The organism is Mesorhizobium sp. M1295, assembly GCF_040318135.1.
Classification (GTDB): Bacteria; Pseudomonadota; Alphaproteobacteria; order Rhizobiales; family Rhizobiaceae; genus Mesorhizobium.
In genome coordinates, this window is sequence record NZ_JAMYLU010000006.1 from 1 (window position 1) to 111318 (window position 111318).

Here is a 111318-nt window from a genome sequence, read left to right on the forward strand (position 1 = left end):
CGCTAAACACGGGGGCTGCGCGGCGGACACGCCGACGTCACAGCTACTGCCACGCCATTTTTGCAGAACTTGACGCACACAACTCGAGGAAGCTGCCGATCTCCCCCCAAGTGGGGGAGATGTCCGGCAGGACAGAGGGGGGCGCGAAGGATCGCTGTAGCCCTCATTCCGAGCCGCTGCGCGCCATGGATTCGAGGATCTGATCCGACGGACTTTCCAGAGCCGCCTCCGCGAAATCGTCATCAAGCGGACCGATCACTCTGTCCAGCCAAGCCCAATCCTGCGCAAGAGGCTCGATAATGACGCTCTGGCCGTGGCGGCTGATGAAAACCTCTTTGGTGTCGAAACGGTACTCCTTTGGCAAGCGCACCGCCTGCGAGCGGCCGGACCAAAACACCCTTGTCTTGCGCATGGCATCCACCTCCTCGTCACATGATCAAGGCCCGCAGGCGGCCTGCGGCATCGGCTCCAGCCGGTAGACCTTGTCGTCGGAGCTGGTGTCGCCTTCCGCCGCCTTCGAGCACAGATCGACGATCGGCAGGCCGCTGTTTGGGTTGGCCAGCATCATCGTGCCGTTGGCGCCGCGGCGGAGGAAAATCTCCTTTTGCGCGATATCGCAGGAGGCACCACCCGTCTTCGCGCTCGCCGCGCAGCGCCACTGGTCGCCCTCGCCCTGGCAGTTATAGACCTGCGTGACCTTGGCCGATTTCTGCCGCGTGGTAACCGAAACGGCGATGTCTGCGCCGCTCGGCCAATTGGCGAGGTCGCCGCCCTTGGCGAAGGATGCCAGCTCGACCGGTCCGCGGAAAACCCGGATCGTCTGGGTCAGCTGATCGGGATGCGAGCCGAGATGCGCGGCATCATAGTCACGCCCGTAGCAGAAGGCCTGGTCCGGCTTCAGCCGCTCGCGCAATGGCGGGCCAAGTGCCGGATCGATCGGGTCGATGCGGGCGAACTCCGCCTTGCAGGTCGCGGCCGGCATCGGATCGAGCCTGAAGCCGTTGTCGTCCTTGCCCAACGCCTGCCGTTCGTACTCCGCCTTGCCGAGCTCGTCTTCCGATCCGGCATCGAGATAAAGATCGGGCTGCACGTCCGAGACGATCAGCCGGCCCTTGTCGTCGACCTTCAGCGAAGCCATGGTGCGATCGCAGTCCATGCCGCAACGGATCGGACCGGTTTTGCCGTCGTCCGATTCATGGCTGCACCAACCGCCGAGCCATTCCGGCGCCTTGGCGCCGCGTACCGTCGTCGCCATGAAGCCATTGTAGGAGGAATCGATGCCGGTGCTTGGCTCCTCGTTTGGCCGGCTGACCGGATCGCGGCCGTAATAGAAGAAGATGCGCGCCACCTTCTGGTGCGGATGCGACTTGAGATGCGCGGCGTCGTAGACGCGGCCGAAACAGGCGTCCTTGCCGTCGGGGCTGAGCTCGGTGAGTTTGAGCGTGTCATCGGCGAAAGCAGCGCCGCCGACGGCGGAAAGCAAGGCAGCCCCAAGCCCGGCGCCCACAATGGTCCCCGTTATGGTCCTCGACGTCATGCTACCCCTCCATTGCCCCGACAAGACGTGACGTCAATTTATGCTAGGATCGAGGCCGAGGCCACGCAATTTGCGCGGGCCGGCTAAATGGGAGATGAAGCCATGCGACGCCGCGATATTTTCCGCGTCGGTCTTGCCGGGGCCGCCGGGCTTTTCGGGCTGCGCCCCACCAAGGCGGCAGCCATTGAAGTCAAGGCCGTCGAAGAGGAAAGGCAAAAGGTCGCCTATCACCTCAGCGATCTCGACAAGGTCAATTTCGTGCTCGGCAACATCAAGAACCACTTCGAAGGCACCGACGGCAAGGTCGACATCGCGCTTGTCGTGCACGGCCCAGCACTTGCCGCCTTCAAGTCGAAGGGCATATCCGCCGCCATTTCCGGGCGTTTCGCCGGCCTTGTCCAGGATGGGCTCAGCCCGCACGCTTGCGCCAACACCATGCACGGCATGGATATCGGCCTGGCCGACCTGCTCGACGGCTTCCATGCCGCCGACAGAGGCGGTGTCGTCAAGCTCGCCGAATTGCAGCGCCAGGGCTACGCCTATCTCAGGCCATAGGCTTTTACGGACTTGAACGCGAGGACTGCGAGGGCCTACGAAGAGCAGGCCGAGTCCCCCGGAGGAATAGACGTGCCAGCCACCACCACCCTTGTCAGCCCCTCTCTGGTCATCCCCGACCTTGCCGGAAAGGCGGTGCTGGTCACCGGCGCGTCGACCGGCATCGGCGCGGCGCTTGCACTTGCCTACGCCGCGCAGAAATGTCGCGTCGCACTGCACTACAATTCGAGCCGGGTGGCTGCCGAAAACCTGGCGGCGACCATTCGCAACGGTGGCGGCGACGTGTTCCTGACCCAGGGCGATTTCTCGATCCCCGCCGATGTCGAGCGCGTCGTCGAGGACAGTGCGCAACATTTCGGCCGGCTCGACGGCCTCGTCAACAATGCCGGCGGCATGCTCGGCCGCGTGCCCTATGCCGAGCAGACCGAGGCGCATTACGACGCGGTGATGGACCTCAACGCGCGTTCCGTGCTGACAGCTTCGCGCAAGGCGATCCCATGGCTGAAGCGGCAGGGCGGCTTCATCGTCAACACCTCCTCGATCGCCGCGCGCAACGGCGCCGGTGGCGGCGCCGGCCTTTACGGCTCCGCCAAGGCCTTCGTCTCCAACGTCACGCGCGGCATGGCCAAGGAGCTGATCGGTTTCAACATCCGCGTCAACGCGGTGGCGCCCGGCACGATCGCGACACCTTTCCACGAGCGCTACTCGACCGACGACCAGATGAAAGGCATGATCGCCACCATCCCGCAGGGCCGCGCCGGCACCGCCGAGGACTGCGTTGGCGCCTATCTGTTCCTCTCCTCCGCTCTGTTGAGCGGCTACATCACCGGCCAGGTGATCGAGGTGAATGGCGGCCAGTTGATGCCGTAGACGGCGAACTGCATACTCCTGGTTGCGTAATCTCAACGGAGCAAAGCGAATGTACGGACTGATCGGCAAGATGCGGGCGACGCGCGGCCAGCGCGACGCGGTCATGGAGGTCCTGCTCGCCAGCACCGGCGCCATGCCCGGCTGCCTGAACTACATCATCGCCACCGACCCGGCCGACGCCGACGCGATCTGGGTGACCGAAGTGTGGACCGACGCCGAAAGCCATAAAGCTTCGCTGCAGCTGCCCGAAGTCCAGGCGGCAATCGCCAAGGCACGGCCGATCATCGCCGGCTTCGAGTTCCAGGTGGAGACGCGTCCGGTTGGTGGGTTTGGGTTGCCGGCGGTGAAGGCGGAATAGAGGAGAGGCCGGCGGGACAGCGCCCCCCCTCTGGCCTGCCGGCCATCTCCCCCTCAAGTGGGGAGATTGGCAGCTTCGCCGACAGCTCTCTTTTTGGAGATTGGCGAAGGCCGACGTGACATCCAATCTCCCCACTAGAGGGGGAGATGTCCGGCAGGACAGAGGGGGGCGCGAAGGATCGCTACGGATGGCTGGTGCCATTACCACCCAAGCCCTTTTCCCCCGCAAAAAGGTTCGCATTTTTTCGCGACCGGTCTAAGAGCCGATCTATGGATTCTTCCCCGAACCCGCCGGCCATCGAGCATGTGGCGCGGATCCACAAGGGCTGGCAGTGGCCGGTCCTGGTGGTGGTCTCGGTGCTGTTTGCCGGCGCGCTGGAACTCGCCGCCCTTCCCGCCGCGCTCTTGATCGGACCGATGCTGGCGGCCATCGCTGCCGGCACCAACGGCGCCACGGTGCGCGTGCCGCGGGTTCTGTTCGGCTCCGCCCAGGCGGTCGTCGGCTGCCTGGTCGCCAGTTCCATCTCGGCCGATATCTTTCCCGTCTTCTACAAGGAATGGCCGCTGTTCCTCGGCGTCGTGATGGCGACGGTCGCGGCATCCAGCCTGCTTGGCTGGCTGATCAGCCGCTGGCGCATCCTGCCCGGCACCACCGCCGTCTGGGGCTCGTCGCCGGGCGCCGCCACCGCCATGGTGCTGATGGCCGGTGCCTTCGGCGCCGACCAGCGCCTCGTCGCCTTCATGCTCTATCTGCGCGTCATCTGCGTCTCGATGACGGCAGCCCTGGTGGCCAAGCTTTGGGTCGACACCTCAGGCATCGAGGTGCCGGCCATCGTCTGGTTCCCGCCGGTCGACCCGCAAGGCTTGGCCGCGACGTTCGGCGTGGCGCTGGTCGGCGGCCTCGCCGGAAAGCTTTTCCGGCTGCCGTCGCCGTTCTTCCTCGGCACCTTCATTTTCGGCACCGTGATCCATCTCGGGCTCGGCGTGACCATGCAGCTGCCGCCCTGGCTGCTCGCCTTGAGCTATACGATGATCGGCTGGAGCATCGGCCTGAATTTCACCAGGGCCATCTTGCGCCACGCGGCCCGCGCGCTGCCGCAGATCGTCGGCTCGATCATTGCCCTGATCGTCTTTTGCGGCGGCCTCGCCTTCCTGATCAGCCGCCTGCTCGGCATCGATCCGCTGACCGCCTATCTGGCGACCAGCCCCGGCGGCATGGACAGCGTCGCCATCATCGCCGCCGCCGCGCAGCATGTCGACATCTCCTTCGTCATGGCGCTGCAATCGGCACGCTTCCTGATCGTGCTTCTGGTCGGCCCAAGCGTGGCGCGGCTGGTGGCGAGAAGCCTGCGGGAGTAAAGACCAGCCGGGCAGTGCGTCAGCTGATCACCAGGCCCGATATACGCTCGCCGTCCAGCGTGAAGACCATATCGCCGTCGCCGTTGAAACCGTTGCCTTCGACGGCGATGCGAACGCGGCAGGTGCCGTCCTTCGCTGCGATGCCGAGGATGCGGAGCCTGGATTGCACGCCGATATTGTCCGACTGGTTCCAGCGCGCAATCTGCTCGCGGCCCTTGAACGACCGGCCCCAGTCGCTCAGGAAGGCGTCGGGCGTGAAACTGTCCAGGAAGGCTTCGCTATCGCCGGCATTGGTGGCTTCGACAAAGCGGCGGATCGGATCGGGTGCGGTCATGTTTCCTCCTGGGAGGTGCCGGAAATAAAAAACCCGCCTCGACGGCGGGTCCTCGGCGCCAATCAGCACCATAGCCAGATTAGTAGCATAGCTGCCGGCACAAAGCAAGAACAAAGTTGCCCCACCCTCAACTTTGAATGTTGGCGAAAACCAAGGCGACATCCAATCTCCCCCTTGCGGGGGGAGATCGGCAGCTTCTGCGACGGCGAGGCTCCCACTTGCCTCGCTTTGCCCGCTCCTGTATGAAATCCGCCATGAGCCCGCGCGCCACCTCTTTTGCGTCCCGCCCGACCGGCATTGCCGGCCAGACCGTTCGCGCGCTTGCCTCCACCCTGCTGCTTCTCGGCCTTATCGGCGATCGCCGGGTTCGCTGAAGGAGCGCCCGGCGGTCGAATTGCCGCTCACGCGCACGCTCCTTGGCCAGTCACAAATTGGCACGTCACATCAAGCGAACGAAATTCTGGTAAAGGCGCCGCTCGCCACCAATCCGCCTGAAGCTGGATCCGCGAGCCGCCGGGAGAAACGACGATGAACGCACGAGAAGATATCCGCCTGAATGTAGAGGAAATCAGCAAGCCTGCGGTAAAGGGCATGCCGGACGCCGCCCGCAAATACCAGCCCTATCCGACCGTCGGCCTTGCCGATCGCACCTGGCCTTCGAGAGTGATCGACAAGGCGCCGATCTGGTGCTCGGTCGACCTGCGCGACGGCAACCAGGCGCTGATCGATCCGATGGGCCAGGAACGCAAGGCGCGCATGTTCGCCCTGCTCCTCGACATGGGCTTCAAGGAGATCGAGATCGGCTTCCCGTCGGCCTCGCAGACCGACTTCGATTTCGCCCGCTGGTGCATAGAACAAGGCAACGTGCCCGCCGACGTCTCGCTGCAGGTGCTGGTGCAGTGCCGGCCGGAACTGATCACCCGCACTTTCGAGGCGCTCAAGGGTGCCACCAACCCGATCGTCCATTTCTACAATTCGACGAGCGAGCTGCAGCGCCGCGTCGTCTTCGAGAAAGACGTCGCCGGCATCAAGCGGATCGCCACCGATGCGGCCAAGATGATCACCGACATGGCGGCGAAGGCCGGCGGCGGCTATCGTTTCGAATATTCGCCGGAGAGTTTTACCGGCACCGAGCTCGAAGTGGCGCTGGAGATCTGCAACGCCGTCACCGAAATCGTCCAGCCGACGGCGGAAAACAAGCTGATCATCAACCTGCCCTCCACGGTCGAGATGTCGACGCCCAACATCTATGCCGACCGCATCGAATGGATGTGCCGCAATCTCGACAACCGCGAGAACCTGTTGATCTCGCTGCATCCGCACAACGACCGCGGCACCGGCATCGCCACCACCGAACTCGGCCTGATGGCGGGCGCCGACCGCGTCGAAGGCACGCTGTTCGGCAATGGCGAGCGCACCGGCAATGTCGACATCGTCACGCTGGCGCTCAACATGTACACGCAAGGCGTCGATCCCGGGCTCGACTGCTCCGATATCAACCGCATGAAGGACGTCTACGAATACTCCAACCAGCTGAAGATCCCCGAGCGCCATCCCTATGTTGGCGAGCTCGTCTACACTGCCTTTTCCGGCTCGCACCAGGACGCCATCAACAAGGGCATGAAGGCGCTGCGCAAGGCCAACACGCCGCACTGGGAGGTGCCCTATCTGCCGATCGACCCGGCCGATGTCGGCCGCAGCTACGAAGCCATCATCCGCATCAACTCGCAGTCCGGCAAGGGCGGTATCGCCTATGTGCTGCATGCGGATTACGGCCTCAACCTGCCGCGCAACCTGCAGATCGAGTTCAGCCAGGCCATCCAGGCGATCACCGACGCCGAAGGCAAGGAGGTGCCGGCCAAGCGCATCTACGAGCGCTTTCTCGACACCTATGTCGACCAGCCCGGCGCGCGGCTGAAGTTCCTCGACCACCACACCTACCCCGACACCGAGGTCAAGGGCCGGCGCGTGGTCGAAGCGGTGATCCTCGACGGGGGCAAGGAGGTGACCATATCCGGCACCGGTACTGGCCCGATCGACGGCTTCGTCGATGCGCTGTCGCGCCACGTCGGGGTGCCGATGTCGGTGCTCGATTATTCCGAGCATTCCATGCAGCGCGGCTCGAATGCCTCGGCCATTTCCTATGTCGAGATGGAACATCCGGGCGGCAAGCTGTTCGGCGCCGGCATCAACACCAATATCGTCGCCGCCTCGCTCGAAGCCGTGGTTTCGGCCGCCAACCGCATCGTCGGCCGGAAGGGCGGCTAGCCGAAACTGCCAGGCCCGCGCCATCAGCCACCGGATATTTATCCGGTGGGTACGCTATCGCACCATAAGCACATGCTTGTAAGGCGGCGCCAGCGCTATATGATCGTACCTCAACCTGTGCCGAATTCGAAGGGATCGACACTTGCAGCATACCACGCCTGCCGCCCCCGCAGTGCGCGAAACGTTGGAGCGATTGCTGGCCAGCGAAACGTTCGGACGATCCGAGCGCGCGCGCAAGCTGCTCCGCTACCTGGTCGAGCGCGAGCAGGCAGGCGAAGCCGATAGGCTCAAGGGCTTCTCTATAGCGATGGACGTCTTCGGCAAGGACGGCGATTTCGATCCGTCGACCGATGCGGTGGTGCGGGTGCAGGCCGGCAGGCTGCGCGAGCTGCTGCAGCAGTACTTCGCCAACGAGGGCGTTGCCGAACCGGTCCGCATCGCCATTCCGCGCGGCGGCTATGTTCCATCCTACGAACTCAATGCCATTCGCTTGCCGGCGGAGGCCGAGGCAGAGAGCAAGCCGCAGCCGGCGACAGAGGAGGCGGCGACGAGCGCCCCGCCCGGATCCTCGGAGGATGCCCGCAACCGGGCACATCCGGCTGCATTGCTGAGCGTTCCAGCGCTCAGCCCCGCTGCACCGTCGCTGCAGCGCCATTTGCAGTTCTTCTGGCTGGCGATCGCGCTGGTCATCCTCATGCTGGGTGTGCTGATCCTTCGCCAGGGCAGCGTGGTGTTGCTGACCGGCGGCGACACGGCGGTCGAGACCGCGGTGGCGACCGGCAGCATAGCGGCGCCTCCGGTTGAAACCCTCCCCCAGGTTTACATTGCCATCAAGGCCGACAGCGACGTGGCTCGCGGTGTCGCTGCATCACTGCGCGCCGGCCTTAGCGGCTTCGATACCATCAACTTCATCGGTCGTGATGCCGACAGCCCGCCCGATCCACTTACCGACGCCGCCAGCTTCGTGTTCGATGTCCTGCCCGGGCCGCGCAGCGGCGACATTATGCTCGAGCTGCAGAGCGTGGCGACCGGCCGCGTGCTGCTGTCACGCAACCTGACCGCCGGCGACAGCGCAAACACCGCTATCGAGGACCAAATCTCCGGCATTTTGAGCTCGGCTCTTCCCGCCTCGGGCACGATCTACAATTACATCGAGCAGAGCGGCATCCAGACCGGGCTGACGGCGTGTCTGGTGCTCAACGGCAAATATTATCTCGACCAGAACGCGCAGACGCACGAAGCCGCCTACCGCTGCCTCGAAGATCTTGCCAACCGGGAGGCGAAGTCGTCGCTCGTCTATTCGGAACTCGCGTCCTTGCATCTGGAGGCGGTCACCGACCATTATCCCTACCCCGCCGACGCGACGATGGAAAAGGCGATGATGTTTGCCCATCGCGCCATCCAGATGGGCCCCACCAGCCCCTATGCGCACCGCGCCCTTGGTTATCTCAATTCGCGCATCGGCAATTCCGAGGAATCGATCCGCTGGATGCGCAAGGCTTACGAACTCAATCCTTACGATCTCGCAATGGCCGCCGCCTATGGCTACGGGCTCGTTTTCGCCGGCAGGTACAGCGAGGGCACCCCGATCCTTGCTCACGCGGTGGATATCGCCAGCGCCCATCCGACATGGTGGGATTACGGGCTGTTCGCAGGAGAGTTCATGATGGGCGACATGAACAAGGCGACGCTTGCCAGCGACGGCTTGCGAACGACGGAAATGAAATCGCATTATCTGGCGGCGCGGCTGATCGGTGCCAACGCTGCCGGCCGCGAAAAGCTGGCAAGCAGGCTGCTGCAGGAATTGACCACAAAATTCCCGAAATTCGCAGCCGATCCGCGTGCAACGTTCGTCGAGCGCAGATATCCCGCCGATCTGACCAACCGACTGGTAGAGGCCCTGCGCGCCGCCGGGCTTGGCGGTGCCAGCTGACGTCTTCCGGCGCGCGAACGACGTCAGCTGATCGCGAAAATTTTACTGGCCATCCGCACGGCCAAAGCGCAATTCAGACACGATTGAACCGCCCCAAAACCCATCGCGGCATAAAGACCAATCGCGGCACAAAGACTGATCCCCCCGGCATCCGGACTGATCCCGGCACAAACCCATTAAGTTTGCATGACCCGATCCCTTTACGCTGCCGAACGGGGCACCGGCCCGACGACGATTGTCTTCCTGCATGGCTTCGGTGGCTGCCACGACGACTGGCGCGATGTGGTCGCGCCTCTGGCTCCGGGCGCGCGGACCTTGGCCTATGATCTGCCGGGTCATGGCTTGTCGTTCGATTTTCCGGGCGGCGGTCCGGCCAGGATCGCAGCCAGTGCCGTCCTTGCGGACCTTTCCGCACGCGGGATAAAGCGGGCCCATCTCGTCGGCCATTCGATGGGCGGCGCCGTGGCCGCCCTGATGGCATTGAGCGAGCCCGAAAGAATGGCCTCGCTGACGCTGCTGGCACCGGGCGGTCTTGGTCCTGAGATCAATGGCCCGCTGCTGCGCCGCTACGCCGCCGCTGCCGGCACCGACGAAATCCGCGCCTGCCTTGCCGCCATGTCGGGACCGCAAAGCCAGCCCCCGCAGCACCGGGTCGATCTCCTCAACGAGATGCGCCAGCGTCCCGGCCAGTTGGGGACACTTGTCGAGCTCGCAGCCGCAATGACCAGGGATGATCGGCAAGGTGTCATCCCGAGCGAACGGCTTGAAACGCTGAACATGCCGGTGATGGTGGTTTGGGGGACGGACGACGCGGTGCTGCCTGTCAGCCAAGCGGACGGCCTGCCGAAGCGTTTTCATCTGCACCACGTGCTGGAAGCCGGCCATATGCTGGTCGAGGAAGCGCCCGGCCTGATCGTCGAAGCCGTCCGTCGCAATATGAGGCGCCGCGGCAGGCGGCTTCGTCCGGGATTCGCCGCTGCGGCGAGCTGATCGGTCTTCGCACAGGCACGGCGGCGGCGCTGGTGCTGCTCCAGCGAACCCTTGCCCACCCATCGATCTCGCAAGTGCATTTTGCTGGCGGCTGTGTTAATTCGGTGTTAACCAAACCCGCGAGGCTACGCCGATGAAGGACGCAGGCGAGAACATCACCCAGATCGATCAGTCGCGAAAACTGTCCGATGCCATTCGCGACGTCAAGAACGCCTTCGCCGACCGCGACGATGTCGTCGTCGACATGCGCGAGGCGCATCGTATGCGGCTCGATCTGCTTGCCGCCGAACTCGCGCCGGTGTTCGGCGACGTACCCACCGACATGGACAGTTTCGACTTCGCCGTCTCGTCCGGCCTGCAGCCAAGGCTGTGGATCGACGCCGTCAGCCATGTCGCCATGGGACGCGACCGCCGCACCTACCGCTTTCTCAAGGACACGCGCATCGGCCGCGTCGTGCTCGCCGAGTCGACCGAGATGAAGGTCGTTGCCGATCAGGTGACGCGCTATGTCGCCGAGCGCGTCGTCGAACGCCAGAGGATGATGGAAGGCGGCATCGAGCAGGCCGTCGCCGGCCTGAAACGCGCCCTGGTGGCGGAGGCCGAGCCGCCGCTGCATGTCCCTGCGCGCAGCAACGGCTGGTCGGCCTTCTTCTCGGGCCTGGGCCTGATCGCCGCCGGCGCCCTGGTCGGCCTGGCGATTTCGCTCGTGCTGTTCTGGGACCGCATCGTCGCAATGAAAATCAGCTTCTAGAGCCATTCAGCGTTTCACGGAAACGCTGAACGGCTCTATCTCTTTGTTTTGACGCAATTCCGGACGGAAAACCGTTTCACACTTTTCCTGGAATTACTCTAGCCATCGACGCCTCGGCCTCGACGCCAAGCTCCATTGTCTGCAGGTCGCTGGGCGGCAATGCCGGCCCGGTCAGGCCGCGGCGCGTCAGCTTGATCCGCCAATTGTCCTTTTCACCGTCGATGTCGAGCAGATTGTATTGCGCCGGCGCATGCGAACTGCCGGGGGCCTGCCCGGCGGCGGCGACCCCGACCACCGGGATTTTGGCCTTGCGGGCGCCGATGAAGAAGAGCGACGGCACATGCGAATGGCCGTGCAGCACAAGCTCGGCGCCGTGCCGGTGAAGAACCTTGTGGAAGCGCGAGATGCCAAACAGCCGCTTGTTCTGCGAAACGGCGCCGCGCACCGGCGGGTGGTGGATCATGATCACCCGGAACAGGCCGCGCTTGCCTGTGGCGTCGAGCATGTCGCGCAGCCTTTCCGCCTGGCCTTCCAGAAAGAAGCCGTTGGCCATGAACGGAGCCGTGGCGCGCGCCGTGGAGACGCCGATCAGCGCAGCATCGCCGCGCACGCGCAGATAGGGAAAGGTGTTGCGGTCGACCGGCGTATTGACGCCGTCGCCGGTCATCCATGCTGCCCAGGACCGGCAGGTCTTGTCGAAGGCGCCCGGCACATAGGCATCATGATTTCCTGGCACGACCGACACGTCATTCGGCGAGCCCAGCGTCTCCAGCCAGTGCTTGGCCATCTCGATCTCTCCGTCGAGCGCCAGATTGACCAGGTCACCGGTGATGGCGAGATGGTCCGGCCCGCTGGCCTTCATGTCGGCGACGATCGTGTCGATGACGGCGTCGTGCATGTGGCGGCGGCGGTTACGCTGCCAATTGACGTAACCGACCACGCGCTTGGAGGCGAGATCGCGATAGGTTACATCGGGAAGCGGCCCCAGATGGACATCGGAAATATGCGCGAGCCTGAACATCTTTTCTTCATAGGCGAGGCGCGCGCGGCTTTCCACTCACGGTTTCGCGGACGATGACGCCGGATCCGGAGCAAGCCCTGCGCCAGACCGGCTGGCCAGGCTTCAGGGCAAGGCTGTTTCACCTGTACTTCGTACTGCGGCGGCCGATGACGCTCGGCGTGCGCGGCTTGATCCACGACCGCCCCTCCAATTCCATCTTCCTCATCCGCCACACCTATGTCCCTGGCTGGCACCTGCCCGGCGGTGGCGTCGAGTTGGGCGAGACGATGATCGAAGCGCTGACGCGCGAAGTCTTCGAGGAAGGCAACATCGCGCTGACCGGACCGCCGGTGCTGAAGTCCCTGCATTTCAACCGCCGCGCCAGCCGCCGCGATCATGTCGGTCTCTATCTGGTCGAGGAGTTCGACCAGCCAGCACCCAAGCTGCCCGACCGCGAGATCGCCGAAGCCGGCTTCTTTCCGCTCGACCGCTTGCCGGAAGGCACGACACCGGCGACGCTGCGGCGGATTGCCGAAGTTTTTGAGGGGAATTCGGCATCGCCTTACTGGTAGATCATCTCTCCAACAGCTTTGGCTGCTTCGGTTTAGGCCGGCAACATCCATTGTTCTCCGAGAGAACTATATATATTAGGCGATAAGAGAAAAATGAAACATAGCCAAAACGACAGGTTTAGAATCGTACTATATATCTCACTTTACACGGTAATTACTGTGACAACAATTCTTGCTACAGCCTTAATTTCGACAATGGTCCTTGGGATAGATCCATCAAGGTTGGAAAAAAGTGGAAGAGGCATCCAGTTCGCAATACAACTTTTTGCGGCATTCGTGACATATTTTGTTTTTATAAAGCGACATGCTCGGCTTTTTACTCGCACTGAATTCTGGAAAATGGTCGGCTTCTCAAGCCTGATAGAAATGGGTTTGGGAATGGCCGTGCTTCTGCTGTCGGGATCGTTTCGCGCAATCCCGCTCCAGATGTCGGTCCAGATCGTCATGATCGGCGGCATCGTGGCGTTCCTGGCAACGTCGCTCGGCTACTCCAATCGATTTGGAAATACCACATTGAAAGCTGATCTCGTCAGAAGGGCAAAGATGGACTCAGAAACCTTCCGCTAGGGCGCCGGTCTCACGCCGCCTTCCTGAACCTGTCGCGGTCGTGCAGCGCGCCATAGTCGAGCTCAGGCCCGACCGGCACGATGCGTGTCGGGTTGATGGTCTCGTGGCTGCCGTAATAGTGCGACTTGATGTGGTGCAAATTCACCGTGCCGGCGACGCCTGGCACCTGGTGGAGGTCGCGCAGATAATTCGACAGGTTCGGATAGTCGGCGATGCGGCGCAGATTGCACTTGAAATGGCCGACATAGACCGGGTCGAAGCGGACCAGTGTCGTGAACAGCCGCCAATCCGCCTCGGTGATGCGGCCGCCGACGAGATAGCGCTGCCTTGACAGACGGTCCTCCAGCATGTCGAGCGTCGAGAACAATTCGCCGAACGCCTCCTCGTAGGCTGGCTGCGTGGTGGCGAAGCCGGCACGATAAACGCCGTTGTTGACCGCGGGATAGACCAGCGCATTGACCGCATCGATCTCGCCGCGCAGCGGTTGCGGATAGAAATCGAGCTTGGCATCGCCCCATTCGTCGAAGGCCGAATTGAGCATGCGGATAATCTCGGAGGATTCGTTGGAAACGATGGTCTGCTCGCGTTTGTCCCACAGCACGGGAACGGTGACCCGGCCCGAATAGCCGGGATCGGCCCTGGTGTAGATCTGGTGCAGGAAATCGAGGCCGTAGAGCGTGTCGCCGGTCGCGCCGTCCTCGGCCAGGAACGTCCAGCCGTCGGCGCCCATGAAATGATGGACGACCGAGACGGAAATCACGTCCTCGAGTTTTTTGAGCACGCGAAAGATCAGCGTCCGATGCGCCCACGGGCAGGCGAGCGAGACATAGAGGTGATAGCGGCCGGGCTCGGCCTTGAAGCCACGTTTTCGCCCTTCGGCCGGGAAGCCGTGGCGGGTCACCCAGTCGCGCCACTGCGACTGCGCCCGCACGAATTTGCCGCCGCTCTCCCCGGTATCGTACCAGCGGTCCTGCCATTGGCCTTCGACTAGCAATCCCATGAAATGTCCTTTCGCGTTCCTGCCTGATGTAGGGCATGAAATGGACCTGCCGAAATCGCCAGCGCTGAACAGATCGTCAACAGCTGCGTCGTCGAGCGCAACCGGCCGATTGCGGCGGCTGAAAATTGGTGCTAGCGGACAATCCGCATGTTCGACTTTGCCCTGATCCGGTTCGACCGACGACGAAAGAGCGCCCGCGCTTGATGAAGCGCTGACTGGCGAACGCTGCCGCTTGCAGCAAACCTTTCCTCGCATACCGGAACGCAAAGACCATGAGCCTTGCCGACGTGAAATACCTGCCGGAAACTCCGGCGCATGATCCTGAAATCGAAGCCATCAATGACGAAGCCTTCGGGCCGGGCCGTTTCGTGCTTGCTGCCTACAGGATCCGCCAAGGTGGCCCGCATGAACGGGCTTTGTCCTTCGTGGCCGTCGACGGCGCAACCGTCGTCGCCTCGGTACGGATGACACGCATCGCCGCGGGCGCCGGCCGCGCGCTGATGCTAGGGCCGCTCGCCGTGCAGCCGGCCTTCAAGAACCTCGGCATCGGCCGCCGGCTGGTGGCAATCGCGCTCGAAGCCGCTGCCAAAGCCGGCGCGCCGGCCGTGATGCTGGTCGGCGACGAACCCTATTACGGTCCGCTCGGTTTCAAGAGGCTGCCGCGTGGGCAGATCTCGATGCCGCGTCCGGTCGACCTCGACCGGCTTTTGGCGCACGAGATCGTGCCGGGCGCAGTGGCAAGGCTGGTGGGCGAGGTTTGCCACGCCGACCAGGCGAGGATTGGCGAGCACATCGCGGCGATGGCGTGACCATGCCGGCGCTGTCGCACGGTGGCTTGGCAGAATAGTCTGGGCTCGGAGGAGGACGTCGAGATGAACCCGAACGGCCAGATTGCGATCGTCACCGGTGGCGGCTCCGGCCTTGGCGAGGCGACGGCGCGCGCTCTTGCCGCCGGCGGCGCCAGGGTTGCCGTCCTCGATCTCGGCATCGAGCGGGCGGCCAAGGTGGCGGCCGACATCGGCGGCATTGCCGTCCGATGCGATGTGAGCGACGCGGAAAGCGGTGCCGCTGCTGTCGCGGAAGTGGCTGAGACGCTCGGCGAGCCGCGCATCCTGGTCAATTGCGCCGGCATCGTTATCGGCATGAAGACGATCGGCAAGGACGGACCACATCCGCTCGACCAATACCGCAAGGTGATCGAGGTCAATCTGATCGGCACCTTCAACATGATCCGCCTGGTTGCCGACCGGACCGCGAAGCTCGAGCCGCTGCAGGGCGGCGAGCGCGGCGTCATCGTCAACACCGCATCGGTCGCCGCCTATGACGGCCAGATCGGCCAGGCGGCCTATTCGGCATCCAAAAGCGGCGTCGTCGGCATGACGCTGCCGGTGGCGCGCGATCTCGCCCGCTCCGGCATTCGCGTCTGCACCATCGCGCCCGGCATCTTCAGGACGCCGATGATGGCCGGCATGCCGCAGGAGGTGCAGGATTCGCTCGGTGCGGCAGTGCCCTTCCCTTCCCGTTTGGGCGAGCCTTCGGAATATGCCGCACTTGCCTTGCACATCATCGAGAACCAGATGCTCAACGGCGAGACCATTCGCCTCGATGGCGCCATCCGCATGGCGCCGAAGTAAACGCGACGGTGGTGCTTTGGACGAACCCAGGAAAGACGTGATCCGCGCGACCGACGCCGAGGCGATCAGGCTGGCAAAGACGCTGATCCGCAGCGCCCGTTTCGGCGCGCTGGCAGTGCTCGAGCCAGGAACCGGTTCGCCGCTGGCCAGCAGGGTCGGTGTCGCCACCGACATCGACGGCACGCCATTGATCCTGGTGTCGATGCTGTCCGCCCATACCGGCGCTATCCTTGCCGACCCGCGCTGCTCGCTGCTCGTCGGCGAACCCGGCAAGGGCGATCCGCTGGCGCATCCGCGATTGACGCTCGTCTGCCGCGCCGTACGGCTCGAACGCGGATCGAACGAACACGCCCGCGCCGAGCGGCGCTACCTCAACCGCAATCCCAAGGCGAAGCTCTATGCCGGGCTCGGCGACTTCTCGATCTTCCGGCTCGAACCGGAGCGCGCCAGCCTGAACGGCGGCTTCGGCAAGGCCTATCTGCTCGAACGCGCCGATCTGGTCGCGACGGGAGCAATCGTTGAAGAGCTTGCCGCCGGCGAGCAATCGGCACTCGACCACATGAACGCCGACCATCTCGATGCGATTGCCCTCTACGCAAGTCATTTCGGCGGGGCCGAGCGCGACGGCTGGATCGTCACCGGCTTCGACGCCGACGGGATGGATCTCGTATCCGGCGACAATGTCTGCCGGGTCTTTTTTCCCAATCCGCTGCAGGCGGCACGCGACCTCAGGCCTGTCCTGGTCGACATGGCAAAGGCTGCCCGATCGGCAAATTGATCACAGCCGCACAGTTAATCGGCTTGCATGGAAAGCAAGCCTTGAGATTTGAGCGAAATGTTCTACCTTTGCGAGTGACGCTGAATCGCTGGCGTGCATCTATAGGGAAAGTCTATGGAATCCGACGCTATTGCCCCCATAGCGGCGGATGAGCAGGAAGGCATGGGGGATCTATGGTCTCGAACAAGCTAGTCGCCAACGCCGGAGCCGCGGCCGCGTTTCTGACGCTGATGGGCAACGAAAAACGTTTGTTGATCATGAGCTATCTGGCCGAGGGCGAAATGTCGGTCGGCGCCATAGCCGAGAAAGTGTCGCTCAGCCAATCCGCTTTGTCGCAGCATCTGGCCAAGCTCAGGGCTTCCGACCTTGTCGAGACCCGTCGCGACCGGCAAATGATCTATTATTCCTGCAAATCCGGCGCGGTACGCGAACTGCTGCACATGCTGGACGGCATTTTCGGCGAAGGTGAACTGTCGCAGATGGCTCACCGGCTGCGTCGCGCCGGGACCTGATTGGCCGGGGCGGAGAACGCCCCGCCAAGTCCGTTTGGTCGCCAAGTCCGTTTGGCCGGCAAGTCCGTTTGGCCGGCAAGTCCGTTTGGCCGGCAAGTCCGCTTTGCTGCCAAGTCCGCCTGCTACTGAGCGCGCTCTTCGGCGGCCTGCGCAATCTCGTCCTTGAACTCGACCTTCGTGCCAGGCTGCACCATGGAGGCGAGGTCTTCGGCATCCCAATTGGTCAACCGGATGCAGCCATGGGAAAAGGTCGTGCCGATCTTGCCCGGTTCCGGCGTGCCGTGGATGCCGTAGCTTTCGATGGAAAGATCGATCCAGACCGATCCCACCGGATTATTCGGCCCGGCAGCGATAGTGAAGGGCCGCTTGGTCTTGACCCCCTTGAAAGCGAAGTCCGGATCATAGTGATAGGTAGGGTTGTGCACCACGCGCTTGACCTCTGCCGTGCCGCTTGGCGCCGGTTTCTCGTCGCTCCCAATCGAGGCGGGGTAGACCGCCAGCCATTTGCCGGCACGGTCGAGCACACGCACCAGGCGAGCGCCCTTGTCGATCTCGACGCCGGCAACCCCGGCGGCAGGGTCGCCCCTGCCGACATCAGGCACCACCAACGTCCTGCCTGGTTTCCTGAGACTGGTGCCAGGATTAAGCATTCTCAACAATTGTTCGCTGATATGGAAGCGCTCGGCCAACTTCTCCACCGCATTGCGGTAACCGAGCCGCCGCAAGCGGGCCATCCTCTCCAAGCGGGCCGGAATACGCTTGGTGAAAGGTCCGCGCACGTCCTTGCGCATCACCTCATAGGTCACCAGCACCGGCCTGGCGGAGGTTGCGATGAGTTTGCTCCAGGTCTGTGGATCGAGCTTGCCGTCGGGCGGAAGTCCGTTTGCCGCCTGAAACGCGGCGACGGCCTTGGCGAAGTTCTGGGAAAGACGACCGTCGATCAGGCCCGGCGAGAAGCGGGCGCGATCCAGAAGGATCTGCGCCTTCAGCAGCATCGGATCGACACCCTTCGGTTCGCCGATAGTGAATTGGGCCTGATTGACGGTGGCTGGATCGAGCTTGGCTGCGCGAGCCACGCCGCATGCGAGGGCAAGCGTGGCGGCGAAGACGAGGAGGAGCCTGATCATCGATGTCCTCCCAGGACTGCAGCAGGAGCCCGCTTCTATGACGCGGCATGGCCCTGTGTGGTTCCTTCGCCCGATCGAAATTCTGAATTGAAGCGGCTTGGCCGAAGGGCCGTGCCGCGGGAATCAAGTATTTCTCGTCGCCAGGGGGCCTCGGCCCGGCGTCCAGTGATTGGGCTTGACCGTTCGAACGGCGTGCATCCATTTGGACGCTGAGATACGGTCCGAGCTTCGGATCCGGCATCATGCCTTCCGAAACCGAATCCCGATTCGCGGCCGATGCCATGGTCGGCCGAGGAAGCCATGAATCCGATCCGCATAGACGACCCGCAGGATCCCCGCGTCGCCGCCTATCTCGACATCCGGGAGCGAGATCTTGCCGGCCGGCAAGGCCGTTTCGTCGCCGAAGGCAAGGTGGTGCTCGACACGCTGCTCGCCGCCCGGCGCTTCGAGGCAGAATCGGTGCTGGTACTCGAAAACCGGCTGGCCGGCCTCGATGACGTCCTGCGCAAGGCGCCTGCCGGGCTCCCGATCTATGTCGCATCCAGCGAAATCATGGACAGGATCGCCGGATTCCACATGCATCGCGGCATATTGGCGATCGGCCGCAAAGGTGCGGCCATCTCCGCTGAGGCCTTGCTCGGCGCGCTGCCCGCCCGCGCGCTGATCGTTGTGCTGGTCGGCATCGCCAATCATGACAATATGGGCTCGATCTTCCGCAATGCCGCCGCCTTTGGCGCGGATGCCGTGCTTCTCGATCCGACCTGCTGCGATCCGCTGTACCGCAAGGCAATCCGCGTCTCGGTGGGCGCCGCCTTGAAAGTCCCCTTCGCCTCCTTTGCCGACGCCGCCGGCTGCATCGCCATACTCGACCAGCAAGGCTTCAGCCAATTCGCGTTGTCGCCGCACGGGCAAATCGACATTCGCGATGCCAAGAGAAACGAGCGGCTGGCTCTCTATCTCGGCACCGAGGGCGAAGGCCTGCCGGAAAGCCTGCTTGCTCGCCTGCAGACGCTGCGGATCGGTATGGCGCAGGATTTCGACAGCCTGAATGTCGCAGCGGCGTCAGCCATCGCACTTCATCATTTTTCCGGGGCCTGATGCATGTCGCGCAAAAGTGTGCAGCGGTTTTGCGGTAACGACATGCATCAAAACAAGAACATAAAGCGCGTCGCATGAGGCCGGTCGAACACGACGCGCTTTAGAGCCGGGCGTCTCGCTCTTGCGCTTGCGGCGTCTCAGTTGGTCGATGCGGCCTTCTGCAGCGCCCGCACGCGATCGGCAAGGCTGCGTCCGCCGCTCTCCGGCCGCGCATCCTCAGGCGCTGCAAGCGCCTGGGCGATCGGCGAATCCGGGCCGTCGAGCTTGGCCGTCAAGGCGACGACTTGCGCTGCCAGATCGTTCATCTCTTCGCGCAATGCCGCGCTGGCGCTGCCGGTATCGTCTCCGGCGTGTGATTTCGATGTTTCGACGGCAGCAAGATCTGTCTTCAGCCTCCTGTTCTCGCGTGCCAGCGATGTCAGCCTGGCCTCCAGCCGCTCGCGGTCGGCATCGAGCTTGGCGCTTGCCTTTTCGATGTCGCCGTTGGCGGTCGCATTGACCTGGCTTCCTGGCATGCCGGCAAGGGCCGCCGCAGGCGGGCTTTCAGCGCCTTTCGCCCTTTCGCGAAGGCGCACCAGTTCCTTTTCGCGGCGCTCCAGCCTGTCCTCGCGATCGGCCAACGTGGCGAGCAGGCGTTCGACCTTCTTTTCCAAGTCGCCGGTTCTTTTCTTCTCGGCCTTCAGCGCGTCCCGCAAAACCTTGCTTTCGGCTGTCAATTCCTGGCTGCGCCTGTCCGCCTCCTTGCGCTGGCCGCGCAGCAGCGAAATGTCGCTTGCCAGCTTCTGCAGCTCGGATTCGCGCGCCACCAACTCGATCTGCCGGCTGCTGGACGAAAAACTGGCGTCGTCATACATGTGCTCCAGTTTTCGCAGTTCGAGCCCGCGCTTTTCGAGCGCGCGCTCGGTCTCCGCAAGCCTCTCCGACAGCTGCTGCAGCTGCTCATCGCGCTTGCGAAGCTCCTCGCTCCTGGTTGTGAGGTCGGCGACGACCCGGTTCTTGTCCTGCCGCTCGGCCGCCAATTCCTTCAGGGCTTCGCGGTCGCGGCCGATCTCGACCAGCTGTTCGGCGGCTTTCTCGCGCAATGACTTGATGGTCATTTCGAGCCGGCGCGCCGAAACGGCGAACTCGGCGCGGACGCGATCCTTGTCCGCCTGGATCTCGGCCAGCGTCAGCGGCATCGAACCCTCGACGCGCCTGCGCGTCAGCGCCACCGCCCGCCGCCAGACGGCCGGGGCAATCATCAGCGCCAGAAAGCCCGCGCAGAGAAAGCCGAGGACAAAGAACAGGATCGACTGGACCAAGATGACTATCCGTTATGCATGGCCGGCCGTTATGGGCGGCAGGCAATGGTCAAAGTTCGACTTTGCCATCTTCGCATGACGGAAATCCGGCGCCGCGGCAAGGGTCTGCCGCGGCAAAGCTCAGACCGTGGGATCACAGGGCCAACCGCAGTGGCGCCATCGTGCAGGTCAGAACGGATTCCAGGTCGCGCGTTGGGTGAGCTTGAGGTAGCCGAGATTGACGCCAAGACGGGCGCCGACGCCGGTACGGATCGGCACGAGCAGCACATTGTTGTTCTTCAGCACGTTGAAACCGACGCCGGCGATGACATAGGCAGAGCCGGCGACGCCGCCAAAGCGGTTATAGAGGCTGCTCACATCGTCGAGATTGTAGACCAGCATCATCACGCGCGAGCCCTCGCCGCCGAAATCCCAGCCGAGCGACGGGCCTTGCCAGAACACTTTGTGATCGCCGGCATTCTTGGTGTAGAGCGTGCCTTCGCCATAGGTCAGGCCACCGATCAGCGCCCCGGACCCCTCTTCGCCGAGCAGATAGCCGTTCGGCAGGCCATAGGTGGCGAAAATCTTCTCGACGACCGTGGCCAGCCCACCCGATGTCGCGCCGAAGAATTTATGACCGGAATCAACGATCTCCTGGGCGGTGTACTCTTGCGCCCGCGCGGCCGATGTCGAAAAGGCGACAAGGCCGATGAGCGCGATCGTCATTGAGATGACACGGAAAAAAGTCCGGTCGTAGAATCGGGAAACCATGCTTCCAATCTCCGTCAGGGAGCACTTTCGCCGACGCCTCGCACCCGTACGGCTCTTTGGCGGCCGTTAAGGATGACTGTTAGGGGCAAACTATGCCGTAATCCTTTTTCAACCATTAAACTCTCACATGAACATGGCGGTTCGAAGGCTGTTTTCGCATGCCCGCGCAGCACCCAGGCTGCGTGAACACACCATTTTCGACAATGATAATTTTGGATTTGTTGCTGCACGCACAAGCGCTGTGTATTCACAATGCTTGGGAGAGAGGGTGATTCGTGTGGACAGGCGTGATCATGATCGCCCGGTCATTTTGTTGTGAAATTTGCAGGGATTTTTGCCGATGGCCGAGCTTTTCACCCTTTCCGCACCCGACCTGGCAGCGCTGCTGTGCAGCCGGGTCTGCCACGACATCATTTCGCCGGTCGGCGCCATAAACAACGGGCTTGAGCTGCTCGACGAAGGCGGCGCCGACGAAGACGCCATGAAGCTGATCCGCCAAAGCGCCAAAAACGCCTCCGCCCGCCTGCAATTCGCCCGCATCGCCTTCGGCGCCGCCGGTTCGGCCGGCATGCTGATCGACACCGGGGACGCCGAGGCCGTGGCCATCGCCTTCCTGAAGAACGAGAAGCCGGAACTGGTCTGGAACGGAACCCGCGCCCTATTGCCCAAGAACAAGGTCAAGCTGCTGCTCAACCTCATCCTCGTCGCCAACGCCGCCATTCCGCGCGGCGGCAGGCTGGTGGTCACGCTGGAGAACCTCGAGACCGAGCCGCGCTTTGCGCTCGCGGCGAGCGGCCCGATGCTGCGCGTGCCGCCCAAATTCCTGGAATTGCATTCCGGCCACAGACCGGAAGAGCCGATCGACGCGCATTCGGTGCAACCCTATTACACGCTGCTTTTGGCCCGCGAAGCCAACATGACGATATCGATCCATGCGACCGCCGACGAGATCGTCCTTTCCGTAGCCTGAAGTTCTCCAAAAGAGCGCGAAGTATTTCTCCAGGTCATATTTGCGGCGCCGTCCTAACATCTGTCAGACGGGCTTGCAGATTGATTGGATGAAGCATTGCGAAAGAAGATTTCGCTTACAACACCTTCAGGAAAATTTTACCTAACGGCTTTTCGGCTTCTTTACCAGATCGGCCTATGTTCCCCGGCAGATGCCACGACGCTGCCGGTTCGCCGCATGGCAAAGAGGGTCCGGGAATGAAACGCTGCATGTTCGTCGACAATTCGAGCGTCATCAGGAAGATTGCAAAGCGTATCCTGGGCGGCTCCGGCTTGATGGTGATCGAAGCCGCCAGCGGCCATGAGGCGATCGAGATGTGCAGTGCCGACATGCCGGACATCATCGTCGTCGACGGCGCCTTGCCGGACATGCAGGCGCAGGACCTCATCCGCCGCGTGCGCTCCATGGAAAGCCCGGTATTGCCGCAAGTTCTGATTTCGCTGGTCGAGGTCGACGTCGGGGCGATCATGCGGGCAAAACGCGCCGGCGCCCAGGGTTACCTGCTGAAGCCGTTCAACCGGCCGCAATTGCTCGAGTGCTTCCGCGCCTTGAAGATTGCCGCCTGACCAGGGGTCGTTCCATTCCGATGAAATCGGGATGAGGCTCTATCTTATTGTTTTACTGTGTTCTTTTCCGAAAACCGGCATCCACTTTTCGGGATCAGGCGCTGACGCGGATATCTTCCGGCTCACGCAGCACATAGCCGCGGCCCCAGACGGTCTCGATGTAATTCTGCCCGCCCGACGCGGCGTCGAGCTTCTTGCGCAGCTTGCAGATGAAGACGTCGATGATCTTCAGCTCCGGTTCGTCCATGCCGCCATAGAGATGGTTGAGGAACATTTCCTTGGTCAGCGTGGTACCCTTGCGCAGCGAGAGCAGCTCCAGCATCTGATATTCCTTGCCGGTCAGATGCACGCGCTGGCCACCGACTTCAACGGTCTTGGCATCGAGATTGACCACCAGGTCGCCGGTGGTGATGACCGACTGGGCATGGCCCTTGGAACGCCGCACGATGGCATGGATGCGGGCGACCAGTTCGTCCTTGTGGAAGGGCTTGGTCATGTAATCGTCGGCGCCGAAGCCGAGGCCGCGCACCTTGTCCTCGATACCGGCCATGCCGGAGAGGATGAGGATCGGCGTCTTCACCTTGGACAGGCGAAGTGTCCTCAAAACTTCATAACCCGACATGTCGGGGAGATTGAGGTCGAGGAGAATGATGTCGTAATCGTAAAGCTTGCCTAGATCGACACCCTCTTCACCAAGGTCGGTCGTATAGACATTGAAACTTTCCGATTTCAGCATCAGCTCGATGCTTTGTGCGGTTGCACTGTCGTCTTCTATCAGCAGAACGCGCATTTCATTCCCCTTTTCTGCTGCCGGACCATTTCACGACCCGTCCAGGACCGGAGCAGTGATTGCCTGAGCAGAGGCTGCCATCGAATGGTTAATAAAACCTAATTCCCCGTCCATGACGGTATCAGATTTTTTAACCCCTTTCTACACCTTGTTGAATCCAATAATGAATCACAGACCCAAACCATTAATGCAGCACATTAATAAGCCAGACTAAGTGACTCTTCGGACTCGTTGGCCGGGTTTCGCGACGAGTAGCAGAATTTTTACCCGCCCTTAAGTCCTGAGCCGTATGATTAACAATGCCCGTAAACGAATGGTTACCGCCGGCAAAAAACTTTAGGAGTTTGTTTCCCATAGTTCCGGGAAAGCCGGTGGAAACGGGTGAAGCCTGGGCCTTGCCGGGTGAATTGGACGATATGTGCAGGTGTGCGTTTCCGGGAGTACCGAATCATGAAGTCACGTGAAAACCTCGTTCGGCTGAAGCAATTTCAGGTGAGCGAGAAGCGGCGGCAGCTGCTGCAGCTCGACATGATGATCGCCGAGTTCGAGCGCATGGCCGTCGAGCTGGAACTTCAGATCGCGGCCGAAGAGAAGAAGGCCGGCATCACCGACATCAATCATTTTGCCTATCCGACCTTCGCCAAGGCGGCACGCCTGCGCCGCGACAACCTCAGAAATTCGCAAAGCGACCTCGCCCAGCAGCGAAATGTCGCCGAATCATTGCTGAGCGAAGCCGAAGCGGAGCTTTCCAAGGCCGAGATGCTCGAATCGCGCGACACCAAGGCGCGCGACACGGAAGCCGGCGGCCGCAGCGCCATGATCGGCTGAAAACAAGGCTTTAACGCGCGTCGCGCTTGAGCGCTATTGCTGTGCACCGAACGGTGCCGGCCTCAGGCATCCAGATCTTCTTGCTGTTCGGCCGCCCGCGCGCGGGCGTCCTTGATGTCGGGCACATGCAGCTCCGACCAGGCCCTGATCTGATTGAGCAGTCCTGCCAGGTTCTGGCCAAGTTCGGTCAGCTCGTATTCGACCCGCGGGGGAATGACCGGGAACACCTCGCGCCGCACCAGGCCGTCGCGTTCCAGGATACGCAGCGTCTGCGTCAGCATTTTCGGGGTGATGCCTTCGAGCTTGCGCGCCAATTCGCCGTTGCGGAGCCGGCCCCGGCGCAACGCACAAATCACCAGGTGGACCCATTTGCTGGCGAGCGTCTCAAGCACCGCGTGCGAGGGGCACGTCCGTCGGAACGCGTCATAACCGGAAGGGAAACAATCTTCGCTATCCATGAGGTGCGTATATATCAAAAAGGTACATACTAGACAAGAGAATATTACTATCCAAATTATAGTGGCATATCAAACCAGCAGGAGAGAGCCTCCCATGCGTGCCATTATCCAGAATTCCTTCGGCGCACCCAACGTCCTCGTCATTGCCGATCGTCCCGCGCCATCACCCGAGGCCGGCGAAGTGCTGGTCCGCATCGAGGCGGCCGGCATCAATCCGGTCGACGGCGCAGTGCGCGGCGGCCACTATCCGCTGCTTGGCGAGCCGCCCTTCATCCTTGGTTGGGACGTTTCGGGAACTGTCGAGGCGCTGGGCTCCGGCCTGTCCGGCCTTAAGGTCGGCGATGCCGTCTTTGGCATGTCGCGCTTTCCCAAACAGGCGGCAGCTTACGCCGAACTCGCCACTGTCCCGGCTGATGAGCTTGCGCCGAAACCTGAAGGCATAGACCACGCCCAAGCCGCCGCGCTGCCGCTGGCCGGCCTGACGGCCTGGCAAGGCCTTGTCCGCCATGGCCGGCTCAATCCTGGCCAGCGCGTGCTGATCCACGCCGGAGCCGGCGGCGTCGGCCATCTGGCGGTGCAGATCGCCAAGGCGCGCGGTGCTTACGTCGTCGCGACCGCCAGCCCGGAAAAGCTCGATTTCGTCCGCTCGCTCGGCGCCGACGAGGTGATCGACTACACAGAGGATGATTTCACCGGAAAGGCTCGCGACATCGATCTCGTTCTGGAGCCGTTCGGCGGCGAGCATGCGGAGCAATCGCTAAAAGTGCTCAAGGCCGGCGGTGTTCTGGTGTCGCTGCTCGATGTCAGCGATGCCACCAAGGCAAAGGCCAGGACGCAAGGCATCCGCGTCGAGCGCATGTCCGTGGTGCCCGACCGTGCCGCTCTGGTGGAACTCGGCAAATTGATCGACGCGAAAAAGCTGGCCGTCCACGTGGCAAAGGCGTTTCCGCTCGAACAGGCCGGTGCCGCCCATGCCTTTCTCGCCACCAGGCCGATCGGCAAGGTGGTGCTGACGGTCTGAAATCCCAGATCGTCGCTCCGGCAAACTTTAAGGGCGCGGATCAGCGCCCTTATCGGACTAATGCCGGTATTGCTGGATGCGCGTGGTGCGCAGCCCGGCAAGGCCGTATTCGTCGATCGACGCCTGCCAGGACAGGAATTCCTCGGTGGTGAGCTTGTAGCGCTGGCACGCCTCTTCCAGGCTCAAAAGCCCGCCACGCACCGCCGCCACCACTTCCGCCTTGCGCCGGATAACCCAGCGACGTGTGTTCGTCGGCGGCAGATCGGCGATGGTAAGTGGGCTGCCGTCAGGCCCGATAACGTATTTGACTCGCGGTCTAATTAGATCGGTCATCGTACTCTCTACAAAAAACTCAAAGACCCAATCCCCACCACATTACCGCCACAGCTTTAAAATTTGGCTAAGCAGACCCTAATGGATAGGTAAGGATCATGAACGCCGCGTTAGTCTTTTCATCGGCATTTGAGATATCTGCCGGCACGCGCATTGAACCCGGCTGGAAAAATGAGCCGGCCTGCAAAGCTGGCGCGGCCGGGACGCTTGACCTATATTCCGGCCATTGGCATTGAAGCGCCGCGCAGAACGAAAGAACCATGAACAGCCTCGATCTTCCCGGACGCCCCGAAAACACCCGTGTCGTCGTCGCCATGTCGGGCGGTGTCGATTCGTCGGTTGTTGCCGGTCTCTTAAAGCACGAGGGCTACGACGTCGTCGGCGTCACGCTGCAGCTTTACGACCACGGCGCGGCAACGCACCGGGCCGGCTCATGCTGCGCCGGCCAGGACATCGACGATGCCCGCTGCGTCTCCGAGACGCTCGCCATCCCGCATTACGTGCTCGATTACGAGGAGCGCTTCCGCAAGGCGGTGATTGACCCGTTCGCCGAGAGCTATGTCGCCGGCGAAACGCCGATCCCTTGCGTCTCCTGCAATCAGACGGTGAAATTCGCCGATCTTCTCGCGACCGCCAAGGAACTCGGCGCCGACGCGCTGGCCACCGGTCACTACATCCGTTCCGGCGCCAATGGCGCCCACCGCGCGCTTTACCGGCCGGTCGACGCCGACCGCGACCAGAGCTACTTCCTGTTCGCCACCACCCAGGCGCAGATCGACTATCTGCGTTTTCCGCTCGGCGGCCTGTCGAAGCCTGAGGTTCGCGCCATCGCCGAGGAGATGGGACTGACGGTCGCCGCCAAGCAGGACAGCCAGGACATCTGTTTCGTGCCGCAGGGCAAATATTCCGACATCATCGCCAAGCTGAAGCCGGCTGCCGCCAATCCGGGCGACATCGTCCATATAGACGGGCGCGTGCTTGGCCGCCACGAAGGCATTTTGCGCTACACCGTCGGTCAGCGCCGCGGCATCGGCATCGCCTCCGGCGAGCCGCTCTACGTCGTCCATCTCGACGCCGACCGGGCCCGCGTCGTCGTCGGCCCGCGCGAGGCGCTGGAAACCCACAAGATCTTCTTGCGCAACATGAACTGGCTGGGCGATGGCCCGCTGACCGAGATCCTGGCGGCCGGGCTCGAGCTTTTCGCCAAGGTGCGCTCGACGCGGCCGCCGCGCCCGGCCGTGCTGCATCACCGCGCGGGCGTCACTTCGGTGGAGCTGGTCGACGGCGAGTCCGGCATCGCGCCCGGTCAGGCCTGCGTGCTCTATTCCGACGACGGCAACGAGGCGCGCGTGTTCGGCGGCGGCTTCATCGAGCGCTCCGAGCGCGGCGCCGAAGCCGAGGCGATGCTGACGCGGCTTGCCGTCCAGCCGGCGCGGGTTCCCGCCGAATAGACGGCGTTTTTCGCTTAGGGCCTGGTGTGGGCGACGGTGCCGGCGGTCAGGATGCGCAGCACTCGGATGGCTTCCTCGCCGCTGGTGCGCGGTTCGGCCCGCGTCTCGATGCAGTGGATGAAATGCTCCAGCTCGCGCGTCAGCGGCATGCCCTCGCCGACCGCCACATAGGACGGCTCGTTGGCGGTGAACGCCCATTGGCCGCTGTCCTGCCACACCGCGTGGCGGTAGACGGCAAGCTTGCGCTCCCACGGCTCGACATCGTCGAACACCGCCATCGCCTTGGTGCCGACCACGGTCAGCCGCCGTTCCCGGTAAGGGTTGAGCCGCGAGGCGAACAGATGGCCGCGCAGGCCGTTGGGAAAGCGCATGTGCAGATGCGCAAAGTCGCTGAGATTGTCGAGAAGGGCAGCGCCTTCGCCGCGCACCTCGACCGGCTCGGTGCCGGTGATGGCCAGGATCATCGACAGATCGTGCGGCGCCAGATCCCACAACGCATCGTTTTCGGTGTGGAACTTGCCGAGGCCGAGCCGGTGCGAATGGATGTAGCGGACCTCGCCGAGCTCGCCATTGTCGATCAGCGCCTTCAGCGTCTCGAATGCGGGATGGAAGCGCAGCACATGGCCGACCATGAAGACACGGCCATTGTCGGCGGCAGCCTGCACCGAGCGCTCGGCGTCGGGCACCGTCAGCGCGATCGGCTTCTCCACCAGCACGTCCTTGCCGCCGAGCACGGCGCGCACCGCCATGTCGGCATGGAACTGCGGCGGCAGCGCCATGACAATGGCGTCGACATCGTCGCGGGCAAACAGCGCCTCCGGCTCGATCGCCAGGCAATCCTGCTCGCTGGCAAAACCTTCCGCACGCGCAGGGTTGACGTCCGAAACCGCGTGCAGCGCGCCGAGCGCCTTGAGGGTGCGGATGTGGTTGCTTCCCCAGTATCCGCAACCCAGGACTGCAATGCGCGGTTTCATCAATTTCTGACCATGGCTTTCGTGGGCGAGACATAGCGACGTGCCTCGCCGAACTCAACCCCGGCCTGTGCGCCCAAATGTCTGCCCGGCAAAGCTTTAGGCGCCAGCAATATGCCGGCGCGGCAGCCACTTCGATGCTTGACAGGCTTGGCCTCGCAACCTTATATCCGCGCGACCTTGGCGAACGCGCCGATATGCCTGCCGATTTAAGCTGGATTTCGGGCCTTCGCCGCCCTGGCGGGGTAGCTCAGTTGGTTAGAGCACGGGAATCATAATCCTGGGGTCGGGGGTTCAAGTCCCTCTCCCGCTACCATCGCTCCCCCCCGAACGGAGACGCGGTGGCTCAGGCCCTGGTCGACCATGTTGGACAGATATCCATCGATCAGGATCGACGGCTGCTCACCCGCCTTTGGCGGGTAGACCGTCACTGTGGTCACGACGTCGCGGACGATCTTCTTGGCCTCTTCAGAGACGAAACCGTTGTCGCCGATCGCCGCGGCGAGCGCTTCGAGATCTCTGATATAGCGGGTGACCAGCGCCGGCTTCAGCGTAACGACCTTGGGCGGCTGCGGCGTCACCGCGAGCTCGCCCTCGAGGCGCTGGCGCTCAGCGCGCAGCTCGGGCAGGCGCTGCTCGGCCTCGGCTTCGGAGATCATACCTTTGACGTAGGCGTTCAGCACCCGGTCATATTCGCGCTTGGCAGCGTCAAGCCGTTGCGCTGCCTTTTCGCGCGAGGCGCCCTGCCCCGAATAGAGCTTTTGATGCTCATCATTGTAGGCGGCGACATAGTGGTCGATCAGCGCCTTGTCGTTCAGCCTGGCGCGCAAACCGTCCAGCACCGTCGCCTCGATATGATCGACGGCATAGGGCCGCGTGTTGGTGCACGAGCGCGATTCCTTGGCGCGCGTGCAGACGATGCGGGTCAGCCGTCCCATCTTGTCCTTCACCGACATGCCCGAGCCGCAGGCGCCACAGCGAAGCAGACCTGAAAGCAGCCGCGTGTTCTTGCGCTGCGGCGTCTCGCAACGATTGCGCGGCTTGCGGTTGTTGACCGCGGCGAACAGCTCGGCCGGCACGATGCGCAGATGCTCGGCGGCATGCTCCTGCCACTCGGACTTCGGATTGACGCGCGACTGGCGCCGGCCGCTATCCGGATCCTTGACCATGTGGACACGGTTCCAGACGATGCGGCCGTCATAGATGGCATTCTGCAGAATGCCGTAGCCTCGCTTTGGGTTGCCGTTGATAGTCCCACCCGACCAGTAGCGACCGCGCGGCGGGGCAATGTTGTCATCGTTCAACCCGCCGGCGATGTCGCGCGGCGTTCGGCCGGCCGCATACTCCTCGAAGATGCGCAGCACGATCGCCGCTTCTTCCGGCAAGATCGACAGTTCGCCAAGCTTTCCCGGCACCGGCGCATAGCCATAGGCCTTGCCGCCGGCGCTGCGGCCGTCGCGCACCACGCCGGCCATGCCGCGCCGCACCTTCTGCGCAAGATCCTGTAGATATAGCGCGCCGACCAGGCCGCGGATGCCGATCTGCACGATGTCTGCCCGGCCGTCATGCACGGCGCGGATTTCGATGCCGAGATGGGTGAGCCGCTTGTAGATGCCGGCGAGGTCTTCCTGGTCGCGCGACAGGCGGTCAAGCGCCTCGACGATGGGGACGTCGAACAGGCCGTCGCGCGCGGCGTCCATCATCGACAGCACGCCGTCGCGGCCCATGATCGAGGCGCCGGAGCGGGCGCGGTCGTGAAAGACGGTAGCGACGGTCAGCTGCTGCTTGGCGGCATAGTCCGAGCAGAGCGCTACCTGGTCCTCAATCGACCTGTCGGTCTGCAGGTCGCTTGAATAGCGGGCATAGAGTGCCGCTCGTTTCATGGGTGTTCTCCTGGCGGCGCTCATAAGCGTCGCGCGCCGCCTGACGCGCAAGGGCCTCGACGAGGCGCGCCAGCGCCGCGGGCAGCGAGGAACCGCCGCCACAAGAGACGAGGAACCGCCGCCACAAGAGACGAGGCGGCCTTCGAGGTCGAGCGCGAGTTCACGTGCTTCATCGCCGAGACTGATAAGTACCGGTGCTGATGCCGCGACGGTTTTACAATCCCGCCGTAACCCGTTGATATCATACAAGCGACTTTCCGCCTGTTTTACAGGCAAGTCCTTGGAATCGGGTCGAAAGGGCTAGCTTCCCAAGCTGAACGCCTATCTGCCCTCAGTTTGAATTGGAAACTCGATTCTGCTATGAACCGGCAATGACCAAGACCTACTGGAAGACCATTGCAAAGCGCGCCTGGCGGGAAAGTCTCGCATCGGTCAGATGGAACAATTGGGAGCGCATTCTAGTTACTCTGGCTCCGCTTTTCGCTGTGTTTTTTGCCACTTGGTATTTCCTTGGCGATATGTCCGGAGCGCTAGTAAAGCTTGTGGCGGCCGTAGGTATGACAACGGTGCTGGCGGCGATTTTCTTTGTGTCGAAACTTCTTACTGTGCCCGCGAAACTGCAGGCCGAAGTTGAAGAGAGATTGAGCGCGACGACGAAGGCCGTTGATAAGGATGCTGCTCAAAAGGACCTAATCGCCAATCGCGTTGAAATCGTCCGGCAATTTGCCGGACTGTACGTCCTAAGCCACGACGGCATAACTTCTCGTATGATGGCAGGACTAGAGCTTCCTCCTGCCAAGTGGCTAAACACAGAATTGGCTAATGCAGGCCACAACTGGCGAGTTCGCAACATCTCCGGCTCCAATTTTGAGATGGTCGAAGATTGATTGCCGCTAACACTGGCCTCGGTCTTTGATAGACCATGGCCTGGGGGTTCTGGTTTCAACTTTTGTCCATTTTCGTGCGAATTCGGCCTGACGAACAATCGAAACTGTCGTTGATCAGAATGGCCTTTTCACTGGCCTGTCACGCCGGCATTCTAACCGCCCCGCTCTGACACAGCCTAGTGCGGGCTAAACGGACAACCTATCAATGAGGCGAACAATCACTTCGTCGTCTACTTTCTTCTTCCGGGCTCCTAACGGTAATGATTCAAAATGTGTCGCCGCCCGTCTGCGGCCCGCCGTTTCGCCCGAAATCAGGGAACGATATCGGCCCCCATGTATTAGAAATCAATGGACACTATGGAACCCCACGGCCACGGGATGGCGGCCGATATTTTGACGTCAGAAGTTGCCAACGCCAGGCAGCGCATTCACCGGACCGAGCTCGCGCTTCAACGCACTGAAGAAATGCTGGCCGAGAATCTCGCGATGTGCAGAAGAATACAGGCCGCGCAACGGCGCGTGGTAGAGGCGAGATCGCGGCTGACGAAGATCGATCCCTGCAGCGCTGACAGAGTTCGCACGGGTCACGCAGCGGTCCCTCCGGGCTGACTGCCACGACAGGACTGCCTGATCATCTCGACTTGGACCGCAGACCAGAACGCGCTTTCTAGTTGCCTGACTTTTCTGCCGAGCGATAGGCGTTGACGAGCCGCTCGACACGTTCCCGCGTCACGGTCTTCCACTGGTCGGAAGGTTTGTCTTTGCCTTTTGCGGGCAGGTCTGCCGACTGAACCAGGTCCGGAGATTGAGCAGGTCGACTGAGCAGCATCATCGGACGATCTCGTCCCGGCCTTCCGGCCAGCCCTTTGCGAGCGTAAGGTCGGACATCGGAACGAAAGTCGGCTCCGCGAATTCTACTGCGAGATAATTGGAATCGTCGCCCATGAGGCTCGCGACCCTCCACCTTGAAACTGCGAGATACGGCGACGTATTTCGCGCAGCAAGGCTCGCGCAGCTGAGGCGGGAAATGGTGAGGCATATCCAGCGCACAGACGCCTCGGCTCAAAAAGTCGAGCAAGCGCTGGCTAGGTTGGCCGAAGCAAACGCACCCATGGACCGGCTCGCGCGGCATCAGTAGGGCCACGCTCATGTCCGCCTCCGCATCGGCACGATGTTGAGACGGCCGCGCACATAACTGATTTGCTCGAGACCTGATCGACATGGTTGGCACCGATCGTGCATCGCTGCTGCAAGAAGCCAGGATTCTGAAGGCGCATGGAGGTCTTACTTCCTGACCGAGTCCTGGCAGCCGAATGGTATTGGAACATTCGGGGGGGAAGCAGCAAAACGGGCTCTCGCTACCATAAACGTAATTTAGACCCGCCCCTTGGCGGGTTTTTCATTTCCGTCGCCGAGTTGGGTGCGCGCGGTTTCGCGGCTGACGCCGCGTGCAATTGCCGCCGCAGCATCCTCCCGTTTGACCAACCGGATGGACGCGCCGAGATGATGTCCTTCATTCCACGCTTCGCTGGTCGGAGAAAACCCGAACGGGCACGAGGCGTGCTATTCGCTGTGGCGGTGAGCCTGACAACGTCGCTGTCGGCCACGGCGGAGCAGGTTTCCTCGGTGGATCTCGAACTGGTTCTTTGTGTCGATGTATCGTCTTCAACGAGCGAGACGGAACAACGGCTGCAGCGGGAGGGATATGTCAACGCACTGCTCGATGCCGAAGTGTTGCAGTCCATTAGAATCCGGCCGGCGTGGTAATGCCCATATCGGTCTCCTTCGACCAATATGAATCATAGGCCGTCCATCAAAGGAATCCTGAATCCCTTAATTCGCGACTGACTTTTAGCCCGGTGGCGGGGCAGCCACAGGGTGGACATTTCAGCCCACATGGAAAATGATCATGTTGCCATGCACAACACTGCAGTGCTCTGATCTCGACGAGAAGCCTGAGCGTAGAAGCGGATCAACCGACCTCCGGTCCAGCGAGCGAGGACGCAAATGGACACCCCAGAGAATAGGCAATTGCATCGCGACGCGGGCGGGCGACCCCGTCGATCGGCCGGCTGGCTTGCCCGCGCCGCCATGTCGACGGCATTCCTGCTCGGCATGGCTTTCAGCAGCACTGCGTTTGCGCAGGACCAGCAGCTTCCCGCGGTGACGGCGGCCAAGCCGGTGGTCCGTGAAATCGTCGAGGACGACGAGTTCGTCGGGCGCTTCGAAGCCGTCGACCAGGTCGCCATCCGTTCGCGCGTCAGCGGCTATCTGGACAAGGTCAGCTTCCAGGACGGCGCACTGGTCAACAAGGGCGACCTGCTCTTCACCATCGACCAGCGTCCGTACCAGGCGGCTTATGATGCCGCCAAATCGCAAGTGGACGTCGCCAAGAGTCTGCTCGAATTCTCCAAGATGCAGCTGGATCGCGCCGACGAACTCGCCAAGACCGGCAATATCTCAACCGCGACGGTCGACGACCGCCGGCGGGAATACCTTTCGGCGCAGGCGCAGATGCAGGGCGCGACGGCTGCGCTGACGACGGCCAGCCTGAACATGGAATTCACCGAGATCAAGGCGCCCTTGTCCGGCCGCATCGACCGCCGGCTGGTGTCGGTCGGCAACCTCGTGCAGCCGGATTCTACCTTGCTGACGACCATCGTTACGCGCGATCCGATCGACTTCTATTTCGACGTCGATGAGCGCCTGTATTTCAGCTACGCCCGCGACGCGAAGGAGCGTGGCGGCAGCATGCAGGAAGGCGCCGGCGGGCTCGAGGTGGTGGTTCGCGTCGCCGACCGCGCGGAGGCGGTATTCAAAGGCAAGCTCGATTTTGCCGAGAACCGGATCGACAACGCGACCGGCACCATGCGGGTGCGTGCAAGTTTTCCCAACGCCGACGGCATTCTCCAGCCAGGCATGTTTGGGCGCATCAACGTGCCGGGGTCGCTGCCGCATAGCGGCGTGCTGGTGCCCGACAAGGCGATCGGCGCCGATCAGGATCGCCGCATCGTGTTCCTGGTGGATGAGGCCGGGATGGTGTCGGCCAAGCCTGTGCGCACCGGCCCGCTTCTCGATGGCTACCGGGTGATCCGCGCGGGCCTGACCGGCGACGAGACGATCATCGTCAACGGGCTGATGCACGCCAGGCCCGGCACCAAGGTGAAGGTCGAGATGATGACGTTGCCGCCCAAGGCCGAGACCGCCGAGTTGCAGCAATGAGGTTCGCACATTTCTTCGTCGACCGTCCGATCTTCGCATCGGTCGTTTCGATCGTCCTGCTGATCCTCGGCGGGATTGCTTATACCCAGCTCCCGGTCGCGCAATATCCCGAGATCGCGCCGCCGACCATCGTCGTTCGCGCGCAGTATCCGGGCGCCGACGCCGAGACGGTCGCAGCGACGGTGGCAACGCCGATCGAGCAGGAGATCAACGGCGTCGAGGGCATGCTCTACATGTCGTCCTATTCATCGGGCGACGGGGCGATGGCGCTGACCATCACCTTCAAGCTGGGCACCGATCTCGACCAGGCGCAGGTGCTGGTGCAGAACCGCGTGTCGGTCGCCGAGCCGCGCCTGCCCGAAGAAGTCCGCCGCCTCGGCATCACCACCACCAAGAGCTCGCCCGACCTGATGATGGTCGTGCACATGCTGTCGCCCGACAATACCTACGACCAGCTCTACGTCTCGAACTACGCCCGCTCGCGGGTGCGCGACATACTGCTCAGACTCGACGGCGTCGGCGACCTCATCATCTTCGGCGAACGCGAATATTCGCTGCGCATCTGGCTCGATCCGGAAAAACTGTCAGCCCTGGGGATGACCTCGGGCGATGTGGTGCAGGCGCTGCGCGACCAGAACGTCCAGGTGTCGGGTGGCTCGATCGGCGCGCCGCCGACCAGCACCGGCACGGCGTTCCAGTACACGGTCACCACGCAAGGCCGCTTCAACGACGCACGCGACTTCCGATACGTGATCGTCAAATCGACCGACGACGGCCGTCTGATCTCGCTGCAGGACGTGGCGCGCATCGAGCTCGGCGCCAAGGATTACGTCACCAACTCCTATCTCAACGGCAAACCGGCCGTGGCGCTCGCCATCTTCCAGCGGCCGAGCACCAATGCGCTCGCCGCAGCCGCGGAGATCCAGGACAAGATGAAGGAGCTTTCCCGCGACTTCCCGAAGGGGTTGAGCTACGACATCGTCTACAATCCGACCGAGTTCGTCGCCGAGTCGATCCAGGAGGTATACAAGACAATCCTCGAGGCGATGCTGCTGGTCATCATCGTCATCATCGTCTTCCTGCAATCGTGGCGCATGGCGATCGTGCCGATCGTGGCGATCCCCGTGTCGCTGATCGGCACGCTGGCGGTGCTTTACGCCGCCGGCTTCTCGCTCAACATGCTGACGCTGTTCGGCCTCGTTCTGGCGATCGGCATCGTCGTCGACGATGCGATCGTCGTGGTCGAGAACGTCGAGCGCAATATCGCCAGAGGGCTGGCGCCCAATCCGGCGTCGCACCTGACCATGGACGAAGTCGGAACGGCGGTCATCGCGATCTCGCTGGTGCTGATAGCCGTGTTCGTACCGACAGCCTTCATCCCCGGCATTTCTGGGCAGTTCTACCTGCAGTTTGCGATCACCATCGCGGTGTCGACGGCGATCTCGGCATTCAATTCGCTGACGCTTTCGCCGGCGCTGGCGGCACTGCTGTTCAAGCCGCATCACGCTGCGGCGGCGCCGCCGCGCTTTTTCCTGGCGCGGTTCGGACGGGCGCTCGCCGACGGCTTCAATCGCGGCTTCGACAGGGTCGCCCACTGGTATTCGAGCATCATCCGCGTGCTAGTCGGGTCGTGGATAACGATCGCCGCCATGCTGACCGTTTTCGCGGCCCTCATCTACGCCACGGTCTACATGGTGCAGGCGGTGCCGCGCGGTTTCATTCCGTCGCTCGACCAGGGCTATGCGATCGTCGTCGTCCAGTTGCCGGACGGCGCCTCGCTGTCGAGGACCGATGCGGTCATCCAGCAGGCGTCGCAGATCATCCAGAAAACGCCAGGCGTCGACTACGCAGTCGCCTTCGCCGGCTTCTCCGGCGCGACCTTCACCAACGCCAGCAACGCGGGCGTGATCTTCGCCAGGTTCAAGCCGTTTGACGAGCGACTGAAAGCCGGCCAGTCGGCGACCCAGGTCATCGGCAATCTGTTCGGCAGCCTGCAAAGCATCAAGGAAGCCTTCATTATCGCACTGCCGCCGCCGCCGATCCGCGGCGTCGGCAATGCCGGCGGCTTCAAGCTGCAGATCCAGGAGCGCAACAGCGCCGACATGCGGCAGATCCTGGCGCTTGCCAACGAAATCGCCGGCATGGCCAACAAGACGCCGGGGCTGACGGGCGTGTTCACCACGTTCTCCGCGTCGAGCCCGCAATTCTTCCTGGCGATCGATCGCGACAAGGCGCGCATCCTGAACGTGCCGATCCCCAACATCTTCGAGACGCTGTCGATCAATTTGGGCACCGCCTACGTCAACGACTTCAACGCTTTCGGGCGCGTCTACCAGGTGCGGGCGCAGGCCGACCAGGCGTTCCGCCTCGATCGCGCCGACATCTTGAAACTGAAGGTGCGCTCGGCGACCGGCGCGCTGGTTCCGCTCGGCACGTTGATCGAGATCCGCGACGTCACCGGCCCGGCGCTGGTCCAGCGCTACAACATGTACGTCTCGGTGCCGCTGCAGGGCAACGCCGCGCCCGGCGTTTCCACGGGCGACGCGCTGGCATTGATGGAAGGGATCACGGCAAAGACGCTGCCGGCCGGTACCTCCTATGAATGGACCGAGCTCGCCTATCAGGAGCGCAACACCGGCAATGCCGCTGTCTATATCTTCGGACTGTCGGTGCTGTTCGTGTTCCTGGCGCTGGCGGCGCAATATGAAAGCTGGGTGCTGCCGTTCGCCATTGTGCTGGTGGTGCCGCTCGGCGTGCTCGCGGCGTTGCTCGGCGTGTCTTTCCGAGGGCTGGACAACAACATCCTCGTGCAGATCGGCCTCATCGTGCTGATAGGGCTTGCCGCCAAGAACGCGATCCTGATCGTCGAATTCGCGCGCCAGGCGCAGGAACGCGGCCTGTCGGCCGCCGAGGCTGCCGTCGAAGCCTGCCGGCTCAGGCTGCGGCCGATCCTGATGACCGCTTTCTCGTTCATCCTCGGCGTCGTGCCGCTGATGATCGCAACGGGCCCGGGCGCAGAAATGCGCCAGTCGCTGGGCACCGCGGTGTTCTCCGGCATGCTCGGCGTCACCTTCGTCGGCCTGTTCCTGACGCCGGTGTTCTACGTCACGCTCAGGTCGCTGTTTTCACGGCGCAAGCCCCGTGCCGAGGCCGAGCCTTCGGGGCCGGCAGAGGCGCCATCGGAGACGGCCGCCGAGTAGGGTTACGAATTCGCCGCGTCGGGCGCGGCTTATCACTCCAGAAAATCGGCGGCGCGGTAACGGCCACGATCTGCGCGACAACCGCGACCTCCGGAGTCCTCGCTTGCGATGTCTGCTTTCAGGACGCGGCGAAGCTGATCTCTATGACCGAAATCAGGCGCGAAGCTGCCTTTCAACACCGGACCAAAGCGCTGGATTTTGATTCGTTTAAGATATCTGGCACGACCGAAGAGATTAGACTGCTGACCCCCGAATTTGATTCCCAGCAGACGGCTCTACTCAACCGCAGCAACGAAGCCTGAACTGGTAAATTATAGGGTCTGGGGAAAGGCGGTAGCGCTCTCCCGCTACCATCGCTCCCCCCGAACGGAGACGAGGTGGCCAAGGCCTTGGTCGACCATGTTTGACAGGTATCCATCAATCAGGATCGACGGCTGCTCGCCTGCCTTCGGCGGGTAGACTGTCACGGTCGACACGACGTCGCGGACGATCTTCTTGGCTTCTTCCGAGACGAAGCCATTCTCTCCGATCGCGGCGGCGAGCGCTTCCAGATCGCGGATGTAGCGGGCGACAAGCGCCGGCTTCAGCGTCACGACCTTCGGCGGCTGCGGCAGCACGGCGAGCTCGGCCTCGAGGTGCTGGCGCTCCTCGCGTAGCACTGGCAAGCGCTGCTCGGCTTCGGCTTCCGAAATCATGCCTTTGACATAGGCGTTCAGCACGCGGTCGTATTCGCGCCTGGCGGCGTCGAGCCGCTGGGCGGCCTTTTCGCGAGGCGCCCTGCCCCGAATAGAGCTTTTGATGCTCGTCATTGTAGGCAGCGACATAGTGGTCGATCAGCGCCTTGTCGTTCAACCTGGCGCGCAACCCGTCGATGACCGTCGCTTCGATATGATCGAGCGCATAGGGCCTGACATTGGTGCATGAGCGCGATTCCTTGGCGCGCGTGCACATGATGCGCGTCAGGCGACCCATCCTGTCCTTGACCGACATGCCCGACCCGCAGGCGCCGCAGCGCAGCGGGGTGTGCCAGCGCAAGTGCCTCACGTCGGCGATTTCCTGCCTCGATTCTCCTCTGAGGAAATGCTAAATTAGTCATTGCTTGGGCAAAGAGAGGGAGGTCTTTATGCGTGCATTTGCAATTTTTCTGTTAGGCGGCGCTTTGACTAGTTTTGTGTGTGCGTCCGCATGGGCCGGCAAGCTGCCGAAGGACGCGGTCGAATTAACCGCAGCCAAGGTCAAGGCGATATATTCAGGCAAGACCGGTATTTATGACGTCTCTAGCATTTACTATGCATCTGACGGCACAACCAAAGGAATCTTTGGCAAACCTAAGGTAACGGCAACTTTTAAGGGCACTTGGAGCGTAAGTGGTAATGAGATGTGCGCCAAGAATAAGCCAAAGGGTGATCCAAAAATCTACAGGGACTGCAACAAATTTTGGCGTTCTGGAAAAAGGATATATGACCTTTGGTCTGTCCACTATGATGGATCAAAGCCGGATCTAAAGAGCGGGTATGTTACCACTACCGTTAAGAAGCTTAAGGACGGAGATTTAGTGGCGAAAAAATACGCTGCTGCAGGCGGGGAGTGACAAAAGCGACAGGAACACGCAAGGAAAAAGCCCGCCACCGTGAGGCGGCGGCTTAGCAGTTCCGTCTGGGTGCCGGTTCAGTGGCGCCCAGCGGGCCCTTCAAGGAACTCCATGAAGTTTTCCACCGCTCTGTCCGCTGGCGTTGACCGGGAGTTGCAAGCACGGAGAATGGCGGCGGCGATTTTCAGCATATCGGTGCGACTTCCAACAATCTTTGACACCACGGCATTTTCTGTGCCGCCGTCATAAGTCGAGCGCTGCAGGACATGCAGCGTCAGCCTGAGATTGTCGCCCATAAATTGGAGTGGGCCGGCACCAGTGACGAACGTGTCAGAGACGCAGAACGGTTCGACGGTCGGGACGGCGCTCATGATGCCGCCTTTCTGGCCTTGGCGTCGGCCATCGCGTTGTCGATACACGCTCCAGCCGCTTCGTTCAGACGTTCGGCGAGGTCGCGGGCGATCATGGCCAGCGCGCTTATTTGGTCCGCCAAAGCGACCCTCTTCCCGTCGCGCTCGAACTCCTGTTCCATGGTCTGGCCATAGAGCACTTCGAGCAAGTGGTGCAGGTTCCCAGTATCGAATTGCAGGTCGTCGAGGTCATCTGAAGGCGCGGTCATGACGCGGCGCCCCCGAGGGTTTCGTAGTAGGCGTTCTTAACCTTCCGCGTCATCTGCTCTGCAATGGTGGCAATGAAGAAAAGGCGCTCCCCCTCGCTTGGGTCAGAACGAAATTCCCGTCAGGTACTGTGGAAAAGACCTCCAGCATGGTCAGCAAGACGTCGGCCAGGTTGTCCGCGTCACAGATCAGCGGCTCCAGATCGGCGAAGGTCATCTTCTCCTTGGCGGCGCTCATTTTGGGCAGAATCTGAACTTGGAGTTGGCCAGCAGTTCTGTAGCCGAAAGTGGAGTTGCGGCTCCGTGGCTCGGAAGGTCAGAGCCAGACCTTCAAGCGCCCCGCGAGCATCGGCATGAACTATGCCCCGAACCGGACTTATCCCAAAAGTCCGAAATGCCTGCTCTCGAGCCAAATCTGGCGATCCGCTTCCTGGCACAAGTGTGCGGCTGTCGACCCGTTGCGTCATTCGATCCTCTACGCAACGCCGGATCAAAGCGCTCTCCTCTGCAGTTGTTGTTTGGGATCCCGGGCTCGTGCCTTGTTGCCGAAACGGATTCCGGCGTAGGGCGAGGCCCCCGCAAAGCCGACGTTGACGTCGCGGCAGACGTTCGTCGTCTGCGGGTCAGACTTTTCGTTTCGGGAACTGCGCGATTGCGCCAACTTCGGACGTTCAGCTTCCCTACTGCTACGGCAGGTGTAATCCTGGTTAGAAGCCTCAGCGCACCGTTCACGTCGAGAGGTGAGCGCATCAGCCTAGCGACTGGACCCTTGGCTAGGAACTCTCCGTCGTTCACATGTCGAGACCAGAGAAAGACGATGAACTCCGCAGACTAAATCGCAGACTAATTTCTCTCTCTAGTCTGCGATGTCCTTCTAAGTCATTGAAATGTTGGCGCGCCCGGAGAGATTCGAACTCCTGACCCCAGATTCGTAGTTTGCAGCTACGCCGCATGCCGGCGAAAATGGAAGACGCGTCTTCGATAGTGGGTATTGCGATGTAGCGGTCTCCCGCTACCAAATTCAGATATTTGTCCAGCCCGGAGACATGGGTAACAGTTTGTACCTAAGACATGGGTGACAATCTCGTGCCGAACGGATTGCCGATGGTCTGCAACGTCCTCTGTTCCAGGTCGAGATATCCCAGATCATAGTGCATGAAGCTGACGAGCCAAATGCCTCCGGCCAAAAGCCAAAAGTGTTACCCATGTGTCCGGTACAAAATGTCACCTATGTCTCGGGTCGCTCAGCCTGCCATATGCATCGAGATCGTAGCCGAATGCAGCCATATCGGGCGTGGCGCTGTAGCCGAAGGCTGGTGAGGTCGGAATCAGAAAGGCACCTGCGCTCAACGGCCATTCGCCCGGCGGACCCGCCAGATGACGTTACCGACGTCGTCGGCGACGAGCAGTGCGCCAGTCTGATCGATAGCAACGCCGACCGGACGGCCCATCGCCTCGCCATTACGCCCGATGAAGCCAGTGAGCACATCTTTCGGAGGACCGCTCGGTTTGCCGCCATGGAACGGCACGAAGATCACCTTGTAGCCGCTGTGCACGCTTCTATTCCACGAGCCGTGCTGGCCGACGAAGGCGCCGTTGCCGTAGGTCGGACCGAGCCGGGCGCCTTTGGAGAAGGTCAGTCCCAGCGAGGCGGTATGAGAGCCCAGGGCGTAATCGGGCTTGACCGCCGTCGCCACGAGATCGGGGCGCTGCGGCTTAGCGCGTTCGTCGACGTTCTGTCCGTAGTAGCTGTAGGGCCAGCCGTAGAAAGCGCCGTCACGAACCGAGGTCATGTAATCCGGCACGAGATCGTCGCCGATCTCGTCACGCTCGTTCACGGCGACCCAAAGCTCGCCAGTTTCAGGATTCCAGGAGAGCCCGTTCGGGTTGCGCAGGCCCGAGGCGAAGACCCGCGTGCGGCGGGTCGACCGATCCACTTCAAGGACAGCGGCGCGGTTCTTCTCCGCGGCTATGCCGTTTTCTCCAACGTTGCTGTTGGAACCAACGGTGACATAGAGCTTGCGTCCATCCGGACTTGCGATCACGTCCTTGGTCCAATGATGGTTGAGGTCCCCGGCCGGCAAGTCGATGATCTTTTCCGGCGACGTGCTGACTCGGGTCTGGCCATTGGAGTAGGGGAAAGCGACGAGCGCGTCGGTGTTCGCGACAAAGAGCTTGCCTTTGGACAGCGTCATGCCGAAGGGCGAATTGAGGCCTTCCGCGAACGTCGTGCCCACATCCGCAATGCCGTCGCCATCGGTGTCGCGCAGCAGCGTGATGCGATTGGCGCTTTTGGTCGCGGCGCCAGCCCGCTTCATAGCCAGGTCCATGAAGACCTTTCTAAGACTGAAGCCTTCGTCATGCTTGGCAGGGGCATTGGTTTCAGCAACCAGAACGTCGCCGTTCGGAAGCACATGCAGCCAGCGCGGATGGTCGAGGCCGGTGGCGAAGGCGTTCACTGTCAGCCCCTTCGCCGGGGTCGGCATACCTCCTTTCTGCCAGCCTTTCGCCTCGGCGATGTTAACAGTCGGGATCAGCGTCGGTCTTGGTTTCGGTAAAGTGGGGTTGGGGCCATAGCCGGTTATTGCCCCGGTTTTTTGCGCCGGGATGCCGGCGCAGCTTGCCATGACGGCGCCCAACACCGCTACGAGTACGCTCCCTCGGAAGCCGGCATGCATCGGACGTCCTCCGCATGGATATGTGTCGCGCTCTTTGTGCAAACGGAAGTCAGTGGCTTATTCTTCCAATTGCTTCGAAAAAAACAGCGGCGCTCGTGATCCGAGGGCCAGGAATTCGCGACAGATCTGCTCTCGGCAGAAATATGGCGCTAGAAGATTGTGGCAACCGCGCGAATATCTGTCGCGCAATATGAATCTCAGATTCGTATCGCGCGAAATCGATACGGCTTGCGCTTTTCGGTATCGAGTTGCTCATGGGCCAACATGCGTTCGAATGGAACGAGACCGTGAACGGCGGGACCCACAATGACCCACCGATTGCACCAGCCGGTGAAACAGCTGTTGTTGCTGCTTAGCAAAACGCTGCAAATCTGCTAAAGTCTGCGATGGGAGGAGACGGATATCCAATCACTGCCGATAGCACAGCCAAATGTAGCTAAGGCGACACCCGGCGCATCACTTCCGCTCGCCTATTCCCTCGCGACGCTCTGCTGGCTCCTGTCCGCCGGCGTCTATATTGCCGCCAAGTGGGTTGCCCCCGAGATGCCGCCTTGGGCCCTCTGCTTCTGGCGGCTGACGCTCGCCTGCGCGATCCTGCTGCCTATCGTCCATCGTCATCACGGGGCGATGCTCGTGCTGATCCAATCCCGGGTGATCGAGGTGCTGGTCATCGGCGCCATCGGGCTGACCTTGTGTCAGGGCATGATCTACACGGGCCTCAACTACACCAACGCGACAACCGCCGGCATCATCATGGCGCTGTCGCCGATCATGACCATGGTGCTTGCCCGCTTCGTGCTTGGCGAGCCCCTCGGTGTCTGGAAAGCGCTTGGAGCGCTGGTCGCTCTGGCTGGGATGGTGGTGATCGTGGCGCGCGGCGACCTTGCCGCGCTGATGCAGCTACGGTTCAATCCCGGCGAGTTGTGGATCGTCGGCAGCGCGCTTTGCTGGGGCCTCTACACCGTGCTGCTGCGTCGCGCGAAATTCGGCATTGAGCTTCTGCCGATGGTGGTCCTGCTGCTGGGAGCCGGCGCGCTGGCCGCACTGCCTCTCTATCTCTGGGAACTGTTTTCCGGGGATCGTTCGGCGCTGCATGCGAACGGCCTTCTGGCCCTCGCCTATGTTGCCGGCCCGGGCGGCGCTCTGATGTACTATCTCTACAACCGCAGCGTCGAGACGCTTGGCGCCGGGCGCGCCAGCATGCTGCTCTATCTGCAGACCGCCTTCGTCGCCGTGCTCGCTTATCTGTTCCTTGGCGAAAGCTTGCACGACTACGATCTCGCCGGCGCCGCCTTCATCGTCGCCGGCCTGCTGCTCGCCACCGCGATCAAGCCGAGGCAGCGCACGGTGCGTGTAGCTTAGCGAACCTCAGCACCGTCGCTTCGGCCAGCAATTCGTAAGTCTTTGACAGTCCTTTCGGCCGGAGCGGCCCATGAGAGCTGCGTCACCGGTCGAGGTCCGTACGAAGAGGCTGCCGCGAAGGCCGCCTTCGATTTTCCTATCCGGCCCTGACGATCCGGAACCCTTCGACTTCCGCAATGACCGGCAGACCCTTCCATCGCTCTATGTCGTGCAGGACGATCAGTTGCCCAAGATCGCCGCCGATCGCGGTGTTGATGCGGTCGATGGTCTTCAGCTGCTCCCAAACACTGCCGACGGCATTGTTCAGCGGCGCATAGACGCCGTCGTGCTTGTGTCCGGTGATTTGGCGCTTCGAATAGACACAGTCGCCGGAGACGACCAGTTTGCCCCGCGCGGACTGGACGATGACGAATTGCTGTCCGATCGTGTGGCCGCTTCCCAGCCGTACATGGATGCCCGGCAGCACATCGTCCTTGTCGCCATCGATCAGCGAAACGCGGTGTTCGACCGATGCATCAAGGGCGGCGCGCAACGTGTCGGGATCGATGATGGCGGTGAGATAACCGAACCGCGGCGGCAATGCGATCGCCTCATACCAGGACAGCAATTCGCTTTTCTGGATATAGAGATTTGCATTCGGGAACTCGGCGATCGATCCCATGTGATCGAAATGCGCATGGGTCACAAAAATGTCGGTGATCGCGCCGGCTGCAATGCCAAGCTCGGCCAGCATGCGAACCGGCGAAATCCAGTGGGGAATGTCGAACTTCAGCGAGAAGGCTGTGCTCGTTTCCTGAATGAAGCCGGTGTCGACCAGCACGTTGCGGTCGCCATGGCGTAGCAGGACAAAGGAGAAGGGCAGATCGACCTTGCCATCGTCATACATGCCTGCGACGAGATCCACCCAGGGCTGCTGCTTCGATCGGGCGAATTCGACGACGTAAACCTCCCAATGCGTGTTTTCGCTTGTCATGCTTTCTCCTTCAGCGTTCCGCCAGCGAGCGGCCCAGGCTCGCCATGCCCACGGCAATGATCAGGATGGCGCCCTGCAACACATATTGCGAGAAGGTCGGGGCGCCGAAAATGTTGAGGCCGTTGAAGCCGAAGGCGATGATGAGAGCGCCGACCAATGTGCCGAGCACATGGAATTCCCCGTCACGCAGCGTCGCCGAACCAAGGAACACAGCCGCGAATGCGGTGAGCAAGTAGGAGTCCGCGGCGCTGGCCGTGCCGCTGCCGAGACGCGAGGCAAGCAGTATTCCGGTCAGCGCCGCGCACATTCCCGAAATGACGAAACCGAGGATCTTGATACGATCGACATTCACGCCGGCAAGGCGGGCAGCCACCGCATTGCCGCCCACGGCCTGGATCTCCTGGCCGAGCGGCGTTCGCTCGACCAGCACCCAAAGCCCGCCGAGAACGAGGATCATGACGATGATGTTGTTGGGAATGCCGAACAGCCAGCGGCCAAGGGAAAGCTGGAGAAATGCCTCCGGCACGCCCGCCACAATGGGAACGCCGGCGGAATAGGCGAAGGCCAGGCCTGTAAGGATCGTTCCGACGCCCAGCGTCGCAATGACGGAATTGACCTTGATCTTGGTGACGATGAAGCCGTTGACCAGACCGATCACCGCGCCCAGCGCGATGACGATGACCACCGCAAGCGGGATTGGCAGCTTGTCGTGGACGACGAAGCCGGTGATCAGAATGCCGTGCAGGCTGGCGGCAAAGCCTATGGAGAGATCGAGTTCGCCAACGACAACGGCCAGTGTCAGCCCGCCGGCAATGATCATGGCCAGCGAAGCCTGGTTCAGCACATTGGTGAAATTGCCCACGGTTGGAAAGGCGGCGGGCGACAGGATCGAAAACGTGACGATCATCGCCAGAAGCCCAATGATCGTCCCATAGCGGGCAAAGATACCGAGCGCCGCCTTGGTTCCGGGCGACAGACGCCGGGCGCTTATCGCAACATCGCTCATCAGGGATGGTCCTCCATCAGTGCTTAGGGTTCGACATAGCTTGCCTCGACGATTGCCTTCCGCGACATGGCTAGGCCGGTCAGCTCGCGAACGATGCGGCCTTCCGCCATCACCAGAACGCGATCGCACAGCTCAGGCAACTCGTCCGGTTCCGACGAAATCACCAGAACCGCCATTCCTGCCTCGGCTTGCTGGCGGATCAGTCGGTGGATCTCGGTGCGCGCTCCGATATCGACGCCTCGCGTCGGCTCGTCGAGGATCAGCACCTTCGGTATGCGTTGGAGCCAGCGGCCGATCGCCACCTTCTGCTGATTGCCGCCGCTGAGACGGCCGACCGGCGTGCTCGCGTTCCGCGCCTTTATCGACAGGGCGCGGATCATCTCGCCGGCCATAGACGTGCGGGCGCGGCGGTTCATCAGCGGCAGGTAGCGACCGAAAGCGACCCTGTCGAGATTGGCGATGCTCAGATTGAAGGCGATACTCTTGGACAGGAAGAGCGCTTCCGCCCGGCGCTCCTCCGGGACCAGCCCAAGCCCCACCTGGACGGCCGCCGCGGGGGAAGAGGGCGTATAGGGCCGGCCCATCAGCGCCATCTCGCCGCTGTCCGGCCGGTCCGCCCCGAAAAGCAGCCGCGCGAGCTCCGTTCGTCCGGCGCCGATAAGGCCGCCGATGCCCAACACTTCGCCGGCGTGAAGCTCAAGGCTGACGCCGCGGACTTTCCGCACCCGCGTCAGGTTCTTCGCTTCCAGCACGACACCGCCGCGTGCCCTTGCGGTGGCCGTCCTTTGAGTGTCGCGAATTGCACCGCCGACGATCGCCTCGACCAGCGCGGGGCGGTGGAGCGCGTCTCCGGCGAGTTCGGCGACGGAGCGGCCATCGCGGAAGACCGACACGCGCGTGCACAGGTTCAGGATCTCGTCCAGCCGGTGCGAGATGTAGAGCACCGACACCCCTGACGCGGAAAGATCGCGGACAATCGCAAACAGCCGTTCCGCTTCACCTGCGGCAAGCGATGCGGTCGGTTCGTCCATGACGATCAGGCGCGCCTTGCGCACCAGGGCGCGGCAAATGTTGATCAGCCATATCTCGGCCGTCGAAAGTCCCTTCACGCTGGCGTTGAGCGGCGCCGATATGCCGACGCGACCGGCGATCGGCGCAACGTCACGCGCGATTGCACGCCAATCGGTCAGCCCGAAGCGCGTTTTCTTCGGGACGCCCAGCATGATGTTCTGCAGCACGGTCATGCCCGGCACGAACGCAAGCTCCTGATGGATGAAGCTCATGCCGAGTTCGGTCGCCCGCTGCGGCGTGCCAATCTCCTGGCGGCGGCCGTCGAGCTCGATACGACCGGCGTCGGGATGGTTCAGTCCGGCGAGGATGCGGATGAAGGTCGACTTGCCTGCACCGTTGGCGCCGACAAGGCCATGGATTTCACCCGGCGCAATATCGAGCGATACGCCTTTCAGCGCTTGGGTGCCGCCGAAGGCCTTTGCGATATCGCGTGCGACCAGCAATGGGACCGTCATTTCAGCGCCGCCCGGCTGCGGCGCACCTCTTGTGAACGCCGCCGCCAAACCAAGTCCTACTTTATGGCTTCCGGATGGTCCTTGAGGAAGGCGTCGACGGTTTCCTTGGTCACCAGCACCGCCGGAACCTCGGCTGCCTTGGCTTGCCATGCGCCGCCTGCGTCCTTGATGTCCTTCAACATCTTGACCATGTTGTAGCCCTCGGTGAAGCTGTCCTGCCAGGCCGTGGCGGTCATGAAGCCATTCTTGATGTTCTCCAGCGCCTGGGCATTGCCGTTGATGCCGTAGACGAGAACGTCGTCGCGCCCCTGGGCGCGCAACGAGCCGATAGCGCCAATCGCCGGGTCGTCCCAGCATCCCCAGATCGCCAGGTTTTCCTTGCCGGCCGGATGCGACGCCAGCCACGCATTGGCGTACTGGGCGCCGTCCTCGAAATAGCCGGGAATACGCACCTCGTTCTTGGTGACGGTGATCTCGGGGTGTTTGGCGACGATCTCGTCCATGACGACTTCGCGGTTCCGGCAGACTTCGCCGGTCCGGTAGGTGAGCGCCAGTATCGAGCCCTTGCCGTCCATCTTCTTGACCATCAGATCCACGACCGGAATCGCCATCGGGCCGCCCGAGCCGTTGGTTGCGGCAACGGTCGAGCCGAGCCCGCCGCCCCAGGTCACCACAGGTATTCCAGCGTCGCCTGCGGCGGCCAGACCGGCGCCGATCGACGAATAGGGAAACACCATGTCGATGATCGCATCCGCCTTGAGCTGCGCGAAATTCTGGATCGCCGCGTTCGCCTGGTCGGCGCTGCCGGCGGCATCCACGACGTTGGTCTTCCAGCCAAGCTCGTCGGCGGCCTTCGTCGCGCCCTGGATGTAGCGGACATTGTTGGCCTCGGTGGCGCTTATCGACACAACGCCAAGAAGCGGCTTGTCCTGCGCGGCAGCGCTGGCCGTCGCGAGCGAGAGCGCTCCTGCGGCAATAATGCAAGCTAGATTTTTCATGGTGTTCCTCCCTTCGCCTAGTCTGCCGTCAGAGCCCCTTGACAGCAAACCGTTTCGCTAACGTCCTGCAAAACGCAGTCCAATGCAAGCATGAATCCGCTGGACACAGGGATAAATCTGAACCAAAGTTCAGCGAAACGATTAGCTATCGGGGCAAAATGGCCACCATCAAAGACGTCGCCAGAACGGCAGGCGTATCGACTGCGACGGTTTCGGCCGTCATGAACGATACGGCCTTTGTCAGTCCCGAGCTGAGGGCTCGCGTCGTCACCGCCATTCGCGAGCTGCGCTATGAACCGTCGCTGGCCGCCCGCAATCTGCGTCGCAACCGCAGCCAGCTGATCGCCCTTGCGGTGGCCGATCTCTCGAACCCGTTTTACGCACGCATCGTCTGGTCGGCCGAGGCAGCGGTCGCGGCATGGGGTTATTCACTCGTTCTCTTCAACAGCGATGAAAAGCCCGACACCGAACGGCGCATCCTGTCGCGGATTCGCACCCTCGGTTGCGACGGAATGGTTCTGGTTCCGGTGGGCGCCGCAAATCAATATCAGCCGCATGAGTTCGAAGGCATCGCAACCGTTCTTCTAGGTCGACCGATCGAAGGCAACAGCGCCGATACGGTGAGCATAGACAATCGGGCAGCCGGCAGGCAGGCGGTCGACTACCTGCTCGATCTTGGGCATCGCCGCATAGGTTCGGTCACCGGGCCGATGCAACTGTCGACCAGCAAGGGCAGGCTTGACGGCATGATCGACGCGATGGCCGCGCGGGGATTAACTCCGCAGCCTGGCCATGTCAGGTCCGGCGAATTTCGCGAGGAGGCCGCCTATTCGGTGGCCCGCGACATGATGGGTTCGCCCGACCGTCCCACGGCGATCTATGTCGCGAACGGCGTCATGGCGATCGGCGTGATGCGCGCCATTGCCGATCTCGGCTTGCGCTGTCCGCAAGACGTCTCGGTCGCCTCTACCGACACCGTCGCAGGCGCCGGAGGCCTGAAGCCGCGACTGACGAGAACGGAACATCCCATTGCCGACATGACCAACGAAGCGCTGCGCCTGCTCGTCGACCGCATCGAGGAAAGAGTGTCGGAGCCCGTGCGCAACATCGTTTTTCAGCCGGCACTGATCGTTGGCGAGAGCTGCGCGCCGCTGCGTAAGGATATCGGGTGACGGACCCGCAATGGTGCGGAACAACGAGCCTCAGAGCACCGCTGAAGCGAAGCCGGATCATCGAAGCCGGCCGTGCTGGACAATGGCCCGCCGACGCCCAGATCGACCTTGAGGAGCACGAAGTCGTCTTGGCCGACGGCCGCACCCCACATCAACTCCGCAATGGCCGAGCAGTTGCTCTCATTTTCGGCGAAGATCGGCTGTTCGAGGGTCGGCCCAAACAAGGTCGGAACGATACTCGCGCACAGCACACCGCCGCACCTAAGGCGCTACGCCTTGACCAGCGACATTGGTCGATCCCGTGTCAGTCGATCCGAATGCTTGAGACCCCAGTGCGCAAGCGGAGCAAGAGCGTCGTCCAGCTCCAGACCTAGGTCAGTCAACGAGTATGCGACGCGAGGCGGAACCTCCCCAAAATCGTGTCGGTCAAGGAGTCCGTCCGCCACCATCTCTCGCAAATGCTGGATGAGCATCTTCTCGCTCATGTCGGGAATAAGGCGACGCAACTCGCCAAACCGCCGCGGCTGCTTCCGGCAAAGCCAGAGGATCGTGCCTTTCCACTTGCCGCTGATCACAAGGAATGCCGGCCCCAGGCCGCAGGCTTCAGGTAAGTTCGTTGCCATCACATCGCTCCGATAGGGTACCTACAAAATAGTAGGTACTTGCCAAACCGGCGGTAAGTCAATCACCTTGCGCCTCCCTCGTGGCGTTATCGCGCCGCAGGCAAGCAAAAGGACTTTCCCATGGATATCCCATCCAAGAATTTTTCCGCCGCACCCGATCCACGACGCTGGATTGCATTGGCGGTACTTTGCGTAGCCTTCTTTATGGTTTGCCTTGACGGACAGATCGTCCTCCTCGCCTTACCCTCGATCGAGGCACAACTCGGTTTCACCCCATCCGCGGTGCAGTGGGTGATGAGCGCCTACATGCTGGCTCTGGGCGGGCTTCTTCTTCTCGGGGGTCGAGTATCGGATCTGTTGGGTCGGCGGCGCCTGTTTATGGCGAGCACAGCTGCTTTCCTTGTCGCCTCGCTGGCGTGCGGGCTTTCCGGCAATCCAGGATTTCTCATCGGTGCCCGGGTTGTTCAAGGAATTGCCGCTGCCGTATTGACCCCCAGCGCCCTATCGATCCTCATGACCACCTTCGAGGGAAATGAACGGAATCGAGCCCTGGGGCTATGGTCCGCGATGGGAGCCGGCGGGGCCACCGCCGCGCTGCTGGTGGGTGGACCGCTTGCCGATTGGCTCGGTTGGCGCTGGGTGTTCTTCATTAATGTCCCCATCTGCGCCATGATCCTGGGGCTCAGCCCGTTCACGCTGCGCGAGAGCCGTGCTATCGGCAGCCGCGGTGGCTTCGATCTCGGCGGCGCCGTGACGATTACCGCGGCGCTCGTGGCATTCGTACTGGCGATCACCGAGGTTCCCAGCGTTGGCTGGGCCCATCCGCAAACCCTGGGCCTGTTGGGTGCAACGCTCGGACTGCTCGGCGCATTCGTGTTGATCGAAAGGCGGGTGAATAACCCGCTTGTTCCCCTTGCCATCTTTCGGTCTCGCTCATTTGTCGGCGGGAACCTGACCATGCTCTTCGCCGGGGCGCTCGTATTCGGCATGGCACTTTTGGTGTCGCTTTATGCCCAGAAGGTCCTGAGTTACTCGCCGCTTGTCGTTGGCCTTGGCACGATGATCTATGCAATCCTGTCGATCGTCTCCTCAACACTGACGGGTAAATGGATCGGCCGGGCCGGGGCGCGTGCGATTGCCGTGATCGCCATGCTCTTGATGGGCGCTGGGTGCGCACTCTTCACCTTCATTGTTCCCGAAGGCACCTACCTCGCGCATCTGCTTCCGGGCTTGATCGCCTTCGGGCCTGGTATCGGAATGGCTGCCGTTGCCGGTTCCGTTGCAGCTCTCTCGAAGGTCAAGGAAGCCGACGCAGGCCTCGCGTCCGGGATAAACAGCGCGATGTTCCAGATTGGCGCTGCTCTGGGGGCAGCTATCACCGCCACCGTCGCTGTCTCGATGACGGGGACGTCGGATACCCCCGCAGCACTGACCGCAGGGTATGCGGCGGGCTTTTGGGCCTGTGTGATCATCGCCGCCACCGGTGCAACGCTTGCGCTGCTCCTTCTTTCGCGGGACAGAACGCCGGCCCCTGCGCCGGTGCACGTCGGGGTATGAGGAATTGGGGAGCCGCCGTCGCGGCTCCCCTACCAGATGCGCAAACGCGAGGCGGCACAGCCTGCGACGGGCCATATGGGTTGCATCATACAAGTCAATATGTAGGCTGTGCCGATGCTTAGACGCGTCTACGAAACCAGAACTGCTCAGCAGCGCGCGCCCCGGCCCGATCGAGTTCCGCGACGCCTTGGGCCGACAGCGAATCGAGTTGTAGTTGCCCCGCGTCGACGACGATACGCTGGCTGACGTCGCCGACGTGGTTGCCCAGCCTGGCTCAGCGCGGCCAGAGTTGTGCATTAGATATTTGAGGTCCACATGCCGCTGCTTGGCGGCAACGCATCGAGGAGAGCAAGATGGTTATTCGTCAATGGCGCGCTCGCGCCGCGGCGTCCAATCCGCACGGTTATCCCAACCACTTCAGAACCAGTGTCCTTCCGGCATTGCTCCAGACGGCCGGATTTCTCGGAGCGCAGTTGAGCGTGCGCAAAGTTGATGCCGAAATCGAATTTCAGGTGCAGACCCGGTGGCAATCGATGGAGGCCATCGGCAGATTTGCCGGGTCAGATGTCGAAAAGGCGGTCGTCGAACCGGGCGCTGTCGCCGAGCTGCTCTCCTTCGATCCGCGTGTATGCCACTACGACGTCATTGAGGACGCAGGGAAGTCGTCCGGATCAAGCGGAGCCTGACCGAGTGTTCCAGCCATCATCCCGTGCAAAACTCGAATTCCAGCCGACCGCCGGGAGTGTATCCCGCATCGCCGCGCGAGGAGAGGATGACGAACCGCTTGCCGGCGGGCAGCGAACCCCGAAGCTGGGTTCATTTTGGACGCTGGTGCACCGCCTCCCCGGGAGGCCGAGAATGTCGGCAGCGGCGAGGGATATGGCGCCATCCACGACGGCTTCACCCGCCTTTCCCGCTCTTTCGCCGGATCAGCTCGAAAACACCTGAAATATCCTCATCTCCGAATCCGCCTCCCACCCGTTTGCGGAACAGGTCCAGCATGGGGTCGAGCAGATCGGTGGCGACGCCCTGCTCCCGGGTAGCTGTGAGGATGTTGTCCAGTGAGGCGGCCTGCATCCCGAGGTTCGACACCACATTCACGCCATGCCTGCCGCTGTCGATCTTCTCCGCATATCCCGGCAGCTCGCCCATCATCGCGGTCATCCATGGGCCAAGGAGCTTGAGGAAAGCGCCCGCGCCAATGCCTTCGGAATCTACGAGCGCGGTAGCGTGGAAGAAGCCGGCGAAAAGGCCATACATGCCGCTAAGAAGGGCCAAGTCGTGCAGCGATGCCAGCCCGGCATCCCCGCCGAGATAGTTCGCGGCGCCAAGCGCCTCGAGCGTTCGGGCGTGCGCATCGAAGGCCGCTTTGGAGCCGCTGTAGAGGATAAGCGCATGTTCGCCGCCGATCATCGGAGGCGTCGCCATGATGCCGCCGTCGAGATAGGCGGCGCCCAGCTTGGCAATCCGCTCGGCCGTGGCGCGCGCCTGTGCCGGCGTGCCGTTGGTCAGATTGACCAGCGAACGCCCGGAGAGCGCCGATGCCGCATCATCGATCACCGAATCCGACGCGGCATAGTCCAGCACGCACATCACGGTGACGTCGCTTGCGGCGGTCGCGTCGGCGGCGGACTTCACCTCGCGCGCGCCTTTGGCAAGCAGTGATGCGGCCTTGCCGGGCGTGCGGTTCCAGACCGTGACCGTGTGGCCCTGCGAAAGAAATCGGGCGGTCAGCGCCTGCCCCATAGCCCCGAGGCCGAGGATCGAGATATTGGCCATGTACGTGCGTCCTTCTACGTTCCGAATTGCAGCCCCGCCCCACGGCGGCGGCTACAAAGAGATGCAATATTGGACGCAGAAGCAGTAGTGGGTTATCTGTAGACCTATCGTCCACATTTAGGAACGATGAGAGCTCCGGATGCTGAATCTCAACGACCTCCTCGTTTTCGTTCAAGTAGTTGATCATGGCGGCTTCGCTGCGGCGGGGCGTGCCCTGGGCATCCCCAAGTCCACTCTCAGCAAGCGGCTCTCCGAGCTGGAAAAGGCGATTGGCGTGCGTCTGGTCCAGCGGACCTCGCGCAGCTTCACCGTGACCGAGATCGGCCGAGATTTTCATCGTCATGCCGCCGCCATGCTGATCGAAGCGGAGGCGGCCGAGCATGTGATCAAGGGTCGCCTTGCGGAACCGAGCGGAACGGTGCGGATCACGGCATCGCTGCCGATCGCCCAGTTCCGTCTAGCGCCGATCCTCCCGCGTCTCGCAGCGAGCTATCCGAAGGTCCGCATCATGCTCGACGTCTCCGACAGGTTCGTGGACATCGTGCAGGAAGGTTTCGACATCGCCATCCGCAACCACTTCGCCCCGTTGCCGGATACCGAACTCGTGCAACGTCGCATCGATTACGACCCCGCCTGGCTCGTCGCCTCGCTCGACTATATTCGGAAGAACGGCATGCCTTCTCGACCCGAGGAAGCGAACGGGCTCGATCGGATTATGGCATCGTCGTCGGAGAGGGTCTGGACGCTTCACGATGGGCAAGGCGTCGTTGCGGAGGTCACGCCATCTCCGCGCTATATCGCCAACGAAACCGTCTCCTTGCGGGAAGCCGCGAGGGCCGGGCTCGGCGTGGCTTGCCTGGCGGGCAGCTTCTGTGCGCCGCTGATCGAGTCCGGCGCGCTTGTCCGCATCTTACCGGACTGGACAGCGCGTGGCGTGGCGACGACTCTGCTGATGCCGCATCGTCGCGGGCAGCTCCCCTCCGTTAGGGTCGTTGCCGACCATCTGATCGCTGAACTCTCGCAACGGCCACAAGGTGCAGACCCAATCAATGCAGACTGATAGTCCTTGGGCGGGTACGTTGGAATCCTGGGCCGATCGCTGGGGCGTCGTGGGCGCCGAAGTGTGATGTCCGCTTACGTGCGACCAGACCCCAAATGTCGCAAAATGAGGGCCGAGCCGTCATCGCCTCAAAGGATTCGAACTCAATCAGTCGCCGCCCCTGCTAGGCTGGCGTGCTCTGGCCGGCGCGTGCGCCGTAGGCGGCGGCAAATGGCGGTGTTTGGTGCACCCGAAGGGATTCGAACCCATGACCTCTGCCTTCGTACGGCAAGGTTTACCTGGAACGTAGCCATATCATCGCAGTCGGCTGTTGTGGCGCAGCACGAGGCCGACCGCGCCGAGCAATGCATCGTTCTCCGTGTGCTTGCCAACGATTATCCGCGTGCGCAGCGCGGGCGCCACATCGCGGGACTTGATGAGCGTGTGGCGTTCATATGACGCGATCAGTGGCGCCAGGAGAATGTCGCCCGCCAAGGCCATGCGGCCGCCGATGATAATGAGCGGCGGATTGAGCACCGAACCGATCAAGCCGAGCCCACGTCCGGCGAACTCGGCGGTGTCCTCGATCATCCGCAGCGCCCTTACGTCGCCCTGCTCGGCCATCATGATCACGTCGTCCATCGTGACCGGCCGCCGCACGATGCGCGAAATCTGCTCGAGCGGCCGGGCAAAGCTGGCATAGAGCTCCAGGCATCCGCGATTGCCGCACCGGCAAAGGTCACCGCTGGGATCGATGCTGATATGCCCGAATTCGCCGGCGCCGCCGGCGATGCCGCTCACCAGCCGGCCATGCTGGACAATGGCCCCGCCGACGCCCAGATCGACCTTGAAGAGCACGAAGTCGTCTTGGCCGACGGCCGCACCCCACATCAACTCCGCAATGGCCGAGCAGTTGCTCTCATTGTCGGCGAAGATCGGCTGTTCGAGGGTCGGCCCAAACACATCGCGGATGTTGACCCCGGCCCAGGTCGGAACGATACTCGCGCGCAGCACCACTCCTTCGCGGCTGACTGGGCCTGAGACGGAGACCCCAACCCCCAGGAGCCCCGCCATCGGCAGACCGTTCTCTTCATAGCATCGGGCAATTACTGACTTGGCGAGCTGGGCCGCCTGCTGCGGCTGGTAGTCCAGACCCATGGGGATAGTTTGTTCGGCAATGAAAGAATGCGAGACGTCGGCGACGACGCATCGCATTTCGTCGAGGCCCAGATGGATGCCGACGCAGGTGCCCGCAGCGGGATTGAGCGTCAATGCCGTGGCAGGCCTGCCGATACCCCTGGCCGCGTCATGATGGGCCGAGGATTCGATCACCATCCCCGATTTTCTCAAGCCATTGAGCGCGGTTGAAACCGTCGACCGCGCCAAACCGGTAATGCGGGTAATTTGCGACGCAGAAAGGACGCCGCGCTCACGCAGGCATCGGACGATCAGGCTCTCCGGCGACGCGGACGGCCTGTCGATCAGCCAATTTCTAAGCGAAGGTTTGTTCATGATGAGCACAAAGGACGTTGACTGATAGCCCAAATATGTCATCTTGGAAAGAACGGAGATTACTGCATCTCACCGGCCACGACCTCAAATCGCGGGCCACAAGCGGTCGATACGAACCGTGCATCACCTATGGGAGTGAAACGATGAAATATCTGAGGACGGCCTTTGCGGCCGCTACCGCCTTCACCTTGCTTACCGGAGCAGCACTCGCGGAGCCCAAGACCAACCTCTTGCACCAATGGGCGACCGGATCGGACGCCCAGGCTATCGCCAAGCTCGGCGAGATGTTTACCGCCAAGGGCGGCGCCTGGCAGCAGACCTCGATCGCAGGCCATACAGCCAACACATTGGCCAAACTGCGTGCCGATGTGATCGCCGGCAACGCACCTCCCGCTGTGCAGCTCAAGGGCCCCGAGATCGCCGAATGGAACGAGACGGGCATGACAGCCAATCTCGACGACCTGGCGAAGGCGGAAAATTGGGAGAAGGTCGTCGCTCCCGAATTGCTGCCGGTGATGAAGCCGACGGGGAATTGGGTGGCGGCGCCGATGAACATCCACCGCATCAACTGGCTGTGGGCATCGCCAAAGGTCATGAAGGATGCGGGCGTCACCGAGATGCCGAAGACATGGGCGGAATTCAACGCCGCCTGCGACAAGATCGTGGCCAGCGGCAAGATCTGCATTTCGCACTCGACCGCCGACTGGACCGACTCGACGGTTTTCGAAGTGGTCGTGTACGGTCAGGACCTCGATCTCTACAAGAAAGCTTTCGTCGAGGGCGACGTCGATGCCATGCGCAGCGACGGCATGGTCAAGGCCTTCGAGCAGTTCCGCACCATGACCTCGAAGTACATGGACCCCGGCATGAATGGGCGTGACTGGGATACCATGTCGCACCTGGTCGGCCGCGGCGAGGCCGCCTTCCACATCATGGGCGACTGGACGATCGGCCTGCTGACGGCTGGCGGCTTCAAGGAGGGCACCGATTATGTCTGCGCCCAGGCGCCGACCGATTGGGGCAAGCCCGGCTTCATCCTGAATTCAGACTCGGTTGTGTTCTTCAAGCAGAAGGACCCGGACTACATCGAGGGACAGAAGCTGCTTGCCAGCATCATCCTATCGCCCGAGTTCCAGACCATTTTCAATCAGACCAAAGGCTCCATCCCGGCCCGCCTCGACGTCGATCTTTCGAACGGCTTCAATCCCTGCCAGCAACTCTCGCAAAAGGATCTGCAAGCCTCGATCGCCGCCGGCACGCTCGTCCGTTCCATGGCGCACAACATGACGGTGCCGCAAAAAGTCCGCGGCGCAATCATGGATACAATCACCGAGTTTGTGGCGACGCCGGATATGAGTGCGCAGGACGCGGCCAATGCCATGGCGGATGCGGCCGAAGCGCAGAAGTGAAGCTGCCGATGATGGCCGGGGGCGAAGCGCCCGGCCTGACTTCGCCGGAGCAGCCCGATGTCCACCCATGACCTGATTGTACCGGCCGCAGCCGCCACGACCCGTCCGTGGCGCGAGCGCCTTGGCACGATGGTGCCCATTCTGGTGCTGGCGCCGTCGATAGCGGCGAGCTTCGTCTATGTTTTCGTCTTCACGCTCTGGACGCTCTACATCTCGCTGTCCAATTCGTCGCTGTTGCCGACCTATGGGTTCGTCGGCCTCGACAATTACGCTTCGCTCTGGGCAAACCGGCGCTGGAACATCGCCTATACGAATCTCTTCCTGTTCAGCGGCTTCTATATCGTTGGCTCGATGGCGGTTGGCCTGCTGCTCGCGATCGCGATCGACCAGCGCGTCCGCGGCGAGGCGGTTTGGCGCACTATCTTCCTCTATCCGTTGGCGGTGTCCTTCATCGTCACCGGTACGGTGTGGAGTTGGCTCTATAACCCTGTCGACGGTATCCAGGCCTTCGTTCGCGGGCTTGGCTGGACCGACTTCAGCTTCGCCCTGACGGCCAACCGCAACACGGCGATCTATGCGGTGATCATAACCGGTATCTGGCAGTCGTCCGGCTTCGCGATGGCACTTTTCCTGGCCGGTCTGCGGTCGGTCGATCCGGATCTCGTCAAAGCCGCGCAAATCGACGGCGCGTCGGTTTTCCGGACCTATCGCAGGGTCATCCTGCCCACCATCGCCCCGATATTCCTGGCGGTGGCGGTCATTCAGATACAATTCGCCATCAAGACCTTCGACCTGGTGGCGGCGTTGACGCGGGGTGGGCCAGGCGTGTCCACCACCTTCCCCGCCATCTATGTCTACGACCTGATGTTCCAGCGCGGGCAAATCGGCGAGGGTGCCGCCGCGGCGATGATGATGCTCGCGGCAGTCGCGGTGGTGCTGGTGCCGTACTCGTTGTGGATCGTCTGGCGCCGGCGGGCGGAGGGCCGCAATGGCTGAAATTGCCCCCAATGCCAGCTTTGACCCGGCCCGCCCCAATCCGACCGGCTTTGATCCGGAAGCTGCCGCAGCCACGCGCCGGCATTTCTGGAGCCGCTTCCTTGTTTATGCCGTGCTGGCGCTTTTCGCGATGGTCTATCTCGTGCCGTTGCTGGTGGTGATCTTCAACTCATTGCGCGAGCAGTCGGAGATTGCCCGCAACGGCCTCATCTCCGTACCTCGCAGCTTCCGGTTCGATGCGTGGGCGCAGGCCTGGGGATCCTACTGTGTCAGCGGTACCTGCGAGGGCATGAAGCGCAATTTCTTCAACTCGCTGGCGATGACGATCCCCGCCACAATCATCTCAACCATTCTCGGCGCCATGAACGGCTACATCCTCTCCAAATGGCGCTTCAGGGGTTCCGAACTGATCTTCAATCTGATGCTGCTCGGCGTATTCATGCCCGGCCAGATTTCGCTGATGCCGTGGGCGTTCCTGCTCGGCAAGCTCGGCCTGACCAATTCCACATATGGGCTGGTGTTGATCCACGTCGTCCAGGGCATCTCGTTCACCACCCTGTTCTGCCGCAATTTCTACGTCAGCATACCGGACGACCTTATCAAGGCGGCGCGCATTGACGGCGCCGGCTTCTGGCGAATCTTCCGCAAGATCATCCTGCCCCTGTCGCCGCCCATTCTGATTGTCACCGTCATCTGGCAGTTCACCGGCATCTGGAACGAGTATCTGTTCGGCGTCGTCTTCACGTCGGGCCAGCAGCAGCCGATTACGGCGGCGTTGGTCGCGCTCACGGCCGGCGGCACGACCGCACGTGCTTACGATGTGATGAGCGCAGCCGTGCTGATCGGCGCGTTGCCACCGCTGCTGATCTATCTGTTCGGTGGCAAATACTTCGTGCGCGGCCTCACGCAGGGCGCCATCAAATGAGGCGTCGCCCATGTCCGCGTTGATGATCCGCAACCTTCACAAGAGCTACGGCTCGCTCGAGATTCTTTCCGGCATCAATCTCGAGGCTAAGACCGGAGAATTCGTCGCGCTTGTCGGTCCGTCGGGTTGCGGCAAGTCAACCTTGCTCGCCATGATTGCCGGCCTGGAAACCGTCACGTCGGGAGAGATTTGGATCGGCGACCGGCTGGTGAACTCGGTGCAACCCAAGGACCGCGACATTGCGATGGTGTTCCAGTCATACGCCCTCTATCCCACGATGACGGTGCGCCAGAACATCACCTTCGGCATGGAAAGCCGCGGCGTGCCCAAAGCGGTGCAAGCGGAAGCTGTCCAGCGCGTTGCCGCACTCCTGCAGATCGAACAGCTGCTTAAACGCAAGCCTGGCCAGCTCTCGGGCGGCCAGCGGCAGCGCGTTGCGATGGGGCGTGCCCTCGTCCGCGACCCGAAGCTGTTTTTGTTCGACGAGCCCCTGTCCAATCTCGACGCCAAGCTGCGCGTCGACATGCGTACCGAAATCAAGAAGCTCCACCATCGCGTCGGCAAGACCACGGTGTATGTCACCCACGATCAGGTCGAGGCGATGACGCTTGCATCCCGCATTGCGGTGATGAACCAGGGCTCGGTACAGCAGTTCGACACGCCGAAGCGAATCTACGACCGGCCGACAAACATGTTCGTTGCCGGTTTCATGGGATCGCCGGCGATGAATTTCATCCCGGCGCGGCTTACCGGCTCGACCAGCATCTCGGTACGCGCCGCTGACGGCAGCGACGCCAGCCTTGCCCTTGCTGCGCCGATGCCCGCCGGTGCGCCAAAGGACGTCGTGCTCGGTATCCGGCCGGAACACATCTACCGTTTCACGACCGACCTGAAGTCGCGCAAACCTGCTGTGGCGTCCATGCAGGCGCCGGTCGAGCTGGTCGAGCCGACCGGGGCCGAGACGCTTGCCGTGCTCAGGCTGGGTGACCTGGAGATCACCGGCCGCTTCGAGCCGGACGACGCTCCCGTCATGGGCGAGACGATAACGCTGGGCATCGATATGTCGCGCGCCTGCCTGTTCGATCCAACAACCAAGGCGCTTCTGTAATTTGATGTCCGTACAATTCGCAACCTATCCGAGCTTGGCCGATCGGGTCGTGCTGATCTCCGGCGGCGCCTCCGGCATCGGCGCCGATATGGTCCGCGCCTTCGCCTCGAATGGCGCCCGGGTAGCCTTTCTCGATGTGCAGGACGAACCAGCGGAGGCGTTGCTGCGCGAGCTCGGCGGTGCCGCCGGGCGGGCTCCCTTATATCTCCATTGCGACGTGACCGACGTCGATGCGTTAAAGGCGTCGGTAGAAGGCGTGCGCGCGCGGCTTGGTCCGGTCGCCGTCCTGGTGAATAACGCTGCCAATGATCAGCGCCATCCCATCGACGCAGTGACGGCCGAATATTGGGACCGCAGCTTCGACATCAATCTCCGGCATCACTTCTTCGCCGCTCAAGCTGTGCATCCGCATATGCAGGAACTCGGCTTCGGCTCGATCATAAACTTCTCCTCCATTGCCTGGCGTTTCGGAGCGGACCAGATGGTGGCCTACGCCACCGCCAAAGGGGCTGTGGTGGCGCTGACGCGTGCGTTGGCGCGGTCGTTCGGACCCGACAACATCCGCGTCAATGCAGTCGAACCCGGCGCCGTCATGACCGAGCGGCAGCGCGAGCTGTGGTTCAAGACGCAGGAGGCAGTCGACCAGACGGTGCAGCGGCAATTGATCCGTCGCGTCCTCCTGGGCGAGGAGATTGCACGGACCGTGCTCTTCCTGGCAGCGGATGACAGCCGCATGATCACGAAGCAGTCCATCACCGTCGATGCCGGCCTGCGCTAGTGACCCCTCTCCGCCCTCCATTGGAACCGCCAAGCTGATGCTTCGTCTCGGCCTCAACCCCTACGGACTGACCTACTATCTCGGACTGCAGGGCCGTGGCACGCCGCGGCACAATCCGGACGGCGTGGGACTGGAAGGCTTCATCGCGCTGGCGCAGGAACTGGGCGCACGCACGCTCGAGATCTACGAACCCTGGTTGACCGACTTGCCGGATGCCGAAATCGTCGCGCTGCGCAAGCGTATGAGTGCGCTCGATATTGTCCCCGTGGTGAGCGGCGGGCTGCTGGTGGCAGGTCCGCTGGACAACGCATTTCGGGCTGCGCGCCTGCTCGAGGCGACGACGATCCGTATCGCACTGACGCCTGTCCTGTGCGGCGACCGCAACGCCTGGGGCCGGAAATGGAGTGAGTTCAATACGACGATCCGCGCTGCGTTGACAGATTGGGGACCGCGTGCGGCGGCCGAGGGCCGGGTACTCGGCATCGAGAACCATCAGGACTTCGGCAGCGACGAACTGGTCGCGTTCTGCGAGCTCGGCGGACCGGGCGTCGGCATCACCTACGACACCGGCAACACTTTTCCTGTCGGCGAGGCGCCGCTTGCCTTCACGCAGCGGATCGCACCCTATGTCCGCCACGTTCACCTCAAGGACTATCGCGTGCAGTTCACGGATGAGGGCTACCGTCTGGTCCGCTGCGCGATCGGCGACGGCGCCGTGCCTTTTGGCGAACTGGCAGCCATCCTTGGCGAGCACCACGACACGCTGACGGCGGTGCTCGAACCGGGCGCGCTGGAGGCCCGTCACGTTCGCTGTCTCACGGACGACTGGTGGAACGGATATGCGCCGAAGACCGCACGCGAGTTCGCGGCCTGCCTGAGTGCTGCGCGCGCGAACCGTCTTGCGGACGACGCCGACTACCGCACGCCATGGGAGCGCGACAATGACGGCGCGCTCGTTTCGTATGAGCTCGACATGATCCGCCGCAGCGCCGCCAATATGAAGAAGTTCGGTTTCATTGCAATGGAGAGATCAGCATGACCACCCGAGACCTCAGCGGCCTGACCGCCTTCGTCACCGGCTCGGGACGCGGCCTCGGCCGCGTGATGGCCGACCGCTTGGCCGAACTTGGCGCAAACGTCGCGGTCCACGACCTCGATTGGGCCCGGCCATCTCAATATGGTGAATTCGCGGACCTCGGCGACTCTGCCCGGGGCTTGGAGAAGCATGGGACACGGGTGACCGCGGTCACCGGCAATATAGGCGACAAGCAAGCTGTCGCCGAAATGAAGAGGAAGATCGAGGCGGACCTCGGCGACGTGCACATTCTGGTCAACTGCGCCGGCGGCGACATCGGCGCCAAGGGCGTAAAGCCCAGTCCCAACAACGCACTCGACATCGACTACGACGACATCAAGGTTCTAACCGAGAACAATCTCATCGGCACGATGTTGGTTTGCCAGGCGTTCGTTCCGCCGATGGTCAAGCGGGGCTCGGGCTCGGTGATCAACATCGCCTCGGCGGCAGCGCATATCGGCTGCTCACCCGAGGTGGTCTACTCAACGCTTAAGGCGGCCGTCGTCCATTATACGCGCTGCCTCGCCAAGGAATTGATCGACGATGGCGTACGCGTCAATGCGGTAAGCCCTGGCGCCACCAAGACGGCACGGTTCCAGGCGAGTCGCGTGGTCGATCCGCAGCGCATGGATTCGAGCAAGAAATCGCTGAACCGGTATGCGGAGCCTGAAGAGATCGCCGAAGCGGTGGCCTTCCTCGCCGGTCCGCGCGCGCGCTTCATCAACGGGCAGGTAATCCGTGTCGATGGCGGTTTCACAATCTTTCCAGGTTAAGCCGCAACCATTGCCGGTTTCGGACGAGTATTTGATCGTGCCGTGACCCGATAAAACTGTTATCGTGCCCTCGCGTCGGGGGCGAAACCATGCAGATCGAGGGGATGGGTTCGGGCAGCATCGGCCGCTGTTTGGCGGTTGTCCGTTGGCAGAGGCGTTACGCTGATGGCGCCAGTGCCGCCTCACAGCGCTGCAACGGCGCTAGCCTCCGGATCCGCGGCAAATGACGGATAATGCCAACGTCCTTGATGCAGTAGTAGTCGGGGCCGGCTGGGCCGGTCTGGGCGTCAGCTATTCGCTGGCTCGGCAAGGCTTGCGCCATGCCGTATTGGAGCGCGGCCGCATCGGAGAGACCTGGCGCACCCAGCGGTGGGATTCCTTCCGGATGAATACGCCCAACGTGCAGACCGTCATGCCCGGCGACTGCTATGACGGTTCGGATCCGTTCGGTGCCCTGACGCGCAACCAGTTCGTCGCCCTGCTTGAGGATTTCGCCAGGCGAAACGAATTGCCGGTCGAACCGGACACTGTGGTGACCGAGCTCGCCGGCGGGCACGAGAATGGCGGCTATCGGCTGATCACCTCGCGCGGAACACTTTTGGCACGCAACGTGGTGATCGCCAGCGGCAACTTGAATTGTCCGGTGCGCCCAGTTTGGGCCGCTGCGTTGCCGCCGGGCCTGCGCCAGATCGATGCTTCTGATTATCGCAGCGCCGCTGATCTCCCGGCTGGAGCGGTGCTGGTGGTCGGAAGCGGCCAGTCCGGTGCCCAGATCGCGGAAGAACTGGCGGAAGCAGGCCGAACAGTCTTCCTTGCCACCAGCCGGGTCGGGCGGCTCTCGCGGCACTACAGAGGTCGCGACATCATGCTCTGGCTCGTCGAAAGCGGATTTCTCGACGTGCGTCGAGACGAGATCATTCGACTTGCGGGGCGCATTCCACCTCGTGGTCTGCTTGGGGTAGAACACACGATAAGCCTGCAAGGGCTCGGCGCCCAAGGTGTCGTGCTGCTGGGGCGGTTCGCAGGCGTCGAAGATGACGGCCGTCTGTCATTCGCCGACGATCTCGAAGAGCATGTTCGTTTTGCGGATGAGGCCTCCGCCAACGTCAAACGCTATATCGACGAATACATCAGCCGCTCCGGAATCGATGCCCCCGTTTCGGAACCCGACCCAGCGGAGACTGTCGCAGCGCAGCTGCCGAATCCGGCTGTCCGTTCTCTTGATGCTGCCGAGTCCGGCATCACGACCGTGGTGTGGTGCACCGGATTCAAGGGCGATTTCAGTTGGGTGAGGCTTTCCGGTCTGCTCGACCCGGAAGGACAGCCTGTTCACGAGGATGGCGTGGCCGCCCTGCCAGGCATCTACTTCGCCGGGTTGGATTTCGCCTCCACGCGCAAATCAGGCATGATATTGGCGATTGCCGAGGAGGCCCATCGCCTTGCGGAACACATCGTGCGGCGTTCGTGACGACCTGGACACCGTCGGCAGGTTTCTAAACCCCCAAGCGGTGAACGGAAGCCGTCACGCCGCCTATCACAGCTTCCTGCAAGCACGCGGCCTTCCGCTGCGAGATGACCTTGTGATCGGCGGTGCAGAGGCGCGCAAGGCTGCGTTTGCCAATGTCACGGCGCTGGCCGCCCGCATGGACCGGCCGACCGCGCTTTTCGTCGAATCCGATCTTGCCGCCGTGACCGCCCTGCACGCATTCGAGGAGGCCGGGCTCTCCGTGCCGGGCGACATAGCGGTCATCGGGTGTGGCAATATCGACGAGGGCGAATTCAGTCATACGGCATTGACGACGATCGGTCCTGAAACGGCCCACTACGACCATTTTGCCGATCATCTGATCTCATTGATTTCGGCAACACCGGGCGCAATACCTACCCTTTTCAGCGTTTCGTGGCAGTTGGTCCGTCGCACGTCCGCATGAGCAGGATCGCCGCTATTTGACGCCCACGCTTTCAGGCCAGAGCGCCTGGATTTCCTTTGGCAGCGCATCTCGCACCTTTGCCGACTGGCCAAGGTCGATATGCCGTGCAAGCACGCGAAATACCGAGCGTACTGCATCCTCGGGATCGACAGGACGGGTCGATTTCAATTCCTCGGCGATGTGTTGCAGGAACTCCTCGAGCGAGCGTGTCTTATCGGGCATGTCGGCGGGCCGATAGTGATCATAGTAGGCGCCCCGCACGAGCAGCGGCAGTTCCGCTCCCAATTTGGCCGCCAGTCCGATCTGTAGCCTGTCCCGCAGGGTTCGCAGAACGGCGCCCAATGTGTGCCAGGCGACGTGGCGATCCGGACCAAGATCCGCCATGATCTCGTCGAGCCAGATGTTTGTTAGTTGCAGCGTTTTGTCAAAAACGTCCAAGCCGGTTGTGCTCATCGTCGCCTCCTCGAAAGGTTCTGCGGGCGAAACGGCGACCGGAGACAATTGTTTCGTGGTCCTGTGAAAATAGCCTGGCAAAGCGATGGAAGCCGGTTTAGGTCGGAGAGCCTCTTTGCGTCAGGTCTGCTCTTGGCGCTTCGGCTTCGCTGCCGACGAGCTTCGCCAGCTTCGGTGAGCGCCGTCTCGAGGCGCGCAGTTCTTCGAACGTCAACGGCGCGCGCAACCTTCCCATGGTCGTATCCGGCCATCTGCGTTCCGATCATGAAAGCCGTCTCTGCTGATCCGAAATGCGTCTTTGTCCCCCTAACTGGGCTTGCGCTCATCGGTTTCCGAACGCCTCGCCGTCTAAGCCGGCAATGAGACCAGTCCTCACGTTGCCCGAACCGGATATCTCTTGCCGGACATCTCTTGACTGAATGAGCGGCCCGCGCCGACAATGGCATTGGGAAGATGGCGGGATGTCGCCCACGGTGTTCGGCACCACTTGGCGATCAAGCTGCGAAAGGGCTGTGATGGATTGGAAGCTGGAACTGGTCCCGGTCCCCGTATCGGACGTCGATAGAGCAATCGGCTTTTATGTTGGCAAGGTCGGCTTTCATCTCGATCACGACCACACCGTAAGCGACGAGATACGTTTCGTGCAATTGACGCCGCCCGGTTCGGCCTGTTCGATTGCCATGGGCAAGGGCCTCGTCGACAGCCCCCCGGGATCCATAAGAGGCCTGCAACTGGTCGTGCCCGATATTGATGAGGCACACCGGCACCTGGCCGCTCAAGGTATCGTGGTCAGCGATATCAAGGATTTTCCCTGGGGCAGATTTGTCTTCTTTGAGGATCCCGACGGCAATACCTGGTCTGTCCAGCAACTTCCACCTCGCAGCTGAGGCGGCGAGCTACCGCAGGTCATGCCCCGACGCAGATAGCGCGGGACGCACGGTTCAATTCGAACGCATCCCGGCCTAACGCCTCTTCTCGTCGAAGGCGGCATTCCAATTGTGATAAGGCGCGCGATAGGTGGGGATGCGGTCCTCGACATCGGCAAGCGCTTCGAACGGCTTGTGCGGTTCCGCCTGATACCAGAAGGCGACTGACGAGATGTCGTCAGAGCGGCGATTGGCGTGACCGTGCTCGATGGTCACCCGGATGCGTTTGTGAAAGATGACCGGGTCCTCTATGTGCCAGCGATAGAGCGTGACCGGCTCCGTCCAGTTCGGCCCGCCGGCAGCGATTATGCCGTGATAGGGCGCGCTGTAGTCCTGTGTCGGGCACCATGCCGTATTGAAATAATCTTCCGTGCCGGTGCCGTGCAGTGTCGGCGGCCATGCATCGTTGGCGCCGGGGCTGGTCTCGCCACGATCGCCGACCAGTTCGGCCTTCAGCCCGATACGCGGATCGGGCTTGCGCACCGTATCCGGCACGGAAATGCCCGGCTCGCCGTCGACGAAGATCATGTCGTCGCCCTCACCATACCAGTCCCATAGAGGGGAGCGGCGGCGCGAATAGACGGAATAGAGCAGGCCGACATAGTGGCCGTGACCTTCCGCCTCCAGGATGGTGTAGTTACCGTTCCCGTCGGTATTTTCACCGCCAAACAGGAACTGCTCGTTGGCCAGCCCCGCCTCGTCGATGCCATCAGGTCGCTGCTGCCTGTACTGGGCGTGGAAGCGGCCCAGGCCTTCCTCCAGTTTTTCGTGAAGTTCGAGATCGACATAATAATAGAAAAGCAGGTCGTCCTCGGCCTCATTGGTAACGGTGAACCGCATATGGCTGGCAAACGGCATCGGAAAATAGCAGTTGAAGGCCTTGCCGTCCTCGGGGCTTGCCTGGACCGGCAGGCTGGCAAAATTGCGGGTGCGGGCATGGCTCATTCCGAAGAAATCGCCGATCGGCGTTTCGATGCTCGGATGTTCTTCACTATCCCAATACGCGCGAAATACGATCTTGCGCAGGAAGTCCTCGCTTTTGCAGGCGAGCGTCGCCCAGATATGCGTGATGATGCCGGCACCATCATGCTCGGCAATCACCGCCGTTTGGCCAGGTTCAATATGCAGCCGGTCGTCATTGCCGCCGGTGCGGTCGTAGCTTGAGAACCGGCGGGTTTTGGCGTCGCGCAATTTGGCGAGCCCGCGAAGCGGCGACAGGCCGGCATTATCCATGTGTTTCTCCTCTTGCTTCAGCGGTTATTTCAGGCCGCTTGTCTTGATGGATTCCATGATCTGGCGCTGGAAGATCACGAAGAGGACCAGCATCGGCACGGCGACGATGGTCGAGGCGGCCATGACATAATTCCAGGCGGCGGCGTACTGGCTCTTGAAGTTTGCGATGGCAACCTGCACCACCCAGAGATTGAGGTCCGACGTGATCGTCAACGGCCACAGGAAAGCGTTCCAGTTGGCGAGAAAGAACAGGATCGCCAACGCCGACAGGATCGGCCGGCTGAGCGGCAGGATGATGCTCCAATAGATGCGCCAATAGCTGGCGCCATCCATGATCGCCGCTTCTTCCAGCTCCCTCGGCAGCGACAGGTAGTATTGCCTGAGCAGGAAGATGCCGAATGCGTTGAAGATCGCCGGAATGATCAGCCCGGCATAGCTGTCCAGCATGTGCAGCGTCCGCGTCAAAATGAACAGCGGCACGATGATCACCGGCAGCGACACCAGGAACGTCGAGAACATGGCGAGGAACAGGATGTCGCGGCCCGGAAAACGCAGCCGTGCGAGCGAATAGCCGGCCATCGAATGGAAGAACAGCGCAGCGACGGTCACCGTCGCCGACACGAAGAACGAGTTGAAAAGGTAGCGCAGGAACGGCACCTCGGTCAGCACATAGAGGAAATTGCCGAGCGTCGGCCGTTCCGGAATGAGGCTCGGCGTGAAGACGTCGCTCGCCGGCTTGAGCGAGATGACCAGCATCCAGACAAGCGGGAACACCGTCATCAGGCCAAGCGCCGCGGTCGCCAGCATCCAGGCAAGCCTCGCCGCTCGTATCTGCGAACGCGTGGAAGGAGTTCGGCTGTCAGTCATGCTCGAAACGTCCGCCGCGCGTCAGCAGGAAGAAGAACACCGTGACCAGCATCAGCGCCAGCACCAGCAGCGATGCCATTGCCGATGCATAGCCGAAGGCGCCGAACTGGAACGCCTGCTTGTAGATGTAGATGATCAGCACCGAGGTCGAATTGACGGGCCCGCCCTTGGTCATCACATAGATCAGGTCGAAGACCTGGCCGCCGGCGACAGCCGCGACCAGCGAGACCAGGAGGACGAAGAAGCTGGTCGGTTTGAGCAAGGGCAAGGTAATGTACCAGAAGCTTGTCACCGGCCCGGCGCCGTCGATCTTTGCGGCCTCGTAATACTCTGCCGGGATGTCCTGGAGCCCGCCGAGGAAGATCAGCATGTAGAAGCCCATCAGGAACCAGACGCTGACCAGCACCAGCGTGAACAGCGCCAGATTTGGATCGCCGAGCAGCGAAATTCCGCTGAGGCCGACGAGCGGCGCCAGCCGGCTGACGATGCCGACCTTCTCGACCAGCATGAGTTGCCAGACGAGCGCCACGACGACCAGGCTGACCATCTGCGGCGCAAAGAACATCGAGCGCATGACCGCGTTGAAGCGGTTGGTCTTCTGCACCAGAAGCGCCAGCCCCAGCCCGGCGGCGTAGAGCGCCGGCACCAGCATGACGGCATAGGCCACGGTCACTTTCACCGACGACCAGAACAGCGGATCGCTCCACATGCGCCGATAATTGCCGAGCCCGACGAATCTATAGCCGCCGAAGCCGTTGACCTCGAAAAACCCGACGGCGAGCGACAGCAGCATCGGCACGCCGACGAACACCAGCAGTCCGAGCGCATCGGGCAGGACGAACAGCCATGCGGCGTAGCGTTCCCTTTGCTTGGCGGTAAGGCCGCGAGCGGATTTGGCGCCCGCGGCCGGCGATTTCATCTCGTCTGCGTGCATGCTGGAAGGGGACCTAAAGGATCGGCGCGCCGGAATAGGAAGCGAGGAACGCGTCGAGTTGCTGACTGGCTGCCGTCGCGGCCTGCTGGGCATCGACCCCGCCAAGCTGTGCCGACTGGATGGCATCCGAGATGATCTTGTAGGCTTCAGGCGGAACCCGCGGTTCGGCACGCGTTCCCGGGTGGATTTCCTTGGCGAAGGTGCCGAACTTACCCGTGCTGAAGACATCGGCGCCGGCCTTCAGTGCGCTGTTGCGCGGCGGCATGTCGCTTTTGGCGACCGCGCACCAGTTGACGACCCGGTCGATCGATCCCTGATCCATCGAGGCCAGCGCCCAGGCGCAGAACTGGGCGGAAGCATCCGGGTTCTTGCCCCCGGCATTGGCGACGAAGGCCCAGCCACCGCCGACGGTGACATATTTGCCATTGGCAGGTGTCGGCAATTTGAAGATGCCGTAGGGCACGTCCTTGGCGTTGTTGTCCATCGCCGAAATGCCCCAGATGCCGCAGTTCTGCATGGCGCACAGCCCTGCCCCGAGATTGGCGACGATGTCGAAGCCGCCGCCGACCACCTGACGCGGCGCCACACCGGTATTGATAGCATCCTGCCAGAGTTTAAGCGCATTGACCGTGGCCGCCGAATCGAAGGCGCTCTTGCCGTCCTTACCCTGGAATTCGCCGCCGCCCTGCCACAGAAACGGATACCAGGTGAAGTTCTGGTAATAGCCAGGCGTCGTTTCGAACAGCACGCCATAACGGTTGGGCGTCGTCAGCTTCTTGGCAACCGCCAACAACTCGTCCCAGGTCTTCGGCACGTCGTTTTCGTTGAGCTTTGCTTCCTCGAACGCTTTGACCGAATAATAGAAGGCCATCGGCTCGACCTCCATCGGCACGCCGTAGATCTTGCCGTCGACCATGCGGTTGGCGATGACGCTTTCCGGGAAATCGGCTTTGGCGGCATCCTCGATATGCGGCGTCAGGTCGGCCAGTACGCCGCCATTGTAATAACGCAGGAAATCGCCGGGGCTGATGAGGAAGATGTCGGGGCCCTCGCCCGACGCGAAGGCCGTCGCCAGCTTGGAGCCGGAGATGTATTCGCTGTTGACGACATATTCGAGCTCGACCTTCTGGTCGTGGCCGTCGTTCCAGTCGGCCACCAGCTTTTCGAACCACTGGACCTGTGGCTTCACGTCTCCGCCCGGCGCATAGAACTGCCAGAATTTCAGCGGCGCTTCCTGAGCGCGCAAGGCCATCCTATTGATGAACGGGAAGCCTGTAAGGCCGGCGGCGGCGAAAGTGGCGCCGCCCTGGATCAGCCGACGGCGGTTGAGGGTCGTTTTGTCAGTCATCATTTCCTCCCTGGGTGTTGTTCGGTCGAACGTTGGCGAAGGACCTCCGTTCCCTCTGCCGGCATTTGGCGTCATGCGCTGTCGGATGGGCTCAACGCGCATGGGATCACTTCGGTGCGCGGCGCGCCCTCGACTTTGCCGCCCAGGCGCTCGAGCAGCATTTCCGTGGCGCGCTTGGCGAGCATTGTCGGGCTGTTGCCGACACGGGTCAGCTTCGGCCTGACATATTCCAGCTGAGGCAGGTCATCGAAGACCGCGATGGCGATATCCTGAGGGATATTAATCGCATGGTCGTAGAATTCAGTCAGCGCACCGGAGGCCATCAGATAATTGGCGAAGAACATCGCCGACGGCAGGTTTCCGCCGTGCTTGTCCAGGAGCCAAGCGACCGCCTCCCGTCCTGACGGGGCAAGATAGCTTCCCTCGAACCGAAGATCGGCGGCGATTGGCACGCCATTGTCGGCAAGCCCTTTCTCGAAGCCCGCGGCACGCGCCATCGCCTCCTTGAAAAAGGATGGCCCGGTGACATGGGCGACGCGGCGATGGCCCCTCTTCGCCAGATACTCGCCCATCAGATAGCCGCCGCCGAAATCGTCCAGCTGGACGCTGTCGACGGCTTGATTGGGGAGATTGCCGATGAAGACGGCGGGCAGATCGAGGTTGAGCAGCTCGCTGTGCATGCCGTGCAGCGCGAAGTCGGCAACGATGACGCCGTCGACCCGCTTGCGCCCGATCTGGCGCAAATACTCGCGGCCGTGATCCTGTGAATGTCCGCCCGGTACGTCGGTGTTGAAGATCAGCATGTCGAGGCCGACCACTTCGAGCGTCGACTGCGCCGTCTTCACCAGCTCCGGGTAGAACGGGTTGCGGATGTCGGGGATCAGCATCGCGATGATGTTGGTGCGGCCGGTGCGCAGGCTCTGCGCCTGCGGGTTAGGCGTATAACCGAGTTCGTCGATCGCCGCTTGTACGCGCTCACGCAGCGGTTTCGATACCCGGTCCGCATGGTTGATGACATGCGACACTGTCGTGCGCGACACGCCCGCTCGCGTGGCAACTTTGGAAATCGTGCTCATAGTGACAGGTTATGAGCACATGAATGCATTTGCAAATCGATTTTACCGACGCCTCGCAGATCGGAGTCGTCCGGCGGATTGCTGCACAAATGACCAAAGAAAAAGGCCGGACTGTTAAGCCCGGCCAAGCGTGAAGGTCTGTAACCTCCAGAGGGGAACGCGCCGGACGCAATGGGAGGAGACGTCCGACGCAACTTTCATATGGGTCTGTATTGGTGACGTTTCAACGACATGGCAGTGGACCAACGTCGCTGTTGCCATAGTGCCAGGAACGCAAAGCATTCGAAGGGAGCGGTGGATCGCAGCTGCCAGTCGGATACAAAGGTCGCCGAATGCAAGGCGGGGTCCATTGCTCCTGGCATAGGGACTTCAGTCTGTAAGACTGTCGACCAAGGACCTGCACGGCCAAACTTTGGTCCGAGGCTGCTATCGCAAAAGCCCGAAATGCGAGAGTTTCAGGAACTGAGTTCCAAAGAACCCCGTTGCGATGCCGACTGGTACAGGAGGCCGCTATGGACCCGAGCATTCATCAGGCACGTTGGCTGCTTTTTCCGTTGTTTGGCCTGTGTTTCGGGATCGCGGCCATTGGATTTATTGTTGGCTGACGGTGGGAAGTCGGCGCTATCACCGAGAGACGCAACCAACGGAAGGCAAAAGACTTGCGCAGTAAATAGTCCCTTCCTGCGCCAGCGAGACCCACCAGTTACCATCGTGGGACTGGTGGGTCTTGACGTCCCGGATACAAACCATTGTTTTAAGCATGACACGAAGTCGAACAGGAGGCAGCACGACAGGTCCGTATGATTAAGGGGATTTACGACATGCGACTGGCAAGTTCATTGATGACGACCCGGAGACGAAGGACCAGATCTTCACGAGGACGTCGTGTCGGTATTTCCGTAATCGTGTTGACCTTCATTCTCGTCGTAGGCCCGTATCGCGTCATGTTCGACGGACCGTCGCCGACGCTCGGCCCGCAGGCCGCCTGTGCCAAAGACGGTGGGAACGGCAACGGCAATGGCGGAAACGGGAACGGGAACGGGAATTCAGGCAATTCGGGTGGAAACTCCGGCAATTCAAACTCGAACGCTGGAGCCGGCAAGGGCAAAGCAAAGTCGCAGGACGACAATCCCCCTGATCCCGCCCCTTTGGTAAACCCCGACAGCAAGCCAAAACTCTTTGTCAACGCGACCACAGGAGACCGGGTCGAGGTGCGTGGGCCGAGCATTGGCGTGGTGCATTCGAACGGCCTCAGCGAACGCATCGACAGCGGCCAATATGAAATGCGGGATGCCAAGGGCCGCACCATCATTCGGCGCCTGGCGACGCGTTCCGATCGGGACAGATTGCTTGAAATGATCAACTGAGGGCCAGTTCACATAGCTGCGCTGTGCGGCAATTTTGGCTCAAGCATGATCGCGAACAGGCGGATGCTGGCGCTCAGTCGCGTCGCGCAACGTCATTGCGGCTTCGGTCCTGTTGCTGACGTTGAGCTTGGCCAGGATTCGCGTCATGTGGTGCTTTATCGTTTTCTCATGCAGGTTCAGCCGAAGCCCGATCCGCTTGTTGCTCAGTCCCGCGGCAACCAGCGTCAGGATCTCCCTTTCGCGGCTGGTGAGTTCGGCAAGTCCGTCAGCTTTCGCCGGCTCTTTTGATTGAGCCGACAGATCGGCCAACAGGCGCGCCGATAATTGTGGACAGACATATCGTTCGCCCGACGCTACCGTGCGCAGGATCGCAGCCAACGTCCTCGACCCGACCCCCTTCAAAACATAGCCCCTTGCCCCGCTCTGCAACGCGGTCATCACGTGCTGGTTTTCTTCCGAAACGGTCAGCATCACGATTTTCAATGCCGGCTGCCGCTCCAGGGCCGGTCCGATCACACCAAGGCCACCTCCGGGAACCGAGATGTCCATCAGCAGAATGTCGGGCCGCTGGTCTTCGATTATCCGCAGGGCGTCATCTCTGCTGCTTCCTTCACCGACTATCTCGAATCCGCCGATCTGATCGAGCGTGCGCACAACGCCTTCCCTGAACAGAGGGTGGTCGTCGACGATGGCAAGCTTGATGGCTGCGGTCATGTCTGCCCCATTTCAACGATGTTGAGAGCCATTTTCACGATCGTGCCACTTTGTGAGGAAGTCACGGTAAACTGGCCCCCGAGGCTTTCCACCCGCTCGCGCAGCCCAACGAGCCCCAGCCTCTCGGGACGCACGATTTGTGGGTCAAAGCCAGGGCCGGCGTCGGACACTTCGATACAAACGCGCTCGCCGTCGAAATGTTTCTCGACCGACTGACCTTCACCTCCGGCATGGCGAAATCCATTGTTCAGCGCCTCCTGGACGAAGCGGAAGATGCAGATCTTGGCCGCCGGCGACAACGTCGCATGGCCGCCGGTCATCGATAGCGCCACTTTGGCTCCGGTTCGTTCTTCGTGCGCTTGCACGGCAAGCTCGAGAATTTCGGCCAACTCGGCATGCTCGATATGCGGCAGGACAAGGCCCTTGCTGATACTCCTGATCTCGCGCATGGCTTCGTCCAGATGTGCTTTGACGGCTAGCAATTCCTGTGCACGTTCGGCTGACGGCGTAGCGGGATCGGCAATGACGGGGCTGTCGATCCCCAGCGCTGCGAGAGCAACCAGTTGCGCGGGCCCATCGTGCAAGTCCGCACCGATGCGCCTGAGATAGCGTTCGTTGAGTGCGGTGGCGCGCTGCGAGGCACGCTGCACCTTCAGCCTCAACAGTCTGTTTTGAGCAAGCAGGTCGGAGAGTTCAGCAATGCGCTGCTTCAACGAGCGGCTCTGCGAACTGATCGTGCGGCTGCCACGGAACACGATTGCCGACAGCCCGAGAAAGAAGGCCGTTGTGACGGCGGCAACGTCCAGCCAGGTTCGAATAAGTGCCTGATGCAGGTTTCTTTCGAAATCAGTGGCGACCTCGTAGAATTCCGAAACGGCCACCACTTCCCCCGACCATGGCTGCAGCACCGGGTTGTAGATCTCGAGGAGATGCAAGCCGCTGGCTCTTTCGGCCTCGCTGTCCGGATCGTCGAGCTTGTCGAACTCCGAAACCATTTGGCCTGCAAACGCCGCGCGGAGATTGCCGCTGGGTTCAAAGCGCTTGCCGATCAATGTCTTGTCGGTCGAATACAGGATGGTTCCGTCGCGACGCCAGAGCTTGAAGGATTCGAGCCTTGTGCCGAGTGCCCCTTGTCCCAGCGTTTCATCGAGCGCGTGGGCGACGCTCTCGTCGAGGACTTCGCTCTTGCGCATATCCGGAAGCAGCGGCGCGATAACGCTGTCCACGTAAAGAGCCGTAGCGGATGCCGAATTCTGCGTGACCACGGCTTCTATGTGGCTCGTGACTGAAATCCCCACCACCACCATGGCCGACAGGGAGAATAGACCACCCGCGAGCAGGAACTGCGTGGCCAGCGACAACGCGTTCCAGCGGCCGACAAGGCTTGTCACCCAGTGTGGCCTAGTGTTCCGAGTGGCCCGCTCGGCAACACGCCGCATCAGTGGCGCGATTCTGGAGAACCGGCTAATTTGCTGTCGAACGTCGCTAAAAGACGCCATCCTTGGTGTGTAACCGATCAATTGCGATGGAACTAGGGCCTGATGAGAGGGCGAACAGCGCATCCGGCGCTTTTTTGCGCAACTGTCTCATTGCGTCGTTCGGTAAAGCTCGGACGCGGCCTGCTTCAGTGCCGCCCGTCCATCCGGCCTCAGATACATCATGTGCCCGCCTTCCAGCACCTCGGCGCGAATGGGCTTTGCGCCGGCAAGTGAAGGAATTTGACCAAGCAGGTAGCGCGAGCCCATGTACGGCGTCACCAGGTCGCTGTAGCCGTTGACGATCAGCACGCCGAGATTGGGGTTCAGCGTGCGCGCCTGCTGAAGGTCGTCCATGACACCCGCATAGCCCTGACGCGTCGGGCTCGTTCCATAGTCCCAATTGCCGCTAACTTCGCGGTTGAGAAGCCGATAGCTGATATCCGTACGGAAGTTCAATTCATCACGCACGTAGCCGACGAAAGCAGAGGTGAGCGCCGGCACGCTTCGGTCGAGCACCGGATCGGGACCCTCGACTCCAAGGCTCTCTGGCGCCACGTCCGCCGTCGCGATGTTGCCGTCATAGGCGCTGAGAACATTGCCCTTTGCCCGTGCAAACTCCTTGGCAAAGAGCCCTATGGGAATGCGTGCAAAGTGCCGCTGGACAAGGTTGAGCGGCAGACCGGTGATTTCGGCGACACGCTGGCTCGCCAGCCGTCCACCTTGCTCCAGTCCACCGGCTAGCGCGGCCAGATAATCGCCGAGCGCATAGCGTTCGACTTCTGCCAGCCGCTCCTGCAGAGCCGGGCCGGAAACGCCTTCGCTGTGCAGGCGCACTGCCGCCAGCGACGGCAGTTCCAGCGCCCAGTGGAGCGGCTGGAACTCGTCCGGGCGCACCAGCGTGAATTCGAGCGCCGGCGAAATCAGCACGACGCCGCTCGGGCTGATGCCGATGTCTTCCTGAAGCTTCCTGGCGAGCAATGCCGCCCGAAACCCGCCATAGCTTTCGCCGGCAAGAAACACCGGCGATGCCGTGCGGTTGGTCTGCGCCAGATAGAGCCGGATGAACGCGCCTATCGACGCGGCGTCCTGACTGACGCCCCAGAAGCTGTGTGCCTCCGTGCCGGGCGCTTCACGGCTGTAACCGGTTCCGACAGGGTCCACAAAGACCAAGTCGGTCATGTCGAGCCAAGTGTCGGGGTTATCGAACAGCCTCTGTGGCGGCGGCAGGAAACTTCCATCGGCCGCCGTCGCCAGGACCCGCGGACCGAGCGCGCCGAGGTGCAGATAGGCGGAAGCTGCTCCCGGACCGCCATTAAACACGAAGGTGATCGGACGCCGCCGATCCGGTCCCGTTTCTTTTCCGGGATGCAGTGCATAGGCGACATAGAAAATCTCGGCGGTGATATCGCCTTTGCCGGACGGCAATGACAGCGTGCCGGCCTTGGCCTCGTAATCGAGCGTGCGTCCGGCGATGACGATCGAATGATCGGAAGTCTGCGGCGGCGGCAGGAGCGAGAGAACCCCGCCTGTGGGCGGCGGCCGCTGGGCCGCCTCCGCATGACTGGCCCCAGCGCCGGCGGCCAACAGCAGAAGAGCGAGGGCGATTTCTTGCAGCTTGATAAGCATGACGTCTCCGGAGCAATTGGCTGGAAACTAGCACACCGTCGGCCGAACCAAAGTCACAGCACCGTGCGCCAGTACTCGGCGTCCAGGCGGAAGACAGGGTGCGAGGGTCATGGCAGCAGCGTCAACCCCTTGCAGCAGATGCGCGGCGGTGGCGCACCAAACGACTTCGTGAATTTCTGCCGGTTGACTCGACTGGCTCACTTCCTAGGTTGGCATTCGGGGCTCCCATGCAATCCGAAGTTGGTATGACATCTTTCCACACACGAAAGCTTGCCCTTCTCGTTCTATCCGTAAGCGCCGCCATCCTGTCCTCCTGCGTCATGCCCGACGACACGTCGAGCACTGCGAAGGAGGACGCCACGGCGGCAGCAGCCCGCAAGGAGATGGTCGGCCTTAGCGAAGCGGATGTTCGAATGTGTGCCGGCTTTCCGACAGCCACCGCCGATGTTGGCAGATCCGGCCAGATCTGGACCTATCAGCGCGTCGTTCAACGCGGCAATCTCAACATTGTGGTTCCGACCGTGGCCATTGGCCCCGTCCCGGCGCTCGGAGGTTCCGTCAACGTCGCCCCCGGCGGCTATTGCAATACGCAAATTCGAATGGTTGACGGCCATGTTGCCGAGGTCGCCTACGCCGGCGACAACAACCTGCCGAACAACCGCGACGGACTCTGTGTCAGCACGGTGGACGCCTGTGTCGCCTATGCCCGTCAGCGCCATCCAGTCAAGGCGATGGGTCGCACGCGGTAACCGGGATCAGACACGCCTCTGATTGATTTGCCGGCTAATGGATGCTGCCGGATCTCGATTTGAGCACCAACGACTTACCTAAATTTCTGCTCTCAACCGCCGATCCCATCACGAATGGCGCAGAAATAGCGGTCGGTTCCGACCTGTCCGCCCTTGAGGGCAATTTCCAGCCCGTCAATCGCCTCGATGCGCGAATGCGCGAGACAAAGCGGCGAGCCCGGCGATGCCGGCAGCGGCATTCGCACCGTCAGCGCATCGACGCCTATCTGGCCAAGTGCGTGGCTCGACGTATCGCCGCCGGCGATGACCACGCGCAGTAGCTTCTCTTGAAGCGTCAATTCGCGGAGAAGCTCGCCAAGGCCGCGGCCAAGCTTATGGCGGGCGCCTTCCTGGAGATCGATTTCAGCACCGCGGTCGGCCGCCGGTCCGAGCGCGGTGTAGAGGATGACGCTGCGCCCGGCCTTCAGGCTGGAGCGGCCGGTTGCAACCGCGCGCGCAATAGCGTCGTTCGAAGCCTCAGAAACCAGTTCGACCGGGTCGATCTCGATCCCGTCGAAGCCATCGGCTAGAGCATGCCGGATCTGCCGTTCCGTCGTCGGCGAGCAGCTCCCCGAGACCACGGCGATCCTGTCGGCAGCTCCCGGCGGCGAAAACGCGAGTTTGGCATCCACGATCCGGTTCGATGCCCATTCGGCCAGCAAGGCATATTCGATGCCTGAAGAGCCGACGACGAAATAACCGCCCGGCCTGCGAGCGCGCCATATCTCCTTGCCGGCAAGCGCCTGGGTTTCCAGGCTGTCGGCATCGAAGAGCACGATGTCTGTGCCATTCTCCACAAGCCGGTCGAATGCTTCCGACCGCGACGCCGATTGCAGCGTCGCCAGGTCGACCAGCCCCGAGCTGAGGTCTGTCTGGCGCGACAGATGGATCAGCAGGTCGGATTCGTCCATCGGCGTGGTCGGATGGCGGCTCATCACGGGATGGCGATCGATACGGAAATATTTGTCGCGGTAGGCCGCGAAGAGATGACCGAAGGCGGTGTAGCGCTTCAGCTGCGGCGCGCCGACCACCAGCGGCACGCCGCCTTGCCGGAAAACCGAGCGGCCGATCTCGATCGCCCGGCCGATGCTGCCGATTGCCGGGCTGGAATCGAAGGTCGAGCAGACCTTGTAGTGGCAGATCTCGGCGTTGAGGGTCTTCAGCCAGGCGAAGGCATCTCGCAGATGCGTGTCCATCCACTGCGGCGTCTCGCTTCTGCTGGTGCCGGCCAGCCCGATGGCGCGGCAATGCGCAAATTGCGAAAGCAGCGCCTCGTCCGGCTGCCGCATGAACAGCACGGTCGGCACGCCGCCGAGCTCGAGCGCCTCCATCACATCGGTCGAGCCGGTCAGGTCGTCGCCATAATAACTCAGAAGCAGGTTTTGCATGGCGTCAGGCCGCCTTGCCGTCGCCGAACTTCTCGATCGACCGCGCCAGCTCGACATGGCTCAAGGCATAATCCGCCAACGGGATGTCTTGGACCGCCGCCTTCCAGGCCTGCTGCACGGCGCGCACGCCGGCGCCCGGCCCGTCCGGGTGGCTGACGATGCCGCCGCCGCAGAGATAGAGAAGATCGACCGTCCGGCCGGTTCGCTGGAAGGTTTCAGGCGCCTGCCCGCCCCACTGGCCGGAGCCGGCGACCGGCAATGCGCAATCGGCCGGCGAAAAGATCGGCGTGGTCACCGCCTTGAAGGATTCGACGAAGGACCAGTCGGGTTCCCAGTATTTCGAGGCGATGCCATTGATCTGGAATTGGTCGACGCCGAGCAGCCGCCAGAACTGCTGCCAGACCTTGAAGTCCATGCCGAGGCCAGGATGACGGGTGAGAATGTCCCAGCCATTGCGGTGGGCATGGAGCACCAGGCTGGAGCGCTTTCGGAGGTAAGCCATGCCGCCAAAACCGATCGAATTGATGTTGACCACAGCACAATTGCCGCCGGCCTTTGCCACCAGGTCGTGGTTTCGCATCATCTCGTCGGGATCGGCATGTGAGATGCCAAAGGCATACATGACCTTCTTGCCGGTCTTCTGCTCGTGGTCGAGGATCAGCGGCATAATTGCCCTCACCCGCTCCGACAGTGGTGAATAGGCCGGGCTCATCAGCTTCTCGTCGTCCTTGATGAAATCGACGCCGGCGGCAATCAGCTCTTGCACCATTGCGGCCGTCTCGGGCGGGCGGAGCCCCAGCGCCGGCTTGACGATGGTCCCGATGATCGGACGATCCGCGACACCGGTCAGCCTGCGGCTGCCCGTGACGCCGAATTGCGGGCCCGGATGCGCGCCCCGGTACTCCTCGGGTAGCCTCATGTCGACGACCCGGATACCGGACAGGCCCTTGATCGAAAAAGTGCCGCCGATGGCGATGGTCATCAACGCCGACAAGTCGGTGCCGATGGCGTCTAGCGGAAACGCGATGTCGACGTCGGCGCGCTTGACCGGGCCATTGCGCGCTTCGGGACCGGTTTCGGGAACAGACGGCCGATCCGCATCCGGCAGATGCCGTATCGCCAGGACTCGCGCCGCGACCCTGGCCTTGAGCTCTTCGGTCTCGCCGGCCAGCGCGACGAAGGTTCCGGTCGACTGGTCGCTTGCGATCTTGGCCGCCAGCGCCTCGATATTGCCGGGCGTTTCGATGCAATAGGTGAGAACAATCATATTCGCGCGGCCTGCCGGGGTGGTTCGAAAAAGGTTCCTTGGCCCTTGAAATCTGGTATAATGAGTACATAAGCTTTGCAAGCCCTATCCGGCTGGGCAGGGCCGGGCGAGCCGGCAGCAGGCGTTCCGGAATTCACGCCGGAAATGCTAGATAGGGGCCGGTCAAAGGAGTGATTCGCGACGATGAACCGTTCGGAGCCGATCGTCCGGCGCAAGCTTTCCGACGAAGTATTCTTGAGACTGAAGCGCCTGATCACCAGCGGCGAATTGCTGCCGGGTGACGACATGCCATCGGAGCGCGAATTGATGGAGCGCTTCGAGGTCGGCAGGCCGGCGATCCGCGAGGCAATGCAGGCGTTGAGCAATATGGGCCTCGTCGCGATCTCGCATGGCGAGCGGGCGAAAGTGCTGCAGCTGACCGCCAAGTCGATCATCAAACAGGTCGACGGCGCCGCCAAGATCATCCTGTCGTCGTCGAAGGACACGCTGGAGCACCTCAAGAACGCGCGTATCTTCTTCGAGCGCGGCATGGTCAGGGAAGCCGCGGAGAAGGCAACCGCCGAGGACGTGCAGCGGTTGCGCGCAACGGTTGCAGAGCAGCGCAGCCATCGTGGCGACTCGGAAGCCTTCATATCCGCCGACATGAAATTCCACACCCAGATCTCGGCAATATCCGGCAATCCGATCTATGTCGCCGTCAGCGAGGCAATGCTTGGCTGGCTAAAGGAATACCACACCGAAATGCTGATCTGGACCGGCAAGGAAAAGTTCACGCTGACCGAGCACGAAGAGATCATCGGACGCATCGAAGCCAAGGATGCGGATGGCGCCGAGAAGGCGATGATCAAGCACCTCGAACGCTCGCGTGCGCTTTACGTGATGAACTCCGGCAGCTGAAAACCAAGAGCAAGGTCCCGACCGGCCTAGCGGCCGGCTTGCTCTCGGCTTACTGACTGACCACAGATCAGCCTGAGCCCGGACCGACGCAGTTTTCTGTTGCCCTTTGAATCCGATGTATTTGCCGCGTGTTTTCATTCAACGATTTCAGCATTTGCATCTTCCCAGCCATGGATTTCCGCGGCCCGCTTTCGTCAGCAAGCCCGCATAGGCCCTCCTGGAGCCCCTCGCGCTTGTTCTGGAATTGGCAATTTTTGCAAAGACTATGCTAAGCTTGCCATCCACGAGAACGACACTGGAGTACCGCAATGGCTGTCAGGAGCCTCCACGTTGTGATCTGGCTGCCGTCGAATTTCTATTCAGCCGTCGTCTCGACGCTCGTGGAAATGTTTCAGCTTGTGAATGACGTCTGCCGTTCGCAGGTTCTCTCCTGTGAGTTCGTTTCAAGGAGCGCGCCGTCGGCATCAAGCACCGGAATTTCCTTCCCGACAAAGGCTCAACCATCCCGGAAAGTGGATGTCCTGATTCTCATTGCCATGCCGGGTGTCGAGATTCCGGAGCTTCTGCGCTCGCTCGACGAGGAGAGTGAACATTCAAAACCGCTGATCGCGCTCGCGCAGCAGCAGGACGCAATCATCGCAGCGCATTGCGGCGCGTGTTATCTGCTCGCCAATTCGGGATTATTGGACGGTAAACGCGCGACGATATCCTGGTGGCTGAGAGCCGAGGCAAGCCGCCGGTTTCCGCAAGTGCGATGGGACGCTTCCCGCCTCCTCATTCGCCAGGACCGCCTCTACACATGCGGAGGCGGGTTTTCCGGACTCGAACTCGCCAGGGCTTTGCTGATCGATCTGGGCTTCTCGAAGGAAGAGCGGATCATTCGAAAACTTCTGGTTCTCCCGCCGCCGCGCACATTCCAGAGTCCCTACGAATTTTCCCTCGATGGAATTTCGAACGGGGCCAGCCCATTCGAGGACAAGTTGCGTGAGCTCTCGAAAGACAAGATGTCGGAAATCGATTTGAAATTTCTCGCAACCGAATTGGCGATGTCTTCGCGAACCCTGTCTCGCAGGTTTTTCGACGAGTTCCAGACAACGCCGGGAAAATGGATTCAGGAAAGGCGGCTGGAGTTGGCAAAATCCATGCTTGAGGAAACGAAACTGAGCGTTTCAGAAATTTGCTATCGGGTGGGATATCAGGACGTCGCCTCGTTCAGCCGTCTTTTTTCCAAGACAACTGGAATGGCGCCAGGCGAGTTTCGAAAGCAAATCCGGTGACAAGCCGGCAGCGGAAATGCTGCGGCTAGGGGCAACCGTTGCGGAATTGCGGCGATTCATGAACCCCGGCATATGACTTCAGCCGATCCGGACGATTGCGTAAGGCGTCATCACAAGACGGTCTCGGCCCGACGCGTCGCGCTGAATCTGGCGTGACGTTCGTCCATCCCAGATCTTCAGAAAACCCTGATCGGAGCCGAGCCCGGAAACATCGACTAAAACGTCGTCAGGGGTAAGGTTCGTCAGCCAGACGATGATCTTGCCTGTCTGGGTGCGGCTGGCCAGTCCGAGCACCCGCGTCTCATCGGTCGTTGCTGCCGCCATGTGCGCATGGCCGGCCAGTTCGCAAAGTCCTTTCACCGCGTGGAAAATCGGCCGGCGTGTACCTTCTTCGACCGGTTCGTCCGACGAGGCCAGCACGCCGAATGGCCCGGTGAAGCTGCAGAGCGTGAGCATTTCGAGCCCGGCAGGGGCGAGGCGTGCGGCATAGCCGATCGTCCACGCAGCCCCGAACAGTCCGGCATGGCGAGGGTCGCGGTCGGCCATGGCAATGCGCTGACTGTCGGGATTGGCCTTGGTCGCGCCGCCATAAGGGTTCTGGCGCATGGCAATGGTCGACGGCCCGATCCGATAAGGTTTTGTTCCGAAGATCGCCCGTACAGACGCCGCGATGAAAGGCAGCGCCTCCAGCGATTGCATGACGCTGAGATCGTCGGCGGCATGCACGATGGGGCAAGTGCAATGCGTGACGAAATCGAGCGGGTCGGCCGGCACACGCTTGCGGTTGAGTTCGGTGAAATAGCTGAACATGCCGCCGCCGAGGCGGATGTCGGGAAAGGCACGCCGCGCCGCGGCATAGACGTCTTCGAGCGGCAGGCATTGCGGCCACGCGCTGCCCGGTGGCGTCGACTGCCGGTCGACCGAGGGCGAGACGGCAATGGCCGAAAGCTTGAGCCCGGCCTGGCGCACCCTGTCGGCGACGCCTGAAAGCTCGGCGTCGAGATCGCCGTCGCCGGCAATGACACATTCGAGCGTTGTCCGGACCGGATAGGCGGCGGCGAGCCGGGCGTAGGATCGCAAGGCATCGAGCTCGTGGCCGCGCGTCGGGTCATAGTGGAACATCAATTGTTGCGGACCAAGCTCGGACAGCACCGACAGCTTGCCCAGCACCGCCTCGACCTCATCCGGGTAGATGATCACGCCAACGTCCGGCAACACCGGTCCGGCTTGGCCGAGCGTGACACGGATCGGTTCGGCGCTTGCCGCGGCAGCCGGCACTTTCCCGCGGCCCTCCATCCGCAAGCTGATGGTTTGGCGGAAGGTTTTGCCGGCAGGCAGCACATAGGGCCATGGCAGCGCCAGCGGCCGGACATAGGTCTTGTAGGAGGCATCTGACCAGTTGCGCTGGTCCTCCATCTCGAAAGTATCGCCTTGCATCCGGCATTCGGCGCTGACGCCCGGCCGGACCTCATGGGTGATCGCCCGCAGATTCTTGAACGGCTGCCAGGGATCGATCAGCTCTGGAAGCCGCGTCGCGACCACGCTGCCATCGGTATGCTCGACCGTGACCGGGCGGCCGGCCAGGCCGGCGATCGGATGCAGGATGCAGAAACCACAGCGATTTGTTTCGAAATCGCTGTCGGGAAGTGCGCTCACGTCGAAGACCAACTGGCCATCGGCGGAGCCCTTGATGGTCGCACCGAAGCCGAGTCGGCTGCCGTCCGGTGCCTGGCAACTTGCCGAATAGCTGACCGAAAATGCCTCGGCATCTTGCTCGATGGCAAGGTTGGTGAGCGCCGGCTCGTAAGTGCCCCAGTCGCGATCCCTGACGATGTAGGCGATGGCGCGCAGAACTTCGGTGCTGCCATGCCGAATGGTGCGCAGATTGCCGTTGACGAAGTCCGCCGTCAGCGCGCCGGCGCGCAGCCTGACCGGTTCGACTTCAACTGCACGTGTGCCGTAGAGGAGGAAGGCGTCGGCTGTCATTTCAGCAAGGCGTCGAGTTGCACCGGTTCGCGGCTTGCGGCGCCGGCATAGGCCGCCTCGACCAGCGCCAATGTCTTGAGGTTGTCCGCGCCCGAGGTCGCGGGCTCGGTTACGTTGGTCAAGCAATCGACCCAATGCTTTTGAATGGCGACGACGCTTTCCTGGATGTTGTGCCACGGCCGCGATGCCCAGGGCAGCAGCGGTGGCGAGACGTCGCTGACAGCCGTCCCGCTCATGCCGGTGACGGTGAGGCGGTAGCCCTGCGCCAGCCGGATCGTGCCCTCGCTGCCGTCGATCTCGATCAGCGTCTCGGGGAACGGTTCTGTCGCGAGCTTGGTCGCATAGCTGCAGTCGACCACCGAAGTGGCGCCGCTCGTGTGGTCCATCAGCATCGTCGCAACGTCCTCGCCGGCAATGCCAGGGTTGATGCGCGCCGTTCGCGCGGTGACCGTCGAGACGTCGCCCAGCAGAAAGCGGGCGATGTCGAGGATGTGGATGCCGAGGTCTTCGATAATGAAGCGCTTTCCCGTCGCCAGATAGGGCTGGCCGGAAAACACGTCATAGGCAGAGCGGAACGAGATCCGTCCGAAAAAGGGGGTGCCGATTTCGCCGCTGTCGAGCACGGTACGCACCGCCTGGATCGGCGACTGCCAACGAAAATTTTCGTGCACCATCAGCGGCACACCGGCGACGGCGCATGCCTTCACTATCGCCTTGGCGTCGGCAAGCGTCGGCGCGAACGGTTTTTGGCAGATTCCCGGGACGCCGTGCTGCGCCGCCATCTCGACGAGGGGACGGTGGCTCGGCGCGGTGGTGGCGATGTCGACGAAATCCAACCTTTCGCCGGCAAACAGTGCTGCCGCGTCGGTATAGCGCCGCGCGACCCCGAACTGGTCGCCGACGATCCTCAACCGGTCCGGATCGCGGTCGCAGATGGCAGCGATCGAGGCACCCTCTATGTCGCGCCAGGCATGCATCTGGTTGACGGCGAAGAAGCCGCAGCCGATCAGCGCTCCCCGCAGTTCCGTCATGTCAGCCGGCCTTTGCCATCTGCATCAGCGTCACCCGGCTCTGCAGCCGGCGCTGTGCCTGGTCGACGACGACGGCGACGATGATGACGAGGCCCTTGATCACCATCTGCCAGAACGAGCTCACCCCCATCATCACCAGCCCGTCCGAAAGAATGCCGATGACGAAGGCGCCGACAATGGTGCCGCCAATGGTGCCGCGTCCGCCCGACATCGAGGTGCCGCCGAGCACTGCCGCGGCAATGGCGTTGAGTTCGAAGCTCTCTCCGGTCGCCGGATGCGAGGCCATCAGTTCGGACGAGATGATCAGTCCGACGATCGCCGCGCAGAAACCGGAGAACATGTAGACGAACATCTTCACCATGTTGACGCGGACGCCCGAAATCCGCGCCGCCCGCTCGTTGCCGCCAACGGCGAAAATGTGGCGGCCGAGCGGGGTGTACTTGGCGAGATAGGCGGCCCCTAATGCAACAACGAGCAAAATCCACAGCGCGACGGGCAGGCCGAGCAACCGGCCGGCGCCGAGAAAGCCGAATCCGGTGGTGCCAAGCTCCGGCTTGCCGACGAGATTGGGGAAGGTGCGCCCGTCGGACGACAGCAGCGCCAGGCCGCGCGCGACATAGAGCACGCCGAGCGTGGCGATGAACGGCGCAACGTTAAGCCTGGTGATCAGCAAGCCGTTGACGGCGCCGATCAATATGCCGACGGCAAGCGTGATCAGCGCGATCTCGAAGACGTTGAAATAGATGGTATAGCCGACCTGCAGGTCGATGCCGTTGAGCACGAGATAGCCGGCCACCATGCCGCACAGGCCGACGATCGAGCCGACCGACAGGTCGATGCCGCCGGTGATGATGACAAAGGTCATGCCCATTGCGAGGAATGCGTTCAGCGCCACGTGCTTCGACATCAGGATAAGATTGGCGGCCGAGAGGAAATTGGGGGCAGCTATCGAGAAGAACAACAGCACGGCGATCAGCGCGATGAACGTCCTCGCCTTCATCAGCGTCAGCAGGACCGAGCCGCTCGAAAGGGAGGTGACCGCCGCCTTGGCTGGAATGTCAGTCATGCGCCTTGCTCTCCGTGCGGGACCGGTCCGTGGCCGAGCGCCGAGGCAGCGACGATTGCGGCCTCTGTCGCCTCGGCGCGGTCGAACGTACCAGTCAATTTTCCATTGCTCATCACCGCGATGCGGTCTGACAACGCCATCACCTCATCGAGGTCCGAGGTGGCAAACAGGATCCCCAGGCCGTCGCGCGACAGCTTGCGCATGGTGCGGAACACGTCGGCCTTGGCGCCGACGTCGATGCCGCGGCTCGGCTCGTCCATCAGCAGCACCTTCGGTCCGGTGAGCAGCGCCTTGCCGATCACCACCTTCTGCTGGTTGCCGCCCGATAGCGACGAGACTTCCTGCGCCGGATCGGCGACCTTGATCGCCAATTCGCGCACGGTCTGGGCCACCGCCTGTCGTTCGGCGGCACCACGAATGTGGAACAGGCGCACGAAACGCGACAGGCTGGCCAGCGTCAGATTGCTGGCGACGGAGAGGGTCGACACCAGCCCTTCGCGCTGGCGGTCTTCGGGGATCAGCGCCAGGCCGCGGCGGATGCGTCGCGTCGTGTCCCGCTCGTGCACTTTTTTGCCGGCAATGAATATCGTTCCGGTCGAATGGCCGTGACGGCCCATGATGCAGTCGAACAGCTCGCTGCGTCCGGCTCCCATCAGCCCGTAGATGCCGAGGATTTCACCGGCGCGCAGCGACAGCGAGACGTGGTCGACCGCGAGCCCGCCGGTGACACGCGGCAGGCAAATGTCCTCGGCACGGAATATCTCTTCGCCCGGAACATGGCCGTCGGCCTTGGCGAAGTCCTTGGCGTCGGAGCCGATCATCTGCCGCACGATCCACTGGGTATCGACGTCTTTCATCTCCGCCTGGCCGGTGATGCGCCCATCGCGCAGCACGGTGATGGTGTCGCCGATGCGGATCAGTTCCTCGAGCCGATGCGAGATGTAGACGATTGCCACGCCGCGCGCCTTGAGGTCGGCAATCACCTTGAACAGGATCTCGACTTCCGCCGCGCTGAGCGCCGAGGTCGGTTCATCCATGATCAGGATGCGCGCATCGAGCGAAACCGCCTTGGCGATCTCGACCAGTTGTTGCTGGCCGATGCGCAGATCCTCGACCAGCATGTCGGGCCGGATGCCGGCTTCCAGGCGTTCAAGGAACTCCGCCGCGCGGCGCTCCTGCTCTTTGCGGTCGATCTTGCGGAAGCGGTTGGTGATCTCGCGGGTGGCGAAAATATTTTCGGCGACAGTCAGATTGCCGAACAGGTTCAGCTCCTGGAACACCATGCCGATGCCGCGATTCACCGCATCCCCGGATGACGAGAAGGAAACCTCCTCGCCGTCCAGCAGAATGCGCCCGAGTGTCGGCTGCTCGACGCCCGCGATGATCTTCATCAGCGTCGATTTGCCGGCTCCGTTTTCGCCGACCAGCACGTTGACCGCGCCCTTGCGCACCTCGAAATTCGCGCGCTTGACCGCGACGGTGCCGGAATAGACCTTCGAGACATCCTCCAGCTTCAGGATGACATCTTGATCGCCGCTCATGGCTTCGGCCCGATCTCTGCCTCCGCCGGCGTCACCAGCGGCAGGTCCTGGCCACTGCCCGGCGTATAGGCGCCGAGGATCTTGACGCTGCGGCCCTCGAGTGCCTCGCGCGGCAGCTTGGAAAGTACGGTCTTGTCGGCATAGGCGTTGAACGACTTGCCGAACTGGGCGAAGTCGATCTGATTGGTGAAATCGTTGAACTGGATGAAGTCGAGGCTGTCGCGCAGGGCGGTCCCACGCATGGCGGGGCCGATCTGCACCCGCGCATCGGCCTTGCCGTCGCCGTCGGCATCGACATCCATCGTCGCCGCACGTGACTGTGTGTTGGCTGCAACGACCTTGCCCTCGAGCCGAACGGCGAAGGTCCACGGCGAATTCGCCTGCTTTTTCGGGTTGCCGTATTTGGCGCCGGCAGCGGCGGGATCGGCCTTGGCCAAGGCATGCACCTCGGGAAACGGCCCGGCCTTCTGCTGCAGATAGGGTATCACTTTCGCCGCCCAGATGTCCTCGACCATCTTGTCGGGATTGAACGCGGAGCCAGTGCCGCCGTTTTCCGCCGACGGCGTCGGCAAGATCTTGCAGGCGGTCAGGCTGACTATTGCTGCGAGGAACAACGCGACAAAGATCGGCCGGGTCAGCGTGTTGAACATGTCGGCTCGTTCGGCATGGCGGTGAGGAGCACCCAGAGAAATGGAAGCAAGGGCGAAATGGAAGCAAGGGACGAACCGGAGGCTCGTCCCTTGCTGCCTGATGTTACGCCGGCTCAGTTGGTGAGCGCGAACGTCTCGAGCTTGGCGGCATTGTCGCCATTGACCAGGACGCAGTCCATCAGCTGCTTTTCTTCGGCGGGAGACTTCTTGTTCTTGATGAAGTCGTTGGCCTGCTCGACCGCCATCTGCGCCTGCGCGAAGGCCGGCTGCAGGACCGTCGCCTTGATGCCGCCGGAGGTGATCGAGTCGCGCACGTCGTTCGACCCGTCGAAGCCGACGACGATGACGTCCTTGCGGCCGGCAGCCGCGAGTGCCGCATAGGCGCCCATCGCCATCGTGTCGTTGCCGGAGATCACGCCCTTGATATCGGGATTGGCCTGGAGGATCGATTCCATCTTTGAATAGGCCTCGGTCTGGCTCCAATTGGCCGACTGCTGCGCCACCATCTTCAGGTCCGGATAGTCGTCGATGACGTCGTGGTAACCCTTGGAGCGGATGCCGGCATTGGTGTCGGATTCCTTGCCGACGAGCTCGACGAAATTACCCTTCTCGCCCATCAGCTTGACGAATTCCTGCGCGCCGAGCTGGGCGCCCTGATAGTTGTTGGAGACGATCTGCGCGACGGCAACGCCGGTGGCATTGATCTCGCGATCGATCAGGAATGAAGGAACACCTGCGTCCTTGGCCTTCTGCACGGCGGCAACGGTGGCGTCGGCGCCGGCATTATCGAGGATGATTGCCTTGGCGCCGCGGCCGATCGCCGTGTCGATAAGTTCGGACTGCTTGTTGGCATCGTCGTCATGGACGAGCACCAGCGCCTCGTAGCCGAGTTCCTTGGCCTTGGCCTCTGCGCCGACAGCTTCCGCCTTGAAGAACGGATTGTCATGCGAGGGCGTGATGATGGCGATCAGATCCGCCGCATAGGCGGGTGCGGCCGTGCCAAGCGCCAGCATGCCGGCGAAAGCCGCAAGCGTCATTCTGCGTGTCAGTTTCATGTATTCCTCCCGTTGAAAACCCGTGCCTTGATCCCAAGGCTATATGCATTCAATTCGTTAGCCAGCGCGGATCGCGGCTCGCGTCAGGTTCACAAGCCCTTTGCCGGCTTCACCTCGATCGATCGTCTCCCCGCTATCCTCCACTCGTCCCAGGCCCTGAGCTTGCTGCGAAGCTTGACGGTCCGAGCCATCGAACAGCTAAGCTAACTGGTATGATGAGTCAATGACAATTTCAGGTGATATGTTCCGGAAGACGCGTCGCGCCCTCAGGTGATGCGCTGAATGCTCGCGGCAATCTCCTCCGGCTCGAACACCCGCTTCCAGTCATCGCGCATCAGCACCGGCTTGCCGAACTCTATCGCCTTGTTGCAGGCGTCGGAGAACACGCCTTTGGTCTCGCCGAAGATGACGGCGCCAAGCACGTTCATATGGCCAAGCAGGAAGTCGAGCGCCGCCTGCTTGTCGACCCCGCGCGCCACCACCTCGTCGACGGCCTCCTTCATGACGACGAGCAGCGAAGCGCATACCGTTTCCGAAAGGCCGGGCTCGAGCAGCGCCATTTGATCGACAGTGACGCGATGCGAGCGCATGACCGGGGCCCAGATGATCTTGGCGATCGCCTCACCCTTGGCGAAATCTTCCTCCGGTCCCTGCATCAAGGCGCTGACCATGTGCTGCTTGGCCTTGACGCCGCCGAAATAGTCCTTCTTGGCCGCCATGTCGGTCTCGTCGTTGAAGATCGGCGGGTGGCACGGGTGGGTGACGAAATAGGTCAGGTCCGGTCGCTGCGGCAAATGCCCGGCGAAAGGTGCCGCGGCGTCGAGCACGACGACCATCGTGCCTGATGGAAGCTTGCTCTCGATGCTCGCCGCGACCTTGCCGATATGCGTATCCGGCACCGCCAGGATCACCACATCAGCGCCATCAAGCGCCTCATCGGCGCTGACGGCATCGATGCCGAGGCCCGACTTCAGCCGCTCGCGGCCGGCGTCGCCGACCTCGACATGGCGTACCGTATAGGGAGATCCGCGAAAATTGGTCGACAGGCGGTAACCCATTTTGCCGCCAGCACCAAACAGCGCAATCGTTGTCATTGTCCGTTACTCCTGATTTCCAACGACCGCCCTGCCGATCGTCATCCCATTGACTTGTATGCACATTGCCGCCGGCTGGCGGATTAGAAAAGGCGGGGAGCCGCCGCTCAAATGACGATGCCTGGACGATGTCCCGGGCGCTCGGATGTCCAGCACAGCGCAGCTATGCGGGGCAATGCTACCTCAGGTACATATTATACCAGCATACCAAATTGGCAAGCGGCCGTGGCACGGCTCTGCGCCACCGGCGAGCCGCAGCAATCGCTTGGGTTTGGCCGTCGTTTACCTCCTGTTCAATGGCAATGAGCGATCATCGCGCTGAACTGCCAATCGGGCGGGATGATTCGCAGCGAACAAAGGCCCATGCTCGAGACTTCACTCTACAGCCCGGTCAAGACCTTCCTCGAAGGCCTGGGATTCATGGTCAAGGGCGAGATCGGCGGCTGCGATCTGCTGGCGCTGAGTGCCGACTCTCCACCGATCGTCGTCATCTGCGAGCTAAAGCTGAAGTTCAATCTCGAGCTGGTCCTTCAGGGCGTCGACCGTATGGCGGTGAGCCACGAGGTCTGGCTCGCAGCATGCATGTCGGGCCGTGGCAAAGGCCGTGAGAGCGATGTGAGGTATCGCAATCTCTGCCGTCGCCTCGGCTTTGGCCTGCTTGGCGTGCGGACGAACGGCGAGGTTCAGGTGCTGCTCAGCCCGACGGCATTGGCTCCGCGTAGGGATTCCCGGCGCCGCTCGAAACTAATCGACGAACATCGGCGTCGGCAGGGCGATCCTGTCGCCGGCGGCGGCTCGCGTGCGCCGATCATGACCGCCTATCGCCAGCAGGCCCTGGCATGCGCCGCAGCACTCGCGGACGGCCCAAAGCGGCCGCGTGACTTGAAGCCCAACCTGCCGAACGCGCCCAAAATCCTGCTGCACAACGTGTATCGCTGGTTCGCGCGCACCGATCGCGGGATCTACGAACTGACCACTCAGGGCCGTGAAGCATTGCAGCGCTGGCCGCAGCCCCATCGCAGCCACACCGCTGGCTGAGACAGGCAACGCCGGATTTCGCGCTCGCTTCCGCGACAATCACGGCTTCGGCAAGACTGCAACCTCCGTGACGGAACCATATTTCGACACGAGGGTTGTGTCGTCACCGAATTGATCGTCCCTGAGCAAAACGGAAGGAAAGGCCATGCGGCTATCGACGACAATTGCCACACTCTCGGCACTGGCTCTTGCCTCGCCGGTCTATGCGCAATCCGTGGGACCAGAGCTTGCCCCTGTCCCGCCGACGGCCCCGCAAACCCTGCCAGAGCAAGCCACGCCCGAAGGGGCCACTCCCGACCAGGCTACACCTGACCAAGCCTTCTCCGCCCAGAATTTCACCGCAGTGACAATCGTGGCGATGGAGGATCTGCCTCCTGACATCAAGGCACAGGCGGAGGCCGTCGTCACCCAGACCAGCGCCGAGGATTTGCGTATCCTGCAAAGTTCGATCGACGCATCGCCGCAGGCGGCATCGGCACTGGCGGCGAACGGGCTTAATTCCACGCAGGTCGTGGCCGCCAATATCGACGGCGACGGCACGCTGACGCTGATCATCCAGACGACGACGTGAGCGGATGAAAGCGGACAAGCCGGTTCCGGCATGGAACCGAAGCCCGCCTGGATCGCGGAGGACTGTCATGGCCGAGGCTGCAGTTCGCAACTTCACCATCAATTTCGGGCCACAACATCCCTCCGCTCACGGCGTCCTGCGGCTGGTGCTCGAACTCGACGGCGAGATCGTGGAACGCGCCGATCCCCACATCGGCCTGCTGCATCGCGGCACCGAAAAGCTCATCGAGTACAAGAACTACCTGCAGGCCCTGCCCTATTTCGACCGGCTCGACTACGTCGCGCCGATGAACCAGGAGCACGCATTCTGTCTCGCCGCCGAGAAGCTCCTTGAAATATCGGTTCCGAAGCGTGGGCAACTCATTCGCGTGCTTTTCTGCGAAATAGGCCGGCTTCTGTCGCACCTCCTCAACGTCACCACCCAAGCCATGGACATCGGCGCGCTGACGCCGCCGCTCTGGGGTTTCGCCGAACGCGAGAAGCTGATGGTCTTTTACGAGCGCGCGTCCGGCGCCCGCATGCACGCGAATTATTTCAGGGTCGGCGGCGTGCATCAGGATCTGCCGCCGGAGCTCCTCGACGACATCTGGAATTTCTGCGATCCGTTTCTCAAGGTCTGCGACAATCTCGAAGGGCTGTTGACCGAAAACCGCATTTTCAAGCAGCGCAATGTCGATGTCGGCGTGATCGGCCTTGACGATGCCTGGGCCTGGGCCTTCTCCGGCGTGATGGTGCGCGGATCGGGCGCCTCCTGGGATCTGCGCAAGGCGCAGCCATACGAATGCTATCCGGAGATGGATTTCGATATCCCGGTCGGCAAGCATGGCGACTGCTACGACCGCTATCTCGTACGCATGGAGGAAATGCGCCAGTCGGTCCGGATCATGCGGCAATGTCTGGAAAAGTTGCGCTCACCCGAAGGCCAGGGGCCGGTCGCGATCCCGAACCGCAAGATCACGCCGCCGCCGCGTGCCACGATGAAGCGCTCGATGGAAGCGACGATCCACCACTTCAAACTTTATACAGAAGGCATTCGCGTGCCGCGCGGTGAAGTCTATGCCGCCGTCGAGGCGCCGAAGGGCGAGTTCGGCGTCTACCTCGTATCGGACGGAGGCAACATTCCCTACCGATGCAAGATCCGCGCACCTTCCTTCGCCCACCTGCAGGCGATGGATTTCCTGTCCCGAGGCCATATGATCGCCGATGTTGCCGCGATCATCGGCTCGCTCGACATTGTGTTTGGAGAGATCGACCGCTAGGGCGGATCGAAGGGTGTTTGGAGAGATCGATCGCTAGAGCGGATCGAAGGGTGTTTGGAGAGATCGACCGCTCACCAGGTCGAAGGATCTTCCACGATCGCGGGATTGTTCGTCCTTAGCCAGATCTCACCTGCCTGGACGGCGCTCGAACGCCCGTCGGACGAGGGCTCTCAATTGCGGCGGGCCAACTCAAATTCTCACATCAAAGACGGACGCATGGCCGCGACAAGGCGCAGCCAAGCGTCAAGGAGTTTCACAATCTGCGCGGCCTGACGGGGCACGAGTCCTTCCAAGTTCGGAAGCGCTCCCCGCAGCGCGGAAAGAACGCGTGTTCCGCCGTTCCTCGTATCGCGTCAATGCACGATCAAGCCCTTCATCCAGGCAACAAATCTGTTGCCGCGAACTATCCCGCGCACCCTGGCAGCGGCCCATCGCGCTTGCATCGTGGCGCCAACGTGGCAATGGCAAACGATTTGGTGCAACTGCCGGTCGCTCAGTTCGAAGAAGCGCTTTGCCTCACCATAGGTATCGTCGTTCAAGCCCATGGCACGCAGAACCGGATCCTCGAAAGCGACAGTGAGCGGCGTCCCAGCGCCACGCGATCTGTCGCGCGCTTCCCTGTTCATATATTCGGTGCCTGGAAGCGCCCCAAGGCATCGCGTCGGGTTTTGCTCGAGAAGTTCTGCCCAACGTTCAATCCGCTGGTTTCGGCTCATCGCCGGATACGCCGCGAAGGACTCAACTTCCGCGACGGCATGCAGTTGGTCGAGTGTTTGATGTTTCATGGTCGGCTCCTGTCGACAGGTGAATTCGCCCACGCCTATATGAGCAATTATCGCGCCGTGGAGCGCTGACAAGGCCGGATCACCGCAACATGAGGCGTACGGATCACCTGCCCGGTGAAGCGGCGCTCGGTTCCAAGCGCCGGCGCCGCTCAGTGGGTTCGACGTCGCCCCGTTAACCGAACCCATTCCGGGCAGGAACTTTTGCGGAAGCTCGCGGTTTGGCTTTGCGTCCGCCCCGGCGGCTGCAATATCAGTCTTGAAAGCCATTCCGTTGGACACGAAGCCGCAAAGCGTCGAACAAGACGTCGAGCCTGTAAATGAAACTCGGGAGCAACCGGCCCGGGTTCGAGAATCTCGTGAGCGATCGGCAGAGCCGCGGCAGGAAAAGCCCGACGGGGATGCCTCGCAACGAAAGGCCGGTCTGCTCGGCTTTCCCAGGCGCCATCCCTATGCGACGGCGGCGGTTGCGCTTGCGCTGTTGCTCGTCGCGGCAGGCGTCGTGATCTGGTGGCTGAACGCTCGCCAGTACGAATCGACCGACGACGCCTTCATCGACGCCCGCACGGTGACGATCGGCGCCCAAATCGCCGGCCGCATTACCGAGCTGGCGGTTACCGACAATCAGCACGTGCAGGCAGGTGATGTCCTCCTGCGCATCGACGACAGCGACTATCAGGCAAATCTGAAGCAGGCCGATGCCGGCGTCGCCGCGGCCGAAGCCGAAATCGTCAATGTCACCGCTCAGATCGAGGCTCAAAACGCAAAGGTGAACGCTGCCCAGAGGCAGGTTGCACAGGCCAAGGCAGCGCTGGATTTCGCCAAGGCAGAGGATCAACGCAATCGCGAACTCCTGGCCAAGGGCACGGCAACGCAGCAGCAGGCGCAGCAAGCGGCATCGACGCTGCGTCAGGATCAGGCCGCGCTGGACAGTGCCGAGGCCAATGTCGCCTCAGCAAAAAGCCAGGTTTCGGTCTTGCAGGCACAAGCCAGGAGCGCCGAGGCGCAGCTCGAACAGGCCAAAGCCAGCCAGGAGCAAGCACGCACGACGCTGTCGCGCACGACCATCACAGCACCCGCAGCCGGGCGGGCAACGAGCATTTCGGCCGCTGACGGCACCTACGCGCAACCTGGCCAGGTATTGATGATGTTCGTTCCCGACGAGGTCTGGGTGAGGGCCAATTTCAAGGAGACGCAGCTCGACCTGATGCGGCAGGGACAACCGGTCGACATCGATATCGACGCGTACCCGAACAAGTCCTTCCATGGCCGCGTCGACAGCATCCAGGCCGGCAGCGGCACCGCCTTCAGCCTCCTGCCGGCTGAAAATGCCACCGGCAACTACGTCAAGGTGGTGCAGCGCGTGCCGGTCAAGATCGTCTTCGACAAGCCGCCCGATGTGCTTCTCGGCCCAGGGCTGTCGGTGGTGCCGACGGTCAAGGTGCAATGAGCGGCGAAGCAGCCAGAAATCAGGGCGAAAGCCGATCCGCCGCCGGGACACACAATCCCTGGCTCATCGCCATTGTCGTTTCCATCGCCACTTTCATGCTGGTGCTGGACACCTCGATCGCCAATGTCGCCCTGCGCAACATCGCCGGCAGCCTGGCGGCCGGAATGGACGAAAGCACCTGGGTCATTACCACCTATCTTGTGGCCAACTCGGTGATCATCCCGGTCAGCGGCTGGCTGGCAAGCGTCATCGGCCGCAAGCGCTACTACATGCTTTGCGTGGCGACCTTCACCGTCGCGTCGCTGCTGTGCGGACTGGCGCCCAACCTGGAACTGCTCATCCTGTTCAGGATCCTTCAGGGCCTCGGCGGCGGCGGCATGGCGCCAAGCGAGCAATCGATCCTTGCCGATACCTTTCCGCCGGAAAAGCGCTCGCAAGCCTTCGCGCTTTACGGCATTGCCGTCATCGTCGCACCAACGGTCGGGCCGACGATCGGCGGCTGGCTGACGGACCATTTCTCCTGGCACTGGATCTTCTTCATCAACGTGCCGTTCGGCATCCTGTCGCTGGCACTGGTGCAATGGCTGTTGGTCGAACCGGACGTACTCGAACGCGAACGCAAGGAACGGCTGAAAGGCGGCCTGAAGATCGACGGGGTCGGATTCATCCTGGTGGCTACCGCACTGGGGTGCCTCGAGATCTTCCTCGACCGAGGCCAGCGCTACGATTGGTTCGCCTCGAATTTCATTACGACTTTCGCAGTGATTTCCGCGATCGCGTTCCTGCTGCTTATCCCATGGGAAATCAGTCGCAGCGATCCGGTCGTCGACATGCGCCTATTGTTCACGCGCCAGTTCGGCACGGCCTTCCTGGTTATGATGGCGGTCGGTGCTATCCTGTTCAGCACCACCCAGATCGTGCCGCAGCTGCAGCAGACGACATTTGCCTACACCGCGACGCTGTCGGGCCTTTCGATGATGCCGGGCGGCATCGCCATGCTGATCTTGATGCCGGTGTCCGGATTTGTAGGCAGCATCGTGCAGCCCAAATACCTGATCATGGTGGGCATGTCGGTGGTCGCAGTCGCGCTTTGGCACATGACCTCGCTTACCCCGGACGCCAGCTTCCGCTTCTTTGCCTTTGCCCGTGTCTTCCTGATGGTCGGGCTGCCGTTCCTGTTCATTCCCATCTCGACCGCGGCCTATGTCGGCCTGCCCCCGCAACAGACCAACCAGGCATCGGCGCTGATCAACGTTGCACGCAATATCGGCGGCAGCATCGGCGTCTCGCTGTCCAACACCGTCATTGCGCAAAGCTCCCAGATCCATCAATCGAATCTGGTTGGCCACACCGTGCAATCGTCGCCCGCCTATCAGCAGGTGCTTCGGCAGGCGACCGAGCATTTCGTCGCCCAGGGTTCGCCGCTGGTCCAGGCGAAGCAGCAGGCGATCGGCTGGCTCGGCCAGTTGATCGCCCGCCAGGCCACGCTGCTCGCCTACGTCGATGTCTTCCGCTATTGCGCGGTGGCAACCGCCCTGCTCGTTCCGCTTGCCCTGCTGCTGCGGTCAGGCAAGTCGGGCAGCAGACACGAGAATCCGGAGATGGGCTGACCCGCAGGCGCGACGGTGTGGTTCCAAAAACGAGGAAGCCGGGAACCAGCTGACCCATTGCGTTGTTCTGCGCCAAGAGGAGATGATCACGATGGCCACTATTCCCACACCCGAGCCAACACCGACCCCGGTACCACCGCCTCCCATCCCCGATCCCAAGCCCGTGCGTGAGCCGGACCCCGACAGGCTCCCCGACGAGGACCCCATTCCCAATCCGGATGAAAACGATATTCCGCCGAAGCGGATGTCTTTCAGCCGGCAGTTGCCGTGATCGTTCTGCAGCCTGTCTGGCGATTGCTTGCGCCAGCGGCGCCGCCTGTCAGATTTCGAGCATGGCGTAGGGGCGGCCGGTCGGCTTGGCGACATGCATGGCAACGTTATAGACCGACGCTCCGCCCGGCGTACGGCCCTCATAGACGCCACGATGCGCATGGCCATGCACCACTGCGCTGACCTGGAACCGGTCTATTGTCTCGGCCAGGCGTGACGAACCGAGAAACGGGAAAATCTCCAGCGGCTCGCCTTCGACCGTCTCGACGACAGGCGCGTAGTGCAGAACGACAAGCGTGCGTTTGGCGCGGACCTGCCGCATCGCGTTTTCAAGCCGCATCGCTTCGTTCACGCTTTCCGCCACCATCGACTTGATCGCCGGTTCGCCAAAGGAGCCGAGCATGCGCGATCCAAAACCGCCAACGAAACCCTTGACCCCAACGAACCCGACCTCGTGAATCTCCGTCGCCTCGCCGTCGAGGAGATGAACGCCCGCCTGACGCAAAATGTCGGTGACCTGCTCGACGGCGCCCGACTCATAGTCGTGGTTGCCAAGTACGGCGACGACCGGGATCGTGCAGGCACGCAGTTCCTCGGCAAGGATTTCGGCCTCCCGAGGCTTGCCGAGATTGGTAAGGTCGCCGGTCAGCACGAGAACCTGGGCTTCGCGCGACATCTCGCCGAAAAGATCGCGGTACGACGCCTGGTCCTCCTTGCCGACATGCAGATCGCCGATGGCGGCGACCTTGAGTGTGCCGCCGTTTTCGGCCTTTGCCGAAGCAGATTCGAGCTCGTCAGCCATCGCTATATTCTCCTTCACCGCCGACGTCGGCAAAGCCCCATTGCTTGACGTCGATCTCATAGTCGGTTCGTGAAAGCATGCGCCCGCGGCAGATCCGCATCCGGGAAGGCGGCAATTCGCGCTGCTTGGCCAGCCGGTCGAGCAACTCGTCGAGCAGCCACGCGGGCACACGGTCTCGCTCCGTCGGATAGATCCATCTGAAGTTCAACAGATGCATCAGCAAGACTTCCCAATGAACTTCCATGTAGGAAAGCAGCCTTTGCCAGTCGATCTGGTCGTGCGCCTTGAGGATGGTGTGCGCGACGTCGGCGCCATCATGCCGGCCGCGGTCCTGGATGAAGCATTTGGACCAGATAAGCTCGGTTGGGCCGATGATCCGCACGTGGCTGCCCAGCAATTCGGCCTGGCGAGCATGCTCCAGCCACTGGTCGTCGACAGGCATTGTGCCGTTCATCGAGGTGAAGATGACGTCGAAAAAATGCGTGCCCCTGAACACCTTGCCGAGCCACCGGTCGTCCTCGACCACGACCGCATAGCCGATCTGCTTGAAATGGGCGAGGATGCGCGGGCAGTCGCCGGCCTTGCAGAAAATGTCGAGATCCTTGGTCGGGCGGATGATCCCGGTATAGGCGCTTACGGCATAGGTGCCGGCGACGAGAAAGGGGATGCCCGTCGCGACAAGCTCGCGGATCGCTTCGATATAAAAGACCTCCGCTTCGGCATTGCGAGGCGTCGGGGCGGCTTTTGGATCGACCGACGGAACGGATGCCGGGATGGCGCTTTCCGGTGGGGGATTGATGATCATAGCAAATGGCTCCTGGCCCGGCAGACCAGCAGCCGCCTGTATCTAATAGCCAAGCATGCCCGATGGTTCCCGCCGCTGCGTGCCACCGCCGCTCTCGCCTGCTGCATCAGGCGAACACGCCGCGGTGGCGGGCCTGCGAAGCGGTCATGGCTCTCGGCCGCGGCGGCAGCCATAAAGAGACATGTGAGCGGTTATTTTTGGCGTCAAGATCGCAGCGCGCTTCGGCCTCAAGCGCGTCGAGGCGTAGTGGGCCCGCTATCATTCTCGGGTCCGGAAAGGATTGGTTTCAACATGGTTCCCGAGCTGTCGGAGGCGCTGCGCACCCGGCGTAACAGCCACTTGAGCGCCCGTAGCCAAACCGACTCTGTTTTCCGGAACGCTGCAGGCGGCGTGGCGAAAAGGCCATTCTCCATTTTGTAGTTCCTCACTGTCTCAGTCCAATCAGCGTTCTTCAACGAGCAAAACTTGTGTTGGTTCCGTGTCGCCATCGGCGGGAGCACGTGCTGGACAGGCGAAGCCATCATTGGTGGGTTCAAGCAGGCTAGCCTTCTGCCGCGAGATCAGGGGCCTCGGCGATCAACTCGCGGAATTCAGCCACTAGCCGGCAGGATTCAGCTCTTATCCTGATCCGCCGGCGCTGGACACGACCCGCGAAGGCTGAAATTGTGATCGGTATTTCCAGTTGCAAACTTGGTTGGGCTCGGCGGGGATGGCGCTGGTTTCTGAAGACATTGCCCGCCATCCGGCACTGCGTCGCCACGTCCAGGCTCAGTCGCGGACGCTTCTCCAAACCTATGAAGCGAACCCGCGGCTGGCCTCCGTATTCGCCGCGCAACAGCGTTGGCTGATGGCCCATATCGGCCTTGGCTTGTATTTCAATCGAGAGCCGGACGATCATCGCAAGGGACTTACGTCTGCACGGTTCATGGACGACATCTGCCGGCATTCGGTGGCCAGCCGCAACACAGCCGACGCCTTCCTGAAGGAGATGCTGCATTACGGTTTCATTCGGCATCTGCCGATCAAATACGGGCGCATCCGCCCCTTTGAGCCGACCGCGGGCACTCTGGAGACGGTTGCCGGCTGGGTCATGGCGCATCTGAAAACGCTGGACAGCCTGGACAATGGATTTCGACTGGCTGCATTCGTCGCACAACCGGACCTGCTCGCCAAACTGCAGCCGCTGGTGGCCGACGGCCTGCTTTCGTCGCATGCCGTGCGGGAGCCGAGACAGACCTTTTCCTTGTTCACCTGGCTCGACAATGGCGGCATCGTCATGGATTGGCTGATGTCTGGCGTCGATCCCGATCATGCCGACCTGGACCGAATTCCGACCGGTGTCGTCTCAATCGGAGATTTCGCGAACTGGCTCAAGCTTTCCCGGACCCACCTGTCACGCAAATTGCGCGATGCCGAGGAACTCGGCAGCATTGGCTGGTTGGGCCAGCGGGGTCACTCGGTCATGTGGGTTTCGAGCGAGTTCTATCAGGAATACATGACTGCCCAGGCGGTCAAGCTCGCCATCATCGATGCAGCCTTCGACAATTGTGTTGTAACTTCCGAAGCCAGCTGAACGGCGAGCCAAACGCCGTCGTGGCGGCTTTGGCGCCGCCACCACGACGGTCTGGCATTTCAATCGATGTCGAACGACACGCCCTGCGCAAGCGGCAGCGCCTTGGAGTAGTTCACCGTATTGGTAGCGCGGCGCATATAGGCCTTCCAGGCATCCGAGCCCGACTCGCGGCCGCCGCCGGTTTCCTTCTCGCCACCGAAGGCGCCGCCGATCTCGGCCCCCGAAGTGCCGATATTGACGTTGGCAATGCCGCAGTCCGAACCGTCGACGCCGAGGAAACGCTCGGATTCCTGCAGGTCGCGGGTGAAGATGGACGAGGAAAGCCCCGCGCCGACCGCATTGTGCTCATAGAGCACGGCGTCGAAATCCGAATATTTCATCACATAGAGGATCGGCGCGAAGGTCTCCTCCGTCACCGGCGAAACTTGGCGCGGCATTTCGACCAGCGCCGGACGCACATAGTAGGCCTCCGCATGGCCGTTCTCGACCCGCATTCCGCCGGTTATCTTACCGCCATGCGAAGCCGCGTCCTCCAACGCCTTCTGCATGTTCTCGTAGGCAGCCTTGTCGATCAGCGGGCCGACGAGAGCGCTTGTCTCCAGCGGATTGCCGACCGAGACGCTTTCATAGGCCTTCTTCAGGCGCGGAACGAGGTGATCATAGACGCTTTCATGCACGAACAGGCGCCTGAGCGTCGTGCAGCGCTGGCCGGCCGTGCCCATGGCGCCGAAGGCGATGGCGCGCAGCGCCATGTCGAGATCGGCCGTCGGGCAGACGATGCCGGCGTTGTTGCCGCCGAGCTCAAGCACGGCACGGGCAAAGCGCTTGGCCAGCCGTGGGCCGACATCCCTGCCCATGCGCGTCGAACCGGTGGCGGAGACCAACGGCACCTTCGGATGGTCGACCAGGATCTCGCCGACGGCGCGATCGCCGATCAGCACGGGCGCCAGCCCTTCCGGCGCATCGCCGAAACGGTTTGCCGCGCGCTTGAAGATCGCTTCGCAGGCGAGCGCCGTCAGCGGTGTCTTCTCGGACGGCTTCCACACCACCGCGTCGCCGCAGACCAGCGCCAGCGCTGCATTCCACGACCAGACCGCCACCGGGAAATTGAAGGCCGAAATGACGCCGACGACGCCGAGCGGATGCCAGGTCTCCATCATGCGGTGGCCGGGGCGCTCGGTGGCGATGGTCAGGCCGTACAATTGCCGGGAGAGACCGACGGCGAAATCGCAGATGTCGATCATCTCCTGCACTTCGCCAAGACCCTCGGATGGAATCTTGCCGACTTCGATCGAGACCAACCGGCCAAGCTCGGCCTTGTGTGTGCGCAATTCCTCGCCGAGCAGCCGCACCAGTTCGCCGCGCTTGGGAGCTGGTACCTGCCGCCACGCCAGGAAAGCTTTATGGGCATTGTCGATGGTCGTTGCCGCGTCGGCCGGCGAGATGGTTTTCAGCGCGGCGATCTGCTCGCCGGTCACCGGGCTACGCACGATGAGATCGCCGCCTGTAAGCGCGCCCTCGGCAACACCCAGTTTCGCCAGAAGCCCGGCCGTTTCCTTCGCAATCGTCATTTTCATCCCTTTCAGATCCCGCCGCTCATATGGCGTCGGTCAAAGCCTTGTGCCACGCCGTCTCTGTGCCGGTCGGCACATCAGGCACTGTCATGGCGTGGCATTACTCGTTTCAGGGAAAAATCGCCACCCCGGCATGGTCTAAGCAAAGGTCAGACCGTTGAACCAGGCGGAGGCGTCGGATCAATGCGCCCTTTGCTTGGCGCCTTCTTTCATCAGCCGGTCGATATGCATGCGGATATGCGCCGCCTCGGCTGCCGTGTTGGCAAGCGCGATGGCGCGGTCGAAAGCGACACGCGCCTCGTCGCCGCGGCCAAGCTGCATCAGCAGGCCGCCCTTGAGGCCGAAGAAGTGGAAATAACCGGAAAGCCTTTGCTCCAGCGGCTCGATCATGGCGAGTGCGGCTTCCGGTCCACGCACCTTGGAGACGGCGACGGCGCGGTTGAGCGTCACCACCGGCGACGGCTGCATCTGCTCGAGCAGCCCGTAGAGCAGGTCGATCTCGTTCCAGTCCGTATCCTCGGGCTTTTCCGCCCGTGCATGCAGCGCGGCGATCGCCGCTTGCACCTGGTAGGGACCGGGCTTGCGATGGCGCAACGCCTTATCGACCAGCGCCAGGCCTTCATCGATCATTTTGCGGCTCCACAGGCTGCGGTCCTGGTCTTCGAGCAGCACGATCTCGCCGTTCTCGTCGAAGCGGGCCGGCGCGCGTGCATGCTGCAGCAGCAACAGCGCCGTCAGCCCCATGATCTCCGGCTCGGTCTGGAATAGTCTGAGCAGCAGCCGGGCCAGCCGGATCGCCTCTTCGCAAAGCGGCGCACGCGCCGACGCCTCGCCGCTGTTGCTGGAATAGCCTTCGTTGAAGATCAGGTAGACCATGGCGGCGACGGCGGCGAGCCGTTCGGAGCGCTCGACCGCTCCCGGCGTCTCGAACGGCACCCCGGCGTCGGCGATACGCGCCTTGGCGCGCGTGATACGCTGCTCCATGGCGCTTTCCCCGACGAGGAAGGCGCGGGCGATCTGCTTGACCGTCAGGCCGGAGACGATGCGCAACGCCACCGCGATCTGCTGGGTGGCCGGCAGGTCGGGATGGCAGCAGATGAACAGCAGCCGCAAAATATCGTCGCGGTAATGCGCACCGTCCAGCCGCTCGGCGATGTCGCTCTCGGCATCGTCGAGATCGGAGATCTGGTCCTCCTCCGGCAGCGGCGCCTGCTTGGCGCGCTTGCGCACCGCATCGATGCCGCTGTTGCGGCCGACGAAGATCAGCCAGGCTGCCGGATCGCGCGGCGGGCCATTTTTCGGCCAGTTGTTCAGGGCCCTCAGGCAGGCGTCCTGGAATGCTTCCTCCGCCGCGTCGAGGTCGCGGAAGTAGCGCAGCAATGCCCCCATCGCCTGCGGGCGAGCGGTGCTGATTGCCGTGCTGATCCAGGCAAGTTCGGTCATGCGGAAACCTTGGCGGGGTTGAAGAGCGAGACCGGCCGGATCTCGTAGGAGCCGCCGCTCGGGTTGACCTCGGAAAGCTCGCGCGCGAAGTCGACGGCCTCGTCGAGGTCGGCGCATTCGAGCGTGTAGAAGCCGAGGAACTGTTCCTTGGTTTCGGCAAACGGGCCGTCGATGACGATCGATTCGCCCTTGACCTTTCGCAGCGTTGTCGCCGCCGTCGTCGGCAAAAGCCGCGCCACGGGGCCAAGCCGCCCGGCGTTGGCATATTTCTCTTGTACGCCGATAAGCTTTTCCATGACGGCATCGTCCTGCTCCTTGCTCCAGGAGCAGACGACGTCTTCGGAGGCATAGCAGAGGATCGCGTAAAGCATGGGTCGTCCTTTTCTCTGTCAAAGGACGAAACACTAGGACCGATGCCGACATGGCGTCGACAAAAAAATACGCCCCCGGTCCTGCGTCATTCCCTCGCCTTCAGCCATCTCAAGACCAGAGCCTCCTCGTCGTCGAGCCCGACGATCGAGCGCTTGCCTTTGTTGGCATCCGCCATTTCGTCGAGCAGCTGTCCTTCGGACCAGGCGCGGAAGACTTCCGGATGGATGTAGCAGCGGCGGCAGACGGCGCGTGTATTGCCGAGCCGCTCGGCGACCTTGTCGATGACATTGTTCATCACCCGCTTTTGCTGCGCCTGGCTTTCGGGACGTTCTGTTTGCGCAAACAGCGACGCCGCATGGATGGTGCCGCCCCAGGTTCTGAAATGCTTGGAGCTGAACTCGACACCGGAATTCTCCCTGATATAGCGGTTGACGTCGTCGGAGCGCACCGGATGCCTGTTTCCTTCCTCGTCGAGATACTGGAACAGTTTCTGGCCCGGCAGGTCCTGCGCTCCACGCACGATCTTGGCGATCCGGCGATCGACAAGCTTCAATCTCCATTCCTTGCCGGATTTGCCGGTGAAGGCAAAACGCAGGCTCGAGCCCTTGATGTCGACATGGCGGTCGCGCAGCGTGGTCAGCCCAAAACTCTTGTTATCGCGGGCGTAGGCGGCGTTGCCGACGCGGATCATCGTGTTGTCGAGCAGCCAGACGATGGCCGCAACGACGCGTTCCAGCGGCAGGCCGTGACGGCGCAGATCGGCATCGATCTGCCGTCGCAATTCGGGCAGGCTTTCGGCGAAGGCGATGAGGCTCGAGTATTTGACCCCGTCACGCTCCTCCGCCCAGTGCTGATGATAGCGGTATTGCTTGCGCCCGCGCTGGTCCCGACCGGTTGCCTGAATGTGACCGTCGGCATCCGCCGAGATCCACACATCCGTCCAGGCCGGTGGAATGGCGAGCGCCTTGATGCGTGCCAGCGCGTCCTGGTCGACGGCACGTCCGTCGGGCCCTTTGTACGAGAACCCGTTGCCTGAACGCAGCCGGCGAATACCGGGCTCGGTGTCGGCGACATAGTTGAGCGAGGCCCGAACGGCCGAAGCGTGCGCGCCGTTCTCCAGCGCTCCGTTCCGCGGCACCCCGTTCTTTGGTGCAGCTTTCCTAACAGCCGATCGGCCAGACGACGACCCGGATTTGTCCAGCATGTCCTCTCCACGGAATTTCCGTAGATAAGCCGCCTGCTGGCTGCGGGTTCCACCGCCTTTTGATTGCCAGGACAGATTAACGACGACGCCGTGCAACGAGGAGGTGCCGTCACGCCTTTTCGAGCACGACCGGTATGACGTCGACTGCCTGCTCGCCAACCTGCCCGCCCGTGGTTTTCAGCACGCCGACGATCGGCGCCACATCGGAGTAGTCGCGGCCATAGCCGACCGTGATATGATCGTTGCTTGCCCGCATGCCGTTGGTCGGATCGAATTCCTGCCAGCCGGCATCGCGCCCGCACCACACCTTGACCCAGGCATGCATGGCGTCGGCGCCTTCGAGCCGCGGCTTCCCACGCGGCGGGATGGTGCGTAGGAATCCGCTGACATAGCCTGCAGGAATGCCGAGGCCACGCAGGCCGGCGATCATGATATGGGAAAAATCCTGGCAGACGCCGCGCTTCAGGCCGAAGGCGTCGCTGGCCCGCGTCTGCACCGTGGTCGCCTCGCCGTCATAGGTGAAATCGCGGTGAATGCGGTTGCACAGAGCCATGGCCGTGCCGACCGTCGAACTGCTGGCACTGCCTTTCGCATAGGCAGTGATTGCCGGGTCGATGCCGGCATGATCGCTGGCGGCCAGAAAGTGATGCGGCGAAGCCGGCGCCAGCGAGTGCACCGCGCCGAGTTCTTCCCTCAGCCGGCGTAGGTCGGGCGATACGTCGAGCCCGGGCTCCGGCCGCGACACTGAAACACGCGCGCTCATCCTGATGTCGAGCGCATCATGTGCGTCACGAAAGGCGATCGAGGTGACACTGTTGCCGAAAAAGTCGGAAAAGTCGGAGCGTTCGCTGGGCGCCGGCACAAAAGACAGTGAAGCGGCGATGACGCGCTGTACGCCAGGGATGGTCGGCGGCAGCACACGCACCTGATGGCGGCCGCCGCCGGCCGCCGCATCATAGTCGTAACGCAGGTGAAGCCTGATGTCGTAGAGCATGCCGTCTCTATCCGAAATAGGCTTTGGAGAGGCTGTTGTAGAGGCCGCCGATTTCATTGGCGAGATCGCTGAGGGCCTTGGCCGTCATGTCCGAGGGCTCCCTGATGGCGATCGACGTGTTGAGCTGCAGGATTTCCTTGGCCGCCGGCGACATATGGCCTTCACCGCCGACAGCGGGCAGCAGCGCGATTTCGGCCTTCAGCCGTTCGAGCTGGAACAGGATTGAGCGCGGGTTGAGCGGATCGAGCGCCAGAAGGTCGACCACGGTACGCCGTCCCGCCTGCACCGGATATTGCCGGCGGTGGGTCATGACGCTGTCGCCGATCTCCAGCATCATGTCGAGCGCGCCTTCCGGCGCCTCGGCCCTGGTCAGTCGGGCGAGCGTGCGGGCGATCTGGATGCCGCGTTCGAGCCTGCGGCCGATTTCCAGGAAACGCCAGCCGGCAAAGCGGTACATGTTCTCGTGCAGCAGGCCGGAAAACCCGGCCAGCTTGCGCAGGATGACCGTCATTGCCCTTGTCGCGTCGTCGCCCGGCGCCACTGTCACGGCAAATTGATGGATCGTCTTCGACAGGTCCTTCAATGCCAGCCAGCCATCGGGCGAGAAGCGGTCGCGGATCTGCCCGGCGCTGTACACGGCGCTGTCCAGCGTGCCGATGAGCCCCAACGGGATTGCCGTCTCGACGTCGATACCGAACGGCGCGAGATAGTCCCTGATGTCGGCGAGCAGCGGCATCTCGGGATCGGATGTCTCGGCCAGCCGCACGTGGTAGGCGCGCAGGATGCGCACCGTGTCTTCCGATCGCTCGATATAGCGGCCGAGCCATGTCAGGTTTTCCGCCGCGCGGCTGGGCAGGCTGCCCGGCAAGGTTCGGGTGAAGCTGTCATGCTCCTGCGGCAGCAGCGTCTCACGCTCCACCGGCCTGTCGCTGACCACCCAAACATCCGCCGCCTGGCCGCCGCGCTGCATGGCGATGGCCGTCGGGTCGAGCGAGAAGCCGACACGGGCAAAACCGCCCGGCATCACGGTCCAGCCTTCCGGCGTCCGCGCCAGATAGACGCGCAGGCTTGCGGGCCGCGGCTCCAGCCAGCCGCTGACATAGACAGGAGTGGTCGACAGCGTCACCGCTTCCTGGCCGACAAAGTCGCCGCCGTCTTGTTCGATCCGGGCGACGAGCTCGGCCCGTTCCTCGGCCGACAGCGCTGACCCGAGCTTGGTCGAGCCGTCGTCCTCGAAGGCAAGCCGCGTCGACAGTGCCGGGCCGATCACCATGCTATCGATATTGGCGAGCACATGTTCGCGCTCCGTATCCTGCCCGCACCACCATGTCGCGACGGTCGGCAGCAGCAGTTCCTCATTGCGCAGGGCGCGCGAAATCTTCGGCAGGAAGGCGAGCAGAGCGCGCGTCTCCATCAGGCCGGAACCCAGTGCATTGACGGCCGAAACCGCCCCTTGCCGAACCGCTTCGACCAGCCCCGGCGTGCCGATCTGCGAGTCCGACCGCAACTCGAGCGGATCGGCAAAGGCAGCGTCGAGCCGTCGCCACAAGACGCTGACCGGCATCAGCCCCGAAACTGTGCGCACCATCAGCCTGCCGCCGGAGACAGTCAGGTCCTCGCCCTCGAGCAGCATGATGCCGAGATAGCGGGCGATATAGGCATGTTCATAATAGGTCTCGTTCAGCGGTCCCGGCGTCAGGATGGCGACACGGCCGCCGGCTTGCTTGGCCATGCCGATCAGCGCATCGCGAAAACGGCGGAAGAAACCGGCCAAGCGGTGCACATGCATCTCGCCGTAAATGTCGGACAGTGCCCTTGTGGTGGCGACGCGGTTTTCCAGCGCAAAGCCGGCGCCCGATGGCGCCTGGGTGCGGTCGCCAAGCACCCACCAGCGGCCGTCCGGGCCACGACCGAGCTCGAAGGCGCAGAAATGCAGGAAATGGCCGCTGGCAGGCCTGGTGCCGACGACCGGCCGCAAATATTCCGAGCTGGCCGCGATCAATCCAGCCGGCAGAATGCCTTTCTCGACCAGCCGGTTCGGCCCGTAAATGTCGGCGATGGTCTCCTCGAACAGATCGGCGCGCTGGACCAGGCCGGCGCTGATGTCAGCCCATTCCTCCTCCTCGATCAGCAGCGGCACATGCGCCAGCGGCCATTCCCGCTCATTGGCGCCGGCCTTGTCGTAGACGCGGTAGTAGACGCCGGCATCGCGCAGGTACTGGTCGGCGCGGGCAAAACGCTGGGCAAGCTTTTCCGGCCCCAGGTCCTCCAGTGCCTCGATGAAGTGCCGCCAGGCCGGCCGCGGATTGCCCGACGCATCGACCATCTCGTCGACGACGCCGTCGATCGGTTGATAGTGCTCCAGCAGACTGTGGGTCTGCGGCTTGCTGCGCAGCTTTTTGTGATTCCCCTTCGCCATGGCTGATCAGAGTCTTTGCGGCCGCCGAAGGTCAAGGGTCATCGGGAAATCTTCAGAGGCTTCTTCGTTGCGCAGCACATAGCCGGACGGAGTATGGCCACGCGGCTCGAAGCGGGCGAGCCGCCGCGCCTCCGCTTCATTGCCGTTGACCGGGAACGTGTCGTAGCTGCGCCCGCCGGGATGTGCCACATGGTAGACGCAACCGCCAACCGCGCGGCCCGACCAGCGGTCATAGATATCGAAGACCAGCGGCGTGTTGACCGGCAGCGCCGGATGCAGGCCCGACGCCGGCTGCCAGGCCTTGAAGCGAACGCCGGCCACCGCGATCTCGCGGTTGTCGGTCACCTTCATCGGCACCCGGCGGCCGTTGCAGACGACGGCGTGACGTTCCGGGTTGAGCCCCACGGTCTTCACCTGCAGCCGTTCGACGGAGGAATCGACAAAGCGCACCGTGCCGCCGATCGCGCCTTGCTCGCCCATCACATGCCAAGGCTCCAGTGCTTGCCTGAGCTCCAGCTTGATGCCGGCATGCTGGACCTCGCCGCAGAACGGAAAGCGGAATTCGAGCTGGGCGTCGAACCATTCCGGACGGAACGCAAAGCCGTTCAGCTTGAGGTCGTCCAGCACATCGAGAAAATCCGCCCAGACATAGTGCGGCAGCATGAAACGGTCGTGCAGCGAGGTGCCCCAGCGTACGAAGCGGCCGTCGAGCGGGTTCTTCCAGGCCCGGGCGATGATGGCGCGCACCAGCAATTGCTGCGCCAGGCTCATGCGCGCGTTGGGCGGCATCTCGAAGCCGCGGAATTCGACCAGCCCCAGCCGGCCGGTCGGCCCGTCCGGCGAAAACAGCTTGTCGATACAGATTTCGGAGCGATGCGTATTGCCCGTCACGTCGGTCAGGAGGTTGCGGAACAGCCGGTCGACCAGCCACGGCAGGGGTGCCGCGCCCTTGTCCGGATGTGGCACCTGCGCCATCGCGATCTCGAGTTCGTAGAGCGAATCGTGTCGTGCCTCGTCGAAGCGCGGCGCCTGGCTGGTCGGGCCGATGAACAGGCCGGAGAACAGATAGGACAGCGATGGATGCCGCTGCCATTGCAAAACAAGGCTCTTCAACAGGTCGGGGCGGCGCAGGAACGGACTGTCATTGGGCGTGGCGCCGCCGACGACGACGTGGTTGCCGCCGCCGGTGCCGGTGTGGCGGCCGTCGATCATGAATTTGTCGGCGCCAAGCCGCGTCTGCCGCGCCTCTTCGTAGATCGCCGTGGTCGTCGCCACGCAATCCTGCCAATTCGCGGCGGGGTGGATATTGACCTCGATGACGCCGGGATCGGGTGCGACACGGATGACATTGAGGCGCGGATCGTGCGGCGGGCCGTAGCCCTCGATATGCACCGGCAGGCCGATAGCCCTTGCCGCGTTCTCCGCCGCCGCGACCAGTTCGAGATAATCCTCCAGCGCCTCGACCGGCGGCATGAACACACAAAGCCGTCCGTCGCGCGGCTCGACCGAAAGCGCTGTGCGCACGGCGCCGCCGATCTCGGTAATCTCCTGTTCGACGCGGTCTTGCTGGCCGGTAACGGCCGTGAAGGAGACCGCCTGCTGGCGTCGCGCCATTTCGTCGGCGCCTTCCAGTTCGGCCGGAGCGGGCGAAGAAGCAGCACCGGGCAAGATCGCCTCACGCGCCGGCAATGGTCCGCGCGGCAGCGATGGATCGACCGGTACGATATAGGGGAACTGCGCCGGCGGCACATA

At 62.3% G+C, this 111318-nt stretch carries 107 protein-coding genes, 1 tRNA gene and 3 pseudogenes (1 of these 111 only partly in view); 52 read left to right on the plus strand and 59 right to left on the minus strand.

Annotated elements, in window-relative coordinates:
- Window positions 1-163: 163 nt before the first annotated feature.
- A complete protein-coding gene (locus tag NKH29_RS10670; protein ID WP_023719250.1) occupies window positions 164-412 on the minus strand; it encodes an antitoxin in 249 nt (82 codons plus the stop codon).
- A gap of 24 nt (window positions 413-436) precedes the next feature.
- Window positions 437-1537 carry a hypothetical protein gene (locus tag NKH29_RS10675; RefSeq protein WP_352999557.1) on the minus strand — a complete coding sequence of 367 codons (1101 nt, stop codon included), beginning with the start codon at window positions 1535-1537 and terminating at the stop codon, window positions 437-439.
- A gap of 102 nt (window positions 1538-1639) precedes the next feature.
- Here NKH29_RS10675 and NKH29_RS10680 point away from each other — a divergent pair, with 102 nt between their 5' ends.
- From NKH29_RS10680 to NKH29_RS10695, 4 genes are all read left to right on the plus strand, one after another.
- Window positions 1640-2092 (plus strand): DsrE family protein, encoded by a 453-nt coding sequence (locus tag NKH29_RS10680; protein WP_352450551.1) that lies wholly within the window; start codon window positions 1640-1642, stop codon window positions 2090-2092.
- Window positions 2093-2164: 72 nt separating this feature from the next.
- Complete coding sequence (locus tag NKH29_RS10685) at window positions 2165-2962, plus strand: SDR family NAD(P)-dependent oxidoreductase (RefSeq protein ID WP_352494777.1); 798 nt, start codon at window positions 2165-2167, stop codon at window positions 2960-2962.
- A gap of 49 nt (window positions 2963-3011) precedes the next feature.
- A complete protein-coding gene (locus NKH29_RS10690; protein WP_352999559.1) occupies window positions 3012-3320 on the plus strand; it encodes a putative quinol monooxygenase in 309 nt (102 codons plus the stop codon).
- Between the two features lie 269 nt (window positions 3321-3589).
- The gene (locus NKH29_RS10695; protein ID WP_352999561.1) at window positions 3590-4678 is read left to right on the plus strand and encodes an AbrB family transcriptional regulator; all 1089 of its coding nucleotides are present in this window, start codon (window positions 3590-3592) and stop codon (window positions 4676-4678) included.
- 19 nt (window positions 4679-4697) lie between these two features.
- Here NKH29_RS10695 and NKH29_RS10700 read toward each other — a convergent pair whose 3' ends face one another.
- The gene (locus NKH29_RS10700; protein ID WP_352999563.1) at window positions 4698-5012 is read right to left on the minus strand and encodes a nuclear transport factor 2 family protein; all 315 of its coding nucleotides are present in this window, start codon (window positions 5010-5012) and stop codon (window positions 4698-4700) included.
- A gap of 591 nt (window positions 5013-5603) precedes the next feature.
- Here NKH29_RS10700 and leuA point away from each other — a divergent pair.
- The 4 genes from leuA to NKH29_RS10720 all read left to right on the plus strand — a co-directional run bounded on the left by leuA (window position 5604) and on the right by NKH29_RS10720 (window position 10954).
- Window positions 5604-7280, plus strand: coding sequence for a 2-isopropylmalate synthase (gene leuA / locus NKH29_RS10705; protein ID WP_352494798.1), 1677 nt, complete (start codon window positions 5604-5606; stop codon window positions 7278-7280).
- 142 nt (window positions 7281-7422) lie between these two features.
- On the plus strand, window positions 7423-9213 hold the full coding sequence (locus tag NKH29_RS10710) for a tetratricopeptide repeat protein (RefSeq protein ID WP_352591689.1): 1791 nt from the start codon (window positions 7423-7425) through the stop codon (window positions 9211-9213).
- A gap of 186 nt (window positions 9214-9399) precedes the next feature.
- A complete protein-coding gene (locus NKH29_RS10715; RefSeq protein WP_352494773.1) occupies window positions 9400-10203 on the plus strand; it encodes an alpha/beta fold hydrolase in 804 nt (267 codons plus the stop codon).
- A gap of 133 nt (window positions 10204-10336) precedes the next feature.
- Window positions 10337-10954 (plus strand): hypothetical protein, encoded by a 618-nt coding sequence (locus tag NKH29_RS10720; RefSeq protein WP_352494772.1) that lies wholly within the window; start codon window positions 10337-10339, stop codon window positions 10952-10954.
- Between the two features lie 76 nt (window positions 10955-11030).
- Here NKH29_RS10720 and NKH29_RS10725 read toward each other — a convergent pair whose 3' ends face one another.
- Window positions 11031-11975 (minus strand): metallophosphoesterase family protein, encoded by a 945-nt coding sequence (locus tag NKH29_RS10725; RefSeq protein ID WP_352494797.1) that lies wholly within the window; start codon window positions 11973-11975, stop codon window positions 11031-11033.
- A 53-nt stretch (window positions 11976-12028) separates the two neighbouring features.
- On the opposite strand from NKH29_RS10725, the gene NKH29_RS10730 reads away from it, so the two are divergent.
- Together NKH29_RS10730 and NKH29_RS10735 are read left to right on the plus strand one after the other, a co-directional pair.
- The gene (locus NKH29_RS10730) at window positions 12029-12526 is read left to right on the plus strand and encodes an NUDIX domain-containing protein (RefSeq protein ID WP_023719262.1); all 498 of its coding nucleotides are present in this window, start codon (window positions 12029-12031) and stop codon (window positions 12524-12526) included.
- 93 nt (window positions 12527-12619) lie between these two features.
- Window positions 12620-13093 carry an ABZJ_00895 family protein gene (locus tag NKH29_RS10735; RefSeq protein ID WP_352591686.1) on the plus strand — a complete coding sequence of 158 codons (474 nt, stop codon included), beginning with the start codon at window positions 12620-12622 and terminating at the stop codon, window positions 13091-13093.
- A 10-nt stretch (window positions 13094-13103) separates the two neighbouring features.
- Here the strand turns inward: NKH29_RS10735 and NKH29_RS10740 are convergent, their stop codons facing one another.
- On the minus strand, window positions 13104-14093 hold the full coding sequence (locus tag NKH29_RS10740) for a glutathione S-transferase family protein (protein WP_352884451.1): 990 nt from the start codon (window positions 14091-14093) through the stop codon (window positions 13104-13106).
- A 272-nt stretch (window positions 14094-14365) separates the two neighbouring features.
- Here NKH29_RS10740 and NKH29_RS10745 point away from each other — a divergent pair, with 272 nt between their 5' ends.
- The 4 genes from NKH29_RS10745 (at window position 14366) to NKH29_RS10760 (ending at window position 17017) form a co-directional block, all read left to right on the plus strand.
- A complete protein-coding gene (locus NKH29_RS10745) occupies window positions 14366-14902 on the plus strand; it encodes a GNAT family N-acetyltransferase (protein ID WP_352482039.1) in 537 nt (178 codons plus the stop codon).
- A gap of 63 nt (window positions 14903-14965) precedes the next feature.
- The gene (locus tag NKH29_RS10750; protein ID WP_352642757.1) at window positions 14966-15727 is read left to right on the plus strand and encodes a 3-hydroxyacyl-CoA dehydrogenase; all 762 of its coding nucleotides are present in this window, start codon (window positions 14966-14968) and stop codon (window positions 15725-15727) included.
- Window positions 15699-16505 carry a HugZ family pyridoxamine 5'-phosphate oxidase gene (locus tag NKH29_RS10755; protein WP_198030492.1) on the plus strand — a complete coding sequence of 269 codons (807 nt, stop codon included), beginning with the start codon at window positions 15699-15701 and terminating at the stop codon, window positions 16503-16505. The genes NKH29_RS10750 and NKH29_RS10755 overlap by 29 nt, the downstream gene beginning before the upstream one ends.
- Window positions 16506-16678: 173 nt before the next feature.
- Window positions 16679-17017 (plus strand): ArsR/SmtB family transcription factor, encoded by a 339-nt coding sequence (locus tag NKH29_RS10760; RefSeq protein ID WP_023719268.1) that lies wholly within the window; start codon window positions 16679-16681, stop codon window positions 17015-17017.
- Window positions 17018-17139: 122 nt separating this feature from the next.
- Here NKH29_RS10760 and NKH29_RS10765 read toward each other — a convergent pair whose 3' ends face one another.
- Entirely contained in the window at window positions 17140-18144 is a 1005-nt protein-coding gene (locus tag NKH29_RS10765) for a L,D-transpeptidase family protein (RefSeq protein WP_352999565.1), read from the minus strand.
- Between the two features lie 300 nt (window positions 18145-18444).
- On the opposite strand from NKH29_RS10765, the gene NKH29_RS10770 reads away from it, so the two are divergent.
- Complete coding sequence (locus tag NKH29_RS10770; protein WP_023719270.1) at window positions 18445-19242, plus strand: TrmH family RNA methyltransferase; 798 nt, start codon at window positions 18445-18447, stop codon at window positions 19240-19242.
- Window positions 19243-19379: 137 nt separating this feature from the next.
- Here NKH29_RS10770 and NKH29_RS10775 read toward each other — a convergent pair whose 3' ends face one another.
- Window positions 19380-20543: a coiled-coil domain-containing protein gene (locus tag NKH29_RS10775; RefSeq protein ID WP_352482035.1), complete on the minus strand. Its 1164-nt coding sequence runs from the start codon at window positions 20541-20543 to the stop codon at window positions 19380-19382.
- 168 nt (window positions 20544-20711) lie between these two features.
- Window positions 20712-21248, minus strand: coding sequence for a DUF1134 domain-containing protein (locus tag NKH29_RS10780; RefSeq protein WP_245278600.1), 537 nt, complete (start codon window positions 21246-21248; stop codon window positions 20712-20714).
- Window positions 21249-21633: 385 nt separating this feature from the next.
- On the opposite strand from NKH29_RS10780, the gene chpT reads away from it, so the two are divergent.
- A complete protein-coding gene (gene chpT / locus NKH29_RS10785) occupies window positions 21634-22263 on the plus strand; it encodes a histidine phosphotransferase ChpT (protein ID WP_023719273.1) in 630 nt (209 codons plus the stop codon).
- A gap of 236 nt (window positions 22264-22499) precedes the next feature.
- On the plus strand, window positions 22500-22868 hold the full coding sequence (locus NKH29_RS10790; RefSeq protein WP_352999567.1) for a response regulator: 369 nt from the start codon (window positions 22500-22502) through the stop codon (window positions 22866-22868).
- A 94-nt stretch (window positions 22869-22962) separates the two neighbouring features.
- Here the strand turns inward: NKH29_RS10790 and ctrA are convergent, their stop codons facing one another.
- On the minus strand, window positions 22963-23658 hold the full coding sequence (ctrA, locus tag NKH29_RS10795) for a response regulator transcription factor CtrA (RefSeq protein WP_006203583.1): 696 nt from the start codon (window positions 23656-23658) through the stop codon (window positions 22963-22965).
- Between the two features lie 450 nt (window positions 23659-24108).
- Between ctrA and NKH29_RS10800 the strand changes: the two genes are divergently transcribed.
- Window positions 24109-24486 carry a flagellar export protein FliJ gene (locus NKH29_RS10800; RefSeq protein WP_023719275.1) on the plus strand — a complete coding sequence of 126 codons (378 nt, stop codon included), beginning with the start codon at window positions 24109-24111 and terminating at the stop codon, window positions 24484-24486.
- Window positions 24487-24548: 62 nt separating this feature from the next.
- On the opposite strand, the gene NKH29_RS10805 is transcribed toward NKH29_RS10800, so the two are convergent.
- Complete coding sequence (locus NKH29_RS10805) at window positions 24549-24944, minus strand: winged helix-turn-helix transcriptional regulator (RefSeq protein ID WP_352999569.1); 396 nt, start codon at window positions 24942-24944, stop codon at window positions 24549-24551.
- A gap of 94 nt (window positions 24945-25038) precedes the next feature.
- Here NKH29_RS10805 and NKH29_RS10810 point away from each other — a divergent pair, with 94 nt between their 5' ends.
- The gene (locus NKH29_RS10810) at window positions 25039-25965 is read left to right on the plus strand and encodes an NADP-dependent oxidoreductase (protein WP_023719277.1); all 927 of its coding nucleotides are present in this window, start codon (window positions 25039-25041) and stop codon (window positions 25963-25965) included.
- Window positions 25966-26022: 57 nt separating this feature from the next.
- On the opposite strand, the gene sciP is transcribed toward NKH29_RS10810, so the two are convergent.
- Window positions 26023-26298 carry a CtrA inhibitor SciP gene (gene sciP / locus NKH29_RS10815; protein ID WP_023679563.1) on the minus strand — a complete coding sequence of 92 codons (276 nt, stop codon included), beginning with the start codon at window positions 26296-26298 and terminating at the stop codon, window positions 26023-26025.
- Window positions 26299-26558: 260 nt separating this feature from the next.
- Between sciP and mnmA the strand changes: the two genes are divergently transcribed.
- The gene (gene mnmA, locus NKH29_RS10820) at window positions 26559-27749 is read left to right on the plus strand and encodes a tRNA 2-thiouridine(34) synthase MnmA (RefSeq protein WP_352999571.1); all 1191 of its coding nucleotides are present in this window, start codon (window positions 26559-26561) and stop codon (window positions 27747-27749) included.
- Between the two features lie 14 nt (window positions 27750-27763).
- Here the strand turns inward: mnmA and NKH29_RS10825 are convergent, their stop codons facing one another.
- Window positions 27764-28723, minus strand: a complete 960-nt coding sequence (locus NKH29_RS10825; protein ID WP_352482033.1) for a Gfo/Idh/MocA family protein — start codon at window positions 28721-28723, stop codon at window positions 27764-27766.
- A gap of 236 nt (window positions 28724-28959) precedes the next feature.
- On the opposite strand from NKH29_RS10825, the gene NKH29_RS10830 reads away from it, so the two are divergent.
- Window positions 28960-29036 (plus strand) — tRNA-Met (locus NKH29_RS10830).
- Here NKH29_RS10830 and NKH29_RS10835 read toward each other — a convergent pair.
- Entirely contained in the window at window positions 28993-30627 is a 1635-nt protein-coding gene (locus NKH29_RS10835; RefSeq protein WP_352965515.1) for a recombinase family protein, read from the minus strand. The genes NKH29_RS10830 and NKH29_RS10835 overlap by 44 nt on opposite strands.
- Before the next feature lie 347 nt (window positions 30628-30974).
- On the opposite strand from NKH29_RS10835, the gene NKH29_RS10840 reads away from it, so the two are divergent.
- Window positions 30975-31490 (plus strand): hypothetical protein, encoded by a 516-nt coding sequence (locus NKH29_RS10840; protein ID WP_023719281.1) that lies wholly within the window; start codon window positions 30975-30977, stop codon window positions 31488-31490.
- Between the two features lie 399 nt (window positions 31491-31889).
- On the opposite strand, the gene NKH29_RS10845 is transcribed toward NKH29_RS10840, so the two are convergent.
- Complete coding sequence (locus NKH29_RS10845; RefSeq protein ID WP_352482032.1) at window positions 31890-32078, minus strand: hypothetical protein; 189 nt, start codon at window positions 32076-32078, stop codon at window positions 31890-31892.
- 79 nt (window positions 32079-32157) lie between these two features.
- A complete protein-coding gene (locus NKH29_RS10850) occupies window positions 32158-32322 on the minus strand; it encodes a hypothetical protein (protein ID WP_023719283.1) in 165 nt (54 codons plus the stop codon).
- Between the two features lie 443 nt (window positions 32323-32765).
- On the opposite strand from NKH29_RS10850, the gene NKH29_RS10855 reads away from it, so the two are divergent.
- The 4 genes from NKH29_RS10855 (at window position 32766) to NKH29_RS10870 (ending at window position 38214) form a co-directional block, all read left to right on the plus strand.
- Window positions 32766-33257 carry a DUF1194 domain-containing protein gene (locus tag NKH29_RS10855; protein WP_352894616.1) on the plus strand — a complete coding sequence of 164 codons (492 nt, stop codon included), beginning with the start codon at window positions 32766-32768 and terminating at the stop codon, window positions 33255-33257.
- A gap of 324 nt (window positions 33258-33581) precedes the next feature.
- A complete protein-coding gene (locus NKH29_RS10860; RefSeq protein WP_352999638.1) occupies window positions 33582-34712 on the plus strand; it encodes an efflux RND transporter periplasmic adaptor subunit in 1131 nt (376 codons plus the stop codon).
- Window positions 34709-37912, plus strand: coding sequence for an efflux RND transporter permease subunit (locus NKH29_RS10865; RefSeq protein WP_352999572.1), 3204 nt, complete (start codon window positions 34709-34711; stop codon window positions 37910-37912). Before NKH29_RS10860 ends, NKH29_RS10865 begins: the two co-directional genes overlap by 4 nt.
- Window positions 37913-38055: 143 nt before the next feature.
- Window positions 38056-38214 carry a hypothetical protein gene (locus NKH29_RS10870; protein ID WP_352482029.1) on the plus strand — a complete coding sequence of 53 codons (159 nt, stop codon included), beginning with the start codon at window positions 38056-38058 and terminating at the stop codon, window positions 38212-38214.
- Between the two features lie 45 nt (window positions 38215-38259).
- Here NKH29_RS10870 and NKH29_RS10875 read toward each other — a convergent pair whose 3' ends face one another.
- Window positions 38260-38721 (minus strand): hypothetical protein, encoded by a 462-nt coding sequence (locus NKH29_RS10875; RefSeq protein WP_023719289.1) that lies wholly within the window; start codon window positions 38719-38721, stop codon window positions 38260-38262.
- Window positions 38722-38782: 61 nt separating this feature from the next.
- Window positions 38783-38956 (minus strand): annotated as a pseudogene (locus NKH29_RS10880) (recombinase zinc ribbon domain-containing protein); the annotation flags it as partial.
- A 79-nt stretch (window positions 38957-39035) separates the two neighbouring features.
- Between NKH29_RS10880 and NKH29_RS10885 the strand changes: the two are divergent.
- Window positions 39036-39503, plus strand: coding sequence for a hypothetical protein (locus NKH29_RS10885; protein ID WP_352999573.1), 468 nt, complete (start codon window positions 39036-39038; stop codon window positions 39501-39503).
- A gap of 77 nt (window positions 39504-39580) precedes the next feature.
- Here NKH29_RS10885 and NKH29_RS10890 read toward each other — a convergent pair whose 3' ends face one another.
- The 5 genes and pseudogenes from NKH29_RS10890 to NKH29_RS10905 all read right to left on the minus strand — a co-directional run bounded on the left by NKH29_RS10890 (window position 39581) and on the right by NKH29_RS10905 (window position 42797).
- A complete protein-coding gene (locus NKH29_RS10890; RefSeq protein ID WP_352999575.1) occupies window positions 39581-39874 on the minus strand; it encodes a hypothetical protein in 294 nt (97 codons plus the stop codon).
- The gene (locus tag NKH29_RS10895) at window positions 39871-40122 is read right to left on the minus strand and encodes a hypothetical protein (RefSeq protein ID WP_352482027.1); all 252 of its coding nucleotides are present in this window, start codon (window positions 40120-40122) and stop codon (window positions 39871-39873) included. Before NKH29_RS10895 ends, NKH29_RS10890 begins: the two co-directional genes overlap by 4 nt.
- A gap of 49 nt (window positions 40123-40171) precedes the next feature.
- Window positions 40172-40357 (minus strand): hypothetical protein, encoded by a 186-nt coding sequence (locus NKH29_RS10900; RefSeq protein ID WP_352999577.1) that lies wholly within the window; start codon window positions 40355-40357, stop codon window positions 40172-40174.
- Between the two features lie 826 nt (window positions 40358-41183).
- Window positions 41184-41297 (minus strand): annotated as a pseudogene (locus NKH29_RS32625) (transposase); the annotation flags it as partial.
- A 168-nt stretch (window positions 41298-41465) separates the two neighbouring features.
- Window positions 41466-42797: a PQQ-dependent sugar dehydrogenase gene (locus tag NKH29_RS10905; protein WP_352999579.1), complete on the minus strand. Its 1332-nt coding sequence runs from the start codon at window positions 42795-42797 to the stop codon at window positions 41466-41468.
- 402 nt (window positions 42798-43199) lie between these two features.
- Between NKH29_RS10905 and NKH29_RS10910 the strand changes: the two genes are divergently transcribed.
- Window positions 43200-44159, plus strand: a complete 960-nt coding sequence (locus NKH29_RS10910; RefSeq protein WP_023720303.1) for a DMT family transporter — start codon at window positions 43200-43202, stop codon at window positions 44157-44159.
- Between the two features lie 136 nt (window positions 44160-44295).
- Here NKH29_RS10910 and NKH29_RS10915 read toward each other — a convergent pair whose 3' ends face one another.
- From NKH29_RS10915 to NKH29_RS10930, 4 genes are read right to left on the minus strand one after another with little or no spacing between them, the layout of a single operon-like run.
- The gene (locus NKH29_RS10915) at window positions 44296-45132 is read right to left on the minus strand and encodes an N-acyl homoserine lactonase family protein (protein ID WP_023720302.1); all 837 of its coding nucleotides are present in this window, start codon (window positions 45130-45132) and stop codon (window positions 44296-44298) included.
- Between the two features lie 10 nt (window positions 45133-45142).
- The gene (locus NKH29_RS10920; protein ID WP_352482025.1) at window positions 45143-46138 is read right to left on the minus strand and encodes an ABC transporter permease; all 996 of its coding nucleotides are present in this window, start codon (window positions 46136-46138) and stop codon (window positions 45143-45145) included.
- Between the two features lie 23 nt (window positions 46139-46161).
- Window positions 46162-47664, minus strand: coding sequence for a sugar ABC transporter ATP-binding protein (locus NKH29_RS10925; RefSeq protein WP_352999581.1), 1503 nt, complete (start codon window positions 47662-47664; stop codon window positions 46162-46164).
- Between the two features lie 56 nt (window positions 47665-47720).
- The gene (locus tag NKH29_RS10930; protein WP_023720299.1) at window positions 47721-48662 is read right to left on the minus strand and encodes a sugar ABC transporter substrate-binding protein; all 942 of its coding nucleotides are present in this window, start codon (window positions 48660-48662) and stop codon (window positions 47721-47723) included.
- A 158-nt stretch (window positions 48663-48820) separates the two neighbouring features.
- Between NKH29_RS10930 and NKH29_RS10935 the strand changes: the two genes are divergently transcribed.
- Window positions 48821-49834 (plus strand): LacI family DNA-binding transcriptional regulator, encoded by a 1014-nt coding sequence (locus tag NKH29_RS10935; RefSeq protein ID WP_023720298.1) that lies wholly within the window; start codon window positions 48821-48823, stop codon window positions 49832-49834.
- Here NKH29_RS10935 and NKH29_RS10940 read toward each other — a convergent pair.
- Both NKH29_RS10940 and NKH29_RS10945 read right to left on the minus strand, forming a co-directional pair.
- Entirely contained in the window at window positions 49777-50085 is a 309-nt protein-coding gene (locus tag NKH29_RS10940; RefSeq protein WP_156948117.1) for an ROK family protein, read from the minus strand. The genes NKH29_RS10935 and NKH29_RS10940 overlap by 58 nt on opposite strands.
- A gap of 18 nt (window positions 50086-50103) precedes the next feature.
- Window positions 50104-50457, minus strand: coding sequence for a winged helix-turn-helix transcriptional regulator (locus NKH29_RS10945; protein ID WP_023720297.1), 354 nt, complete (start codon window positions 50455-50457; stop codon window positions 50104-50106).
- 120 nt (window positions 50458-50577) lie between these two features.
- Here NKH29_RS10945 and NKH29_RS10950 point away from each other — a divergent pair, with 120 nt between their 5' ends.
- Both NKH29_RS10950 and NKH29_RS10955 read left to right on the plus strand, forming a co-directional pair.
- The gene (locus tag NKH29_RS10950; protein ID WP_352999583.1) at window positions 50578-52014 is read left to right on the plus strand and encodes an MFS transporter; all 1437 of its coding nucleotides are present in this window, start codon (window positions 50578-50580) and stop codon (window positions 52012-52014) included.
- Window positions 52015-52367: 353 nt separating this feature from the next.
- Window positions 52368-52700, plus strand: a complete 333-nt coding sequence (locus tag NKH29_RS10955) for an antibiotic biosynthesis monooxygenase family protein (RefSeq protein ID WP_352482021.1) — start codon at window positions 52368-52370, stop codon at window positions 52698-52700.
- A 214-nt stretch (window positions 52701-52914) separates the two neighbouring features.
- Here the strand turns inward: NKH29_RS10955 and NKH29_RS10960 are convergent, their stop codons facing one another.
- Window positions 52915-53793, minus strand: a complete 879-nt coding sequence (locus NKH29_RS10960; protein ID WP_352642728.1) for an NAD(P)-dependent oxidoreductase — start codon at window positions 53791-53793, stop codon at window positions 52915-52917.
- Between the two features lie 139 nt (window positions 53794-53932).
- On the opposite strand from NKH29_RS10960, the gene NKH29_RS10965 reads away from it, so the two are divergent.
- Entirely contained in the window at window positions 53933-54853 is a 921-nt protein-coding gene (locus tag NKH29_RS10965; RefSeq protein WP_352999585.1) for a LysR substrate-binding domain-containing protein, read from the plus strand.
- A 294-nt stretch (window positions 54854-55147) separates the two neighbouring features.
- On the opposite strand, the gene NKH29_RS10970 is transcribed toward NKH29_RS10965, so the two are convergent.
- Window positions 55148-56104, minus strand: a complete 957-nt coding sequence (locus tag NKH29_RS10970; protein ID WP_352999639.1) for an ROK family protein — start codon at window positions 56102-56104, stop codon at window positions 55148-55150.
- Window positions 56105-56170: 66 nt separating this feature from the next.
- Window positions 56171-56386, minus strand: a pseudogene (locus tag NKH29_RS10975) (ArsR family transcriptional regulator); the annotation flags it as partial.
- A 101-nt stretch (window positions 56387-56487) separates the two neighbouring features.
- On the opposite strand from NKH29_RS10975, the gene NKH29_RS10980 reads away from it, so the two are divergent.
- From NKH29_RS10980 to NKH29_RS11020, 9 genes are all read left to right on the plus strand, one after another.
- On the plus strand, window positions 56488-57753 hold the full coding sequence (locus NKH29_RS10980) for an ABC transporter substrate-binding protein (protein WP_352787823.1): 1266 nt from the start codon (window positions 56488-56490) through the stop codon (window positions 57751-57753).
- Window positions 57754-57810: 57 nt separating this feature from the next.
- Window positions 57811-58749, plus strand: a complete 939-nt coding sequence (locus NKH29_RS10985) for a carbohydrate ABC transporter permease (protein ID WP_352482018.1) — start codon at window positions 57811-57813, stop codon at window positions 58747-58749.
- Complete coding sequence (locus NKH29_RS10990; RefSeq protein ID WP_023720289.1) at window positions 58742-59674, plus strand: carbohydrate ABC transporter permease; 933 nt, start codon at window positions 58742-58744, stop codon at window positions 59672-59674. Before NKH29_RS10985 ends, NKH29_RS10990 begins: the two co-directional genes overlap by 8 nt.
- 10 nt (window positions 59675-59684) lie before the next feature.
- Window positions 59685-60782 carry an ABC transporter ATP-binding protein gene (locus NKH29_RS10995; protein ID WP_023720288.1) on the plus strand — a complete coding sequence of 366 codons (1098 nt, stop codon included), beginning with the start codon at window positions 59685-59687 and terminating at the stop codon, window positions 60780-60782.
- Between the two features lie 4 nt (window positions 60783-60786).
- Window positions 60787-61560 (plus strand): SDR family NAD(P)-dependent oxidoreductase, encoded by a 774-nt coding sequence (locus NKH29_RS11000; protein ID WP_023720287.1) that lies wholly within the window; start codon window positions 60787-60789, stop codon window positions 61558-61560.
- A 37-nt stretch (window positions 61561-61597) separates the two neighbouring features.
- Window positions 61598-62599, plus strand: coding sequence for a sugar phosphate isomerase/epimerase family protein (locus NKH29_RS11005; protein ID WP_023720286.1), 1002 nt, complete (start codon window positions 61598-61600; stop codon window positions 62597-62599).
- Complete coding sequence (locus NKH29_RS11010) at window positions 62596-63408, plus strand: SDR family NAD(P)-dependent oxidoreductase (RefSeq protein WP_023720285.1); 813 nt, start codon at window positions 62596-62598, stop codon at window positions 63406-63408. The genes NKH29_RS11005 and NKH29_RS11010 overlap by 4 nt, the downstream gene beginning before the upstream one ends.
- A gap of 223 nt (window positions 63409-63631) precedes the next feature.
- Window positions 63632-64876 carry a flavin-containing monooxygenase gene (locus NKH29_RS11015; RefSeq protein WP_352999587.1) on the plus strand — a complete coding sequence of 415 codons (1245 nt, stop codon included), beginning with the start codon at window positions 63632-63634 and terminating at the stop codon, window positions 64874-64876.
- The gene (locus NKH29_RS11020) at window positions 64848-65339 is read left to right on the plus strand and encodes a substrate-binding domain-containing protein (RefSeq protein WP_198030514.1); all 492 of its coding nucleotides are present in this window, start codon (window positions 64848-64850) and stop codon (window positions 65337-65339) included. The genes NKH29_RS11015 and NKH29_RS11020 overlap by 29 nt, the downstream gene beginning before the upstream one ends.
- Before the next feature lie 12 nt (window positions 65340-65351).
- On the opposite strand, the gene NKH29_RS11025 is transcribed toward NKH29_RS11020, so the two are convergent.
- Entirely contained in the window at window positions 65352-65792 is a 441-nt protein-coding gene (locus tag NKH29_RS11025) for a DUF2267 domain-containing protein (RefSeq protein ID WP_352482016.1), read from the minus strand.
- A gap of 419 nt (window positions 65793-66211) precedes the next feature.
- On the opposite strand from NKH29_RS11025, the gene NKH29_RS11030 reads away from it, so the two are divergent.
- The gene (locus tag NKH29_RS11030; protein WP_352482014.1) at window positions 66212-66679 is read left to right on the plus strand and encodes a VOC family protein; all 468 of its coding nucleotides are present in this window, start codon (window positions 66212-66214) and stop codon (window positions 66677-66679) included.
- Window positions 66680-66754: 75 nt separating this feature from the next.
- On the opposite strand, the gene NKH29_RS11035 is transcribed toward NKH29_RS11030, so the two are convergent.
- The 5 genes from NKH29_RS11035 to NKH29_RS11055 all read right to left on the minus strand — a co-directional run bounded on the left by NKH29_RS11035 (window position 66755) and on the right by NKH29_RS11055 (window position 72176).
- Window positions 66755-67951, minus strand: coding sequence for a glycoside hydrolase family 172 protein (locus tag NKH29_RS11035; RefSeq protein ID WP_352482013.1), 1197 nt, complete (start codon window positions 67949-67951; stop codon window positions 66755-66757).
- A 24-nt stretch (window positions 67952-67975) separates the two neighbouring features.
- A complete protein-coding gene (locus tag NKH29_RS11040) occupies window positions 67976-68818 on the minus strand; it encodes a carbohydrate ABC transporter permease (RefSeq protein ID WP_352482011.1) in 843 nt (280 codons plus the stop codon).
- Entirely contained in the window at window positions 68811-69737 is a 927-nt protein-coding gene (locus NKH29_RS11045) for a carbohydrate ABC transporter permease (protein ID WP_031194369.1), read from the minus strand. Before NKH29_RS11045 ends, NKH29_RS11040 begins: the two co-directional genes overlap by 8 nt.
- Window positions 69738-69765: 28 nt before the next feature.
- Window positions 69766-71100, minus strand: a complete 1335-nt coding sequence (locus NKH29_RS11050; RefSeq protein WP_352918254.1) for an ABC transporter substrate-binding protein — start codon at window positions 71098-71100, stop codon at window positions 69766-69768.
- A gap of 71 nt (window positions 71101-71171) precedes the next feature.
- Complete coding sequence (locus tag NKH29_RS11055) at window positions 71172-72176, minus strand: LacI family DNA-binding transcriptional regulator (RefSeq protein ID WP_023720275.1); 1005 nt, start codon at window positions 72174-72176, stop codon at window positions 71172-71174.
- Window positions 72177-73084: 908 nt separating this feature from the next.
- Here NKH29_RS11055 and NKH29_RS11060 point away from each other — a divergent pair.
- Complete coding sequence (locus NKH29_RS11060; protein WP_352482009.1) at window positions 73085-73543, plus strand: hypothetical protein; 459 nt, start codon at window positions 73085-73087, stop codon at window positions 73541-73543.
- Window positions 73544-73582: 39 nt separating this feature from the next.
- On the opposite strand, the gene NKH29_RS11065 is transcribed toward NKH29_RS11060, so the two are convergent.
- The 3 genes from NKH29_RS11065 to NKH29_RS11075 all read right to left on the minus strand — a co-directional run bounded on the left by NKH29_RS11065 (window position 73583) and on the right by NKH29_RS11075 (window position 77361).
- Window positions 73583-74257: a LuxR C-terminal-related transcriptional regulator gene (locus NKH29_RS11065; RefSeq protein ID WP_352482007.1), complete on the minus strand. Its 675-nt coding sequence runs from the start codon at window positions 74255-74257 to the stop codon at window positions 73583-73585.
- Window positions 74254-75696 carry a sensor histidine kinase gene (locus tag NKH29_RS11070; RefSeq protein WP_352482096.1) on the minus strand — a complete coding sequence of 481 codons (1443 nt, stop codon included), beginning with the start codon at window positions 75694-75696 and terminating at the stop codon, window positions 74254-74256. The genes NKH29_RS11065 and NKH29_RS11070 overlap by 4 nt, the downstream gene beginning before the upstream one ends.
- Before the next feature lie 147 nt (window positions 75697-75843).
- A complete protein-coding gene (locus tag NKH29_RS11075; protein ID WP_352965025.1) occupies window positions 75844-77361 on the minus strand; it encodes a S10 family peptidase in 1518 nt (505 codons plus the stop codon).
- Window positions 77362-77606: 245 nt separating this feature from the next.
- Between NKH29_RS11075 and NKH29_RS11080 the strand changes: the two genes are divergently transcribed.
- On the plus strand, window positions 77607-78110 hold the full coding sequence (locus tag NKH29_RS11080) for a hypothetical protein (RefSeq protein ID WP_023720270.1): 504 nt from the start codon (window positions 77607-77609) through the stop codon (window positions 78108-78110).
- Window positions 78111-78202: 92 nt separating this feature from the next.
- Here the strand turns inward: NKH29_RS11080 and NKH29_RS11085 are convergent, their stop codons facing one another.
- Window positions 78203-79537 (minus strand): four-carbon acid sugar kinase family protein, encoded by a 1335-nt coding sequence (locus NKH29_RS11085; RefSeq protein ID WP_352482002.1) that lies wholly within the window; start codon window positions 79535-79537, stop codon window positions 78203-78205.
- A gap of 4 nt (window positions 79538-79541) precedes the next feature.
- Window positions 79542-80804: a 3-oxo-isoapionate-4-phosphate decarboxylase OiaX gene (gene oiaX / locus NKH29_RS11090; protein ID WP_352787838.1), complete on the minus strand. Its 1263-nt coding sequence runs from the start codon at window positions 80802-80804 to the stop codon at window positions 79542-79544.
- Between the two features lie 183 nt (window positions 80805-80987).
- On the opposite strand from oiaX, the gene NKH29_RS11095 reads away from it, so the two are divergent.
- Together NKH29_RS11095 and NKH29_RS11100 are read left to right on the plus strand one after the other, a co-directional pair.
- On the plus strand, window positions 80988-81701 hold the full coding sequence (locus NKH29_RS11095; protein WP_023720267.1) for a transcriptional regulator NanR: 714 nt from the start codon (window positions 80988-80990) through the stop codon (window positions 81699-81701).
- 332 nt (window positions 81702-82033) lie between these two features.
- The gene (locus tag NKH29_RS11100) at window positions 82034-82978 is read left to right on the plus strand and encodes a GlxA family transcriptional regulator (protein ID WP_352999589.1); all 945 of its coding nucleotides are present in this window, start codon (window positions 82034-82036) and stop codon (window positions 82976-82978) included.
- A 78-nt stretch (window positions 82979-83056) separates the two neighbouring features.
- Here the strand turns inward: NKH29_RS11100 and apnL are convergent, their stop codons facing one another.
- The 7 genes from apnL to NKH29_RS11135 form a co-directional block, all read right to left on the minus strand.
- Entirely contained in the window at window positions 83057-84964 is a 1908-nt protein-coding gene (apnL, locus tag NKH29_RS11105) for a D-apionate lactonase (protein WP_352909194.1), read from the minus strand.
- On the minus strand, window positions 84961-85995 hold the full coding sequence (locus tag NKH29_RS11110; protein WP_352494747.1) for a Gfo/Idh/MocA family protein: 1035 nt from the start codon (window positions 85993-85995) through the stop codon (window positions 84961-84963). The genes apnL and NKH29_RS11110 overlap by 4 nt, the downstream gene beginning before the upstream one ends.
- A 1-nt stretch (window position 85996) precedes the next feature.
- Window positions 85997-87061: an ABC transporter permease gene (locus NKH29_RS11115; RefSeq protein WP_023720264.1), complete on the minus strand. Its 1065-nt coding sequence runs from the start codon at window positions 87059-87061 to the stop codon at window positions 85997-85999.
- The gene (locus NKH29_RS11120) at window positions 87058-88602 is read right to left on the minus strand and encodes a sugar ABC transporter ATP-binding protein (protein WP_352494746.1); all 1545 of its coding nucleotides are present in this window, start codon (window positions 88600-88602) and stop codon (window positions 87058-87060) included. Before NKH29_RS11120 ends, NKH29_RS11115 begins: the two co-directional genes overlap by 4 nt.
- Window positions 88599-89252 carry a DUF2291 family protein gene (locus NKH29_RS11125; protein WP_023720262.1) on the minus strand — a complete coding sequence of 218 codons (654 nt, stop codon included), beginning with the start codon at window positions 89250-89252 and terminating at the stop codon, window positions 88599-88601. Before NKH29_RS11125 ends, NKH29_RS11120 begins: the two co-directional genes overlap by 4 nt.
- 113 nt (window positions 89253-89365) lie before the next feature.
- The gene (locus NKH29_RS11130; protein WP_023675475.1) at window positions 89366-90307 is read right to left on the minus strand and encodes a D-ribose ABC transporter substrate-binding protein; all 942 of its coding nucleotides are present in this window, start codon (window positions 90305-90307) and stop codon (window positions 89366-89368) included.
- A gap of 266 nt (window positions 90308-90573) precedes the next feature.
- On the minus strand, window positions 90574-91401 hold the full coding sequence (locus NKH29_RS11135; RefSeq protein WP_023720261.1) for a phosphogluconate dehydrogenase C-terminal domain-containing protein: 828 nt from the start codon (window positions 91399-91401) through the stop codon (window positions 90574-90576).
- Between the two features lie 363 nt (window positions 91402-91764).
- On the opposite strand from NKH29_RS11135, the gene NKH29_RS11140 reads away from it, so the two are divergent.
- The 3 genes from NKH29_RS11140 (at window position 91765) to NKH29_RS11150 (ending at window position 94268) form a co-directional block, all read left to right on the plus strand.
- Complete coding sequence (locus NKH29_RS11140) at window positions 91765-92439, plus strand: DUF2161 domain-containing phosphodiesterase (protein WP_352999640.1); 675 nt, start codon at window positions 91765-91767, stop codon at window positions 92437-92439.
- 145 nt (window positions 92440-92584) lie between these two features.
- The gene (locus tag NKH29_RS11145) at window positions 92585-93010 is read left to right on the plus strand and encodes a hypothetical protein (RefSeq protein ID WP_023720258.1); all 426 of its coding nucleotides are present in this window, start codon (window positions 92585-92587) and stop codon (window positions 93008-93010) included.
- 67 nt (window positions 93011-93077) lie between these two features.
- The gene (locus NKH29_RS11150; RefSeq protein WP_023720257.1) at window positions 93078-94268 is read left to right on the plus strand and encodes an NADH-quinone oxidoreductase subunit D; all 1191 of its coding nucleotides are present in this window, start codon (window positions 93078-93080) and stop codon (window positions 94266-94268) included.
- A gap of 353 nt (window positions 94269-94621) precedes the next feature.
- Here NKH29_RS11150 and NKH29_RS11155 read toward each other — a convergent pair whose 3' ends face one another.
- Complete coding sequence (locus tag NKH29_RS11155; RefSeq protein WP_023720256.1) at window positions 94622-95053, minus strand: hypothetical protein; 432 nt, start codon at window positions 95051-95053, stop codon at window positions 94622-94624.
- Window positions 95054-95324: 271 nt separating this feature from the next.
- Here NKH29_RS11155 and NKH29_RS11160 point away from each other — a divergent pair, with 271 nt between their 5' ends.
- Both NKH29_RS11160 and NKH29_RS11165 read left to right on the plus strand, forming a co-directional pair.
- A complete protein-coding gene (locus NKH29_RS11160; protein WP_352640221.1) occupies window positions 95325-96500 on the plus strand; it encodes an HlyD family secretion protein in 1176 nt (391 codons plus the stop codon).
- Window positions 96497-98110 (plus strand): DHA2 family efflux MFS transporter permease subunit, encoded by a 1614-nt coding sequence (locus NKH29_RS11165; RefSeq protein ID WP_352715359.1) that lies wholly within the window; start codon window positions 96497-96499, stop codon window positions 98108-98110. The genes NKH29_RS11160 and NKH29_RS11165 overlap by 4 nt, the downstream gene beginning before the upstream one ends.
- Before the next feature lie 319 nt (window positions 98111-98429).
- Here NKH29_RS11165 and NKH29_RS11170 read toward each other — a convergent pair whose 3' ends face one another.
- Together NKH29_RS11170 and NKH29_RS11175 are read right to left on the minus strand one after the other, a co-directional pair.
- Window positions 98430-99182 (minus strand): metallophosphoesterase family protein, encoded by a 753-nt coding sequence (locus NKH29_RS11170; RefSeq protein ID WP_023720253.1) that lies wholly within the window; start codon window positions 99180-99182, stop codon window positions 98430-98432.
- Window positions 99175-99987 (minus strand): nucleotidyltransferase family protein, encoded by an 813-nt coding sequence (locus tag NKH29_RS11175; RefSeq protein ID WP_023720252.1) that lies wholly within the window; start codon window positions 99985-99987, stop codon window positions 99175-99177. The genes NKH29_RS11170 and NKH29_RS11175 overlap by 8 nt, the downstream gene beginning before the upstream one ends.
- A 709-nt stretch (window positions 99988-100696) precedes the next feature.
- Between NKH29_RS11175 and NKH29_RS11180 the strand changes: the two genes are divergently transcribed.
- Window positions 100697-101560: a hypothetical protein gene (locus NKH29_RS11180; RefSeq protein ID WP_352481991.1), complete on the plus strand. Its 864-nt coding sequence runs from the start codon at window positions 100697-100699 to the stop codon at window positions 101558-101560.
- 59 nt (window positions 101561-101619) lie between these two features.
- On the opposite strand, the gene amaB is transcribed toward NKH29_RS11180, so the two are convergent.
- From amaB to NKH29_RS11215, 7 genes are all read right to left on the minus strand, one after another.
- Window positions 101620-103131, minus strand: coding sequence for an L-piperidine-6-carboxylate dehydrogenase (gene amaB, locus NKH29_RS11185; RefSeq protein WP_023720251.1), 1512 nt, complete (start codon window positions 103129-103131; stop codon window positions 101620-101622).
- Between the two features lie 183 nt (window positions 103132-103314).
- Complete coding sequence (locus NKH29_RS11190; RefSeq protein ID WP_352481990.1) at window positions 103315-104577, minus strand: RNA polymerase sigma factor; 1263 nt, start codon at window positions 104575-104577, stop codon at window positions 103315-103317.
- The gene (locus NKH29_RS11195; RefSeq protein WP_023720249.1) at window positions 104574-104948 is read right to left on the minus strand and encodes a YciI family protein; all 375 of its coding nucleotides are present in this window, start codon (window positions 104946-104948) and stop codon (window positions 104574-104576) included. Before NKH29_RS11195 ends, NKH29_RS11190 begins: the two co-directional genes overlap by 4 nt.
- Before the next feature lie 86 nt (window positions 104949-105034).
- Window positions 105035-106153, minus strand: coding sequence for a DNA topoisomerase IB (locus NKH29_RS11200; protein WP_352999591.1), 1119 nt, complete (start codon window positions 106151-106153; stop codon window positions 105035-105037).
- Window positions 106154-106262: 109 nt separating this feature from the next.
- A complete protein-coding gene (locus tag NKH29_RS11205) occupies window positions 106263-107147 on the minus strand; it encodes a transglutaminase family protein (RefSeq protein ID WP_023720247.1) in 885 nt (294 codons plus the stop codon).
- A 7-nt stretch (window positions 107148-107154) separates the two neighbouring features.
- Window positions 107155-109566: a circularly permuted type 2 ATP-grasp protein gene (locus tag NKH29_RS11210; RefSeq protein WP_352909186.1), complete on the minus strand. Its 2412-nt coding sequence runs from the start codon at window positions 109564-109566 to the stop codon at window positions 107155-107157.
- Window positions 109567-109572: 6 nt separating this feature from the next.
- A protein-coding gene (locus NKH29_RS11215) for a transglutaminase family protein (protein ID WP_352999592.1) crosses the window boundary here: on the minus strand, window positions 109573-111318 show its 3' portion. Its footprint extends 1626 nt past the window's final position; only the last 1746 of its 3372 coding nucleotides appear in the window; its start codon lies beyond the right edge, outside the window; it ends in the stop codon at window positions 109573-109575.

What these genes read in the sequence shown, in the direction of transcription:
- NKH29_RS10670 (WP_023719250.1), bottom strand. Translation starts at nt 412, where the DNA reads ATGCGCAAGACAAGGGTGTTTTGGTCCGGCCGCTCGCAGGCGGTGCGC.
- NKH29_RS10675 (WP_352999557.1), bottom strand. Translation starts at nt 1,537, where the DNA reads ATGACGTCGAGGACCATAACGGGGACCATTGTGGGCGCCGGGCTTGGG.
- NKH29_RS10680 (WP_352450551.1), top strand. Translation starts at nt 1,640, where the DNA reads ATGCGACGCCGCGATATTTTCCGCGTCGGTCTTGCCGGGGCCGCCGGG.
- NKH29_RS10690 (WP_352999559.1), top strand. Translation starts at nt 3,012, where the DNA reads ATGTACGGACTGATCGGCAAGATGCGGGCGACGCGCGGCCAGCGCGAC.
- NKH29_RS10695 (WP_352999561.1), top strand. Translation starts at nt 3,590, where the DNA reads ATGGATTCTTCCCCGAACCCGCCGGCCATCGAGCATGTGGCGCGGATC.
- NKH29_RS10700 (WP_352999563.1), bottom strand. Translation starts at nt 5,012, where the DNA reads ATGACCGCACCCGATCCGATCCGCCGCTTTGTCGAAGCCACCAATGCC.
- leuA (WP_352494798.1), top strand. Translation starts at nt 5,604, where the DNA reads ATGCCGGACGCCGCCCGCAAATACCAGCCCTATCCGACCGTCGGCCTT.
- NKH29_RS10715 (WP_352494773.1), top strand. Translation starts at nt 9,400, where the DNA reads ATGACCCGATCCCTTTACGCTGCCGAACGGGGCACCGGCCCGACGACG.
- NKH29_RS10720 (WP_352494772.1), top strand. Translation starts at nt 10,337, where the DNA reads ATGAAGGACGCAGGCGAGAACATCACCCAGATCGATCAGTCGCGAAAA.
- NKH29_RS10725 (WP_352494797.1), bottom strand. Translation starts at nt 11,975, where the DNA reads ATGTTCAGGCTCGCGCATATTTCCGATGTCCATCTGGGGCCGCTTCCC.
- NKH29_RS10730 (WP_023719262.1), top strand. Translation starts at nt 12,029, where the DNA reads ATGACGCCGGATCCGGAGCAAGCCCTGCGCCAGACCGGCTGGCCAGGC.
- NKH29_RS10735 (WP_352591686.1), top strand. Translation starts at nt 12,620, where the DNA reads ATGAAACATAGCCAAAACGACAGGTTTAGAATCGTACTATATATCTCA.
- NKH29_RS10740 (WP_352884451.1), bottom strand. Translation starts at nt 14,093, where the DNA reads ATGGGATTGCTAGTCGAAGGCCAATGGCAGGACCGCTGGTACGATACC.
- NKH29_RS10745 (WP_352482039.1), top strand. Translation starts at nt 14,366, where the DNA reads ATGAGCCTTGCCGACGTGAAATACCTGCCGGAAACTCCGGCGCATGAT.
- NKH29_RS10750 (WP_352642757.1), top strand. Translation starts at nt 14,966, where the DNA reads ATGAACCCGAACGGCCAGATTGCGATCGTCACCGGTGGCGGCTCCGGC.
- NKH29_RS10755 (WP_198030492.1), top strand. Translation starts at nt 15,699, where the DNA reads ATGGCGCCATCCGCATGGCGCCGAAGTAAACGCGACGGTGGTGCTTTG.
- NKH29_RS10760 (WP_023719268.1), top strand. Translation starts at nt 16,679, where the DNA reads ATGGTCTCGAACAAGCTAGTCGCCAACGCCGGAGCCGCGGCCGCGTTT.
- NKH29_RS10765 (WP_352999565.1), bottom strand. Translation starts at nt 18,144, where the DNA reads ATGATCAGGCTCCTCCTCGTCTTCGCCGCCACGCTTGCCCTCGCATGC.
- NKH29_RS10770 (WP_023719270.1), top strand. Translation starts at nt 18,445, where the DNA reads ATGAATCCGATCCGCATAGACGACCCGCAGGATCCCCGCGTCGCCGCC.
- NKH29_RS10780 (WP_245278600.1), bottom strand. Translation starts at nt 21,248, where the DNA reads ATGACGATCGCGCTCATCGGCCTTGTCGCCTTTTCGACATCGGCCGCG.
- chpT (WP_023719273.1), top strand. Translation starts at nt 21,634, where the DNA reads ATGGCCGAGCTTTTCACCCTTTCCGCACCCGACCTGGCAGCGCTGCTG.
- NKH29_RS10790 (WP_352999567.1), top strand. Translation starts at nt 22,500, where the DNA reads ATGAAACGCTGCATGTTCGTCGACAATTCGAGCGTCATCAGGAAGATT.
- ctrA (WP_006203583.1), bottom strand. Translation starts at nt 23,658, where the DNA reads ATGCGCGTTCTGCTGATAGAAGACGACAGTGCAACCGCACAAAGCATC.
- NKH29_RS10800 (WP_023719275.1), top strand. Translation starts at nt 24,109, where the DNA reads ATGAAGTCACGTGAAAACCTCGTTCGGCTGAAGCAATTTCAGGTGAGC.
- NKH29_RS10805 (WP_352999569.1), bottom strand. Translation starts at nt 24,944, where the DNA reads ATGGATAGCGAAGATTGTTTCCCTTCCGGTTATGACGCGTTCCGACGG.
- NKH29_RS10810 (WP_023719277.1), top strand. Translation starts at nt 25,039, where the DNA reads ATGCGTGCCATTATCCAGAATTCCTTCGGCGCACCCAACGTCCTCGTC.
- sciP (WP_023679563.1), bottom strand. Translation starts at nt 26,298, where the DNA reads ATGACCGATCTAATTAGACCGCGAGTCAAATACGTTATCGGGCCTGAC.
- mnmA (WP_352999571.1), top strand. Translation starts at nt 26,559, where the DNA reads ATGAACAGCCTCGATCTTCCCGGACGCCCCGAAAACACCCGTGTCGTC.
- NKH29_RS10825 (WP_352482033.1), bottom strand. Translation starts at nt 28,723, where the DNA reads ATGAAACCGCGCATTGCAGTCCTGGGTTGCGGATACTGGGGAAGCAAC.
- NKH29_RS10835 (WP_352965515.1), bottom strand. Translation starts at nt 30,627, where the DNA reads ATGAGCGCCGCCAGGAGAACACCCATGAAACGAGCGGCACTCTATGCC.
- NKH29_RS10840 (WP_023719281.1), top strand. Translation starts at nt 30,975, where the DNA reads ATGACCAAGACCTACTGGAAGACCATTGCAAAGCGCGCCTGGCGGGAA.
- NKH29_RS10850 (WP_023719283.1), bottom strand. Translation starts at nt 32,322, where the DNA reads ATGATGCTGCTCAGTCGACCTGCTCAATCTCCGGACCTGGTTCAGTCG.
- NKH29_RS10855 (WP_352894616.1), top strand. Translation starts at nt 32,766, where the DNA reads ATGGAGGTCTTACTTCCTGACCGAGTCCTGGCAGCCGAATGGTATTGG.
- NKH29_RS10860 (WP_352999638.1), top strand. Translation starts at nt 33,582, where the DNA reads ATGTCGACGGCATTCCTGCTCGGCATGGCTTTCAGCAGCACTGCGTTT.
- NKH29_RS10865 (WP_352999572.1), top strand. Translation starts at nt 34,709, where the DNA reads ATGAGGTTCGCACATTTCTTCGTCGACCGTCCGATCTTCGCATCGGTC.
- NKH29_RS10870 (WP_352482029.1), top strand. Translation starts at nt 38,056, where the DNA reads ATGACCGAAATCAGGCGCGAAGCTGCCTTTCAACACCGGACCAAAGCG.
- NKH29_RS10875 (WP_023719289.1), bottom strand. Translation starts at nt 38,721, where the DNA reads ATGACGAGCATCAAAAGCTCTATTCGGGGCAGGGCGCCTCGCGAAAAG.
- NKH29_RS10885 (WP_352999573.1), top strand. Translation starts at nt 39,036, where the DNA reads ATGCGTGCATTTGCAATTTTTCTGTTAGGCGGCGCTTTGACTAGTTTT.
- NKH29_RS10890 (WP_352999575.1), bottom strand. Translation starts at nt 39,874, where the DNA reads ATGAGCGCCGTCCCGACCGTCGAACCGTTCTGCGTCTCTGACACGTTC.
- NKH29_RS10895 (WP_352482027.1), bottom strand. Translation starts at nt 40,122, where the DNA reads ATGACCGCGCCTTCAGATGACCTCGACGACCTGCAATTCGATACTGGG.
- NKH29_RS10900 (WP_352999577.1), bottom strand. Translation starts at nt 40,357, where the DNA reads ATGAGCGCCGCCAAGGAGAAGATGACCTTCGCCGATCTGGAGCCGCTG.
- NKH29_RS10905 (WP_352999579.1), bottom strand. Translation starts at nt 42,797, where the DNA reads ATGCATGCCGGCTTCCGAGGGAGCGTACTCGTAGCGGTGTTGGGCGCC.
- NKH29_RS10915 (WP_023720302.1), bottom strand. Translation starts at nt 45,132, where the DNA reads ATGACAAGCGAAAACACGCATTGGGAGGTTTACGTCGTCGAATTCGCC.
- NKH29_RS10920 (WP_352482025.1), bottom strand. Translation starts at nt 46,138, where the DNA reads ATGAGCGATGTTGCGATAAGCGCCCGGCGTCTGTCGCCCGGAACCAAG.
- NKH29_RS10925 (WP_352999581.1), bottom strand. Translation starts at nt 47,664, where the DNA reads ATGACGGTCCCATTGCTGGTCGCACGCGATATCGCAAAGGCCTTCGGC.
- NKH29_RS10930 (WP_023720299.1), bottom strand. Translation starts at nt 48,662, where the DNA reads ATGAAAAATCTAGCTTGCATTATTGCCGCAGGAGCGCTCTCGCTCGCG.
- NKH29_RS10935 (WP_023720298.1), top strand. Translation starts at nt 48,821, where the DNA reads ATGGCCACCATCAAAGACGTCGCCAGAACGGCAGGCGTATCGACTGCG.
- NKH29_RS10945 (WP_023720297.1), bottom strand. Translation starts at nt 50,457, where the DNA reads ATGGCAACGAACTTACCTGAAGCCTGCGGCCTGGGGCCGGCATTCCTT.
- NKH29_RS10950 (WP_352999583.1), top strand. Translation starts at nt 50,578, where the DNA reads ATGGATATCCCATCCAAGAATTTTTCCGCCGCACCCGATCCACGACGC.
- NKH29_RS10955 (WP_352482021.1), top strand. Translation starts at nt 52,368, where the DNA reads ATGGTTATTCGTCAATGGCGCGCTCGCGCCGCGGCGTCCAATCCGCAC.
- NKH29_RS10960 (WP_352642728.1), bottom strand. Translation starts at nt 53,793, where the DNA reads ATGGCCAATATCTCGATCCTCGGCCTCGGGGCTATGGGGCAGGCGCTG.
- NKH29_RS10965 (WP_352999585.1), top strand. Translation starts at nt 53,933, where the DNA reads ATGCTGAATCTCAACGACCTCCTCGTTTTCGTTCAAGTAGTTGATCAT.
- NKH29_RS10980 (WP_352787823.1), top strand. Translation starts at nt 56,488, where the DNA reads ATGAAATATCTGAGGACGGCCTTTGCGGCCGCTACCGCCTTCACCTTG.
- NKH29_RS10985 (WP_352482018.1), top strand. Translation starts at nt 57,811, where the DNA reads ATGTCCACCCATGACCTGATTGTACCGGCCGCAGCCGCCACGACCCGT.
- NKH29_RS10990 (WP_023720289.1), top strand. Translation starts at nt 58,742, where the DNA reads ATGGCTGAAATTGCCCCCAATGCCAGCTTTGACCCGGCCCGCCCCAAT.
- NKH29_RS10995 (WP_023720288.1), top strand. Translation starts at nt 59,685, where the DNA reads ATGTCCGCGTTGATGATCCGCAACCTTCACAAGAGCTACGGCTCGCTC.
- NKH29_RS11000 (WP_023720287.1), top strand. Translation starts at nt 60,787, where the DNA reads ATGTCCGTACAATTCGCAACCTATCCGAGCTTGGCCGATCGGGTCGTG.
- NKH29_RS11005 (WP_023720286.1), top strand. Translation starts at nt 61,598, where the DNA reads ATGCTTCGTCTCGGCCTCAACCCCTACGGACTGACCTACTATCTCGGA.
- NKH29_RS11010 (WP_023720285.1), top strand. Translation starts at nt 62,596, where the DNA reads ATGACCACCCGAGACCTCAGCGGCCTGACCGCCTTCGTCACCGGCTCG.
- NKH29_RS11015 (WP_352999587.1), top strand. Translation starts at nt 63,632, where the DNA reads ATGACGGATAATGCCAACGTCCTTGATGCAGTAGTAGTCGGGGCCGGC.
- NKH29_RS11025 (WP_352482016.1), bottom strand. Translation starts at nt 65,792, where the DNA reads ATGAGCACAACCGGCTTGGACGTTTTTGACAAAACGCTGCAACTAACA.
- NKH29_RS11030 (WP_352482014.1), top strand. Translation starts at nt 66,212, where the DNA reads ATGAGCGGCCCGCGCCGACAATGGCATTGGGAAGATGGCGGGATGTCG.
- NKH29_RS11035 (WP_352482013.1), bottom strand. Translation starts at nt 67,951, where the DNA reads ATGGATAATGCCGGCCTGTCGCCGCTTCGCGGGCTCGCCAAATTGCGC.
- NKH29_RS11040 (WP_352482011.1), bottom strand. Translation starts at nt 68,818, where the DNA reads ATGACTGACAGCCGAACTCCTTCCACGCGTTCGCAGATACGAGCGGCG.
- NKH29_RS11045 (WP_031194369.1), bottom strand. Translation starts at nt 69,737, where the DNA reads ATGAAATCGCCGGCCGCGGGCGCCAAATCCGCTCGCGGCCTTACCGCC.
- NKH29_RS11050 (WP_352918254.1), bottom strand. Translation starts at nt 71,100, where the DNA reads ATGACTGACAAAACGACCCTCAACCGCCGTCGGCTGATCCAGGGCGGC.
- NKH29_RS11055 (WP_023720275.1), bottom strand. Translation starts at nt 72,176, where the DNA reads ATGAGCACGATTTCCAAAGTTGCCACGCGAGCGGGCGTGTCGCGCACG.
- NKH29_RS11065 (WP_352482007.1), bottom strand. Translation starts at nt 74,257, where the DNA reads ATGACCGCAGCCATCAAGCTTGCCATCGTCGACGACCACCCTCTGTTC.
- NKH29_RS11070 (WP_352482096.1), bottom strand. Translation starts at nt 75,696, where the DNA reads ATGCGGCGTGTTGCCGAGCGGGCCACTCGGAACACTAGGCCACACTGG.
- NKH29_RS11075 (WP_352965025.1), bottom strand. Translation starts at nt 77,361, where the DNA reads ATGCTTATCAAGCTGCAAGAAATCGCCCTCGCTCTTCTGCTGTTGGCC.
- NKH29_RS11080 (WP_023720270.1), top strand. Translation starts at nt 77,607, where the DNA reads ATGACATCTTTCCACACACGAAAGCTTGCCCTTCTCGTTCTATCCGTA.
- NKH29_RS11085 (WP_352482002.1), bottom strand. Translation starts at nt 79,537, where the DNA reads ATGCAAAACCTGCTTCTGAGTTATTATGGCGACGACCTGACCGGCTCG.
- oiaX (WP_352787838.1), bottom strand. Translation starts at nt 80,804, where the DNA reads ATGATTGTTCTCACCTATTGCATCGAAACGCCCGGCAATATCGAGGCG.
- NKH29_RS11095 (WP_023720267.1), top strand. Translation starts at nt 80,988, where the DNA reads ATGAACCGTTCGGAGCCGATCGTCCGGCGCAAGCTTTCCGACGAAGTA.
- apnL (WP_352909194.1), bottom strand. Translation starts at nt 84,964, where the DNA reads ATGACAGCCGACGCCTTCCTCCTCTACGGCACACGTGCAGTTGAAGTC.
- NKH29_RS11110 (WP_352494747.1), bottom strand. Translation starts at nt 85,995, where the DNA reads ATGACGGAACTGCGGGGAGCGCTGATCGGCTGCGGCTTCTTCGCCGTC.
- NKH29_RS11115 (WP_023720264.1), bottom strand. Translation starts at nt 87,061, where the DNA reads ATGACTGACATTCCAGCCAAGGCGGCGGTCACCTCCCTTTCGAGCGGC.
- NKH29_RS11120 (WP_352494746.1), bottom strand. Translation starts at nt 88,602, where the DNA reads ATGAGCGGCGATCAAGATGTCATCCTGAAGCTGGAGGATGTCTCGAAG.
- NKH29_RS11125 (WP_023720262.1), bottom strand. Translation starts at nt 89,252, where the DNA reads ATGTTCAACACGCTGACCCGGCCGATCTTTGTCGCGTTGTTCCTCGCA.
- NKH29_RS11130 (WP_023675475.1), bottom strand. Translation starts at nt 90,307, where the DNA reads ATGAAACTGACACGCAGAATGACGCTTGCGGCTTTCGCCGGCATGCTG.
- NKH29_RS11135 (WP_023720261.1), bottom strand. Translation starts at nt 91,401, where the DNA reads ATGACAACGATTGCGCTGTTTGGTGCTGGCGGCAAAATGGGTTACCGC.
- NKH29_RS11140 (WP_352999640.1), top strand. Translation starts at nt 91,765, where the DNA reads ATGCTCGAGACTTCACTCTACAGCCCGGTCAAGACCTTCCTCGAAGGC.
- NKH29_RS11145 (WP_023720258.1), top strand. Translation starts at nt 92,585, where the DNA reads ATGCGGCTATCGACGACAATTGCCACACTCTCGGCACTGGCTCTTGCC.
- NKH29_RS11150 (WP_023720257.1), top strand. Translation starts at nt 93,078, where the DNA reads ATGGCCGAGGCTGCAGTTCGCAACTTCACCATCAATTTCGGGCCACAA.
- NKH29_RS11155 (WP_023720256.1), bottom strand. Translation starts at nt 95,053, where the DNA reads ATGAAACATCAAACACTCGACCAACTGCATGCCGTCGCGGAAGTTGAG.
- NKH29_RS11165 (WP_352715359.1), top strand. Translation starts at nt 96,497, where the DNA reads ATGAGCGGCGAAGCAGCCAGAAATCAGGGCGAAAGCCGATCCGCCGCC.
- NKH29_RS11170 (WP_023720253.1), bottom strand. Translation starts at nt 99,182, where the DNA reads ATGGCTGACGAGCTCGAATCTGCTTCGGCAAAGGCCGAAAACGGCGGC.
- NKH29_RS11175 (WP_023720252.1), bottom strand. Translation starts at nt 99,987, where the DNA reads ATGATCATCAATCCCCCACCGGAAAGCGCCATCCCGGCATCCGTTCCG.
- NKH29_RS11180 (WP_352481991.1), top strand. Translation starts at nt 100,697, where the DNA reads ATGGCGCTGGTTTCTGAAGACATTGCCCGCCATCCGGCACTGCGTCGC.
- amaB (WP_023720251.1), bottom strand. Translation starts at nt 103,131, where the DNA reads ATGACGATTGCGAAGGAAACGGCCGGGCTTCTGGCGAAACTGGGTGTT.
- NKH29_RS11190 (WP_352481990.1), bottom strand. Translation starts at nt 104,577, where the DNA reads ATGACCGAACTTGCCTGGATCAGCACGGCAATCAGCACCGCTCGCCCG.
- NKH29_RS11195 (WP_023720249.1), bottom strand. Translation starts at nt 104,948, where the DNA reads ATGCTTTACGCGATCCTCTGCTATGCCTCCGAAGACGTCGTCTGCTCC.
- NKH29_RS11200 (WP_352999591.1), bottom strand. Translation starts at nt 106,153, where the DNA reads ATGCTGGACAAATCCGGGTCGTCGTCTGGCCGATCGGCTGTTAGGAAA.
- NKH29_RS11205 (WP_023720247.1), bottom strand. Translation starts at nt 107,147, where the DNA reads ATGCTCTACGACATCAGGCTTCACCTGCGTTACGACTATGATGCGGCG.
- NKH29_RS11210 (WP_352909186.1), bottom strand. Translation starts at nt 109,566, where the DNA reads ATGGCGAAGGGGAATCACAAAAAGCTGCGCAGCAAGCCGCAGACCCAC.